82 protein-coding genes and 1 tRNA gene (2 of these 83 cut by a window edge) are annotated in these 115,343 nt (G+C 51.9%); 39 read left to right on the top strand and 44 right to left on the bottom strand.

From position 1 onward, the window contains the following. The 24 genes from HF324_RS20825 to HF324_RS20710 form a co-directional block, all read right to left on the bottom strand. Window positions 1-1,177, bottom strand: the 5' portion of a protein-coding gene (locus HF324_RS20825) for an ATP-binding protein (protein WP_168804326.1). 137 nt of this gene lie to the left of the window's left edge; 1,177 of the gene's 1,314 nt are visible here — the first part of the coding sequence; it begins with the start codon at window positions 1,175-1,177; its stop codon lies beyond the left edge, outside the window. Window positions 1,178-1,181: 4 nt separating this feature from the next. Beyond that, entirely contained in the window at window positions 1,182-1,718 is a 537-nt protein-coding gene (locus HF324_RS20820; protein WP_168804325.1) for a T6SS immunity protein Tdi1 domain-containing protein, read from the bottom strand. Window positions 1,719-1,729: 11 nt separating this feature from the next. Beyond that, entirely contained in the window at window positions 1,730-5,026 is a 3,297-nt protein-coding gene (locus HF324_RS20815; RefSeq protein ID WP_168860723.1) for an eCIS core domain-containing protein, read from the bottom strand. Window positions 5,027-5,044: 18 nt separating this feature from the next. Beyond that, the gene (locus HF324_RS20810; protein WP_168860722.1) at window positions 5,045-6,475 is read right to left on the bottom strand and encodes a contractile injection system tape measure protein; all 1,431 of its coding nucleotides are present in this window, start codon (window positions 6,473-6,475) and stop codon (window positions 5,045-5,047) included. A 156-nt stretch (window positions 6,476-6,631) separates the two neighbouring features. Beyond that, window positions 6,632-9,886, bottom strand: coding sequence for a hypothetical protein (locus HF324_RS20805; protein WP_168860721.1), 3,255 nt, complete (start codon window positions 9,884-9,886; stop codon window positions 6,632-6,634). A 55-nt stretch (window positions 9,887-9,941) separates the two neighbouring features. After that, window positions 9,942-13,199, bottom strand: a complete 3,258-nt coding sequence (locus HF324_RS20800; protein WP_168859585.1) for a baseplate wedge protein — start codon at window positions 13,197-13,199, stop codon at window positions 9,942-9,944. An 18-nt stretch (window positions 13,200-13,217) separates the two neighbouring features. After that, window positions 13,218-16,748 (bottom strand): baseplate J/gp47 family protein, encoded by a 3,531-nt coding sequence (locus HF324_RS20795; RefSeq protein ID WP_168860720.1) that lies wholly within the window; start codon window positions 16,746-16,748, stop codon window positions 13,218-13,220. A gap of 9 nt (window positions 16,749-16,757) precedes the next feature. Further along, window positions 16,758-17,204 (bottom strand): GPW/gp25 family protein, encoded by a 447-nt coding sequence (locus HF324_RS20790; protein ID WP_168860719.1) that lies wholly within the window; start codon window positions 17,202-17,204, stop codon window positions 16,758-16,760. Window positions 17,205-17,211: 7 nt separating this feature from the next. After that, a complete protein-coding gene (vgrG, locus tag HF324_RS20785; protein ID WP_168804319.1) occupies window positions 17,212-18,936 on the bottom strand; it encodes a type VI secretion system tip protein VgrG in 1,725 nt (574 codons plus the stop codon). After that, window positions 18,926-19,612, bottom strand: coding sequence for a CIS tube protein (locus HF324_RS20780; RefSeq protein ID WP_168804318.1), 687 nt, complete (start codon window positions 19,610-19,612; stop codon window positions 18,926-18,928). The genes vgrG and HF324_RS20780 overlap by 11 nt, the downstream gene beginning before the upstream one ends. A gap of 23 nt (window positions 19,613-19,635) precedes the next feature. Next, the gene (locus HF324_RS20775) at window positions 19,636-19,830 is read right to left on the bottom strand and encodes a DUF5908 family protein (RefSeq protein ID WP_168804317.1); all 195 of its coding nucleotides are present in this window, start codon (window positions 19,828-19,830) and stop codon (window positions 19,636-19,638) included. 11 nt (window positions 19,831-19,841) lie between these two features. Continuing rightward, complete coding sequence (locus HF324_RS20770; protein ID WP_168804316.1) at window positions 19,842-20,285, bottom strand: phage tail protein; 444 nt, start codon at window positions 20,283-20,285, stop codon at window positions 19,842-19,844. Between the two features lie 34 nt (window positions 20,286-20,319). Further along, complete coding sequence (locus tag HF324_RS20765; protein ID WP_078671504.1) at window positions 20,320-20,751, bottom strand: phage tail protein; 432 nt, start codon at window positions 20,749-20,751, stop codon at window positions 20,320-20,322. Window positions 20,752-20,782: 31 nt separating this feature from the next. Beyond that, the gene (locus HF324_RS20760; protein ID WP_168860718.1) at window positions 20,783-22,702 is read right to left on the bottom strand and encodes a phage tail sheath C-terminal domain-containing protein; all 1,920 of its coding nucleotides are present in this window, start codon (window positions 22,700-22,702) and stop codon (window positions 20,783-20,785) included. 35 nt (window positions 22,703-22,737) lie between these two features. Continuing rightward, window positions 22,738-23,292: a hypothetical protein gene (locus HF324_RS20755; RefSeq protein WP_168804314.1), complete on the bottom strand. Its 555-nt coding sequence runs from the start codon at window positions 23,290-23,292 to the stop codon at window positions 22,738-22,740. 9 nt (window positions 23,293-23,301) lie between these two features. Next, window positions 23,302-23,844 carry a Pvc16 family protein gene (locus tag HF324_RS20750; RefSeq protein ID WP_168860717.1) on the bottom strand — a complete coding sequence of 181 codons (543 nt, stop codon included), beginning with the start codon at window positions 23,842-23,844 and terminating at the stop codon, window positions 23,302-23,304. Between the two features lie 278 nt (window positions 23,845-24,122). Continuing rightward, window positions 24,123-24,392: a PAAR domain-containing protein gene (locus HF324_RS20745; RefSeq protein WP_078671508.1), complete on the bottom strand. Its 270-nt coding sequence runs from the start codon at window positions 24,390-24,392 to the stop codon at window positions 24,123-24,125. Between the two features lie 278 nt (window positions 24,393-24,670). Beyond that, a complete protein-coding gene (locus HF324_RS20740; protein WP_220100789.1) occupies window positions 24,671-25,666 on the bottom strand; it encodes a c-type cytochrome in 996 nt (331 codons plus the stop codon). Between the two features lie 18 nt (window positions 25,667-25,684). Beyond that, the gene (locus HF324_RS20735; protein WP_168804312.1) at window positions 25,685-26,860 is read right to left on the bottom strand and encodes an aryl-sulfate sulfotransferase; all 1,176 of its coding nucleotides are present in this window, start codon (window positions 26,858-26,860) and stop codon (window positions 25,685-25,687) included. Window positions 26,861-26,869: 9 nt separating this feature from the next. Further along, window positions 26,870-28,510: a RagB/SusD family nutrient uptake outer membrane protein gene (locus HF324_RS20730; RefSeq protein ID WP_168804311.1), complete on the bottom strand. Its 1,641-nt coding sequence runs from the start codon at window positions 28,508-28,510 to the stop codon at window positions 26,870-26,872. A gap of 18 nt (window positions 28,511-28,528) precedes the next feature. Continuing rightward, window positions 28,529-31,780 carry a TonB-dependent receptor gene (locus HF324_RS20725; RefSeq protein WP_168804310.1) on the bottom strand — a complete coding sequence of 1,084 codons (3,252 nt, stop codon included), beginning with the start codon at window positions 31,778-31,780 and terminating at the stop codon, window positions 28,529-28,531. A 267-nt stretch (window positions 31,781-32,047) separates the two neighbouring features. Continuing rightward, window positions 32,048-33,268: a FecR family protein gene (locus tag HF324_RS20720; protein WP_168860716.1), complete on the bottom strand. Its 1,221-nt coding sequence runs from the start codon at window positions 33,266-33,268 to the stop codon at window positions 32,048-32,050. Window positions 33,269-33,364: 96 nt separating this feature from the next. After that, window positions 33,365-34,096, bottom strand: a complete 732-nt coding sequence (locus tag HF324_RS20715; RefSeq protein WP_168804308.1) for an RNA polymerase sigma factor — start codon at window positions 34,094-34,096, stop codon at window positions 33,365-33,367. A gap of 160 nt (window positions 34,097-34,256) precedes the next feature. Continuing rightward, a complete protein-coding gene (locus tag HF324_RS20710; RefSeq protein WP_168804307.1) occupies window positions 34,257-34,769 on the bottom strand; it encodes a hypothetical protein in 513 nt (170 codons plus the stop codon). A 74-nt stretch (window positions 34,770-34,843) separates the two neighbouring features. On the opposite strand from HF324_RS20710, the gene HF324_RS20705 reads away from it, so the two are divergent. Continuing rightward, window positions 34,844-35,770, top strand: coding sequence for an alpha/beta hydrolase (locus HF324_RS20705; protein ID WP_168804306.1), 927 nt, complete (start codon window positions 34,844-34,846; stop codon window positions 35,768-35,770). A gap of 174 nt (window positions 35,771-35,944) precedes the next feature. Here HF324_RS20705 and HF324_RS20700 read toward each other — a convergent pair whose 3' ends face one another. Then, complete coding sequence (locus tag HF324_RS20700; protein WP_168804305.1) at window positions 35,945-36,175, bottom strand: hypothetical protein; 231 nt, start codon at window positions 36,173-36,175, stop codon at window positions 35,945-35,947. 400 nt (window positions 36,176-36,575) lie between these two features. Between HF324_RS20700 and HF324_RS20695 the strand changes: the two genes are divergently transcribed. The 4 genes from HF324_RS20695 (at window position 36,576) to HF324_RS20680 (ending at window position 44,224) form a co-directional block, all read left to right on the top strand. After that, window positions 36,576-39,833, top strand: a complete 3,258-nt coding sequence (locus tag HF324_RS20695; RefSeq protein WP_168860715.1) for a SusC/RagA family TonB-linked outer membrane protein — start codon at window positions 36,576-36,578, stop codon at window positions 39,831-39,833. A gap of 12 nt (window positions 39,834-39,845) precedes the next feature. Further along, the gene (locus HF324_RS20690; protein WP_168860714.1) at window positions 39,846-41,318 is read left to right on the top strand and encodes a RagB/SusD family nutrient uptake outer membrane protein; all 1,473 of its coding nucleotides are present in this window, start codon (window positions 39,846-39,848) and stop codon (window positions 41,316-41,318) included. 20 nt (window positions 41,319-41,338) lie between these two features. After that, window positions 41,339-43,237: a CocE/NonD family hydrolase gene (locus tag HF324_RS20685; RefSeq protein ID WP_168860713.1), complete on the top strand. Its 1,899-nt coding sequence runs from the start codon at window positions 41,339-41,341 to the stop codon at window positions 43,235-43,237. 180 nt (window positions 43,238-43,417) lie between these two features. Next, window positions 43,418-44,224: a hypothetical protein gene (locus HF324_RS20680; RefSeq protein WP_168860712.1), complete on the top strand. Its 807-nt coding sequence runs from the start codon at window positions 43,418-43,420 to the stop codon at window positions 44,222-44,224. A gap of 20 nt (window positions 44,225-44,244) precedes the next feature. On the opposite strand, the gene HF324_RS20675 is transcribed toward HF324_RS20680, so the two are convergent. The 3 genes from HF324_RS20675 to HF324_RS20665 all read right to left on the bottom strand — a co-directional run bounded on the left by HF324_RS20675 (window position 44,245) and on the right by HF324_RS20665 (window position 48,461). Further along, entirely contained in the window at window positions 44,245-46,584 is a 2,340-nt protein-coding gene (locus HF324_RS20675) for an ABC transporter permease (protein WP_168860711.1), read from the bottom strand. A 126-nt stretch (window positions 46,585-46,710) separates the two neighbouring features. Next, entirely contained in the window at window positions 46,711-47,625 is a 915-nt protein-coding gene (locus HF324_RS20670) for a patatin-like phospholipase family protein (RefSeq protein ID WP_168804299.1), read from the bottom strand. After that, on the bottom strand, window positions 47,622-48,461 hold the full coding sequence (locus tag HF324_RS20665) for a hypothetical protein (RefSeq protein ID WP_168860710.1): 840 nt from the start codon (window positions 48,459-48,461) through the stop codon (window positions 47,622-47,624). The genes HF324_RS20670 and HF324_RS20665 overlap by 4 nt, the downstream gene beginning before the upstream one ends. 362 nt (window positions 48,462-48,823) lie before the next feature. On the opposite strand from HF324_RS20665, the gene HF324_RS20660 reads away from it, so the two are divergent. The 5 genes from HF324_RS20660 to HF324_RS20640 all read left to right on the top strand — a co-directional run bounded on the left by HF324_RS20660 (window position 48,824) and on the right by HF324_RS20640 (window position 56,362). Further along, window positions 48,824-49,378, top strand: a complete 555-nt coding sequence (locus HF324_RS20660; protein ID WP_168804297.1) for an RNA polymerase sigma-70 factor — start codon at window positions 48,824-48,826, stop codon at window positions 49,376-49,378. A gap of 162 nt (window positions 49,379-49,540) precedes the next feature. Then, on the top strand, window positions 49,541-50,596 hold the full coding sequence (locus tag HF324_RS20655) for a FecR family protein (protein WP_168860709.1): 1,056 nt from the start codon (window positions 49,541-49,543) through the stop codon (window positions 50,594-50,596). A gap of 230 nt (window positions 50,597-50,826) precedes the next feature. Beyond that, on the top strand, window positions 50,827-54,000 hold the full coding sequence (locus HF324_RS20650) for a TonB-dependent receptor (protein WP_168804295.1): 3,174 nt from the start codon (window positions 50,827-50,829) through the stop codon (window positions 53,998-54,000). Window positions 54,001-54,008: 8 nt separating this feature from the next. Next, window positions 54,009-55,502: a RagB/SusD family nutrient uptake outer membrane protein gene (locus HF324_RS20645; protein ID WP_168804294.1), complete on the top strand. Its 1,494-nt coding sequence runs from the start codon at window positions 54,009-54,011 to the stop codon at window positions 55,500-55,502. Between the two features lie 341 nt (window positions 55,503-55,843). Beyond that, a complete protein-coding gene (locus tag HF324_RS20640) occupies window positions 55,844-56,362 on the top strand; it encodes a hypothetical protein (RefSeq protein WP_168860708.1) in 519 nt (172 codons plus the stop codon). Between the two features lie 298 nt (window positions 56,363-56,660). Here HF324_RS20640 and HF324_RS20635 read toward each other — a convergent pair whose 3' ends face one another. From HF324_RS20635 to HF324_RS20620, 4 genes are all read right to left on the bottom strand, one after another. Next, a complete protein-coding gene (locus HF324_RS20635; RefSeq protein WP_168860707.1) occupies window positions 56,661-58,031 on the bottom strand; it encodes a RagB/SusD family nutrient uptake outer membrane protein in 1,371 nt (456 codons plus the stop codon). A 9-nt stretch (window positions 58,032-58,040) separates the two neighbouring features. Beyond that, window positions 58,041-61,280, bottom strand: a complete 3,240-nt coding sequence (locus HF324_RS20630) for a SusC/RagA family TonB-linked outer membrane protein (protein WP_168804292.1) — start codon at window positions 61,278-61,280, stop codon at window positions 58,041-58,043. Window positions 61,281-61,370: 90 nt separating this feature from the next. After that, window positions 61,371-62,381, bottom strand: a complete 1,011-nt coding sequence (locus HF324_RS20625) for a FecR family protein (protein WP_168860706.1) — start codon at window positions 62,379-62,381, stop codon at window positions 61,371-61,373. 77 nt (window positions 62,382-62,458) lie between these two features. Further along, the gene (locus tag HF324_RS20620; protein WP_168804290.1) at window positions 62,459-63,028 is read right to left on the bottom strand and encodes an RNA polymerase sigma factor; all 570 of its coding nucleotides are present in this window, start codon (window positions 63,026-63,028) and stop codon (window positions 62,459-62,461) included. Window positions 63,029-63,154: 126 nt separating this feature from the next. Here HF324_RS20620 and HF324_RS20615 point away from each other — a divergent pair, with 126 nt between their 5' ends. The 7 genes from HF324_RS20615 (at window position 63,155) to HF324_RS20585 (ending at window position 74,429) form a co-directional block, all read left to right on the top strand. Then, window positions 63,155-63,808, top strand: a complete 654-nt coding sequence (locus HF324_RS20615) for a hypothetical protein (RefSeq protein WP_168860705.1) — start codon at window positions 63,155-63,157, stop codon at window positions 63,806-63,808. 248 nt (window positions 63,809-64,056) lie between these two features. Continuing rightward, window positions 64,057-65,757 (top strand): aspartate-alanine antiporter, encoded by a 1,701-nt coding sequence (gene aspT / locus HF324_RS20610; RefSeq protein WP_168804287.1) that lies wholly within the window; start codon window positions 64,057-64,059, stop codon window positions 65,755-65,757. A 46-nt stretch (window positions 65,758-65,803) separates the two neighbouring features. Continuing rightward, window positions 65,804-67,450 carry an aspartate 4-decarboxylase gene (gene aspD, locus HF324_RS20605; protein WP_168860704.1) on the top strand — a complete coding sequence of 549 codons (1,647 nt, stop codon included), beginning with the start codon at window positions 65,804-65,806 and terminating at the stop codon, window positions 67,448-67,450. A 29-nt stretch (window positions 67,451-67,479) separates the two neighbouring features. Beyond that, the gene (locus tag HF324_RS20600; RefSeq protein ID WP_168804285.1) at window positions 67,480-68,529 is read left to right on the top strand and encodes a type II asparaginase; all 1,050 of its coding nucleotides are present in this window, start codon (window positions 67,480-67,482) and stop codon (window positions 68,527-68,529) included. Window positions 68,530-68,798: 269 nt separating this feature from the next. Beyond that, on the top strand, window positions 68,799-71,177 hold the full coding sequence (locus HF324_RS20595) for an ABC transporter permease (protein WP_168860703.1): 2,379 nt from the start codon (window positions 68,799-68,801) through the stop codon (window positions 71,175-71,177). Window positions 71,178-71,221: 44 nt separating this feature from the next. Continuing rightward, entirely contained in the window at window positions 71,222-72,370 is a 1,149-nt protein-coding gene (locus HF324_RS20590) for a putative sensor domain DACNV-containing protein (protein WP_192023265.1), read from the top strand. Between the two features lie 16 nt (window positions 72,371-72,386). Next, window positions 72,387-74,429 (top strand): TonB-dependent receptor, encoded by a 2,043-nt coding sequence (locus HF324_RS20585; protein ID WP_168804283.1) that lies wholly within the window; start codon window positions 72,387-72,389, stop codon window positions 74,427-74,429. An 18-nt stretch (window positions 74,430-74,447) separates the two neighbouring features. Here the strand turns inward: HF324_RS20585 and HF324_RS20580 are convergent, their stop codons facing one another. Next, window positions 74,448-75,455 carry an RNA ligase (ATP) gene (locus HF324_RS20580; protein ID WP_168804282.1) on the bottom strand — a complete coding sequence of 336 codons (1,008 nt, stop codon included), beginning with the start codon at window positions 75,453-75,455 and terminating at the stop codon, window positions 74,448-74,450. Between the two features lie 87 nt (window positions 75,456-75,542). Here HF324_RS20580 and HF324_RS20575 point away from each other — a divergent pair, with 87 nt between their 5' ends. Beyond that, window positions 75,543-76,403, top strand: a complete 861-nt coding sequence (locus HF324_RS20575) for a DUF6630 family protein (protein WP_168860702.1) — start codon at window positions 75,543-75,545, stop codon at window positions 76,401-76,403. A gap of 67 nt (window positions 76,404-76,470) precedes the next feature. After that, a complete protein-coding gene (locus tag HF324_RS20570; RefSeq protein ID WP_168804280.1) occupies window positions 76,471-76,962 on the top strand; it encodes a DinB family protein in 492 nt (163 codons plus the stop codon). Window positions 76,963-77,008: 46 nt separating this feature from the next. Here the strand turns inward: HF324_RS20570 and HF324_RS20565 are convergent, their stop codons facing one another. The 4 genes from HF324_RS20565 to HF324_RS20550 are packed head-to-tail and all read right to left on the bottom strand — an operon-like array spanning window position 77,009 to window position 79,798. Further along, window positions 77,009-77,476: an SRPBCC family protein gene (locus HF324_RS20565; protein WP_168860701.1), complete on the bottom strand. Its 468-nt coding sequence runs from the start codon at window positions 77,474-77,476 to the stop codon at window positions 77,009-77,011. A gap of 42 nt (window positions 77,477-77,518) precedes the next feature. Beyond that, window positions 77,519-78,355: a helix-turn-helix domain-containing protein gene (locus HF324_RS20560; protein ID WP_168860700.1), complete on the bottom strand. Its 837-nt coding sequence runs from the start codon at window positions 78,353-78,355 to the stop codon at window positions 77,519-77,521. Further along, complete coding sequence (locus HF324_RS20555; protein WP_168804277.1) at window positions 78,327-79,268, bottom strand: hypothetical protein; 942 nt, start codon at window positions 79,266-79,268, stop codon at window positions 78,327-78,329. The genes HF324_RS20560 and HF324_RS20555 overlap by 29 nt, the downstream gene beginning before the upstream one ends. Next, entirely contained in the window at window positions 79,268-79,798 is a 531-nt protein-coding gene (locus tag HF324_RS20550) for a GNAT family N-acetyltransferase (RefSeq protein ID WP_168860699.1), read from the bottom strand. The genes HF324_RS20555 and HF324_RS20550 overlap by 1 nt, the downstream gene beginning before the upstream one ends. A 130-nt stretch (window positions 79,799-79,928) precedes the next feature. Here HF324_RS20550 and HF324_RS20545 point away from each other — a divergent pair. The 11 genes from HF324_RS20545 to HF324_RS20495 all read left to right on the top strand — a co-directional run bounded on the left by HF324_RS20545 (window position 79,929) and on the right by HF324_RS20495 (window position 88,735). After that, a tRNA-Lys gene (locus HF324_RS20545) sits at window positions 79,929-80,001 on the top strand. A gap of 334 nt (window positions 80,002-80,335) precedes the next feature. Then, complete coding sequence (locus HF324_RS20540; protein ID WP_159455957.1) at window positions 80,336-80,512, top strand: hypothetical protein; 177 nt, start codon at window positions 80,336-80,338, stop codon at window positions 80,510-80,512. A gap of 42 nt (window positions 80,513-80,554) precedes the next feature. Then, entirely contained in the window at window positions 80,555-80,728 is a 174-nt protein-coding gene (locus HF324_RS20535; RefSeq protein ID WP_168860698.1) for a hypothetical protein, read from the top strand. 43 nt (window positions 80,729-80,771) lie between these two features. Further along, a complete protein-coding gene (locus tag HF324_RS20530; protein ID WP_159455959.1) occupies window positions 80,772-80,939 on the top strand; it encodes a hypothetical protein in 168 nt (55 codons plus the stop codon). Between the two features lie 38 nt (window positions 80,940-80,977). After that, window positions 80,978-81,139: a hypothetical protein gene (locus HF324_RS20525; protein ID WP_159455960.1), complete on the top strand. Its 162-nt coding sequence runs from the start codon at window positions 80,978-80,980 to the stop codon at window positions 81,137-81,139. Window positions 81,140-81,184: 45 nt separating this feature from the next. Then, a complete protein-coding gene (locus HF324_RS20520; protein ID WP_159455961.1) occupies window positions 81,185-81,352 on the top strand; it encodes a hypothetical protein in 168 nt (55 codons plus the stop codon). A 91-nt stretch (window positions 81,353-81,443) separates the two neighbouring features. Further along, the gene (gwsG, locus tag HF324_RS20515) at window positions 81,444-82,472 is read left to right on the top strand and encodes a grasp-with-spasm system ATP-grasp peptide maturase (protein WP_168804274.1); all 1,029 of its coding nucleotides are present in this window, start codon (window positions 81,444-81,446) and stop codon (window positions 82,470-82,472) included. A 112-nt stretch (window positions 82,473-82,584) separates the two neighbouring features. Then, entirely contained in the window at window positions 82,585-83,655 is a 1,071-nt protein-coding gene (gwsS, locus tag HF324_RS20510; RefSeq protein WP_168804273.1) for a grasp-with-spasm system SPASM domain peptide maturase, read from the top strand. A 1-nt stretch (window position 83,656) separates the two neighbouring features. Next, window positions 83,657-85,864, top strand: a complete 2,208-nt coding sequence (locus HF324_RS20505) for a peptidase domain-containing ABC transporter (RefSeq protein ID WP_220100788.1) — start codon at window positions 83,657-83,659, stop codon at window positions 85,862-85,864. Continuing rightward, complete coding sequence (locus HF324_RS20500; RefSeq protein WP_168804272.1) at window positions 85,854-87,155, top strand: HlyD family secretion protein; 1,302 nt, start codon at window positions 85,854-85,856, stop codon at window positions 87,153-87,155. Before HF324_RS20505 ends, HF324_RS20500 begins: the two co-directional genes overlap by 11 nt. Before the next feature lie 254 nt (window positions 87,156-87,409). Then, window positions 87,410-88,735, top strand: coding sequence for a hypothetical protein (locus HF324_RS20495; RefSeq protein ID WP_220101213.1), 1,326 nt, complete (start codon window positions 87,410-87,412; stop codon window positions 88,733-88,735). A gap of 4 nt (window positions 88,736-88,739) precedes the next feature. Here the strand turns inward: HF324_RS20495 and HF324_RS20490 are convergent, their stop codons facing one another. From HF324_RS20490 to HF324_RS20475, 4 genes are all read right to left on the bottom strand, one after another. Further along, on the bottom strand, window positions 88,740-90,539 hold the full coding sequence (locus tag HF324_RS20490) for a glycoside hydrolase family 88/105 protein (protein WP_168860697.1): 1,800 nt from the start codon (window positions 90,537-90,539) through the stop codon (window positions 88,740-88,742). Between the two features lie 106 nt (window positions 90,540-90,645). Next, the gene (locus HF324_RS20485; RefSeq protein ID WP_168860696.1) at window positions 90,646-92,532 is read right to left on the bottom strand and encodes a RagB/SusD family nutrient uptake outer membrane protein; all 1,887 of its coding nucleotides are present in this window, start codon (window positions 92,530-92,532) and stop codon (window positions 90,646-90,648) included. A gap of 30 nt (window positions 92,533-92,562) precedes the next feature. After that, complete coding sequence (locus HF324_RS20480) at window positions 92,563-95,739, bottom strand: SusC/RagA family TonB-linked outer membrane protein (protein WP_168860695.1); 3,177 nt, start codon at window positions 95,737-95,739, stop codon at window positions 92,563-92,565. A 58-nt stretch (window positions 95,740-95,797) separates the two neighbouring features. Further along, window positions 95,798-97,396 (bottom strand): right-handed parallel beta-helix repeat-containing protein, encoded by a 1,599-nt coding sequence (locus HF324_RS20475; RefSeq protein WP_168860694.1) that lies wholly within the window; start codon window positions 97,394-97,396, stop codon window positions 95,798-95,800. A 185-nt stretch (window positions 97,397-97,581) separates the two neighbouring features. Between HF324_RS20475 and HF324_RS33660 the strand changes: the two genes are divergently transcribed. Then, on the top strand, window positions 97,582-97,707 hold the full coding sequence (locus tag HF324_RS33660; protein WP_258539168.1) for a hypothetical protein: 126 nt from the start codon (window positions 97,582-97,584) through the stop codon (window positions 97,705-97,707). 122 nt (window positions 97,708-97,829) lie between these two features. Here HF324_RS33660 and HF324_RS20470 read toward each other — a convergent pair whose 3' ends face one another. Both HF324_RS20470 and HF324_RS20465 read right to left on the bottom strand, forming a co-directional pair. Continuing rightward, window positions 97,830-98,339: a hypothetical protein gene (locus HF324_RS20470; protein WP_168804267.1), complete on the bottom strand. Its 510-nt coding sequence runs from the start codon at window positions 98,337-98,339 to the stop codon at window positions 97,830-97,832. 58 nt (window positions 98,340-98,397) lie between these two features. After that, window positions 98,398-99,156, bottom strand: coding sequence for a glycoside hydrolase family 11 protein (locus HF324_RS20465; RefSeq protein WP_168804266.1), 759 nt, complete (start codon window positions 99,154-99,156; stop codon window positions 98,398-98,400). Window positions 99,157-99,494: 338 nt separating this feature from the next. Between HF324_RS20465 and HF324_RS20460 the strand changes: the two genes are divergently transcribed. From HF324_RS20460 to HF324_RS20430, 8 genes are all read left to right on the top strand, one after another. Beyond that, on the top strand, window positions 99,495-101,486 hold the full coding sequence (locus HF324_RS20460; RefSeq protein WP_258539167.1) for a family 43 glycosylhydrolase: 1,992 nt from the start codon (window positions 99,495-99,497) through the stop codon (window positions 101,484-101,486). A 95-nt stretch (window positions 101,487-101,581) separates the two neighbouring features. Then, entirely contained in the window at window positions 101,582-103,501 is a 1,920-nt protein-coding gene (locus tag HF324_RS20455; protein ID WP_168860693.1) for an alpha/beta hydrolase-fold protein, read from the top strand. 417 nt (window positions 103,502-103,918) lie between these two features. Further along, window positions 103,919-107,056, top strand: coding sequence for a SusC/RagA family TonB-linked outer membrane protein (locus HF324_RS20450; protein ID WP_220101212.1), 3,138 nt, complete (start codon window positions 103,919-103,921; stop codon window positions 107,054-107,056). An 11-nt stretch (window positions 107,057-107,067) separates the two neighbouring features. After that, the gene (locus HF324_RS20445; RefSeq protein WP_220101211.1) at window positions 107,068-108,945 is read left to right on the top strand and encodes a RagB/SusD family nutrient uptake outer membrane protein; all 1,878 of its coding nucleotides are present in this window, start codon (window positions 107,068-107,070) and stop codon (window positions 108,943-108,945) included. Between the two features lie 55 nt (window positions 108,946-109,000). Further along, the gene (locus HF324_RS33420; RefSeq protein ID WP_220101210.1) at window positions 109,001-109,516 is read left to right on the top strand and encodes a TonB-dependent receptor plug domain-containing protein; all 516 of its coding nucleotides are present in this window, start codon (window positions 109,001-109,003) and stop codon (window positions 109,514-109,516) included. Continuing rightward, the gene (locus HF324_RS20440; protein ID WP_220101209.1) at window positions 109,513-111,810 is read left to right on the top strand and encodes a SusC/RagA family TonB-linked outer membrane protein; all 2,298 of its coding nucleotides are present in this window, start codon (window positions 109,513-109,515) and stop codon (window positions 111,808-111,810) included. Before HF324_RS33420 ends, HF324_RS20440 begins: the two co-directional genes overlap by 4 nt. Before the next feature lie 33 nt (window positions 111,811-111,843). Next, entirely contained in the window at window positions 111,844-113,613 is a 1,770-nt protein-coding gene (locus HF324_RS20435) for a RagB/SusD family nutrient uptake outer membrane protein (protein ID WP_168860691.1), read from the top strand. A gap of 51 nt (window positions 113,614-113,664) precedes the next feature. Further along, window positions 113,665-114,615, top strand: a complete 951-nt coding sequence (locus HF324_RS20430; RefSeq protein WP_168860690.1) for a DUF5627 domain-containing protein — start codon at window positions 113,665-113,667, stop codon at window positions 114,613-114,615. An 81-nt stretch (window positions 114,616-114,696) separates the two neighbouring features. On the opposite strand, the gene HF324_RS20425 is transcribed toward HF324_RS20430, so the two are convergent. Continuing rightward, window positions 114,697-115,343 carry the 3' portion of a hybrid sensor histidine kinase/response regulator transcription factor gene (locus HF324_RS20425; protein WP_168860689.1) on the bottom strand. The gene runs 3,463 nt beyond the window's last position, so the window shows 647 of its 4,110 coding nt (coding positions 3,464-4,110); its start codon lies off the right edge, out of view — the gene reads right to left on this strand; its stop codon occupies window positions 114,697-114,699.

Below are 115,343 nucleotides of genomic sequence, written 5' to 3'. Positions count from 1 at the left end.
CGTGGTGTTGCGATATTTGTTCCAGGGAGATGGAGGGAGACAATGTGACCTTGTCGGGGAACGCGCGGTTCCACAGGATATGCCTTTCCGGCGCTGCAGGTACCGGGAAATAGATCACGCTCTGCATCCTGCGGAGGAAGGCTTCGTCCATATTGCCCTTGAAATTGGATGCCAGGATAATGAGCCCGTCGTAGGCTTCGATGCGTTGCAACAGGTAACCGACTTCCTGGTTGGCGTATTTATCGTGCGCGTCGCGGATCTCCGTTCTTTTACCAAAGAGCGCATCGGCTTCATCAAAGAACAGTATCCAGTTTTTTCTTTCTGCCCGGTCGAAAATGCGGGACAGGTTTTTTTCGGTCTCACCGATATATTTAGACACTACTTTAGACAGGTCTATCCTGAACACATCGCGGTGGGTGTATTTGCCCAGCAGCGTGGCGGCCATGGTTTTACCGGTGCCCGGAGGGCCGTGGAACAAAGCACAGTAGCCTCTTTTTACTTTCCGGATCATCTGCCAGTCGTCCAGCAGTGTACGGTGATGCATTACCCACTGTTCGATCTCCTTTATCTGCTGCAGCGTGTTTTCCTGTAACACCAGGTCGCTCCACAACAGGTCGGTCGTGATATATTCCGCCGCAAATTCAGGGGAGAAGCGCGGGTGGATCACGCGGCCGGTAAGCCAGTAATCCAGCGTTTCCGGCGCCAGTACCAGTTGACCGGACATAACCGGTTCGCCGGCGCTCACGGTTTCAATGCTCAGCGTACCCTGGCGGAAAAACCGGCTTTGCTGCAACAGGCTGTTTTGCAGGTCTACCCGTTTGTCCGGATCATTACCGGCCAGCACAAACAGCAGGGTCTCGCCGGTGGGCAGCATGCCACGGTGGTGCAGTGATTTGATGCCGCCAAAGGGAATAAAATCGCCGCCTTCGGGAAGATACTCCCGCAGCACATCTTCGAAGAATCCCGGCTGCAGGTGAGGCGCCAGCGCCAGCAGCAGGGCGACGAACTCGCTGGCATCCGGCTGGGCTTCTTCCATCCACCGGGCGAAAGGGGAGCCGTCGTGCACATAGGCGTCGGCGCTGATGGTCACGCTGCTGGCTTTGCCGAAATGCAGCGATAGCCGGCCGAGAATGTATTCACGGAGATATTGCAGGGGGATGTGAAAGGAGGTGTTCATGGGCTTACAATTTAGACAGTATGTTTAGCTCTACATCAAGGGGGCGCCTCTCAATGTTGTCTTTGCTTTTGCTGCCACCCAGTCCCAGCGCAGGTACGAAAGCGTAACATTCATGCTGTTCCGGCGCGCCAAGCGTGTCTGTAACGGCCATATACAAATCTTTAAGAAAAATATCATTAAGCATGTCTTCCTGACAAAGGAAATCATCCATGAGGTACTTATAGTCATCTGCTTCACCGATGGGCTCTATTGTATTTGAAACAGGGTCCAGCACCTTAAAATAATCGTCATGAAAGAAGATAAACTGACCAAAAGCGAATTTCAAAAAGGGGTAACAACTTTCAGGCGGCAGGTCCCAATAGGCCAATACGTGCTGAAAGTCTTCCGGTTGAACGGTCATCAGCAGTCCTTTGCTAAAAGATTGTTGAACACTGCCGTTGTGAGCGGTCAGAAGGTCTGCCGGTAAAGGGGAACCAGCCGGGAAGCGGATTTTGTTATCATACGTTTTCCATACCGGATGGACAGTCTCGAAGATAGTCATAACATAGCTGATTAAGTAATTACTGCAATAAGCTGGAAGTTCATATACGTCGTCGATTTTTCGTCAGCGCTCATGGAGTTGAGCGTGGCAGAATAGGCGATTTGATCTGCTTTTAGTTGTCCCCATAAAGAGCCGATATAACTGTTCACTTTTCCCGCTTCCATGTCATCAAACACATTTACGTCACCGCCGGACACATAATCAGCGCTATGAGATGCGTGGGTGCCTTTGAATGTTTTGATGGCTTCCGCCCGGGCGTCATCCATATTGGTATACTTCTTCATATGGAACAGCTTCAGGGCTTCTTTTTCTATCATATGCTCACGAAAAGTATCCCTTAATTTCCGTTTGGTTTGCTCTGAAGTAGAGCTATAAGCGTTGATATTGGCTTGCCAGTCCCTCACTGTCAGGCTGTTCAGATAACTTTGATGGTGTTTCAGCCCCGCTTTTAGTTCTTTAGGCGTATAAGTGTTTTTCGCGGTAACGGTTTTCATGTTAAAGGTAAAGGATTTAACAGGAAGCGTAGTGACGCCGTCGGGCCGTTTGCCGGATATTTTATATACTCCGGTAGGTAATACGAGGTAAGGATTGACAATACCTTTGACAGACCATTTATCACCTTCGCTTACCGCTTCGAGGGACTGGAATCCGTATCTTATTTTGATGGCTGTAAAAAGAGCGTCCAGTACCGGTTTGCCTACTTTTTTACCTGCAAAACGGTTGGTAGCGGCGACTGCTTTCTGCATGCCGGCTTTCAGTCTTTCCTGTGGATCTTTGGGCACGCCGGTCTGTGCAATTTTTCCCAGCAGTTTTTTGCCGTTGGTCACGATCCAGTCCACCAGTTTGTCCATGGCTTTGTCTACCGGCGCGCGCAATTTTTTGATGATCTCCACTATTTTGTCGGCTATCTTGCCCAGGCCGAGGAAATTGGCGAGGAAACTGATCGCCAGCTTAAGCAGACCGCCCAGTACGTTTTCCACTGCGTTGGCAGCTTTGCCGATATTGCCGCTGGCAATTTCCACGATGCTGTTCACCACCGCCAGACCCACCTGTGCGATCTGCCGGATCTTCTGGATCACGAACATGATGGTGTCATAGATTGCGATGATGGCTTGTATGAAAGCGCCGACAGGATTGAGGCTGGAGAGCAGTTTGGTAATGGCTTTCTGTACGACTGTCACCGTTACATACATGGTGACTTCCTGGAAGAACTGTGCTTTCAGCTCTTCTATTTTGTCCTGTATTTTGTCCCATGCGGCAGCAGGGCCTTCGGTGACCAGTGTTTTCAGGATGTCGAAGCCGGTTTCCAGGGCAGCCACGGCTGTTTCCCCGAGGGCTTTCACCAGTTTCACGCGCAGGTTCTGCCAGGTGAGGCCGAATACGGAGAGGCCCAGTTTCAGCAGCTCTTTGGGTGCAAAGGACTGCGGGATATAGATATTGGCGCCTGCCAGGGAGCCGAGCAGCCAGCCAATGATCGCTTTTTTGAACCAGGAGCCGATGCGGTCCTTGAATTGATTGAATCCTTTCTTGACCGCATTCATCAGATGCCTTACGAACACCATCGGTTTTTCCAGGATGCTGCGGAAAGCGCTGCGGGCTTTGGCCAGGTAAGGCATTGCGCCCGGGGCTACTACGGAGAAGATAATTTCCAGCAGGTCGAAGATGGTATTGAGGGCCCAGTTGAAGAAGGCGGTGGCGAAGTTGCCGAATACGCCGAATACTTTTTTGAACAGGTTGGGCAGCACGATGAAGTCCATCACTTCGAGCGACTTCAGCATGGCGATGAACTGTGCCGGGAAGCTGGTGACCAGTGTTACCAGTCCTTTCATCGCATTCTGGAACCAGGCGAAAGCTTTCTGTATGGCGTTGCCTTTTTTTATGTTCTCCCAGATGTCCTGCCGTCCGATCATTTTCATGAAGCCGCCGATGAGGGTGTCGGCATTGCGGGGCACTGTTTCGCCGGTAATGGGATTGAAGCCCAGCACAGCGCAGAGCAGGTCAAATCCGGGCGCTTTGGCGGCCAGTTCACCGAGCGGTCTCAGTACTGCATCGCGGATGAACTGCATAATAGCCTGGAAGATGCTTTTGATAAAGTCGATGATATCGTTCACCGGTTTGGTGAAGATGGCCACGGCTCTTTCCCAGGTACGTACCGGATGGAGGATGATATCGAGGAAGTCCAGGTCGTCCATGAACTGGCTGACGGCGGACTTGACTTCGCCCATCAGGCCGGAGAAACGTTTCAGCTGCTGTTCTACCCAGCTGCCGGCTTTTTCGAAGACGTTGTACTTATCCAGCGCTTCGGTGATCAGGTGTCCGCCCGGCAGGAATTCCACGATGGCGCGCAGGATATTGGCAGCGCTGCGGTCGGCCGATTCACCGTTGATAGGGTTGACGCCGATCACGATGGTGAACATGCGGTAGCCGGGGATGTGATAGGCTTTTTCCGCGAGCCAGTCGAGCACATCCTGCCAGGAGGGGATGTCTATGCCGAGGAAACGTTGTATCTGCGGCGCCATGGCTGTGGCCATAGGCCCTGCCGGCTGTGCGGCTGCACTGCGTTGCACGCTCTGTCCCTGTTGTATGGTATGCGTCAGCTCATGGGCGAGCAGCTGTTTGCCTGCCGGCGCTTCGGGCTGATACTGGTTGTTGTTGAAGAAGATATGGTTCTGATAGGTGAAGGCTTTGGCGCCAAGCTGGTTATTGAGTTGCGCTGATTCCGGCCCGGTATGTATGCGTACATTGCTGAAGTCGGCGTTGAACCGGCTCTCCATGAAACTGCGCGTATCGTCGGAGAGGGTGAAGCCGCCGGCGCTCTGTTGCCGGATGCCCTCGCCGATTTCGTTGGTGGTGGTAACAGGCGTACCTTCTCCTTTGCGCTGAACAATCGTGTCTTCTTTTTTTTGTACTTGCTGTTCCGCTTTCTTTTGTATTTGCTGCTCTTCCTTTTTTTGTACTTTTTCTTCCTGTTTGGCCTGGATTTTTGACCCTTCCTGTGCTTGGGCCTGTACTTTTTGAGGGTCTTTATGTTTGGCCTGGAGCTTACCTTCTTCTTTTTTTGTCTGGACCTTTTTCCCTGCTGATACTTTGGCAGCCGTCGTTGCCGCGGGCATACGCATCACTTTATCCGCCATGCTGTCTGCTTCTTTTTCGGCGGGGTCATTGGGCGAGCCGACTTTCAGCTTGGTTTGTACCGGCGGCATAGCAGGCGCAAAAAAGGGCTTCTCTTCATTTTTTAATGAAGGCGCGCTTTTGGGAGCCTTTTGTGCGGCAGACGTTTTGGGGGCCGCATCTGCACCTGCTTTCATTCTTTTTGGTTTAATCGGTTATATCCATTCCACCCAGATCATTTTATGCGGGGTATAAGGCAGCAGAATCATGTTATAGCCCCAGGGAATGTCGGGCAGGAGCCATTCATCGTAGCTTTCCCGCTCTACCTGCAGCAGCCAGTTGTCATCGTTCTCACGGACCGACAGTTTACCAGGCCTGCGCAGGAAACTGGCCTGCAGTCCTTCAGGGCTGGTATTTTTCAGCGAAGGCCAGTTGCTGATCACCGTGGTGAGCAGGCTGATAGCTTCTTCCTGGTGGGCCGGGTCTATGGTAGTCACTCTTTCGATGGTTTGTGCCAGTGGGATGCCACAGAGTATTTTGTTCAGCACCATTTCTTCTTCTCCGATGTCTGTCCGGCCCGTCGCCAGCCATTCCAGCAGGGCGGCGGCATAACCGGGACGCAACAGTTTTTTTTCATCAGCAGCGCCGCAATATTGCAGAAAGCGGCTGATAAAAGGTGACAGCAGTATCAGCCCGGCATTGTGTATATAATATCCGTCGGAGAGGGAAGCAATATGCTCTTCCTCCTGAAGGGTGCCTGTATTTGTTTTTTCTTTGGGGGAAACGCCTGCCTGTTGCTCCAGTGACTCCTGTAGCCGGGCCTGCAGCGGGTCGGGGAGGTGTGCCTTCACCAGCGCATGAAGCTGCGGCAGTGTGACCGGCAGCAACCGGGTTAACGCACTGGCCAGCAATTTTTCGGCCGGCGGTGGCGCAGATTCCTGCAGCACCGTTTCCAGTTGCCACTGGCGTATAGCTGTTTCCGTTATAGACCGTATGTCAGGAACATATTGTTGTAAGGTGGCCATCGCCGACACCGTAGCTGCGTATACGTCCGGCGCTATCTGTTGCAGCAGTTGTTGCTGCCAGGCAGGGAAGAACTGTATTGTCAGCCGTTCACGGGCCACGGACGAGGTACGTAGTATATGCAATAGCCGGATAGACTGTGGGGAGGAGGCAGAAAAAATGTTGAGCATAATACCCTTCCATTCTGTGACCCTGTCCGGCGATACCCACCAGGGATACACGCCATGCAGGAGAAAATGGAAGAGTATTTGCTCAACATTCCGATGATTGGCACTTTGTGCTTCTCTTCTTTCTCTATTTTCTATCCTTATTACGTCGAAGGGAGTAGCAGATACTTCCCGGGAAGCGGGTGGTATCTTTTGCGCAAGCGTTGCTTTCAGCTGTTGCGCTACAGCGTCTGTAAAACGCTGCCGGAGATTGTTGGACCGCAGGTCTTCAACGCTGATACTAAGATAATCAAAAATCAGATCATCTTCTAAAAAATCATAGGGCGCCAGCACTTTTTCGAGCGCCGGCAGCAGCTCATTTTCACACAGGGCAGCCACCTCGCGCTGCAGCAGCAGCGCCTGTGATTCCGGACCGTTGAAGGTCACCTCCACCAGCTGTTTTTGAATGAGATGCATATCGATTTGGTTATTTAGTCATTTGGTTATTTAGTTATTTGATGGTTTTCGCCGTTCGATCATGAAGTTACCGGAGTATTGGTTTAGCTCCCGTTGGTCCCTGTTTATTGCCGCTTGCCGGATTCGCGTCGGGTCACGCCGGATCGCTACGTCTGGTCATGCCCTCTTTACCAGGAATTCCGCATATGCCCAGCAGCCGTTTTTGTCAATGGCGATGGCCCTGATTTTTTCAGGCAGCAGGTCTACGCTGTCCAGGTGGAATTCAGACCCTGTGCCGAAGCCGGGTATTCCACCTTCAGCGATCCAGTAGATGGCTTTATAATCGCCTGTCACAAAATAGAAGGTGTCGGTTTCCCGCTTGATTTCCAATGAATCATTGGTGCAGGGCTTCTGGATATTAACTCCTTTGCACTGGTCGTCAATACTACACCCGTATTTAGGCATCCTTGTCTGGTAGCTGTTTTGATTACGGATGGCCAGTTGCGCATCGACTCCTGTTTTCGTATATCGGTAATCGTAATAGTACCCATCGATGTCCATACGTATCCGCAAGTCAAACGACTGACAAGGGAAGGAAGTGATCATGAACTGTCCGCTGAGTTTGGCGTCTTTCACCACATATTCGATTTTCAGGCTTCCTTTGGCCACTTTGTCTATCCGCTTGTTAATGATCTCTGTTACCGCTTTCATGAAATCATGATAGTTCGCGTTTTTAATGCCACCGGTTTGCTGGAGGTAGTCGGTGATATCTTTAACGAACTGTTCATCCATCAGTATCATGCCGTTTTCATCGGTGATGGTGAGGTAGGCGACTTCCAGGCGTATCAGTTTGGCAGGGAAAACCTTTTGTTCCGGCAGCACCATCCACACCGGATACAGGCAGCGGGTGACGAGCCCCTTGCACGGAAGGTCGCAGGGCGGTTCGCAGGTTTTAGCGGGCACCTGTACTGTTACGCTGCCCCCTTTGCTGTCGGTGACCACAACGGTCCCTGGCTGGTTACTGCCGAACTGCAGGTCAAACCGGCTGTTGACACTGTTATTATTGGCTTTATAGGGAGGTGTGCCGCCGGTGACGAGGAAGTGTACCACCTGCTGTCCATCCTTACATTCCGAGCCGGTGATGTCCACACCCAGTGGTTGCGTGCTTTCGTTGATCGTATACTGGACGGTAGTGCCATCGCCACAGCATTGATAGGGCAGATAGAAGTCCGCAAACACGATACCTTCGCTGATGCTTACTGGCACGCCGGTAGCGAAGCCTGCAACGGCACCTCTTCCAAACGGAGGCCTCCGCGCGCCCGCTTTGTATTTGCCCAGCATCGGCTGAAACGTTTTTTCTATGAACTCCCCGGCCTGCGGGTCGTTGGCGTCTACCTGCCCCAGCAGCGTGCTGATCACGGACGCCGTGCCTGCATCCGGCTGATAGAACTTAAACGCCTGTTCATCCAGCTTGTATTTATTAGTGACGGCATCGAGATAAATAAGGTCGCCAAAGTACTTTCCGGGTTGCGAGGTGGTAACCACTTCGCCGTGGTACACGATCACAAACGTGCCGCCGGTGGGTACGCCGGCTTTATGTTGCAGCCCTGCATGTTTTTCTGCGTAATTGCTGAGCAAGAACTGCTGCTGCAGCTTCGTCATCCGGTTGCTGTAGATATCCAGCAGCTTCACCAGCTCTGACACGTCGCAGGGGATACCGCCGATGGTCAGCGCTTTCAGCATCACCAGCATCGTCTGATTGTTGGGGGGCACCGGATCGTTGAGCTGCGACAGTTTGGTCAGTTTTTTGAACGCTTCGATGGTGGGATGCGTACCGCCTTTACAAATGATGTCGGCCTGTATCAGCAGGAACGCGCTTTCAAGATCGGCAAACTGTGCCTCGAAAGTATTGCCGGTCAGGGCATCCGGCTTGTTGCCGGTTTTAACGGCCACAATATCAAAGGGCAACCGGTTATTATTGACGATGCCCTGCAGGTAGTTGACCACGGATTTGTAATGCTTGCCCACATGACCTTCTATCCGGAAAAAGTTATACGGCTCTATGTCATACCGCAACGGATTTTTTACAAAGTCTTCCGTGGCGGGGTATTCGATGGCGCGGTAGGATAAATTTTGGTTGGCTTTGCCGGCTTTGGTGAGACGGTAGTTCCAGTATTCAAACAGTTGCCGGTTGTTGCTCTGTTTGTCCTCACTGTAATAGTGGGGGATGGCCTTGCCTGACAAGGCGCTGCCGAGATAGCTGGGTGTCACCCGCAGGTCGCTGTTGCTGACGCCGCCACCAGCGATGATGGTAGGCGCCGCGATTTTAGGGAACGTCAGCAGCATCATATAAAGCCGGTTCAGCAGCAGCACAATTTCTTCCGTACGTTGTCCTTCCCGCGCCACTGCCGGGGAAGGCAGAAAATAATGGCGGTAAGCGCTGGGTGATGGCGGGTTCACAGCTTCCTTTAAAAACAGATGCCGCGGAAACCAGGCAGGGTCGGGGCAGCAGGTAGCCAGTACCGCGCCGGATCTGTTCTTTATCTCGTTGTAGGTATCTACCAGGTCGCTGACAAAATCAAAATAATATTGATAGTAATATTCTACCGGCAGTTTAATGGTGCTGTCGTTGTCATAACTGAAAATCGTGTTGTTCTGAATCAGGTTGCCCAGCGCTGTGGCATTGCTGTTGAGGAAAGCGAACGTGTCTGACAGTTTCTTCAGATTGGCCAGCACCTTGTCGATAAAGGCTTTGGTCAGTATGATCTTGTAGGCCTTGATCACGTCCGGCGTTGTATTGAGTGCTGTTTTAGCAACGTCAAAGCGGGGCATCCGGATGTCCGGCAACGCGGCCAGGTTGGGGTATCCGGGGATGACCGCCTTGATTTTATCCGCATCGCTTTTGCGTATCAGCAGTGGTTGTATGGTGACGCCCACGGTGGAACCTTTATCATCGCAGGAATTAGGCAGGCAGTTTTTGTTGCCGGTTTTATTCAGCTCCACGAACAGCATTACTACTTTATCCTGCAGGAAAGGAATGTCAAGATTCCTGGCGGAGGGGTCGGGGTTGCTGATGGGGATCTGCGGCAGCAGCTGCCACAGCGGGTACAGATTGGCGCCTGCATTATTTTGCAGCACAGGATAAGCTACCTCTTTGGGGAGGACATAGTTCTGGGAGGCGGCATATACCAGGTCCGTCTCCTGTACAACAAGATACCCGGCCGAGGTAACGCCCACCCCTTTGGTAATGGTCACGGATTTACCATCTGCCGCGGTAATGACGTCCAGTCCGCAAATGATACCGATGCCGATCAGATGGCTTCTGGTCAGCCGGGTTTGTTCATCATTGTACCCGAACAACAGGTTCAGCTGTTCGTTGGTGAGTATCTGGTTCGCCTCAAACTGAGGGTACTTTTGGATGGAAGGTATCATAATGATGATAATGACTTCTTTGATTTAATAATAGCTTTATCCTGTTCTGCCGGTTTTATCCGATGGCGGTAGCGCCAAGCCGGACGGGGTTCACATCATTGCCGTCTTCGCAGTCATGCAGCGTAGCCGGCGGGTAGATGCTTTTCAGTGCCGACATCACCTGTAGCAGCGTGGCATGTGTTTGCAGCAGCTGTATTTTGTCCGTATCATAAAAGGTGGTGAAAACAGTGTTGACAGGCGTGGTGATGATCCCATTGCAGACCGGCGCCATGGTGTTGATCATCGTATCGAAGGCGGCCTTTTGCAGCCCTCCGGCCAATTGCGACACTACCCACAGGCGGATGGCTTCTCCATATTGCTCCATCAGGGTGTGCACGCATGAACAGACATCCTGTTGTTGTTTGCCGGGATTGGCCTTCAATATTGCGTCTGTCAGTATATTTTCGAGATAATTGTCTTTCGCGGTGAGTTTGGCGTTGGCGGCCAGCCAGGCGCACCAGGCCAGTTCCAGCCGGGTGAAGATGAAACAGTCGGTATGTGCCAGCCAGTAGTCCACGATCCATATTTTTACTGTCGCTATCCCTGCCGGTGTGATGCCGGTCACCCCGCTGGCGATGCCGTCTTTCACCTTCTCTTCGAAAAACTGTTCGACTTCCGCTTTTACCGGGAATACATTGTTGCCGGTGGTCAGCGCCTGCCGGTAGGCGTTGTTCATGGCGGCGATGGCCGCCTGGGCCACGAGACACAGCGGACGCAGTTTCTCTTCGTCCCTGGTAGCGGGCAACGGTACCTGCAGGCCCCAGAGCAGGTCTGTCAGGTCACACAGCAGCGTATCATCGCAGGCTTTGTTGTCTACCCAGCATATCTTAGGCAGCAGGTGGGCGGGCGTCTCCTGGCGGATGGTTTTCTCCGCATACCGCCGGTAATCGATCTTCATGTTTTGTTCCAGCCATCCCGGCATCACGAAAGTGAGCCGGAAAGAGTAGGGATCATTATCGTAGCAGGTGTGACAGCTGCCATCCAGGCAAATGGGAAGCAATGCCTGTCCGGGTATGCGTGGCCGCAGTAACAGATGTTCTATGATAACGAAGCTGGTAGCGGCGTCTATGTTAAGCAGGCTATTGAGCCGCCGTTGCAGTCCCGCGATGTTTCCTGGAGCACAGGGAGCGGCAATAGTATAATCGATGGCACGGGCGCGGTTGTAACTGGCTTCCGGATAGTTGCTGAGGAAGTCTGTTTTTAGTTGCAGCAGCGCTGTCTGCATAGCGGTCTGTTCGGCCGGGATGCTGCTGTACCGTGCCAGCGCATATTCGCCGAAACTTTCTGCAAACCGGGCCAGCAGGTGGTCAAGAAAACGGTTGCGCCTTGCCAGTCCGCCATTGGCCGGCTCGGTGAGGGTTTGCAGCGCCGGCGCAGTGAGGCCGTTATAGAGCGCCGTAACACCTTTGATATCGCTGTCAGACAGCCAGTGCGTAAAGTAGCTCTGTAGCTGGCTGCTGTCTACCAGGAAAAGATCGCCGGCATGTTGCAGTTGTGCGAGATAGTTGACCAGCAACTGTTCGAAAAACAGCAGATAAGTTTTGAGTTGCCGCGCCTGAGCCTTGCGCAGGGCGGGCTCGGTGTCTGAAAGTCCAAATTCGCCGATGCCATAGGTAAGCGGATAGGAGTACTGTACCGGGTAGTAGTCTTCCATGTTCCTGATGGTAGCGGCAGGTATTTCCAGTTCGTTGTTGATACCGGTGGCTTTAAGGTATTCGCCGCTGCTGCGCAGCTCCTGCAGGATGCTGTTCAGTTCCGTTTCACTGGCGGCGAGGAAGGGAAGCCCATTTTTATAAAAGAGAAATTTGCTGCGTTGTACGTATAGCCGTGGCTGATGGCCCGGGGTTACCGGCAGTGTCCATGGCTGGCTATGATAGATCACTTCTCCCCGGTCGTCGTAGCTGGTCATCAGGAAATTGGTAATGCTTACCACCTCCGGTATGTCCATGATGAGATTGATCATGTCAGATGCATGTATCTCCTGTTTGATGTCCGCCTTGTCCAGGTCTTCATTTTTGATAAACCCGTTATGCAGTCTTGGCCCGTTGAATATTTCCGTGATGTCGGTATCTTCCTTCAGCAGCTGTGCCAGTGAATATATCGGGATATTGGGGTTCAGGTATTGTTCTATTTTCACCATGATCTCCGCCTGTACTTTTTCAATATCCGCGTCCGGCGTCAGTTCCGCGTCCATGCAGATGCTGACGTCTTCCATGGGCACCAGGGAGATATGGCAGAAAGCCTCGTCCAGGTTACGGTGTGCGTTGAGGTTGGCCCGGGTGGCGTTGATCAGGGCATGGGTTTTTTCCAGCCCGTTTTTATAGGTGCTGATGATGCCCGGTACCTGTTGCAGGGCGCTGGTAATATCTGCTGTTAAGAGGGCGTCGGAAAAGGAAAGGTATATGTTCAGTACGGCGTTACTGAAGGTGATGGCCACGGCGTTGCTGAGCGTCAGTTGCAGATCGATGAAAATAGCGCTCTGCATGGTTTTTGACAGATTACTGTCCGTAACGGGCGTTCCGTTGTTGTCCACCATTTTGTTCAGCGTTACACCGGTGACCGTGATGGTGTTGTCTATCAGGTCTTTCCAGTCATTCCATTTTTTGAGGATCTCCTCGTAGGCGGGCAAGCGGAGCTCTATGGTAGCGCGGCTGCTGCCATAGGTGAGGGTTTGGTACACCCTGCCATCGTTGATGTCGCCGAATACCGGGTCGTCTTCGAGCGCAATCTGCACATCATACAGCCCTTTGATATTTACTTTTTCAAAAGCCTGTTTTCCGTCGGGGGTATGACTTTTATATGTCAGCTGCCCGTTTTTTTCATCGGCATAGATCTCCGTTTCGCAGTTGCAGTCTTCCGCGCACCCGTCAGTGGCTCCTGTGGCGGTGACGTCGTCGCAGCTACAGTGCCGGGGCGCCAGCCAGGCATTGTGGATACCTTCCTGATCGATCATCAGCTTACGGTAGTCGTTGACCGTCAGCGGGTTCATGGTAAGGATCTCATGTGCCGGGAAGAAAGCCTGTTTATGCAGCTGGCTTTTATCCATGTAGGCTGCGAAGATGTCTGCCGTCGGGAAGCCGGTACGGTAGGCCAGGTCGGTGATGGCAAAACACAGCAGTTCCAGTGTGGTGATACCGGGATCATGCAGATTATAGTCTGTCCAGAACCGGCTGCCCAGCTGCCGGATGTAGTTCATGCCCTGTTGCCGCAGGAAGTTGAAGTCTTCCGGTGGTTTCAGTTTGCTGTTGCGGAGTATGACGCGCTGTTTTTCCATGATACAATGACTTGTGCTTTATGCGCACCCGCAGTCTTCCCCGTTGTCAACCGTAGCGGCTGCCATGGCGGGGATGGGGGTGATCACGTGATCGGTCGCCTTTACCGGTACAATGATGGCCGATTGCCGGTCGGGCGTGATAATATCTTTGAGTATGCCGGCATGATAGAGCCTGACGTCTGTCACATAGTCGACATAGTATCTTTTTTCCATGAAGTTGACGATCATCGCGTTGGTGATCCTGTTTTCAAACCGCAGGTCTGCTCCTTCGGTATAAGCCCATGGTGCAAGGAAGCGTGTGATTTCTTCCTGCAGCTGGTGGGTAAACAGTGTTTCGTCGTATTGCGGGAAGAAACACACTTTGGCTTCCACCCGTACCTGTTCGTAGTCCGGATTGCAGACGTGCAGGCGTACAAAGGGAGACACCAGTTTCAGCAGGTATTCTTTCACCTGTTGCAGATCGCTCATGTAGGTGAAAGGGCGGAGCGGGTCGATCCCGTTGCGCTGCAGCAGCGAAGGGATCGTTATCACGGTCACATGCCCCGGCGCCATTTCGTTGTAGATGCCGTTTTCGAAGCGGGTATGCGGGATACATCTGGCGCGGTAGAGGTTAGGAAACTGCTGTAACACCAGGTGTTCGTAATCCCATTTGTTGACGCTGCGTCCTTTGTGCCGCAGCTGTTCGCTGCAACGGATATAAAACTGTGTGTCCGATTCCTGCGGCGTGCCGCCGAAAGAGGAGAACGGCTGTATGACCGTTTTGATCTCCGGTTGCGGTGTGGCCAGTTTGGCAATGGTGCCGGCGGGCAAAGGGGAGGCGAGCGTTTGCGAGGGTACGGCGCCCGGTACAAAGGTGGCGGATACCGCCTGCGTAACGATAGACACGGTTTTGCAGACAGCCTCATCAGCCTCCGCGATGGTGGCTTTCAGCCAGTATTGCTGATCGGGCATGAGGTGGTGGTCCAGGCTGGCGTCGCGGGGTATGTTAAAGGCGATGATGCCGCTGCGGATGAGGTTATCGGTGCCATCCGCCACCGCTGCACTGTTGAACGGGACCCACTCATCGCCTTTGAGATAATGCCACTTCACCTGGTGGTCCGGTTTGCTCACCAGCGGGTTGGCGGTGCTTTCATCGATCTGGAACAGCAGCGTCACCTGCCTGGGCGGTGTGAAGTGCTGCAAGCCAAGATAGCATTCCGCCAGGCTGGGGGTATTACTGGTAGTGTCGTGGAGGAATTGCGGCAGCAGGTGCTGACCGACAGCGGTCTTTTTCTCTCCGAACGGATATACGTGGAAGAGCGTAGCTTCTGTTTGTGTATCGGCTACATACTGCAGGTATATCTCCTGCAGGGTAGGCGGTGTAAACAACCCTGTAGCCACGCCGGAGAGACTGAGTCCCTTGGCGGCCCTGGTGAGGTAGTTCATGCGTTGGGCCAGGCTGGTCTGGTAACCGAGGTCGTTGGTAAGATTGTACCGTACGAACCCGGTGACGCTGGCAGGAGAGTAAGGTGTATTCAGGTTACTGTAAACCGGTGCTATTTGGGTTTTATCGTCGATGTAAAAATGTTCTCTTGGTTTATTGTGCAGCATCCCGTCGATGTCTGCGTCGAAGATATCGAGCGGGTAGCGGATGATTTTCCATCCGTCGTTATGCCGCAGGATGTACAGTTGCGGAGAATCGCCGAAATCGTGTTCTGTGTCTTGTTTCCACATGAACATGGGCGTCACGCGCGCGTTGTTTTTCTGGAAGATCTCATCACAGCCTACCAGGAGCATGGCACCGGGTACGGGTACTGCGCTGAAGGGCAGGAATGGTTTGGACGGGTCCATGACGCCGGTGTCTGTCTGCACGTGGATATTTTTCACTTTGTCTACGCTGACAGTGAGCGTATACCCGGTGATGACGGTGTTTTTCAGCTTTGCCCATGCGGACGCCCTGCTGGTGTCGTCACTGAGCAGGATGCGCAGTACGGGGGCGTTGGTGTCGTAAGCCGCTTTGTGAACCGTTTTACTGAAAGGCACGGTGCCGGGGAGGGTGGATGCCATGGTGCAGGTGAGTACGAACCCGCCTGTGGGCACAGCCGCCAGTCCGGTGATGGTAACGGGTGTCCAGCCGGCGGCGGTGGTCACGGCGGCGGTAAAATCGGCTGCGTTAAGGCTGGTGACAGGGCTGCTGGTAGCGACGTTGACGGTGATGGTACGGTTGCCTTCCCGCAGAAAGAGATAGTGGGAGGCAAAAGCAAACCCTATAGCGGCGGCCGGCATGTTTACCCGTTGTACTTTGGTATAGTCTGCCAGTGTTTTTCCCGCGAAAGGATGCCAGGGCGTCAGCGGTTCGTCGAAAGGCTGGCCTGCGCCGTCTTTGCTGGCAGGCTGCGGTGACGCATATACGCGGTCTTTCGAAATGGCCGGGTCTGCATCTTCTGTGGGACAAACATATACGCTGCGGATGTCGCTGATGGTGGCGGTGTTGATTGCCAGGTCCACGTCGGTGGCATAAAAGGCATCGCTGCCATCGGGGAATTTCCCCGCTTTCAGTTGGGTGCCTGTGGGCAGCAGGTGTTCTTCCGTGAACCGGGCCAGGGTAAAAGTCATAAACGCTTTGTCGGGCACGGGTTGTTTCTTCCGGAGGCGCAGGATCTCCTGGTAGTAGAGTTCGAGATGCCTTTGTGTGAGCTCGTTGAGCTGCGTGCGGGAAAACTGCAGCAGTTTCAGGAAGGCCAGGAACAGCGCATTATGCGGTTCGTGGCTGTCCCACCGGCCGAGGGTGTCCTGCAGCTCCTGTGCTGCCGCGGCGGTTATTTTAACGATGGCTTTGATAAAGACATCGATCGCGCTTTTGAAGAAATTGTGGTTGGCGGCGAAGTACAGCTTTTTGATTTTGGTGACGGCCGGGCTGTAGATGTCCGGATCTACTGTGATGGCGCTGTTCCAGGTGGCCGGATAGCTGTGTCCGGCCGCGATGTCCGCATCTTCCGTTGCGGCGCCGAAGATGGTCGTATAGATATTGGCGTTAGGGTTGATCAGCCCGTCGGTGACCGCTTTATTGTAGTAGGCCAGCAACTTTTTAAGCTGGTCTTTGAGGCGGGTGGTGATCAGTGACTGTACCACTGCTTTCAGCAGCAGGGTATCCGGCAGCTGGTCCCGCATTTTTTCTATCTGCCAGGCGAGGGAAAAGAGAGCGCTGAATATTTTACCATAGTAATTTTTGGCTTGTGCAAGGGTGGCGGTGCCTTCCTGCAGGGGCAGCAGGAATTTTTTGAGGGTATCGGCGAAGTCGCTGGTCTGCTGGGTAACGATCAGCGAAAGCTGGGTGGAGATGTCTTTGTTAAAGAAGCTCTCCCAGGTGGTGCCGTCGCTGTTGTTGTCGTTGTTGATGAACAGCAGGAAAGCGGACAGTTTTTGGGTGAACACGAGATGGTCTGCGATGCTGTGTTCATCCACCGGGGCATAGGCAGGGTCGAGGGCAGGCAGCTGCCTGTCCTGCTGAGAGGTGCCGCTTCCCGGCACAAATAAGGGGTCCAATACCAACGGGCAATCCTGTGACATAATAGTGGTTTACAAAGTATCAGTGATATTGGGGGCGGTGTATAAAAAGTTCGGTATTTCCGTTCCTTCTTTGATATAGAAGGGGAAGACATAGTTAAACCGTGAATTGGATGTTTTCACGATAAAATCTATTTTGATATACACGACGCCCTGCCATTCGTTGCTGCCGTCAATTTCGAGGTTCTCCAGTTTGATGCGGGGCTCGTAGAAGAGGATGGCTGTTTCCACTTTTTCGAGCATCAGTGTTTTTTGCCCGGTGTCCATCGGTTCAAATACGAATTCCTGCATGTCGCATCCGTAGCGGGGCTGCATGATCCGTTCGCCGGTGGCGGTGGTGAGCAGTATATGCAGGCTGCTGTAGATGTCTTCCACATCTTTCAGCATGGCCACGGTGCCGTATTTATTGAAGGCGGGCGGGAAGCTCCAGCCTCTGCCCAGAAAGCTGTTGTTATCCATGGGGTTATCAGTTTATTTTTACCAGTCCTCCTTTGACGCTTGTCATACCGTTGCCGGCCGCCAGTTCGCAACCACCGCCGCCATCGGCTTTAAAACCCATCGTGGCTTTTACGTCGGCTGTTTTTCCCTCGACGGTCATGGCGCCGGTAGCTTTGATGGTGATGTCTTTGGGGCTTTCTATACTGATGCCGCTGCTGTTCATCGTGATTTTATTACCATGTTCATCTTCGAGTTGCAGCACATCTGCATCTTCCGATACCAGGAATTTCTTTCCTGCGGGGGTATCGAGCTGGAAGCTTTTTTTCTGGTCGTTGAAAATCATTTTCATTTTGCTGCGGGTGACAAATCCTTTTTCGTCGTTGGCGTCGGCGGCTTTCAGCGGCGCGGGTAATGCGCTGCTGTTCAGCCCTCCGAGTACCACAGGGTAGTTGGGGTCGCCGTCGATGAAGCTGACGAGCACTTCATCGTTTTTCTCCGGCCGGAAAAAAGCGCCCCTTTCTTTGCCGGCATCGAGCGTACTGACGCGGGCCCATACTCCTTCTTCTTTACTGTTGATGAAAGGGAGGGTGACTTTAATACGGTCTTCTCCTTCCGGATCATTTTCCAGTTGTGTAACGATGCCCACCTGTAATGCTGTGATGCGGGATGCTGCGGCTTGTACGCCGGGGGGGACCGGTTGCTGAAAGCCGATTTGTATATCGGTGGTCCAGTTGCCTTTCACGATCTGGTGGCGGACGCCGGAGACGAAGGCGTTGCCTTCAAAGCGTTTACCCACGCCTTTGAGCGCCACGATGTTACCGGGTTTTATTTTCGGCGTGCCCTGGAAGTTGGCGCGGCCGGTGATCCGTGACAGCCGGGCATGTTGCAGCAGTCCGTCGGCGGCAGGCTGCAGTTCCGCGCTGTTGATCCTGTTATTGAATTTCAGTTCCGTGTCTTTGGTTTTGATGCTGGCAGCAAGGTCTTTCCCGTTGATGTTGCCACCCAGGTTGCCGGAGGGTTCTTTTGCTTCCACGGAGGTGAGCTGTTGACCGGAATAGTCCCACAGATAACTTTTAAGTCCCGGCGGCTGGGTGCGTGCATCCATTTCCAGGTCCAGTTCCAGCAGGGAAGAGCCGTACTGGACTGTTTCCACCGGTTGCTGTTGCAAGTCCGGCGCCTTGATGGTGGCTTTCCCATCGTCTATTACCACCAGCAGGCCGTTGGCGGTGGCTCTTTCCACCAGGAAGTCCCAGTCGCTCAGATGGTACTGTACCAGTCCGGGATGTTTATAGCTGGTGGCATCCACGGTTTTCTGCATATCCCAGGCAGAGAGGATATCTTCCATGATCTCTTTGTCTTTCTGGTCTTTGTAGTATTTCTCCTGCGGGGTGACAGAGGCGGCAAATACTTTGTCCCTGCATTCGATGGTGAGGAGGGAGATGTTTTTGCGCACTTTGATGCTGTTGCGTATTACCACGCCTTTGAAGATGGTTTCGTCTTTACCGCCGTAGCCGGTTTTGATTTCTATTTCTTTACCCGGAATAAAGAGGTCGGTGTCGGAAAGGGCGAATGTTTGTTTCGAGGCTTCTCCGTCCTGGTAAATCAGCGTGGCGGCGGGGATGCGGTTCACTTCCTTGTTGACCATCACCGAGGCGATCGGGTAGGAGCGTGGCACTTCCTGGCCGCCGGAGAGGACGGTGACGGTGGTCACAGAGGGTGTTCCGTTGGTTTGTATGTCGCGGTTATCGGGCATCTTCCAGTGGTAAAAAGTTAATAACGGTACCAGGTGTCAGTTTCCTGAAATTGGTGAGGTTGTTGGCGCGGGCCAGTTGAAAGTAATATGCCGGGTCTTCGTACTGGCGGAAGCTCATGAGTGACAGATGATCGCCGTTGGCCACGGTGCGCTGGTGCGTCAGGTCCGGTGACAGCGGATCTTCTTTGGCCACGCGTTTTTTGTCGTCGATGCTGCTTTTGAACGTTACCTTGGCCAGCGCGCGGATGGGGCGGCCATCGGGTTTGAACAGTTTGAAGTTGATGTTAAGGGAGGTGAGCCTGCCTGCAAAGGCCATGGGCCCCCATATTACGCGGAAGTGCCGTGGCTCGTGCGCATCCCCTTCATAGTCTGTCAGCAGTTTTTTGAACTTTTTGATATCGTCCCATATATCGGCGCGGGGCTGTTCATCGGCGATGCCGGTGGAGTCGAACAGCAGTTCGAGCGCCAGTTCGTCGGGTGCGATGGCTTTGAACTTCTGTTGTTTGCCGCTGGTGCCTTGTCCCTGTCCTTCGGCGTATTCGATTTTGTAGTTTAACTGGTAGCTTTCGGGGTTGATGAACGCATCGAAGTCTCCTGTTTTGGACGCGTCGTCCATTTCAGGTTTTTTGTATGCGATGATCTTTACTTTCTCCAGTTTTCCTTTATCAACGCTCATGGGGTTATTGTTTTTAGACGGGGTTATTTTTCCAGTTTGTCACGCAGCACCGCCATTACCTGCTCTACGCATTCGGCGATGATCAGGTCTTTGTCGGCATCTGCCTTGTCTGCCGGTGGTGGCTGATTGCCGCCACCGGTGTTAGGGGTGCTGCCTGGCGGGCTTTCGGCGGCGTTGACCACCACCCGGATATGTAGTTCCCTTATCTGGATGGGCATAGCAGTATTTTTTAACTGACAGTAAAAAACCGGTACCGGAGGTCCAGGCTTTCGACTACGATGGAACTGGTTTCTGCGTTCAGTTCCGTAATGGACCATTTTTTAGGCCAGGCCTGCGAAATGTTCCAGGTACGGATCGGCTCATGCTCGTTGTTGAGCAGGGTGATGACGATGTCTGAAGGGGTGAATTCCCTGTCCTGAAAAGCTTTCATGCACCATTCGAATATTTTCGAGTCTGTCAGCAGCATGCCCCTTTTGAGGGTGAGGTCGGGGTATTTTGTCCTGACCGGCAGGGTATGTTCAAACCTGTTTTCGCCGCCTTCCTTGACCGTTTCGGTTTCATATTCCACCGTGAGACCGGTGACGGCCTGGAAGCGGGTGTCGTTATCACTTTTGCCGAGGCCGGTAAATTCCACTTTGAAGTGGAACCCTACCGGCGGGTAGTAACCAGGCATAAAAATTTTGATATTTATGGATTTTTAAATTTGGTTATTTGACCAGGCTGATGCCTTCGTGTGCGATTTCTATTGTTTCTACCGCCACTTCGTTGGCATCTGCTTTCAGGTCGCTGGCCTGTACTTTCACCGGGAAGGCGTTGAGCACGGACCAGGTGAATACCGGCTGATGCACTTCATTCAGCAGTTTGATGGTGATGGTGCGCCGTTCTATTTTGCCGAGGTTGTTGACTTCCTTGAACCAGTCGAAGTATTCGGTTTTATTGGGGAAGGTGCCGCGTTTCATGGTGATGTTGCTGCTTTTCTGCAGGCCCGGCATTTTCACCTTGTTATAGTCTTTGCTTTGTCCTTCGCGGTATTCGATGACATCCACCTGTCTGTCGAGGCCTGTTACTTCTGTGAAGCCGATGGTGGTATCTCCCCATTTGACTTCAAAATGAAATTTAGGAATTGGATATTCAGCCATTTTGATTAGGTTTTATTGGTGAAAAGATGGATTAAGCCTGTGGCAGGATATGGGAGAAGCGCAGGATGATAAATTCCGCGGGCCTTACAGCGGCCATACCTATTTCGACGATCATGAAGCCGTTGAGGATGTCCTGGGCGGTCATGGTTTTGCCGAGACCTACAGCCACATAAAATGCCTTGTCGGGTGTAGCGCCTTGCAGGGCTCCCTGGCGCCAGAGGGTGAGCAGGAAATTCTCGATCATGGCCTGCACCCTTACCCAGGTATTGGCATCGTTAGGTTCGAACACAAACTGCAGGGTGGCCTTTTTGGTGCTTTCTTCCACCATGTTGAAGAAGCGTCTGACGCTGACATAGCGCCATTCGTTGTCGTTGCCGGCGAGGGTACGGGCGCCGTATACGAGGGTGCCTTTGCCGGTGAACGCGCGGATGGCGTTGATGGACTTGCCGGAAACTACGTCCACGTTGAGCTGATTGAGTTCACTGTTGGAGTAGATGAAGTCCGGTGTGCCGAGGATGCTGACGTTGGCCGGTGCTTTCCATACGCCCCGGGCGTTGTCCACCTGTGCGTATATGCCGGCGATGGATCCGCTGGGAGGCAGTGCCATGCTGGTGTTGTTGATACCGGCGATGATGCTTTTGAACAGTGGGAACCCGGCGGCGAGGGCATCGTTTTTCGCTTTCTCCAGGATGGAGGCGGCGTCGAGGATGCCGGCCTGTATGGTGCTTTGGATGGCGTAGAATTCATTTTGCACCAGCGGGATGACACTGAGCATTTTTGCTTTTTCTGTGGGACCGGTGAGCACGTTGTTGGCGGTGCCTGCGGCGCCCAGTACGCCGCCCCAGTTGGCGGTAGCGGTGCCGGAAAAAGTTTGCGTGGTGTATCCGGCGGTGGGAAGCGCTTTCAGATCAGCCTGGTAGTTGATCAGGTTGGTGTAGCGGTCTTTGAGCGCGATCACTGTATTTTTCAGATTCGTCACCATGTCCGCATTTTTAAGCGTGGCGGCAGTGTCGAGGGTGTTGACGGTGTTGGCGATGTCGAGCAGGTATTTAAAAACATCCTGCAGGTCGGCGGCGGCGCCGCTGAGGACGAACTTGTTGACCTTTTTATTGAAGAGGCTGTCCAGGCTGTCTGTGCCGAGGAGCGTGGTGAATTCCTGCCTGATTTTTTTGCTGTCGGCCGCGAGGTTGTCCAGGTCATCGATGACTTTTTGCACATTGGTATCGGGCGTAAAGTTTTTGAGGGAGGCGATGAGCACGCCGGCTTTTTTGATTTTGCCGACCATATCGGCGTACAGGATGTTTTTGTCGAGCGCCACCTGTACCCACGGCGTGTAGGCCATCCCGTATTTGAGGTTGTTGATACCTATTTTATCGCGGAATTCGGTGCCCTGGACATCGTTTCTTTTGAGGTCGAAAAGGCCTACGCGGTCTTTCAGTTCGTCGCACTGTTTCAGTGCAGACACCTGGAGGTCGTAGAGGGCGGTGCCGGCGAGGGTGGCGGCGTCGGGGAAGAGGAGGATGGTAGGTTCATCGTATTTAACGAGGGCGTCGATGCCTTTCTGGATATCGTTTTGTACCGGTGCGCCGGCCGTGTAAAGGCCTACGGACACGATGTAGCAGTCGCCTCCGCCGTTGGCGTAGAACAGCCGCAGGGAATCATAGAGGAACCACTGGTAGTCAACTTTGGCGCTGGAGAACTGGTTGTTGAGGTCGAGTTGTACTTCGGTGACAACAGGTTTGGCGGCGCCGCCGAAATACAGCTGGTAATCGGCGATGGAGCCGATGCGGGTCGGTGTATTGAGCAGGTCGCCGGGGCTCAGCATGTCTGCTTTTTCCGTATACCCGATAAATGCCGGGATGGCTGTTTCCACCGCTGCAATGGAAGGCGGAAACTTGGGCACTTCGTCTATATAAACGCCGGGTGTTTTGATGGCAGTTAAATTGAGCATGTGATGGGGTTTAAGATGTGATGGTTATAAAAAGTTTATTGTTCGAATAGCAGGGTGAATTTGCTGTTAGGCGTCCCTTTCTGATATTTGAGTTTACCACCGGGGTCCAGCAGGTCGTAGTTGCCGGGGCCGCGGATGATATTGATCTCGATGTAGCCGAAGAGCCTTTCGTTGTCGGTGGGGGCGGCCACGGTGACGGTTTGTTTGGAAATGTCAGGATAGGTGCTGCCGTTGGCTTTGGCCACGGCGTTACCGAATACATATCTTCCTTCTTTCGTGCCCACGAGGAAGTGAGCGTCCAGTTTGGTATGCGCTGCAACGACCGGAATAAATGTAAACCCTATCCTGATGTTTGTATAGCTGAGATCACAAACCGGGTCTTTGTCGGCCTTGACGGCTGTGGCCAGCCGCAGGCCGCCGTTAAAGGGGCGGACGACCAGTTTTTTATCGTCGAGTTGCCGGAGGGTGTCATCGTCGGGGTACCACTGCATCCATTCGGCTACCGGCATAGAGGGCTGTGCGGCTGTTACATACTGGTGTGACAGGGCTATTTCGCAAACATGCTGATAAGCTACAGAAATGTTTTCCATCAGAGACAGTCACTTTTTAGGGTCAATAACACTGAATTTCCCGGTGATGGTTTCGATCACGCCGTCACCTGTCACCACATTGCTGTTATGTAATTCAATCACGCGCATCACGTACATAATACTGGGATATACTTTGCCGCCGAGGATGGCCCACAGGTGGTTCATTTCTTCGAACGACGGCGAGTACATGTTCAGCACCACCCGGAAGTCGGTACCGTTGTAACTGGTAGAAAACTGGTTTTGTCCGTGAATGAAACGGATGATTTTCCCGATGTCTGAAACGGCATCCTTGTAGGTGCTTTTCCGCGAGCTGAAAAGGATGTAGGCATTCAGGAATACATAGGGGTTGAAATACTCTGTTTTCAGGGTGGCGTTGTTCACGCGGGAGTAAGCCGTGTTTTTTAAGGAGGGTTCTTCTTTCAGGTTCACCAGTGTGAGTAGAACGGACGGCGCAGCATTGCCCGGACTGGCGATGTTGCCCAGGTCGAAGTCTCCGCCCGCAAATTGCGGCGTCAGGCTATCTCTGATAATAGTCAGTATTTCGGTCAGCATACGTATATTTTAAACTGTATCCTTTATGGGGAAAAGCAATAGCAATCCGCTCCCGGTCGGTCATCTGCCGAAGGCAAACCACCAACAAAAAGAAAAAACAATCCGCTCCCGGTCGGTCATCTGCCGAAGGCAAACCACCAACAAAAAGAAAAAACAATCCACTCCCGGTTGGTCATCTGCCGAAGGCAAACCACCAGCGTAGGGAAAAGGCAGACCCGTTCCGTTTCATTATCTGCTATACAGATAATGATCAAAAGGGAATGTGGTCGTCTGTGAAATCAGCCAATCAGGACATTCATGGCACCTGTTGTTACGGCACCTCCGTGAGCTGTACTATCGCTTAATCGCGCTGCCGGCTTACCACCTATCAACACTGTGGCAGATCCGGTAATGATGGCATCAGGTGCTATAGGACAAACACAACTGTCTCCTATAACCGCCGCAGGTTTGCCGCCAATTAATACGGTCGGGCATCCCGGGCCAAGGACAGGTCCTCCTCCATGTGAACATACATGAAGATCCCCAATAGTCGCCGCTGGAAATGACATAAAGCAACAATGAAATTACTTCTCTTCTGAACTGCTCGTCTTAATCAAATTGAAATACTGGTCTCGGGTCTTCCTCCTGGCACATTTGGGGTATTCACTAATCTTTGAGGTTCAATAACAATGCTGCCAGGAAAAAAGAGTATAGTAGAAATCCGACAATTAAGGTAGAAATTAATTCTTTTACAACCAAATTATTTTTCAACAGGAATAAAAAAAGCTTCCCGCGAACGGGAAGCTTTACGGGGTGATATAGCGTTTTTATTAATTAGGAATCCTTATCAATAAGATGCTTTCATGCCCTTCTGTTCCCAATAACTGATCACCGGACGGAAAGGGCCATACTTGTGCTGCCGCGCGGAAAACGTATCTGCGAACGGGCCTTTGTCATAGTCGATCGCCTTTTCCGCAACATGGGGATAATCATAGTTTTTGACATCGGGACGGGCATGCAGACTGTCGTTATTGACGAAAGCGGCGATATCCAGCGCTTCTTCGTCGGTAAGGAAGGGTTTGTCCCACGTCGCTTTATCGTATGGCATATTGGCTTTAAGCCATTGCGCCTGCTTGATCACCCGGTGCATGCTGGAGCCGGGCTGGTAGCTCTGAGGTCCCCACAACGGCGGATAAGTGTAGGTAACACCGGCCAGCTGGCCTTCCCCGTTTTTGCCATGACAACGGGCACAGTATTCCTGGTATAACGTTCTTCCTTTCTCCGGATCTGCAGCGGCATCCGGCAGCTCCACGGCCAGATTGTGGCTGCCCTGGTGCGGCTTGTCCTTCGGCACAAAACTATTGATCCAACGGAGATACGACAGAAAAGCGACCATCTCTTTACTATCCAGCGGCAACGGTTTACCATTATGCGGGCGCGTTACACAGTTGTTGATACGCTCGGCCAGTGTCAGCACCCTGCCCTCCCGCGCACGGTACTGCGGGTATTGCTGATGGGATGTCATCAGGTTAAACGAAAAGGCTTTTGTGCCTGCATCCTGGTGACAGTTGGTGCAGTTCATTTTGTTGCCCAGGTAGCGGCCATTGACGCCGTCCGGACCGATATAATACGCGGTGTTCAGCATCAGCGCACGGCCATAGCGGACCAGCTCACCGTATGGGTCGTTGGGAATAGCACTGGTATCTGCCTTCAACAGCGCGGGCGCGTCAGCGACAGTGTCCGCCGGCGCTTTGGCGCTGCTGCCGGTATTGCAGGACCAGACCATCACAGCAGCAGCTGCCGCCAGAAAACAACCGGTACGGATGTATTGCATTGTCGTCATAATCAAAAGCTTTGTATGTCATTCTGCAATGACATAGGGTAATAACTGTGAGGGAGCGATAAATTCCGCCCGGTACGGAATGAAAGTGGTACGAAGCGTCCACAGCGGATGACCGTTGCGGGTGGTCAGTATCACCGTGTTGCGTTTGGAGCAGCATTGGACTACATGATCATGTCCTGCAAGATAGGCGCTGCCCATCCGCTCATTGAACAGATAAGGCGGCAGTACGGTCTTCATGGTGAGAATAGCCTGACGGGTACTGTCGTTCAACCGGAAGGCCAGCGTCTGCGACTGCTGCCGGGAAACGCCGTTGTCGAATAACATCAGCTCGTTGCCGGTGTTGATATGCACGGCGTGGCCCATATCAAACGCGGCGGAATCGGGAATAGCGAAATCGCCGCCGCTGCCGAATTTCCACATCACCTTGCCGCTTTGTGCGTTGACCTTCCATATCTGCCCGTTGTTGTAAAAGGAAACGAGGTAGTTGCTGTCTTTGTCGAAGCTCAGGCTGTTGGCATGCATCCAGTCGTGCCGCGTGCGCAGGATAGCTGTATCCGCGGTAGGCTCCAGCGCGTCAAATACGCTCCACTGCCAGCGTCGGCGGCCTTCCCGGTCATAGACCACAATGCCGTCGCTTTTGACAGTATCCTGTTCACCGCCGCCCTGCAGCGACAGGTCCACTATTTTTTGCACGCTGGTCAGCGCCACTATTTCGTCCGCGCCTTTGCGCAGCACTTCATGATGCACGTCATCCAGAAAGTCGCGCTGCCCTTTTTTCAAATGCAGTACCGTGTCGCCCTGCAGGCCGATCTCCAGTATTTCGTCGCCGTAACTGGTGGGGAACGTTTTATCGCCCAGGATACAGAGGAAAGTCTGCTGCGCCGTCAGGTGGGCCGTTTTAAAGCCGGTGCCCTGTACCTGGTGGTACCAGACAATACGTCCTCCGGCATTGACGAGGTAAATCATCCCGGGATCATCGCGCCGGTTGAGGAGGAGAAACCCGTTGCGGAAATCCGCCGGCAGTGTTTCTCCGGCCATAGTGGTGGCTTTCAGCTGGTCCTGTAGAGCTGGCGGCACGTCCATGTTGATGTGGATGGTGCGGGCGGTACAGCTGCAGAAGAGCAGCAGGCATAGCAGGCGTATGTGCATGGCAGTTAGCTGGTTAGGAAGCGTGGAGAGCATCAGGCTCTCCACGCATGAATATTATTTCCACAGATCGTTCTGTGTGGCTTTTGGATTGGCATTCAGCTCCCTTGCCGGGATAGGCAGTACATAATGTTTCGCCTTGAAGGTGTTGGCGCCTTGTTTCTGGCGGGCGGTCAGGATGGAGGCCAGTTGTGCGGCGGATTTGTTCCAGCGGCGCAGGTCGTAGATCCTGTTTTGTTCGTAGAAGAATTCCAGCAACTTCTGGTGGTCTATTTCCGCCATCAGCTGATCGGGGCCGGGCAGTTGCGTTGCGGTTTTAGGAGCGAGGCCTGCGCGGGTACGTATCTGGTTGATGTCTGCCAGTGCCAAGCCGGTGTGACCATTACGGGTGGCTGCTTCTGCGCGCAGGAGCAGTACTTCGGCGAAACGCATCACGCGGTAGTTGGCGGTGGAAGGCGTAGCGCCCCAGTAGTTATCGGCATTGGCCACATTGCGCCAGGCGCCGGTGTGTTTTTTGATGAGGAAACGTCCGTTGGTAGTGGTGTCCAGCTTCGTGTCCGGATAGAGGCGCACGATCTTGGAACGTGCGGAGCTCCACAGTTCATCGAACGTTTTGCTGTCGTAGAAGGTGGTGTCTTGCTCGCCGAGGGTGGAGCGTTTCCACATCAGTGTGGCATACATGCGTTTGTCGAATTTGGTATCCGCACCGGTAGGCCGCTGTTCTTTTACGAACTGGGACACGAGGTAGTTGGACGGTACATATTTAAGCCAGCCGCCACCGGCGGGTGGACCGATGAACTGCGGGATATAGTTAAACATCGGTGAATTGGCTGTTTCAGCGCCCCAGGGGCCGTACGGATCGCCGAGGGGAGCGCATACCCATTCGAAGACGGATTCTTTGTTGAACTCTTTCTGATCGGTGAAGTTGTCTTCGAAATTATCCACGAGGCCGTAGTTGTAAGGCGCTTGTGTGAGCAGTGTCAGCGTGGCTTCCGCCTGCGGATAGTTTTCCATATAGAGGTAGGCTTTGCCAAGGAAAGCCGTGGCGGCACCTTTGGTGGCCCTGCCTTGCTCTTTGGGATCGCGTGTTACCGGCAGTTTATCTTTGGCGGCGGTGAGATCGCTGATCACCTGCTGCCATACCTCTTCTTTGCTGGCGCAGGGGGCGGCATAGGCGTTGGTCGTTTCCACTGGTTCGGTGCGCAGTGGCACGCCGCCCCAGTTGGCCGCAAGGATAAAGTAGGAGATGCCACGGAGGAATTTGGCTTCTGCGATATAGCTGTCTTTTTTGGCGGCGTCGACCGGCACTTTATCGATACGCGCCAGTATTAGGTTGGCGCGGTGGATGCATTGATAGGTTTTCTCGAAGATATCGGCAGCGTCGCCGTTGTTTTCGTCGTTGGTATATGAGGCGATGGCCCAGGTACCAGGTTCTTCGCCGGGGATGGTAAACACATCGTCGCCCATGGCGTTGATGTCCTGAAGGCCGGTGAAGGCGCCCCAGTAGCCGTAGAGCGGAAGGCGCAACGGGCTGTAAGTGGCGGCCAGCGCCATACTGAGGCTGCTTTCATCTTTCCAGAAATTGGTTTCGGTGATCCTGTTGGGATCTGTTTGCGTCAGGAAATCGCGTTCATTGCAACTGCCGGCCAGCGTTATCGTCAGTGCCAGTGCGCCGATATATTTGAATGATTTTTTCATGAGTTGTTTTTTTGACGGTTAGAAGGAAAGGTTCAGGCCCAGCAGCAGTGTGCGTGACAGGGGATAGGCGTCCCAGGAATTGTCCATGCCGCGGGACAGTGCGCCGCCGCCCAGGTCGGGATTGTAGCCTTTGTACCTGGTGGCGGTGAAGAGGTTTTCAGCGGAACCAAAGAATCTCACCCTGTCGATGCCCCATTTGCCGGTGAAGGAGGAGGGCACGGTATAACCTAATTCAAAACGTTTGAAGCGGAGGTAGGAACCGTTTTCCAGCCATCTGTCGCTGTTCTCTCTTTTATTGTTGTTGGGATCGGAGAGGGTGAAGCGCGGGAAGTTGGAGTGGTTTTCCGGTGTCCAGGCGTCGAGAACGGCGGTAGAGAAGTTGGTCACTTCCGTCATTTTTTCCATCCATTGTCTTCTGCCGTTATAGATTTTATTACCGGAAACGCCTTCAAAGAAGATGTTGAGATCGAAGCCTTTGTAGGACAGGTTGGCGGCCAGGCCCATGGTGAATTTGGGGAAAGGGCTGCCGAGGTTCTGTACGTCCTGGTTGTCGATCTTTCCGTCGCCGTTGAAGTCTACGAAACGGATGTCGCCGGGTTTGGCGTCGGGTTGGATGAGGCTACCGTCTTTACCGCTATGGGCTTTCACTTCCTCTTCTGAATTAAAGATACCGTCAGTTTTGATCAGGAAGAAGGAACCGATAGGCGCGCCTACTTTGGCTCTTGAGATATCGCCGAATTCCTGTCTGCCGGAGCCGACGGTGATGGCGGTCATTTCGTTGGCGGTATGGGAAAAGTTGAACATTACGCGGTATTTAAGGCCGCTGCGGGTCTGGTCGGCATATTCCACGGAGGCTTCGTAGCCTTTGTTTTCGATGATGCCTGCATTCAGTGTAGGCGTGCCCGTTTTACCGACAGACAGCGGGAACGGTACGCCGAGGAGTACGCCGCTGGTTTTTTTATGGAAGACTTCAAAGATCACGAACAGTTTATTGTCCAGGAAGCCTGCATCGATGCCGCCATTGACGATCTTGGTTTCTTCCCAGGAGAGGTCTACCGGGGAAGCGTAGGAGCTGGCGGTGGCGCCTGGCCAGAGCACATCGCCCTGTACGTAGTTGATGCCGCTGGTGATGGCCGTCTGCGTGAGATAGTTGCCTATTTCCTGGTTGCCCAGTACGCCCCAGCTGCCGCGCAGTTTGAGGTTGCTGACAACATTACGCAGGCCGGAGAAGAAGTTTTCGTTGTGGATGTTCCAGCCGGCGGAGAAAGAGGGGAAGGAGCCGAACTGGTAGTCGTTGGCAAACCGGGAGGAGCCGTCCCGGCGGATAGAGGCGGTGAACAGGTATTTGGAATCGTAGGAGTACATAAGCCGTCCGAAGGTGGACAGGATAGCGCTCACATTGGCGTCGCCGTTGTTTTTCTGGGAGCCGGCGGTGCCTGCGCCCAGTACGGAAGTACCATCCGGCAGGTCGTTGCGGGAGGCGCTGAAGCCGGAGTAGGTGTTTTTCTGGGCGGTATAACCGGCTACCGCGTCGATATTGTGTTTACCCAGCTTTTTCGTATAGGCGAGGGTGTTTTCCACCAGCCAGGAGTTGGTGGTGCTGCTGCCTTCTTCGAGGTCGGGCAGGGTATTGGCGGCATTGCCGTCGTTATACATACCGGTATAGGTACGGGTACGGCCTTGTGTTTCGGTAAGACCTACATTGAAGCGGTAGCGGAGGCCTTCGATCAATTTCACTTCCACGAAGGCGTTGGCCAGCAGGTTGAGGTCTTTAGCGCTTCTGTTGACTTTTTCCAGCAGGGCGACGGGGTTAGACAGATTTTTCATGTATATCGGTCTCCTGCCGTATCCGCCGAGGTCCTGGGTAGGATCATAAACCGGAACGGTGGCGGGCATCACGAGGGCGCTGCCCACAAGGCTGTGGGTCTGGTCGCCGCCGCCGGGAGCGAGACGGCTGACGCCTCTTTTGATGATAACGGTCTCGCCTATTTTAATCCTGCCTTTTTCGTATTGTGTTTTTACGCGGAAGTTGGCAGCGGAGTAGTCGGTATTGATCATGGTACCGTTTTCTTTCAGGTATCCGCCGGAGACGTTGTAAGTAAAGTTTTTGGAGCCGCCGCTGAAGTTAACGTTGGTACGGGCGATGGTGGCCTGGCGGAAGATGGCGTCCTGCCAGTCGCTGTTGATGCCGTTGTAGTTGGGAATGCCGGTCATGTTGGCCTGCATTAGTTTCGTCCATTGTTCGCCGTTGAGGAGGCTCATTCTTTTGGGAACGGACTGTACACCGACCCAGCTGTCGATTTCCAGTTTGGGAACGGCTTCTTTCAGGCCGCCTTTGGTGGTGACGATCACCACGCCGTTGGCGGCGCGGGAACCATAGATGCTGGCGGTGGCCGCATCTTTCAGCACTTCGATGGATTCCACGTCGTTGGGGCTGACCCCGTCGATGCTGTTAACGAAGACGCCGTCCACGATAAACAGCGGGGCGTTGTTGCCGAGGGTGCTGAGGCCGCGGATGGTGATATTGAGGCCGGAGCCGGGGGCGCCGCTGGCGGATTCCACGGATACGCCGGGAACGCGGCCCTGGATGGCGCCGCTGATATTTTTGGAGACGTTGGCGCTGATGGTATTGACGCGAACGGAGGAAACGGAGCCGGTCACATCTTTTCTTTTCTGGGTACCGTAACCTACCACCACCAGTTCTTCCGTCTGCACAGCTTTCTGGCGAAGCGCGATGTCCAGCTGGCCGGCTTTGGTCACCTGTTTTTCAATGGTCTCGTAGCCGATAAAAGAGATGACGAGGGTGCCGCCGCCATCGGGCAGTTCGAGGGTGAAGTTACCTTTGGCGTCGGAGCTGGCGCCTTTGGAGGTGCCTTTCAGTTTCACGGAGGCGCCGGTCAGCGGTTCGCCGGTGAGAGCGTCGGTGATACGGCCGTAAACGGAGATATTGGCGACCGGTTTTACTTCCGTGCCGTCGGTTTTAACGGACAGGATAATGGTATTGTCCACCACGCTGTAGTTGAGCCGGTTACCTGCCAGGGCCTGGGCCATGACGTCTTCCAGGCTGGCGTGGCTGGCGGATACGGAGACCTTATCGGCTGTTTTCAGCATTTCCGTGTTGTAGAAGAAGGTATAGCCGGTTTGTTTCCTGATTTCCCGGAGCACCTTGGTGAGCGGCACACGGTGCATGTCGAGGGTCAGCTTTTGCGAGTAACCGGTAGCGCTGACCTGCAGGGCAAGTACCAGCAGCAGAAAAGCAGTTAGCTTCATAACTTTCAGCATTTGCGCGCACACCGGGGACCACCGGTGTTTGACGGCATTTCTAAATGGCATAACTTTGTTAGGTTTTTGGTGAGCAATAAGGCTTTTACGACAATATTTGTTTTTTGTTTACCAGAACAGCTGACCGGGCATGTGGCGACATGTCCGGTTTTTTATTTAGAGATTTTTTGATTTTGGGATTTTTTGATTTTGAGGTTTGTAAGCGCTTTAGCCCGCAAATCCCCAAAATCCGTAAATCAAAAAATCCGTAAATCCCTAAATGTTCTTTATTATGATGGTTTTGTTGGTGATGGAATATTGAATGCCGGCTGTCTGCAGAATGCGCAGGGCCTGGGACAGGGCGGCTGTTTTACGGATGGAGCCGGAATAGTGCTGGTCGGGGATAGCGCCCTCATAAACGACCGTTACATCATACCACCGGGCGAGCTGCCGCATAATGGAGGGCAGATCGTCGTCTTCAAACTCGAACATGCCTGTTTTCCAGGCGATGGTTTTATCGATGTCTGCTTCGGATACCGCGATGCGGTCTTGTCCCCTGGTGATGACCGCCTGTTGCGAGGGGGCCAGCACGGCTTGTTGTCCGCCAGGCCGGGATACCATGACTTTCCCGGTGACGAGCGTGGTGGTGCTGTTGTTTTCATCGGCATAATTCATAACGTTGAAACTGGTGCCTAATACAGTGATTTGCTGGTTGTCGCTGAGCTGTACGTGGAAAGGTTGTCGTGCGTTGGGGGTTATTTCGAAGTAGGCTTCCCCGTTAAGGTACACGGTGCGCTCGTTGCCGGCGAAGCGGGTAGGGAAACGGAGGGATGATGCGGCATTGAGCCATACCCGGCTGCCATCGGGCAGGGTGATCTGGTATTCACCGCCTCGGGGAGTGGCGAGGGTATTGAAAAGGATTTTTTCTTCCGTATTACCGGAGTGGCCGTACACGAGGGAGCCCTGACTTTTATTGATGCGGGTGCCGTCTTTTTCTTCGAACTGGCTGGCGCCCGCGGAGTCGAGGGGAACGGTGGTGCCGTCTGCCAGGGTGAGCACCGCTTTGGAGGTACCAGGTTGCGCGTCATGGGCCGGTGGTGCTGCAGCGATCTGTTGCTGTCCACGGTAACGGCTATTGTGGTACCACCCGGTAATGGATACCAGCAGCACTGCGGCCGCGGCGGCGGACCACCAGTAAAGCCGGCGTTGTTGGCCCCGGGCAGGAGGGGTTAAGGCAGCAGGCGCCTGTGCTGTTGTGTTGGCAACATGCTCCCGGAGCAACAACCTGAAATTGCCGACGGCAGCGTGCAGCTGTCCCTGTTGCCCGTTGATGACATCAAATATTTTCCTGGCTTGCTCAAATGAAGCCTGCCGGTCCGGGTTTTCCCGGAGCCAGTCTTCCCACCGGCGGGTATCTTCCTCGCTTATGCCCATGCAATAGCGGAGGAAGGAATCGTCCTGTAAGAAATCTTCAGCGGAGTTGAAAGCGTTTTCCATGACGTGTTGCTATGATATAGTGTGCGGAATCCCGGGTTATTCCCAAAGAATCCCAAAATATTTTTTTCAGTACCGGATAAAGGGAGATAAAGACCGCTATTTGAGGGTGTTCACCATATTTAAATAGAGGTTGACCGCAAAAGGGCCTGTCAGGGAACCTCTTTTGTGAACGGACACCGTCGTCTCCTGTGCAGGCAGGGTACGGAGCGATTTGATGTGCAGTAGTATCAGCAGGGAGAAGGCGGCGGACAGTATTTTAAGGGCGGAGCCCAGCGTGTTGTAGGCGGTTTTGGTAGTGATGCCGGTGCGGCGGGCCACTTCTTCCATGGGCAGGCCATCGAAGTAGCGGAGCTCCACCAGTTGCTGCTGGCGGGGAGTGAGCTGCGCAATGGCCCGGCGTACTTTCCGGCGGAGCTCTTCCGTGGTTTGTACCGCTACGATACGAGCCTCGTAGGAGAGTTCATAGGGCGCGGCGGTGGCGAATGCGTCCACGGCGGCGCCGGTCTGCTGTGACTGGCGGATGCCGGCAAATATTTTCCGGCGCAGGTAGGTAAAGAGGTATGATTTCACATTCCGCACGGTGGTCAGCTGGTGGCGTTTGTCCCATATTTCCAGGAAAACATCGTTAATGGCGTCTTTGGCCAGCTCGGCGTCGCCGCAGCTGCGGATGCCATAGTTGACCAGGGACAGGTACATTTTTTCGTACAGGGCTACCAGCGCCTCCTGGTTGTTCTGGCGCACTTCTTCCCATAACAGGGTGTTGGCGGTATCAGCCTGCGGTTGACCGGCAGCGTGCTGGTTGCGGAAAGTTACTGGTTCATTGTTCATCCGAATTATTCAGCTGTTTGTCAGGATGGTCGGTTAGTATCCTGTCTCTCATTCACGTGGTAACAGTTACTGACTTTGGTTGTTTTTGTTCAGACAGGGAAGGTAGGAATAATTCGCGTAGAATCAGCAAAAGGGGAGGGAGGGGAAAAAAGGAAGCCTCTTATTTGAGGCTTCCTGCGATATAGGTGCAATAATCTTTGTATTTATCCTGTTCCGCTGCCGGGTAGGTGATCATGATGGTCTGGAACACATCAGACGCGCTGCCCATGTAGTCGATTTTGCGTTTTGCGGTCTTGCAGTAAACAATTTCGCCTTTGTTGTTGGTGCCGGAATAGATATAGTAGTTGGGTTTGATGACCTGGTATGCCAGTTTGAGGCCTTTGGTGACGGACTTGAAGTTGTACTTCAAAGGGTCGGTGCCCGGCTGAACATTTTCGTCGATATCCGCAGGGTCCATAACCAGTTGACCGAAGGCAGCTATCTTAGCCGTGCCCTTAGGGGCGGAAAACGTTTGGCCGTCACCGTTGCCGGACTCGCCTTCGGCTTTAAAATCATCCGGGTACTCCATACAAAACTGGAAACGGTTGTTGCAATACTGCTTTCCGGGCCCTGCCGTAAAGGAGAGACACAGGATAGCCAGCAAAAGAGAGGTTACACAAATTGTCGCTTTCATAATATATGTTGAACCGCAAATGTAAGATGCTTTTTTACTACTTTCGCCCGGTAAAAAAATCCCCTTCCCGTTTCATGAAACACATCCTTACCGCCCTGTTTTGCCTGGTGTTGTGCCGGGCCCACTCCCAGACCTTATATGTAAAGACCTACGGCAACGCCAAAGATAAACCGGTCATCTTCCTGCATGGTGGTCCGGGGTATAACGCCGCTTTTTTCGAGCGGAGCACGGCGGCCCGGCTGGCCGACAAAGGCTTTTTTGTGATCGTGTACGACCGCAGGGGCGAGGGGCGTTCGCCCGACAGCGCCGCCCGGTTCACGTTCAACGAGGCGTTGTCCGACATCGACAGCCTCTATAAAACATACAGGCTGCAGAAGGCCGTTTTGCTGGGCCATAGTTTCGGTGGCGTGCTGGCGGTTAAATATGCGGAGAAAAAACCGGCCGCCGTTGATGCCATCGTACTGGCGGACGCGTTGCTCGACGCACAGGAAACCTACCGTACGGTGCTGGCAAAAGTGAAGGGCATTTACGAGGCAAAAAAGGACAGTATGAGCCTTCGGTACATCGGGATGATAACACAAATGGATACTGCCGGATTGGCATATAACTCCTATACGCTGGGCCATGCGATGCTGAACGGTCTGTATGGGCCGGCGCATCCTTCAGAGGAGGCGAAGGTCATCTACCAGGAAATGAAGAAAGATACCGTCGTGAAAAAATACGGTAGCCAGATGACCCGGCAAGCGCCGGCGGGCTATTGGGAGCATGAACATTATACTACTTTGAACATGTTGCCGGCGCTCAAAAAACTGGTCGCGAAGCGGACAAAAGTTTACGCTGTTTATGGGAGGGAGGATGGACTGTTTTCGGAAAAACAGGTAGGTGAAGTGACGGAGATTATCGGTAGTGACCGGGTCGGTTACTTGGCGGGAGCGGGGCATAATGTGTTCGCCGATCAGCAGGTTTTGTTCCTCGAAGATCTCAAAAAGTGGCTGAAATAGGTCGTTTTTTATGTATTACTTAATAAAAATGCAGGTTTTTTAGACCTGCATTTTTTATGCCTGGTTAATAAAATAGTTTTGTTATAAACTTCAGATTATCAATATGTTTATGAAAATTGTTTAAAGTAAAGTAAAACTTTAAATAACGCCCTGCTACCTTGATTGCACCCTTTGTCAGGCACCTGGTCTGACCCCGGTTTCGGCGAATACCAGGTCTCCCAGCTCTTCCAGCGAGCTGACCGTCACAAGTGAAACATGTTCCATCGGTAAAGGAGAAAATAACCATCGGGGACCGCTTGCTACCACCCCAAATGCCACTCCTCCGATTTCGATTTTATACGACCTTTTGGCCGGTTGAAAAATGAAACCCAACTCCAGTAATTTATCATGACTGATTGCGGTCATCGTGTATATATATTTTCACGAATATAATAATTTAATCTAAATTGATAAAACCGCCGGAAGAATTTAAAAATACATCAGCGGCAGGGCACAAGGAAAGTTAAAAGTCTATAAATTTGGTAGACTAAGAACTTGTGATTACTTTTATCGCACTTACAGATTATTGTTTTTTATGCTGACAAAAGGGCAGCAGTACAGCAACCGGAATCGAGCAATTGAATTATTTTTTTATTGGGTTATTTTATTATCGGAAGGTCGAAGTATTCTCATGAGCAGTAAAAAATAACCAAATGAATCAAATAACTGTATAAGCAATAACCAGGATTGTCACGCTGTTTATTACACGGAATCATTGCCGGGCCATCCGGTAAAACCACTCATTTGTTTAAACCAAAAGTTACCTATGGACTTATTTTACATTAATGCACGTAAGCGGACATGGGCTATCCTCCTGCTGATAATGACCCTTGTTTCCCCGCTGTTTTTGCTGGCGCAACAGCGTGCAGGCGTAAGCGGTACCGTTCGTAATGACCGCAACGAAACCTTGCCGGGCGCCTCGGTGACCGCCACCAACACGGCCACAGGCGCCACCAGTTCCACGCAGACCAACGTGGCCGGCGTATTTCAGTTTCCCGGTCTGCCCGCAGGGCCTTATACTTTCCGCATCACCTTCGTAGGGCTGGAGCCGCAGGTACTGTCGGGTTACACCGTCAAAGCAGGAACACCCCTGCAACTCACCGCCACCCTCAAAGAATCGGCTTCGTCCCTCAACCAGGTGGTGGTAGTCGGCTACGGCGTGCAACGCCGCCGCGAAGTGACCGGCGCCGTATCCTCCATCCGCGCGGCGGAACTGAAAGACCAGCCGGTATCCAGCTTTGCACAGGCGATCGCGGGTAAAGTAGCCGGTGTACAGGTGATCCAGAACACCGGTGCGCCCGGCGGCAGCCTCAGCGTCCGCATCAGGGGCCTTAACTCGATCTCCGCCGGCACCGACCCGCTCTACGTCGTAGATGGCTTCCCGTTATCCAACGACCTGAAGAACCTGCAAGGCACCACAGACGTAGTGGGCATCACCGGACAGGCGTCTTTCCAGAAATCGCCTGACCCGCTCAGTACCCTCAACAGCGACGATATCGAGTCCATCGAAATCCTTAAAGACGCTTCCGCCGCGGCCATCTATGGCTCCCGCGCGTCTAACGGCGTAGTGCTTATCTCCACCAAAAAAGGAAAAAGAGAAGGTCCTCCTTCTTTCAGCTATAATGCCTACGGCGGCTTCCAGCAGGTCAGCAAAAAGATTAAGATGCTGGACGCCTACCAATGGGCCAAACTGTCTTTCGACGCTAAAAACAACGCCTACCTCGACGCCAAACCCAACGGCAGCATCAACGACGACAACGCTACCCGCGGCAACTCCAACTTCCAGATACCCCCGGAAATACTGCCCTATCTGAGAGGGGAACAGGGACTGGTAAACACCGACTGGCAGGATGCGGTATTCCGCACCGCACCGGTACAGAACCACACCCTCTCCGCTTCCGGCGGTAATGATAAGTTCCAGTATTACATCTCCGGAAATTATCTTGATCAAAAGGGCATCGTGATCGCTTCGGGGTATAAAAGATACGGGGTGCGGGCCAATCTCACGGCCAACCTCACCCCCCGGCTGAAAGTAGGGCTCTCCCTGAACCCTTCGTATGATCACTATGACCTGATCAACAGTGAAGGCCCCTGGACTTTTGACGGCATCCTCAGCAACGCCCTGAAAGCGGCGCCCATCTTCCCGGTGTATAGCCCCGACGGCTCGCTGGCCACCAACAAACAAAATGCCTGGGCCTTCGGCTACTCCGGCGGTGAAAACCCTGTCGCCCTGGCCACACAGATAGAAGATAAACTGGACCATATCCGCAACCTCGGACATATCTACGGCGAATACACGATTATCAAAGGACTGACCTTTAAGACTTTCTTCGGCGCGGATATCAATTATTTCAACCGTAACTACTACCGGCCGTCCACGCTGGGCAGCTATAAACCGATCCAGCAGTCCGCACCCACCGTGCCCAAAGGCTCCGCCCAAACGGCGCAGTCGGTGAACTGGCTCTGGGAAAACACGCTCAACTACCATTTCGAAGTGTCCAAACACCGCTTTGACGTGCTGGCAGGGTACACCTCCCAGAAAAATACCACCAAAGCCAATGAAACCGTAGGCACCGGCTTCCCTAACGATGCCGTACATACGATCAACGCCGCCACCATCACCAGCGGCACCTCCAATACCTCCCAATGGTCACTACTCTCTTACCTGGGCCGTATCAACTACAACTTCGACGATAAATACTTTGTGAGCGCCAGCCTGCGCAGCGATGGTTCTTCCCGTTTCGGGGCCAACAACAAATGGGGCTATTTCCCCTCCGTCTCCGGCGGGTGGCTCATCAGCAACGAGGCTTTCTTTAAAGTGCCTGTGATCTCCGAACTGAAGGCCCGTGTGAGCTATGGCACCTCCGGTAACTTCCAGATCGCCAACTATGCCTCCTACGACCTGCTGGCCTCCAACAATTATATCCTCGGCAGCGGCAATGGTAATGTGGTCAACGGTGCGGGGCTTTCCCAGCCGGCCAACCCGGACCTGACCTGGGAAAAGACGGTACAGTTCAACGCCGGCCTGGACCTCGGCCTGTTTACCAATCGCATCTACCTCAGTGCGGACTACTACAAAACCACCACCTCCGACCTGCTGCTGAACGTGCCGGTGCCCTTCAGTTCCGGCTTCGCCACCGCGCTTAAAAATGTAGGCAAAGTGCAAAACAGTGGCGTGGAATTCGGACTGACCACCCGTAACCTCACCGGCGCTTTCAGCTGGAATACCAACATCAACCTGTCGGCCAATAAAAACAAAGTCCTGCAGCTCGGCCCCGGTAACGCGCCTATCCTGTCAGACGGCGGCAACGGCACTATCTCGCAACTGTTTATCACCGCGGTAGGACAGCCTATCGGCAGCTACTACGGATATGTGAACGGCGGCGTCTTTAAAAACCAGGAAGAAATCAACGGTTATCCGCATTACGCCACCGCCAAACCCGGCGACCGCCGTTTTGTGGACGTGAACGGCGACAAAAAAATCGATGCCAACGACCGTACCGCCATCGGCAGCTATTTCCCGGATTTTATCTGGGGGATGACCAACGAATTCCGGTATAAGGGCTTCGATCTGGCAATATCCCTGCAGGGCGTGCATGGCAACGAGATACTAAACCTGCAGCGCCGCTTTATTTTTAATATGGAAGGTAACGCCAACCAGATGGCCGACGCCCTGTCTTACTGGAAATCCCCGCAAGACCCCGGAGACGGCAACGTGATGCGGGCCAACCGTGTCACCAACGCCAACAGCGCCCAGATCAGTTCTTTCCATGTGGAGGACGGTTCGTTTGTGCGTTTGCGTAATGTGACCCTCGGATATACGTTCAACAAAAAACTGCTGGGCAACCGTGTCAATGCGCTGCGGGTATACGCATCCGGACAGAATATCCACACCTGGACACACTACACCGGCTACAACCCTGAAGTCAACGCCCGGCCCGACAGCCCGCTGTCGCAGGGAGAGGACTATGGCACCTATCCGCTGCCCAAAACATTTATTGCCGGCTTAAATCTTTCATTCTAAAACCTGGGCTATATGAAACGTCAATATATATTACCGCTTCTGGGAATGCTCGTTTTCAGCGCCTGCAGCAAGGATTTTATCAACCTCACGCCGCAGTCGAACCAAACCACTTCTACGTTCTTTAAGACTGCATCCGATTTTGAGCAGGGGGTGAACGCCATTTATGACGGCCTGCAGAGCAGCCAGACTTATGGCAAAGCCTACTACTACCTGATGGAAGTGCGCAGCGACAATACCGATATCTGGGACCGGGGCGCCCTGGCAGGCGTGGCTTCCCAGGTGGACTTCTTTACCGAAGTGACCACCAATCCGTTCATCAGCGACGGCTATGCCGGCGCCTATGTGATCATCACGCGGGCAAATGCGGTACTGGACCAGATAGATGCTTCCACTATCCCCGACGCCTCCAAAAAACAGTACAAAGGGGAGGCGCTGTTTCTCCGGGCGCTGTCGTACTTCAACCTGGTACGGCTATACGGACCGGTGCCACTGGTCACCAAAATGGAAACGACCTCACAGGCGCTGGGCCATAAGAGAAACGCCACCGCAGAAGTGTATGCACAGATCGAAAGCGATCTGCAAACGGCTGCAACATTGCTTCCCGCCACCTATAACAACGCCAACGACTATGGCAGGGCTACCGCCGGCAGCGCTTCGGGGCTGCTGGGCAAAGTGCTGGTGACGCAGAAGAAATGGGCCGCTGCTTTGACCGCCCTGAAGAACACGGGCAATGGTTACAGCCTGGTCAGCGAATACGCCGATCTGTACAAACCGGCCAATGTGATAAACCCGGAGATACTGTTTGCCGTGCGTTTCAAAAAAGGACTCAACCCTTCCGAGGGCAACAACTACTTCGCGGATATGGTGCCGGTGTCGTTCTATTATAATGGCGTGTTGTACGGCGGTTCCAATAATAACCGGCCGACCCACGACCTGGTGGCCGCTTATGAAACAGGCGATAAACGTCTGGGCGTGTCGCTGGACACCGTCTATAATAACAGCGCTACCAATGTTGTCAAAGGCAATTATGTAAAAAAATACCTCGATGTGCCCGGCGCCACCAACGACGGGGGCAGCAATTTCCCGGTATTGCGTTATGCCGACATCCTGCTGCTGCAGGCAGAAGCGCTTAACGAACAGGCATACAGCGGCGCTACCGGCGCCGGAACGGCGTTCGGTTTTCTGAATGCCGTACGTAAAAGAGCCGGTCTGCCGGAGAAAACGGCGGCGGAGCTGCCGGACCAGGCCAGTTTCCGCAATGCGGTGTTCCGGGAACGGCGAGCAGAGCTGGCCTTTGAAAATGACCGCTGGTTCGATCTGGCCCGCAGCACCAACGGGGTGGCGGTGTTGCAGGCACACCTTAAACAGGAGTACAATCTGGCGACACCGGTATTGAACGCCGACCGTCTGCTGTTTCCCATACCGCAGAGCGAAATCAATATACACAACGATCCCGCCAACTTCCCGCAGAACAAAGGGTATTAGCGACGGGCAAACCGGGGACCATGAAACATATTTATGCAGGCATATTGTGCGTGCTGCTGTCGCTGACAGCAGCCGCACGGTCCGCCAACGATTCCGTATGGGTACAAACCCACTATGTCAAAAAAGAACAGTATATCCGTATGCGTGATGGCGTGCGGTTGTTCACCACCATTTATCAACCGCTCGACAGCAGTGAACAGCACCCGGTGCTGATGACCCGCACACCGTACTCCTGCGCTCCGTATGGCAAGGAAATGTCGCCCAGGCTATGGGATTCTTACTGGAACACGTATGCCCGTGAGGGGTATATTATCGTGATACAGGATGTACGCGGCCGCTGGATGAGTGAAGGAACGTTTATCGACATCCGCCCTTTTAACCCGGATAAACGGGGAGCAGATATCGACGAAGCCAGTGATACGTATGATACCATTGAATGGCTGTTGCAACACGTGCCGCATAACAACGGGCGGGTGGGGCTTTTCGGTATTTCTTATCCCGGTTTTTATTCCACCATGGGGGCTTTGAGCGGTCATCCGGCGCTGAAGGCCGTTAGTCCCCAGGCGCCGGTAACGGATTGGTTCCACGGGGATGACTTTCATCACAACGGCGCTTTTTTCCTGATGGACTGTTTCGGTTTTTATACCAAAGGTTTCGGTTATCCTCGCCCGCATCCTGTGTCTGTGGCGCCCGTACAGCAGCTGAAGCTGCCCTGCGCTGATAATTACCAGACGTTTCTGCAGATAGGCACTATCCCTGATTTCACCAAACTGACGGGAGACAGCCTTGTTTTCTGGAAAGAGCTCATCGCTCATCCCGATTACGACGACTGGTGGAAGGCCCGCGATCCGAGACAGCATGTGAGCAGGGTACAACCCGCCATGCTGGTAGTGGGCGGCCTTTTCGACGCGGAGGATTGTTACGGCGCCTGGAATTTGTACAAAGCGATTGAACAGAAAAAGCAGCCGTCCCATTTCAATAAGCTGGTGATGGGGCCGTGGTACCATGGTCAGTGGGCTTCCAATGATGGCACCCGGCTGGGCCATGTGCAGTTTGGCGACAACACCGCCACCTGGTACCAGGAGCAGGTGGAAGTGCCTTTCTTTAATTATTATTTGAAAGACAAGGGTTCGCTGGCTGGTCTGCCCGAGGCTACTATTTTCTTCACCGGTGAGAACCGGTGGCGGCAGTTTGCCGCGTGGCCTTCGCCGGCGGTGCAAAACAAGCCGTTGTACCTGCAGTCCGGCGGTAAGCTGGGATGGCATCTTCCGTCGGCCAACACCCGTGCCTGGAGCGAATATGTGAGTGATCCGGCGCATCCGGTACCTTATACCGCCGATGTCCATTATATACGTACGCGGGATTATATGACCGATGACCAGCGGTTTGCCGCCCGCCGGGCGGACGTGCTGACATTTGAGACGGAGCCTTTGACGGCGCCGGTTACCCTGGGCGGTGTTGTCACCGCCGATCTTAGTGTAAGCGTGACCGGTACCGATGCTGATTTTGTGGTGAAGCTCATCGATGTGTTTCCCGATGATTTCCGTTACCCCGGCGCGCCGCAGGCCAATATGACCCGGGATGCCGGTGGGCCGCATCCGATGGGAGGCTACCAGATGCTGGTGCGGGGGGATATTTTTCGTGGCCGTTACCGTAACAGCTTCTCTCATCCGGAGGCGTTTACGCCCGGAAAAGTAGAGAAGGTCCGGTTTGACCTGCCGGATGTGGCGCATACTTTTCAGAAGGGCCATCGTATTATGGTGCAGGTCCAGAGCAGCTGGTTTCCGCTGGCGGACAGGAACCCGCAGCAGTTCATTAATATCTACGAGGCAAAGGAAAAAGATTTTAAGAAGGCCGGCATCCGGGTATATCACGGTCCGGCGCATCCGTCGGCTATAGTGTTGCCCGTGTTGCCATGACCATTTCAAAAATAATTACAGAAAGTTGCCGGGCGGTGTGATATTTTCCCCCGACCCGCGAATAATATATAAAGGCGTCAGGATTTCCTTTTTCGATAATTGTTTTGTTCCGGGGAGGGGTGTCTGTGGGTGCGGGGTGTTGTCATCGTTCTGACAGTTTCATTTTAGTACCTTCGCGGTATGACGAGAAAAGAAACCCAACTGACAGAAACCGATATTCAATTATTACAAAGCCTTGGCCAGGTGAAGGGACGCCGTTTAAGACTGCTGGTATTTTTCACTTGTGTGACGCTGGTGTTTGGATTGTTGTTGTTTATTCCATCTGACACGGCTGGTTTCACGATTGGGGTGGCATTGATTTTTTTGCTGATGTTCTCGCTTTGTTATTTTATGTGGCGGGGCGTGTGGCTGATGCGGCGGCGGAGCCGGCGCAGTATTGACAATGGCCGTAAGGGGATTATCGAAATGCAGTTGAAGGGGGTACAGGCCAATGGCCGCGGTGGGGTGGATTATGTGGCAGACAATGGCGAAGTGTACCGGGTAGCGGTGCCGTTGCCGGGTGTGTCTGTCCTGGGCAGACAGCTGGCTTCCTGGTATCCCGGAGTGATAGAACAGGCCGCGGGCGCTGTGGGTGAGCGCGTGCAGTTACATATCAGCGTTACCGGCGTGCTGTTGCGGGTGGAGTATCCTGATTTGCCTGCTGTCAAAGCGCCGGCGGTGTTAACGGAAACGGATAAACGGCTGGTGAGTGAATCCCGCGACCGGGAGAAAATGATTATTATCGGAAAGATCACGGAAGTGCTGGTCCCGTTGCAACGGGGCAAAGGACTTCATGAAACGTATATCCGTATAGGTGATACCCTTTACCTGCTCAAGCCGTTGCGGCAGACGGAGCACCCTGTCAGCCCCGGGCTGGAAGTACATTTGCACGTACTTCCCGGAAGAAACGGCGAGGCAGACAAAATGCTGTACCTGTTGGGAGCATAAGGGCATTTAGCAGGAAGTGATTATTCCGCTTTCAGGCTGTCCGCCGGATTGGTCATGGCAGCTTTGATGCCCTGGTAGCTGACCGTCAGCAACGCTACGATTGCCGCCAGCAGGCCGGCCGCCATAAACATCCACCAGGAAAGCGAAACGCGATAATCCATGTGGTCCAGCAGGATGCGCATGGCCCATGCTGCGAGCGGCGCTGCCAGCAGGAAAGCCAGCAGTACCGGTTTCATCAGGTCGGCCGACAGCATGAACCACAGCCTTGTGATGCTGGCGCCGAATACTTTGCGGATGCCTATCTCGCGGATGCGCTTTTCTGCCATGAAGGTGGATAATCCCAGTAGCCCGAGGCAGGAGATGATAATGGCGAGTGTGCCCACGACGCTGATCATGTGCCAGGTGGAACGGATACCTTCAAACTTGCGCTCCTGCGCGTCCTGCGTGAAATGGAACTCAAAAGGAAAGCCGGGCGCGGCTTTTTTGAAGGCAGCTTCCAGCTGCGCTACCTGTTGCTGCCACTGCCCGTCGTTGACGAGGCGTACAAAAATATGGTTGAGCGTACCGGTATTCAGGAATATCGCCAGCGGGGCAGTAGTTTCGAAAGGATCATTGAAGGAGAAGTCTTTTACCACGCCGATCACCATGTTACTGCCAATGAGCGTGCCCACGACCGGTGGTTTCAACCCCATTTTCCTGACAGCTGTTTCATTCAGGATACAGCCCAGGGTATCCCCGAATTCGCGGCTGAAGTCGCGCCCCTCTACCAGTGACAGCCCTGCTGTCTTCATCCAATCGTATTGCACCTGACTGATATGGACCATAAAGTTCTGGTCGGCCGTTTTGCCGGGCCATGTAAGGTCGTTGGTAGCGCCGCCGTAGCCCACTAGGTTGTCGTTGCCGGCTGATACGCCCTGTACGCCGGGGATTTGCAGGAAGGCTTCGCGGATAGCGTCGTACTTGCCGGCCATATTGCCGCGGGTGGGTATGTCAACCAGGTTTTCCGGATCGTAGCCGATGGGCAGCTGCTGTACATACCGCTGTTGCCGGAAAATCACAATCGTGGAGATGATAAGGAAAATAGAAATCATGAACTGAAAGGTGACCAGGCCTCTGCGGAAGAGTGTTCCACCGCGGTGAGGGAGAATTTGTCCTTTCAGTACTTTGACCGGGCGGAAGGCGCTGATAAAAAAAGCGGGATAGCTACCGGCGATCAGGCCTGTCGCCAGGGCCAGGCCGGTGATGGCCAGCCACAGCTTCCAGTCTGTAAAGTCCATCGTTAAATGAGTGTTGAGGAGCGTGTTCATCCCATGGAGGCTCAGCTTGGCCAGCAGTATCCCGGCGATCAGCGCCAGCAATGCCATGGCCATGGATTCTGAAAGGAACTGCCACACCAGCTGCCTGCGGGTGGCGCCCAGCGTCTTGCGTACGCCCACTTCTTTGGCCCGCTGCGCGGAGCGCGCAGTGGCGAGGTTCATGAAGTTGACGCAGGCCAGTAGCAGCACGAAGATGCCCACGATAATGGTGAACTGGACGACCTGTATTTTACCGCCTGCCGGTTGCCCGTTTTTAAACCTGCTGCGGAGGTGGAAGTCAGCAAACGGGTAAGCAAACGGTGTGCTGTTGCCATAGCGGGTGCTGACCAGCTTTTTCAGCTTAGCGTTAAATACGTTCGGGTCAACATGCGGTTTAAGGGTGATGAAAGTCTGCATGGCGTTATAGTCCCAGCGATCGGAGATGCCGGGTGTCTGCAGCTCTGCCAGCCGGTAGGGAAGTATTACGTCAAACCGGATGGTACTGTTTTGGGGGATGTCCTGCAGCACCGCGCCCACTTTCAGGCTGCGGGCCTGGTTATGCATAAAGACCTTACCGACAGCGTCGTCGCTGCCAAAGAATTTGCGTGCGGTACGGGAGGTGATGACAATGGAGCCGGGGTCGGAGAGTGCGGCAACGGGATCGCCGGCGATAACGGTGAACCGGAAGATGCGCAGGAAATCGGGTTCGGCATAGAGACCGTTTTCATAGGTGCTTTTCTCCCCGGTGTTCAGCAACTGATCGCCGGCGGTAACCATACGGGCTACGTGGTCCGCTTCCGGCAGACCTTCGCGGATGGCGGTTGCCAGTGCCGGCGTAGTAGTGCGACCGGTATAGATCACATTTTCCCGCGGGTCGTTGACCATGATGCCGTAGATAGAGGAAAGGTTGGTATGGAAACGGTCGTATTGCAGTTCTCCTTTTACAAAAAGCAGAAAGATAATGCCCAGCGCAAGGCCTATGGACAGCCCGCTGATATTGACGAAGGTGAAAAGCCGGTTTTTGGTCATTCCCCGGAGGGTGGCGGTGAAGTAGTTTTTCAACATAGTCGGGAATTTTAAGCTGCGGGGAACCTGCCGCCAAGAAGATGCCATGTTTGAAACCGTTCACGGTGAGGGAGTTGACGGTGACGATGCGTCCGGTTTTAGCACAGTGGTGTTCAATTTCGCACGCTACCAGTTGCCATCGGGATATTGTTGCAGGATGGCTTTGGCGCGTAGTTGGCCCTGTTTCATCCACGCCTGCATCAGCAGCCGGTCAAAACGCAGGCCGGTAGGGAAATCGGGGTCCAGCTCGGCTTCGGGGCTGATGTAATAAACCCTCACGGGCGCCGCGGCTGTCTGCTGGAAGTGACGCAGCACCTCCAGGTCGTTTTCCCGTACGTCCTGTATGAAGATGGTGACAGCGCGCAAGAGCACATCCAGCAGGCCGGTATAGTTGCTGTTGCCTGGTTGTTGAGCGTCGGGGTTGTTGCTGAGGATATAAATCCGGTGTTCCTGGCCGGGCGGAAGATTGGTGACCACGGCGCGGGTGGGGATCACTTCGCGGTTGCCACCATCTACATACTGCAGGCCGTTGATGGTGATGGGTGGCATAAAAACAGCCTGGTTGCTGCTGCTTTGCAGCGCTTTCACCAGCATGCCGGTGGAATCGATGACGTGATTGTCGTAATGGATGCCTGCCTGTATGGGATGGGAAGAGAAGATACTGAGGCGGCCTGTTTGCAGGCAGACAGCGTTGAGACACAGCACGGAAGGGGATTGTTGTATCGTGTTCCAGGCGGCGTCGTTCATCTGTTGCCGGATCTGATTCTCCAGCGGCGTAGTATCGTACAGGTAGGGTTTGTTGTTGAGGATATTATCGATGGCGTTTTGTTTGTTGAGGATGTCAGCATTGCTGTTGCTCAGGTAGATGTCGGTCACCTCCGGTATTTTACCGGCTGCCACCATCGCAGCAATGAGGGCGCCGGTGCTGGTGCCGCTGATCAGGTCAAAAGTACTGATGCCGGTGCTGGTCATCAGCTGCCGGAGGGCGCCCACGCTGAAAGCGCCTTTGGCGCCGCCTCCGCTGGTAATAAGTACGTTCATGATCTTTTTTTGAAAGGCTGATGAAACAGGACGAGGCCGACGGCAAAACCCATGCGGGCAGATTTCAGTTCATTGTTGACCGACAAATTGATCCCGAAAGGCCCCAGCTGCACTTCCGCGCCCAGCGCCACCTGGTTAAAATGAACAAAACTGGTGTTGTATTCCGTATATGCGTTGACGTTGCCAATGCCGATAGGTATCTTTTTGACGGAGATATCGGTGAGCCTGACGGCCACCCGTGTGCTCAGCGTGGTATAAAAGGTATTGCCACGGAGGAAGACAGCGGGACCGGCCATCAGGCGGAGGCGGCCGCCGCACTGTCCGGCGCGGGCGAAGGTATAGCTGAGATAACCGCGGAGGGCGCCGAGGTAGGCTACCTGGCTGCTCAGGATATTGGCGGCGCCCTGACCGAGTTCGAGGCGTCTTTCCAGTCCGCCGCAGAATTCCGATGAAGGAAAATCGGGATGGGCAATGCGCTGCCGGTTCATATACACGAGCCACTGAAATACATTGTTGGCCTCATCATCCGGCAGTGCGTCCGCAAAGCAGGTGCCGTTGAGCGTGTCGTTGATGAAAGTGGCTGTTTGCCGGCTTACCCGGATGAAATCCTGGTAGCCTTGCGGATTATTTCGTTGCAGCTGTGCCAGCAGCTGTTGGTTGGCGCTGTCCTGCGGCTGATACTTTCCGAGGGTTTTCGTGAGCGCAGATATGGTTTGTGCATAGGATACCGCTTTAGCTCTGCAGGTGGCGTTGTCACAGCATTTTTCGGTCGTTTGTGCAGCGAGCTCCCGGATACTGCCTATGCATAGTAACAATAGCAGCAGGGTATTTTTCATAGGAGAAAGTTAGGGTATTTCACGGAAAGTGACAACGCAGTCACGCAAAGGGTTCATGCAAAGGGTTCACGCAAAGAGTTCACGCAGAGGGTTCACGCAAAGACGCAAAGCAGCAAAGAGCGCAAAGAATAAAATAAGCGAGCAGAGAAAGCAAAGGAGCGGAGATCGATTCGATTTGATCTCCGCTCCTTTGCTTTCTTATTTAGACTTAAAAAAATCTTTGCGCTCTTTGCTGCTTTGCGTCTTTGCGTGAACCCTCTGCGTGAACCCTTTGCGTTCTTACTATCCGCTAAAATCTTTGCTTTCTTTGCGAGAAAATTTGAGTAGTTTACCCCGGTGCACGCATTATTAAAAATCATGGTATGGGAGAGGCTGAAGTAAACACCCTGTGGCAGGCAGTTTGCGAAGCGGATGATCAGTCGGCGTTCCGTACGTTGTTCGACGGCTTCTATCTCCGGCTGGTCCGTTTTGCGGCCGACCTGGCCGGCACCCGTGAAGCGGCGGAAGAGATCGTGTCGGATGTTTTTGTGCAGCTATGGAAAAACCGGAGGCAAACAGCGGGGGTTATACGGCTCAAGACCTATTTATATACGGCGGTCCGTCACCGCAGCTATAATTATATACGGGACCATCAGCAGCACCGATGGCTGGGGCTCGACAGTATCGAGGAACCGGCGGAAGCGGTGCAGCTTCCCTCGCTGGAGTGGAAGGAACTGCAGCAGCAACTGGATAAGGCAGTAGACCGTCTGTCGCCGCAATGCAGGACTGTTTTCCGCATGGTGCGCGAAGAAGGATTTAAATATAAAGAGGTAGCTGCCATCCTTGACATTTCACCGCGTACCGTGGAGACGCAGCTGGTGCGGGCGGTAGCCCGCCTCCGGGAGACGCTGCAGGCCATACAGCACCCGGTACGATAGGGAAACAGACGGATAACATATCTCATTTAGTAAATTATGTTGTCTTCTGATAAGGCATCCGGCCTTATCATCTTCTTTCTCAAAAAAAATTTTATCGTTTGTACGTAATCGTGTTTTTTTTAGTGTCTGGTTATCCGGAGAGCACTTCTTTCCGGAAAAATAATGACAGATGAACAACGCCTGAACGAACTGATCACTGCCCGGCTGGCCGGTACCATCGACGCAGATGGAATGGCTGAGCTGGAATCCTTGTTGCAGCTATATCCTGAACAGCGGGCTTCTTTTTCCTTGCTGCATCAGTATTGGGATGCCGTTCCCGTGACCGGGCAGCCACCCGGAGACCTTTTCCGGGACATCATGGCTGTGGCGGAGCCCGCCTGCCCATCTCCCGGAAAAATAACAAAGAGAGGGATGCTCTACCGCTTCCGGTGGTATTGGGGAGCGGCTGCCGTCACGTTGCTGGGCCTGTTTTTTTTATTCCGGCCCGACGGTAGCGCGTATGAGCAGGTGGTGCGAACAGCTGATGGTGAACGGAAGACCTTCCGGTTGGCGGATGCCAGTACGGTACACCTCAACGGTGGCAGCCAGTTGCGCTGCGTACTGAACGGCTCGCGCCGTGAGCTGTGGCTGGAAGGGGAAGCCTATTTCGAGGTGGCGCCGGACCCGGACCGCCCTTTTGTGGTGCACGCTTCCGGCGTTAACATCCGGGCGCTGGGCACCGCTTTCAATGTAAAGGCCTATCATGGGCAACCTTCCTGTGAAACAACGCTGCTCGAAGGCGCCGTGGAGGTATATGCTGATAAAACCCCTGACAGCAGGATACGCCTGCGGCCCTACGAAAAAGTATCGATGGACGGTACGGCTTCTGTCGCCGCCCCGGTGAAAAAGATAAACCTGAAAACCATAGGCGCCGGCGCCCCGGCGGCATTACCGGTCGCCACACCTTTGGCAGACAGCAGTCTGACTGAAACAGCCTGGGTCAGCAACCGGCTGCAGTTTGACGAGATGGACTTTGAAGAACTGGCCCGCCTGCTGCAACGCTGGTACGGCGTAAACATCACTTTCCGGGATGAAAAACCAAAGCACTATATCTTCAGCGGCGCTTTTGCCGGCGAAACCGTCACGCAGGCACTGGACGCCCTGCAGCTGACAGAAGATTTCCGTTATGAAGTACAGGGCAACAACATTACCATATTTGGCACGTCAACTAAAAAATAAGCAGCAAAACCGTTATGAATCCTTAAAAAAGCAGTAGAACAACACAGAAAAAAAACAGGAAATGCTACGAACATTTCCTGCTATTCCAGGTAAAGAAACAATGCATATCCCCTTTGGCCGGGCGGACAAGGCATTGTTATTTTCTCACCCATCATCACAAATTTATGCAAAATGTCAACCAATCGCGTTGTCGCCGGCGAAGAACGGCGGTACTAAAGCCTCTAGTCATTATGAAGCTGTCATTTGTTATTGTTTTATTCTCCTGTATGCAGGTGGCTGCCAGCGGTTATTCCCAGCGCCGGGTCACCCTGTCGGTCAAAGACACGGAGATCAAAAAAGTACTGGACCGGATCTCCGGACAGACAGACGTACGTTTCCTGTACAGCGACCGTAAAGTGGACCTGCACCGGAAAGTAAGCCTCCACGCGGAAGAAGAACCGCTGCCCGTGCTGCTGGACAAACTGCTGGCCGGCAGCGGATTTACCTATAAAGAACTGGAAAACAAACTGGTGGTCATCATCCCGGAAAATACCGGTTGGGAAAACATCCAGGTAAAAGGAAAGGTGACCGGTGCTGACGATGGCAGCCCCCTGCCGGGCGTAACGGTACAGGTGAAAGGCACGGCGATCGGCACGCTGACGGATGAAAACGGAAACTTCCAGCTGAATGCGCCCGCCGGCGGCACCCTGTTGTTCCGCTACGTAGGCTACGACCAGCTGGAGATGCCGGTGAAAGGCAATATGCAGGTGCAGCTGAAAAAATCTTCCAGCGCCCTTTCCGAAGTGGTGGTGGTAGGGTACGGTACCACCCAGAAAAAAGACCTCACCGGCTCCGTGGTAAGCGTTGCTCCCAAAGACTTCAACAAAGGGATCATCAGTAACCCCGTGCAGGTACTGCAGGGCAAAGTGGCCGGCCTGGTCATCAGTAAACCCGGCGGCAACCCCAACGGAAAAATCAGTATCCGGCTCAGAGGCGCCTCCTCCCTGTCGGCCAGCAGCCAGCCCCTGTTTGTGGTAGACGGTATCCCCGGGATAGACATCAACGTAGTGCCACCCGATGACATCGTGTCCATCGATGTGCTGAAAGACGCTTCCGCAGCGGCGATCTACGGCTCCCGCGGTGCCAACGGCGTTATTATCGTCACTACCCGCCGTGGTAAAGAGGGCGCCCCGCAGGTGTCTTACAGCGGTTACGTGGGCTTCGATCAGATTGCCAATACCTACGACGTATTGAACGCTGATCAATACCGGAAATACCTTAAAGACAATAATATCGACCCCAATGGTTTCGATCTCGGGGGCAACACCAACTGGCAGAAAGCCATCACCCGCACAGGCGTAAGCCATAATCACAACCTCTCCATGGGCGGCGGCAAAGGAGATACCCGCTACAGCGCCTCTGTTAATTATCTCAACAACGAAGGCGTAGTGATCAACTCCGGCCTGGAACGTATCATCGGCCGCATCACGCTGGACCAGGGCATCTTCGATAACCGCCTCCGCATCGGCTTGTCGATGAACTATGTAGGGGAAAAGAACCGCTACCAGGGCCTGAACCCCGACGATCAGGGGGATAACAGGCTATGGGAACAGTCCGTCGCCTATAACCCTACCGCACCCATCTACAAACCCGATGGCACCTACTTCGAAAAACTGGATATCAATGACAACTATAACCCGGTAGCGCTGGCCAACCAGATCAAACATCAGCGCGCCTTCAATAAATTTATAGGGTCCGCCAAGATCACCTACGACATCACGAAAAACCTGACCTACGATCTGTTATTGGGACTGGAAAGAGCTTCCAGCGACAGGGGCATGTATTACTCCAAAAAGTCGCCGGTGATCGAAGGCGCAGGCAGCAACGGCACCGCCACCCGCGAATCCAAAACATGGGACAACAAGACACTGGAGACCTATTTCACCTATGGCAAACAATGGCAGCAGCACAACCTGAAACTTACTGCCGGTTATTCCTATCAGAATTTCTACACCAACTCTATGAATGCCGGTAATACCCAGTTTGTGTCCGATATCTTCGGGTACGACAACCTGGGCGCCGGTCAGGCAGATCTGCCCACCGTTGGTTCCGGAGCAGGGGAGAACGCGCTGGTGTCTTTCATCGGCCGCGTTTTCTACAGCTATCACGATAAATACCTGCTGACCGGTACTATCCGCCGTGACGGGTCCACCCGTTTCGGCCGCGATAAAAAATGGGGCACCTTCCCGTCGGCCTCCTTCGCCTGGCGCCTGACGCAGGAGCCTTTCCTTGCCGGCAGCTCCTGGCTGGAAGACCTGAAACTGCGTGTAGGCTACGGCGTTACCGGTAACCAGGAAATCGAAAACTATAAGTCGCCGCTGACTTACAGTCCTGGTGGTAAAGTGCTGGACAACGGCCGCTGGGTGACCTCCTACAAAATCGGGCAGAATGAAAATGCCAATCTACGCTGGGAGTCTACCGCGCAGTTCAATGCCGGCATCGACTTCAGCCTGTTCAAAGGGCGGCTGACCGGTACCCTCGAGTACTATGATAAACGCACCAAAGACCTGCTGTTTAACTACAACGTGCCTTCTCCGCCCTACCTGTTCCCCACCATCCTGGCCAACGTAGGACAGATCAGCAACAAAGGGGTGGAGCTGTCGCTCAGTGCAGGCGTGGTCCAGCGGAAAGATTTCAGCTGGGATGTGTCTTTCAACATCTCCCGCAACTACAACGAGATACTGTCTATCGCCAACGACCAGTTTAAAAGCGATGCCATCTACGCCGGGACCGTGGGCGCCCGCGGTCTTACGGCCGTACAGATCGTGAAGGTGGTGCCGGGTTATTCCATCGGTACCTTCTACATCCCGCAATACGACGGCGTGGATGCCAACGGCAACCAGCAGTTCAAAGACCTCGACGGCAACGGTTCCTTCGACTTCCGCAGCGACAGCCGCGTGGCCGGTAATGGTCTGCCTAAATACCAGGCAGGTCTCGCCAATACCTTCCGTTATAAGAATTTCGATCTCAATTTCCTTTTGCGCAGCCTGTTCGGCTACCAGATCTTCAACGCTACTGAACTGGTGCTCGGCGATCGTTTCAGCCGCCTGCCGGGAAGGAATATTATCGCCAAATATGCCGACAGCAATATCCGTGGCACGTACGTGTCTGACCGCTTTATTGAAAACGGCGCATTCCTCCGGCTGGACAACTTCACCCTCGGCTATAACATCCCTGCTGCCAATAGTAAATGGTTTGCCAATCCGCGGGTGTATGTGTCCGGGCAGAACCTCTTTATCCTGACCGCTTACTCCGGCCTGGACCCTGAGATGCCCATCGACGGACTTGCGCCCGGTATCGATAACCGGAACGTATATCCGAAAACACGCTCCCTCGCTGTGGGCTTTACGGTGAACTTTAAATAAACATGATCATGAAGACTACCATCTTAAAATATACGCTACTGGCAGGCATAGCCTGTTCCGTTTTCAGCTGTACGAAGCTGGATGAAACCTTTTACGACCGTGGTACAGACGATAACTTCCTGAAAACGGAAGATGAGCTGAACGCCTTTGCCAACGGCGCTTATGCCAACCTGCGCAACTACCGGGACGCCTATTGGAAAATGAATGAAGTTACCACTGACGAAACTACTGTGCCCTCCCGCGGCGCCGACTGGAACGAGGGCGGCCTGTGGCGTGTGCTGATCAGCCACCAGTTCCCCGTGACGCATCAGTATATCAATGATATGTGGAACAGCATTTACCAGAATGGCGTTAACCCCATCAACGCCATCCTGCAAAAGATGGATCAGTCAGCCATTCAGCTGCCCACCAAGGACCAGATCAAGGCACAGATGAAGGTGCTGCGCGCGTTTCACTTTTATCTTGCCATGGACGCTTTCGGCAATATCCCCATTGTGACGTCCTTCAGCCAGTCGGAGCCGCCTAAAAACACACCCAGGGCGCAGGCCTTTACATTCATTGAAAAAGAGATCCTGGACAATATCCAGGCGCTGCCCGCAGAACTCAACACGAAGAACTATGGCAAAGTGACCAAAGGCATGGGCTTCATGCTGCTGGCCAGGCTGTATGCCAACGCCCAGGTATATACGGGCACGCCGCGCTGGAACGATTGTATCCGTATGTGCGATTCCGTTACCAAACAAGGTTATCAGCTGGAGGCGGACTATTTCGCCAATTTCGCCACGAAGAACGAGACTTCCAAAGAGAACATCTTCGTGGTGCCTTACGATGCCATCAACGCCAAAGGCATGATGCTGCACTACCTGACGCTGCATTACAACAACCGTTATACCTACGGTCTGCCCAGCGCTCCCTGGAACGGCTGGTGTACGCTCAAAGCACATTATGAGTCCTACGACAACGATGATAAACGTAAAACCATGTTCCTCGTAGGGCAGCAGTATGCGCAGGACGGCACGCCGCTGAAGACGGAGCAGGGCGCTCCGCTGATCTTCACACCGGAAATCAAGGAGCTGGCTAACGCCACGCAGACAGAAGGCGTGCGTATCGTGAAGTATCAGATCCAGAAGAATACGCCTTACTCCGATCAGGACAACGACCTGGTGATTTTCCGTTACGCCGATGCGCTCATGCTCAAAGCGGAATGCCTGCTGCGCACCGGTCAGGCAGGTCAGGCCCTCGCGCTGGTCAACGAAGTACGGGCACGTAACTTCGCTACTGCCAAGCCGCTGGTGACGCTCACACTGGATAACCTGCTGGCTGAGAGAGGCCGGGAGTTTATCTGGGAAGGCTGCCGCCGGCAGGACCTTATCCGCTTCGGCAAATGGAACGGCGAATGGCAGTTCCACCCGGCAGATGCGGAATTCAGGAAGCTGTTTCCCATCCCGCAGGCCCAGCTGGATGCCAATCCGAACCTGGAGCAGAATCCGGGGTATAAATAGTAAGTGGATGTGAATTTTTTAGAAACAAGGCTTTAGCGGTTTTATCGCTAAAGCCTTGTTTTTTACTTCCGCTTACCGGAATATGTTATATTCAGTAATAGATTTGTTTCTTATTAGAACGAATTGATGCAGCCCTTTCCGGATTGTAACCCAAGTATAGAACCTATGAGAGAAAAAAATCAACATCGTACTGCCAGGATTTTTGCTTTTTTGTTGTTTGCTGCCATCGTGTCCGTTTGGAAGGCGGCTATCGGCCAAACGATGATAATGGGAATTCTTATCTTCAGCCTATTCCTAATGATGATGATATATCGGCAATACTCCTATAAATATTAATAGTCATGCAAAATGTAAAGCTTGCTTTATGGCTGTTTATGCTAATGGCTAATAAATGTTATTCTCAATCTTTTCAAAAGATTTCTAAAAAAATAAAAATTAGCAACCAACAGGAGCCGAAACAGCTTTCTGAATTGAATCATAGAATACGTTTGGAATTGTATGAAAATGGAAATTTAGATTTCCTTAATAAAGGGAACGACACTATTTGGATATTAGAATCACAGTTTATAGACAGCGGGATAATGCTTGGTAGGATATGGTATAAAAGAGGATTTGTTAATTATTCTTTTCAGAGCGGTAAACTAGATACTAAAACATACCAGCCTTTTACTAAGTATATATGTGATTTAATTGAGAAATGGGATAAGAAGAGAATAAGGGAAGAGGAAAGAGAACAATTGTCACCGCTGGTTTCTAAATATATTTACGGTACGAGGGTGATTATAAATCCGGGTGCTATAGCAATAGATACGATTTCATTTAACGAGCTGTTTAATTGGGATAGAGATACGAAGCAGTAACGGTATGATATCCGTTGATGAGGGAGCATATTATTATCCATTTGGGCTAACGATGAGTGGGAAAAGTTCCAGGTGACGTAAATGCAGCAGTGATTTTGTGGGGTGGAGGCCTTCAGCTGGCTTAGATAAAGTTTCTAGGAAGGAGAGGGTTATCGGAATTGTAAGATGAGCTTAACAGGGAGAGTCCGACCAGAATAGTGTGGTCAAAACAGCAAAATTTATACCCCTTATGGTTTTATTTTCAAGGATTATATTAAGGCCTTAGCGATCAGTAGCCATCGCTAAGGCCTTTTCTATTTTAATACCCCGGGTTCTGCGCAAAACCCATAATATCTATCTCCTGCTGCGGTATCGGATACAACAGCCGAAACGCCGGCAGCGTCACTTTTTTATTGGCGAGTATTTCCGAAATAGCCCTGTTGGTGCGTACCAGGTCAAACCAGCGGTCGCATTCGAAAGGCAGCTCCAGCCTGCGTTGCCGGTAGATTTCCGCGCGGAAGCTGGCCTGGTCGGGAAGGTCGGCTGCTGCAAGGGCTGCAAGGCCGGCACGGGTACGGACATTATTAAGATAAGTAAAGGCGTTGCCGCCGGCGGCATATCCCAGCTCATTGAGCACTTCTGCCTGCATCAGCAGGATATCGGCGAAGCGCAGCACAGGAAAATCGTTGCCGGCGTTACCGTTGACCGGCTGATCGAGGAACTTGCGGGGCATGATGTTGGCGTTGCCGGTGGGCTTTACGGGATCCACGAGCGGCTTGCGGAGATCGTTGGCGTCGTAGGCTTTAGTCAGCGTGGTATCGACGGTGATCACCTGAGAGTTTGCATACCAGAAGCCATGGTCCTGGTTGGCCACACCTTTGGCATAACGAACGGCGAATACGATTTCAGCATTGTATTTATTGCCGGTGTTGAACACGTCCGCCACATTGGGCAATAGCGAGAACACTTTGGAATCGATCACTTCCTGTAACACCGTTTGTGCGTTGGCGTATTTTTTCTCATAGAGATATACTTTCCCCAGCAGGCCTTTGGCGGCGCCGGCGGTGATGCGGCCCAGTTCATTGGCCGGATAGGCGTTGGGCAGATTCGCGGCTGCGAAGGTCAAATCTTCTTCTATCAACTTATAAGCAGTAGCCACATCGTCCCGTTTCTGATTCACGGCATTGATGGGATCTACAACGGTTGTCAGCACCGGCACCGCTCCCCAAAGCCGCACCAGGTTGAAATAGTCCAGCGCGCGGATAAACCGGGCTTCCGCTTTGATGCGGTTTTTCAGCTGCTCGTCCATTTTGATGCCATCGATAGCGCCCAGCAGGGTATTGCAACGGAAAATGCCATTGTAAACGCCTACCCATGTGTTATAGAAATTGGTGTTGCCGGGGTTGTCGGAATACCGGTTGATCTGGTAGTTCTGGCCGGCGTTGGAGGACGGGTCCTGGTCGGTGAAGTTGTCGGCCCGTGCCTCCATCAGTATCTGAAAGGTATTGCCATACTGACTGTTCAATGCCAGCGATTCATAACAGCCGTTGACAGCCGTGATAGCGTCTTCCGGTGTTTTGAAAAAAGTGCCGGGAGAGATGGCGGATGGCGGCGTCAGGTTTAAAAAGTCTTTACCGCAGGCGCTCAGCAGCAGTATGAGTACGGGCAGATAAAATATATGCTTTTTCATGATGGTTCGTTAAAAGGTGATGTTAAGTCCCAGGGAATAGACGCGTGCCAGCGGGTAGGAGCCATAGTCTTCACCGGCGGTCAGCGCGTTATCGGTACGGTTGCTGATCTCCGGATTGAACAGCGAATAGTTGGTGAAAGTGAAAGGATTCTGTACGGCGCCGTATATCCTTGCGCCGGAGAGATGTATCCGGCTCAGGAGGGAAGCGGGAAACGTATAGCCGAGGGCGATATTCCGTACTCTGATGAAAGACCCGTCTTCGATATGCCAGGAAGAGGTGATGCCATTGCCGCCGGTAGCGAGGCGGTTGGCCCGGTTCGTATACCCGTTGCCGATATTGTCCGGCGACACGAAGTGGTCTTTTACGAAGCTCAGGTTATTGAAGTTCCCTTCTACGTTGGCGATATAGCGGCGGAACAGATTCAGTATTTTATTGCCCTGGCTGCCCTGGATAGAAAAGCTGAGGTCCAGCTGCTTGTAGCGCAGGGTGTTGCTGAAACCGAAGATGTACCTGGGCTGGAAGCTGCCGATGATGCTCCGGTCGTTAGCATCGATTTTTCCGTCGCCGTTGATGTCTTTGAATTTAAGGTCGCCTGCGTAGGTGGGGTTGCTGGTTTTGGCGGAGCCGTCGAGATCGGCCTTGTCGCGATAAACGCCGTCGGTCACGTACAGGTAGTAGGAGCCGATCGTTTCACCGATTTTAGTGATGAAATACGCATTGCCGGTACCGCCGGTAGCGATGATAGGCGCGCCGGAGGGCCCCAGCCGGGTCACTTTGTTCTTGTTGAAGGAGATATTGGCATTACCTTCCAGTGACCAGTCTTTACCCAGTTTTTTGTTGTAGGACAAAGTGATTTCCACTCCGCGGTTGTTCAGTGCGCCAATGTTCTGCAGATAGGTGCTGAAGCCGGATATGCCGGGTACGGGAAGATTTAAAAGCAGTTTGGTCGTGTTGGAATTATAGAAGTCCACTGTCAGGTTCAGCGCGTCTTTAAAGAATCCTATCTCCAGCCCGGCGTCGAAGCTGGCGGTGCTTTCCCAGGTGAGGTCCGGGTTGGCGGGCGTTACCACCGAAACACCGTTCACCAGTGTCTGGTTGCCGAGGATGTAGTTGCTGTTGCTGGCGTTGGTGCCGTTGTAGTTGGCCAGCTGCGCAAGCGAGCCGTAGTTGGGGATCTGGAAGTTGCCGGTAAGGCCGTAGCTGCTCCGGATTTTCAGGGAACTGACGGCGTTCACGTTTTTAAAGAACGGTTCGTTGGATACCTGCCATGCTGCAGAGATAGCGGGAAAGGACGCCCACTTTTTGTTGATGCCGAAACGGGAGGAGCCGTCTCTTCTCACGGAACCGGTGATGAAGTATTTGTCCGCGTAGCTGTATTGTACCCTTGCCAGCCAGGAATTCAGGCTCCACTGCTCCTGTGAAGAAGAACCGGCGTTGATCTGGCCGGCATTCAGTGTAGTGACGATGTCTGTAGGGAAATTGATGGCGGTCAGGGTGTTGTGTTCCTGGTTTTCTTTCTGCGCTGTAAACCCTGCCAGCGCGTCTATCTTATGTTTGCCGAACAGCTTTGCATACGACAGGGTATGTTCCGTCAGCCAGTTGGTATACTGGTCGGTATTGGAAAAGCCGGTCGCCACGGAGGGCAGGGTGCCGGAGGGGATCGGGAGGGTAGAAGGACGGTAATAGTCCCTGCGGAAAGTATTGATGTCTGCGCCTGCAGCGATTTTGTATTTCAGGCCGGAGAGGATTTCATACTCCATATAGGCATTGGCCATCAGGCGGAAATTCTTCATGCGGTCTTTGATGAGCGTGGCTACGGCGACAGGGTTCAGCTGATTGGTCTGGCCATAACCCCATACGTTCACTGAGTCTGCAAAAGTACCATCGGGATTATGCACCGGGAAGATAGGCGCATATCCCAGGGCCAGCGCTACCACGCCTGAGTTGGGAGCAAACCAGGGACCTTCGGCATTCACGAGGTGATTGTCTGTAAAGGAAGGGCTCATGTTCACTCCGAAACGAAATCGTTTGCTGCCGCCGTCGATGCGGAAACGGCTGGAATACCGTTTATAGTTGTTATTGATCACGATACCGTCCTGATTGAGATAGTTACCGGAGAAATAGTAAGAGAGGTTTTCGTTGCCGCCATAGATGCTGACGTTGTGGCTCTGCATAGGCGCCTGCCGGAAGATCTCTTTCTGCCAGTCGGTATTGGTAAGGCCTTTCTCTCCGGCCAGGTAGGGCAGTACCTGCGGCGGGACCCAGGTGGACGGGTTCCTGGGGCGCACGCTGTTTGGGTCGGTGGGTTTGCCGCCAGGCACTGCATCGAGGTATGCGTTGTTATGGCCATCGTATACCAGTTGGGCATAGTCGTAGGCGTTCAGCACATCTACGTGTTTATTGACCTGCTGGATGCCGTAGTTAGCGTCATAGTTGACCGTCAGTTTGCCGGCAGTGCCTTTTTTAGTACGGATGAGCACCACGCCGGTGGAACCCCGGGAGCCATAGATAGCGGCCGAAGCGGCATCTTTTAATACGTCAATGGAGGCAATGTCGTTGATATTGATCGCTGCCAGCGGGTTGGCCGGCTGCTGATAGTTGTTCGGGCCCGGCGAGGCATTGCGTGTGTCGTTGGTGACCGGCATACCATCGATGACGAACAACGGGTTGTTGCCGGCGCTGATAGAACCTACGCCACGTACCCGGATGGACACGTTGCCACCGGGGGCGCCGTTGGTCTGCATCACCTGTATGCCGGCCATTTTTCCGGCGAGGGCCTGGTCAAAAGAGGTGACCGGCTGCTGCATCAGGTCGGCGGAGCGTACGGAGGCCACGGCGCCGGTAAGTTCTTTCCGGGTGCGGCTGCCGTAGCCCACCACCACCAGTTCATTGAGGCCACGACTGGATTCTTTCATCCGCACCAGCAGCAGGTTACCTTCTCCGGCTTTAACGGTGAAACCATCTACCCGGTTGGGTTCATAGCCGATGAAGGTGAAGGCGAAATCATACTGCGCGCCTGCTTTGAGGCCCTGCAGCTGAAAAACACCCCGCTCGTTGGTGGATGCGTTGTAGGTTTCCTTACCGTTCCGTTGTTTAACGGTAATGGATACACCGATGAGCGGTTCGCCGTTCTCGCTTACCACACTTCCTTTCACGAGAACAGGCTTGCCGGCTTCCTGTGCATAGGCGTGCATGGCACATAGCAGCAATAAAAGAATGCGGGAATACCTTCTTAAAAGTCTGATCATATGATAATGTATTTGTACGATTTTTTTAAAAATGCGTGGCCCTGCACATGCTGCAGCATGCGTCAGATAGCTGAAAGCGGCCTTTCGTTTTTATTTGCTGATAATGATACTATCTGCTGTAGCCCTGAGCTCCAGCTGGTTCATGGCGCATATGGCGGCCAGGATAGACTGCAGGGAATCTCTCTTCAGCACTTTCCCTGTGAAATACAATGCACTGACATCTTCCTGCTGAAAACATACTTTCGTTTTAAAATGCGCTCCCAGGGTATGTAATGCCTGGTCGAGCGGCTCGTTGTTGAAAGAAAGTACTACATTGTTGGCCTCCGGCGCCTTGTTGACCGGCACTTTCGGGCTGCCGGCCCTTTTGATATCGAACGTCCGGGTGATGGTGTTGATGGCATATTCTTCTCCTGGTGACAGATACACGTCTTCCTGCTGATGGGCAGTATGTATCTGCACTTTTCCTTCCGATAGTTTTACTGCCACTTTGTTGACTGTCTGTGTGCTGACTGTAAAAATGGTGCCCAGCGCGGTGACCGTAACGCCAGCCGTTTCCACGGTAAAAGGTTTTTTCGGGTCTGCCTGCACGATAAACTCCGCTTTTCCCTGTAAAGTCAGCCTGCGTAGTACGGCGCTGTCCTTCCACGCGAGCGTGCTGTTGGGCGCCAGTTGTATCACAGAGCCGTCGGCCAGAGCGAGCGTTTTAACGCCGCCGCCGTTGTTACTGATATGACGGCTGGCCACCGTTATTGCTGCTGGCTTGCTCCTGTCTGCCCGGTACTTCAGATAGACGACGCCGATCAATACCAGCACAGCCGCTGCTGCCGATAAAGGAAGCAACAGCGCCCTCAAAGACCGTTTCCGGGAGTGGACCGCCGCGTCAGCCGCTATGGCGGCGTGTAGCCGGTCCAGTAAGGCTGTGGTTTTTTCGGCAGGCAGCACCTGTTCCTTTTCCAGGATGCTTCGCTGGTAAGCTGCCAGCATAGCGGCTTTTAGCGGCTCGTCTGCGCCCTGTTGCATCAGTGTTTCCAGCAGGGCGATGTCCGGTGCGCTTGCCTGCCCTTTCTTGAATTTCTCCAGTAATAAGTAAAACTGTTCCATGTATTCATCTGTAAAAACTCAGGAAAGGGCAAAGAGGGGGGAGGATGGCATGTTACCAAATCGTTAATTACGGGAAATCAGTATTGAAGGTAGGCGCTGAGGAGCAACAAACCCGCTGCAGGAACGGTGGCTTGTTGCGTGGCGATGTAGGTTTTAATAAAGGCGGAGGATGCTTTCAGGTATTCTTTAGCGGTATGATGGGAGATGCCAAGGATGGAGGCGGCTTCCTGCAGTGACTTCCCTTCCAGCCGGCAAAGGCGGAAAATCATCTTCTTCCGGGGCGACAGTTGCTCGATGGCGTCGCTGATCAGGTGCAGCTGCAGGTCTTTCAACAGCGCAAAATTATCGTCTTCGGTGGATACGGGCTGTTGGGGATGTGCCGCCAGCACGGTCTTTTCTTTGGCGGTATTTTTAAGGTGCTGGATAGATTTGTTATAGCTCACTACAAACAGCCAGCGGGCCACATCATGGGTAAGTTCCAGTTTGTGACGGTTGTTCCACAGCGCCATAAAGACCTCCTGCAGGATGTCTTCCGCTACTTCCGGTTGGAAGACCAGCTTACAGATGTTTTTATACACAGCCTGATGATACTGGCTGTAGATACCGTCGAATGCGGAAAGTTCAGCTTTGTTGAGTAGCGTAGTCATTTCAGTTGCACTGTTTCTCGCTGCCAAAAATAGGACCGGGCAAGATAAATTAAAAGAAGGGTAGGTTATATTATGATTATCATTGTGGGATTGGGCAGATCGGAAAAGTATGCTATCTTGTGCACCATGTTTTATAAAAAAGTTTGTTTACCACTGGCGGTGTGCGCAATCGCCGCCTGTAGCAAATCCGGCAAGGATACGGACAAGAATGGTGATCCCGGAGATCTGAACAGTATTTCCATTACCATAGAAGGTAATGTGAACCGAAAAATAGAAAGCAGGGGCCAGGATGTGAATGTGGGCCTGTTGAAGTTTACCAGGACGACCCTCGAAGGATTCGGCGTAGGCAGTATCGTCTTTGACAACAATACCGATGCCAAGACGGCTGTTAATACCGGGCTGATGAAAGTTGAGCTGCAGGAGAAAGGAGAACAACAGGGAACGGCCACCGGCTCTTTGATAGCAGAGAACGGAAACAGCCAGATGGATTACTCGGGCATGGCTTACTTTCTGTATTACGATACTGATCCTGATCAAAAAAACAGTAAAACCTATCTCACATTAACAGAAGTGAAAGATACTGCCGGTCTGCTGAAGCTAAGCGGACGATTCCGGTATAATGCGGCGTATAGCCCCAGCCCTCTGTCTGAGCCTTGTGTAAAAGAAGGTCTTGCCAACGCCGGTCGTATCCCGATGTACAATCCGGACCTCTGCGGCGCCCAAAAGGTGAAAGTGTCCGGTACCTTTACTATTTACCTGGATAAAGTGATGCAGCAGTAGTCATTTGTCTTTAAGCTGCCTGGCTAGCCGTAAGGTACTGAGGGTGCCAACACCCTTTGTAGCAGCCATGCAGGGCGCTATTGATATCAGCTGCATAGAAAATTATGAATGGGCGGACATTGATCTGCTATTACCCGATTATAAGCGGTAACCTTTACCAGCGTCATTTTCACGGTCATTGAACAAAAACAAAGCAGCTCTTGTTTAAGTGCTGTAACAGCGTTATTCCCGAACGAAAATGACCATTTATGCAGTGGATGACTCATGTATTGCAGCAATACCCTGAACTGGCTATCTTCCTTACTATAGCATTGGGCTTCGCTATTGGGCCGTTAAAAATTAAAACCTTCAGTCTTGGCACTGTTACGGCCGTACTGCTGGTAGGTGTGCTGGTGGGGCAACTGAAGATCGATATTTCTCCCACGGTGAAGTCTGTATTTTTCCTGATGTTTTTATTTGCGGTCGGCTATAGCGTAGGCCCCCAGTTTTTCCGCGGACTGAAGAAAACAGGGCTTCCGCAGATGGGTTTCGCCGTGCTGATGTTGCTGACCTGCCTTATCTTCCCCTGGCTCTGCGCGCGTTTTATGGGCTATAATATGGGACAGGCGGCAGGACTGCTGGCCGGGTCGCAGACCATATCCGCCGTGATCGGCGTGGCGGGAGATACCATCAATGGGTTGCCGCTGACCGCTGCACAGAAGACGGACTATAACAATGCCATACCAGTTTGTTACGCGGTGACTTATATATTCGGGACTGCCGGTTCGGCCTGGGTGCTGGCCAGCCTGGCGCCGGCCATGCTGGGGGGACTGGAGAAAGTGAAAAAAGCCTGCAAAGAGTTGGAAGCCTCCATGGGCGCGGGCGACGAAAGCTCGCAGCCGGGCATGATCCCTGCTGATACGGTGGTGGTTTTCCGTGCGTATACTGTTACTGCCGACTGGTTTGGCGATGGTAAAACAGTGCAACAGCTGGAAAAGCACCTGGCGGACGAGCATGTGCGTTTGTTTGTGGAACGGCTCAGGCAGCAGAACAAACTGGTAGATGCCGCGCCGGATGTGGTTATCCGTAAAGGCGATAAAATTGTTTTAAGTGGCCGTCGCGAAGACCTGATGGGCGAAAGAGGACTGATAGGCCCGGAGATACAGGACGCCGAACTGTTGCATTTCCCGGCGGAAGCACTACAGATACTGGTCGCAAAGAAAAATATTGCCGGCATGAAAGTCAGTGCGTTGAGAGCGCAACCCTTTATGCATGGCATCTTTATCCGCAGCATCAAAGCGGCAGACATAGAAGTGCCGGTGATGCCGGACACTGTGCTGGAAAGGGGAGATGTGCTGGAGCTGGTAGGACTTAAAAAAGAAGTGGACAGGGCTGCCAAAGAGATAGGCTACGCTGACAGGCCTACGGAGAAAACAGATATGACCTTCGTGGGGCTGGGTATCGTGATTGGCGGTTTAATAGGAGTGCTGACCGTGCGTATCGGCGGCGTGCCTATCAGTCTCAGTACCAGTGGCGGCGCGCTAATCATCGGTTTGGTGTTCGGCTGGCTCCGCTCGCAGCATCCTACATTTGGACGCATACCTGCACCCGCCTTGTGGGTGATGAACAATGTAGGACTGAATATGTTTATAGCTGTAGTAGGCATCACTGCCGGCCCTGGTTTCGTGGATGGCTTCAAACAGGTAGGCATCAGCCTTTTCCTGGTAGGCGCTGTTGCCACTACCTTGCCCCTGTTGGCAGGGGTGCTGATGGGCAAATATATTTTCAAATTCCACCCCGCATTGATACTGGGCTGCACCGCCGGCGCGCGCACTACCACCGCCGCCCTGGGCGCTATTCAGGATGCGGTGGACAGTAAAACGCCCGCCCTCGGATATACGGTTACCTACGCCGTGGGTAATACGCTGCTGATCATCTGGGGCGTGGTGATTGTCATGCTGATGCGATGAAAACCATATTAGACAGTAGTCTGTGAATCTCCCAAAAAAATAGTGTATGGCCCTCACAAAAATTAAAACCAGCAGAAAAAGAGAACACCTGCTCGAAAGCCTGAGTCCTTTTCAATTGAAAGACGACCTGATCAACCTCGCGGAGGAAGAAAGCCGTAAAGCGGCTACGGTGATGCTGAACGCAGGAAGAGGTAATCCCAACTGGGTGGCGACTACGCCCCGGGAAGCCTTCTTTACCCTCGGACTGTTCGGTATCGAAGAATGCCGCAGGGTGATGGACAATGCAGAGGGCCTGGCGGGGATCCCGGAGAAAAAAGGCATTGCTAAAAGATTCGAAAAATTTCTGTCTGCCAATAAAACAGCGCCTGGGATAGACCTGCTGCAGAAAACCTATAAATATGGCCTTAAACAACACGGTTACGACGCCGACAGCTGGGTGCATGAACTGGCGGAAAGCGTGATCGGCGATCAGTACCCGGTGCCGGACAGGATGCTGGCGCACATGGAGCCTATCGTGCACGACTATATTATCCAGGAGATGTGCAACAACGAACCGCCTGCCGGTAAATACGATCTCTTTGCCGTGGAAGGCGGTACGGCCGCCATGTGCTATATCTTTGACTCGCTGATGCAGAACTTCCTCATCAAAAAAGGAGACAAGATCGCTTTGATGGTACCGGTGTTTACGCCTTATATCGAAATACCGGAGCTGGACCGCTATAGTTTTAAAGTCGTGGAGATCAAGTCCAATTCCATGAACAAAGAGGGACGTCATACCTGGCAGTATCCCGACAGTGAGCTGGAAAAGCTGAAGGACCCGTCTATTCGTATATTGTTTGCCGTGAACCCCAGCAATCCGCCTTCTGCCGCCATTCATCCGGAGTCGCTGAAGAAGATCGTTAAAATTGTAAAGAAAGACAATCCCGGGCTGATGGTGGTAACGGACGATGTGTACGGTACTTTCGTACCCGGCTTTAAATCCCTGATGGCCGCTATTCCCTACAATACCATCGGCGTCTATTCCTTCTCCAAATACTTCGGTTGCACCGGATGGCGTTTAGGCGTGATCGCTATTCATCAGAAAAATATGTTCGACGATAACATCCGCCGGCTGTCTCCCGCTGTCACTAAGACGCTGAACAAACGTTACGGCAGTATTACGCTGGAACCGGCGAAGCTGACATTCATCGACCGCATGGTGGCCGACAGCCGACAGGTGGCCCTGAATCATACGGCAGGCCTGTCGGTGCCGCAGCAGACACAGATGATGCTGTTTTCCGCTTTTGCCCTGCTGGACACGAAAAATAAATACAAGCAGCTCACGCAGGTGCTGGTGCAGAAACGGCTGAAACTATTGTGGGACCAGCTGGAAATACCACTGGTAAAGGATCCGCTCAATGCCGGTTACTATTCAGAGATAGATATACAGGTATGGGCGGAAAAAGTATATGGCGACAAATTCTTTAAGTGGTTACAACAAAATTTTGAACCGGTAGATATCCTGTTCCGGCTGGCGGAGAAGACCGGCGTGGTGTTGCTGAACGGTGGCGGCTTCGACGGCCCGGAATGGTCGGTGCGCGTATCGCTGGCCAACCTGCCTACGGAAGCCTATTCCGTTATCGGCAAGCGCATCACGGAAATTATGCGTGAATACGCCGGTGTATGGAAAAGTAACGGAACTTTGAAAAAATAATCTTTCCCCCAACATTAAAAAGCGGTTGTATGAAAAAACTGTTATGTGTTATCTGTTCGCTGATGATTTGTTTTGCGGTATACGCGCAGCAGCTTCCCCGTGTGAAGATATTGGCCACCGGCGGTACCATCGCCGGTAAAGGCGCGTCCGCAGACCGCGCTGCCTATAAGGCCGGTTCACTGCCTATCCGGGACCTGATTAGTGCAGTACCGGGTATTGAAAAGGTTGCGGAAATTTCAGGGGAACAGATTTCCAACGTGGGCAGCCAGGACATGACGGTAGATATCTGGATCAAGCTCAACAAACGGATCAACGAGATCTTCAAAAATAATGAGGCCGATGGTATCGTGATCACGCATGGTACCGATACACAGGAGGAGACGGCGTATTTCCTTAGTCTTACCTGCCGTTACGACCTGCCGGTAGTGCTCACCGGCTCTATGCGCCCGGCGACGGCCATCAGCGCAGACGGTCCCAAGAACCTCTACGACGCCGTCACCGTAGCTGCCAGCCCTAATTCCAAAGGACGCGGCGTGATGGTAGTGTTCAGCGAAAATATCTTCGACGGCCGTGGCGTGGAAAAGATCAGCACCACCCATGTGGACGCGTTTAAATCACCTAACAGCGGTCCGTTAGGACAAGTGTACGACGGCAAGGTGGTGTATTATATGCACGATCTCCGTAAGGCTAATAAGAACACGCCCTTTGATATCACTGGCCTGGACAAGCTGCCCAACGTGGCGGTGGCCGAACTGTATGCCGATGCGCCTTCCACCGCTATCGATGCCTATGTGGCTTCCGGCGTGGATGGTATCGTTGTTTCCGGCCTGGGCAACGGTAACCTGAATAAAGCCAATGTGGAAGCGGTGACGCGTGCTATCGCCAAAGGCGTGACCGTTTGCCGCGGTTCAAGGGTGGTGTCCGGTCGCGTAACGTTGTTTGATGAAACCGACGACGCTAAGCTGGGCACTTTTGTGGCCGACGACCTGAGTTCGCAGAAAGCCCGCATCCTGCTGATGCTGGGGCTTACGCAGACCAAAGACAAGAAAACGCTTCAGGATTATTTCTTTACGTATTGATACATCCCCCAAAGAAGAGAGACCCCGATAATAGGAGGCTGGCCTGAAAGGCCGGCCTCTTTGCTTTTTTACAGCTCATGGAAAACGAGTATGATGTTTTACCTGTTTCCCGGGAAAGCAAGCCCGGGGCGCCGATTGGCGAACCGGAGGGCTGCCACGGAAGCGAACAGCCAGTGTATCAAAACCGGACACATTTTATTTATTTAAATGTAAAAAAGGTTGGTTTAAAATCCTCTTCAGTTTGGCATTTTTCTTAGATTGTCACCGGCATGATCAAGAACTACTTCCTGGTTGCCTGGCGCAACCTCCTCAATAACAAGGGCTATAGCGCCATTAATATTTTCGGGCTGGCGGCCGGTATTGCCGTGGCGATGGTGATAGCGTTGTGGGTAGTACATGAATATTCGTATGACCGGTTTATGCCGGATCATGACCGTTTGTACAGGGTACAGCGCAACTTTGACAGTAACGGTGATACGCTCACTTTTACAACGGTGTCTCTGAAACTCGCTGATGTATTGCGTAATGAGATTCCCGAGATGGAGTATGTATGTGAAACCGACTGGTTAGGCAGTCATGCATTGAAAGTGGGGGAGCGTAAAGTGGTGATGAACGGCGGCGGTGTGCAGGATGATTTTCTGAAAGCTTTCCAGTTCCGTTTATTACAGGGAGATGCCGCCTCTGTATTTAAAGATCCTTTCTCCATCGTACTCACGGAGACGGCTGCAAAGGCACTGTTCGGCAATGAGAACCCGCTGGGTAAAATGGTGCGGCTAGACAATCAGCACGACCTGGCTGTAACGGGGATTCTGGAAGATTTACCAACGACGTCCACTTTTCGGTTTAAATACCTGTATCCTTTCAGTTTTCTGGATAAGACCAATGATTTTGTGATCAATAATCGTAAGTCCGGCGGGTTTGATGGAAATGCGTTCCAGATTTTTGCGAAACTGAGACCTGACGCTAACGTTGCTCAGGTAGCGGCTAAAATTGCTTTTGTTGAAAAACGGGAGAAAGGCAATGTCAACGCAGAGAAATCGATTGTGATTTTGCAAGCCATGGACCGCTGGCATTTGTTTGGTGAATACAGGAATGGAAAAGAGGCCGGTGGTTTTATCAACTACATCCGTATCTTCAGCAGTGTCGGCATTTTGGTATTGCTGATCGCCTGTATCAACTTTGTAAACCTTACTACGGCGCGTTCAGAGAAGCGGGCGAGAGAGGTGGGTATCCGCAAGGCGGTTGGCTCCCGTCGCCGTAACCTCGTGTTTCAGTTTTTGGCGGAGTCCCTGACGCTGACTTTCATTGCGTTGTTGTGCAGCTTCCTGATTGTGGCGCTGGCATTACCATATTTTAACCGGATGACCGGTGCTGCGGTGCATATCCCTTTGGGAGATATCCGCTTCTGGGGAATCACCATCGTTGGCGTGGCGTTGACGGGTATTACGGCCGGGCTGAAACCGGCATTTTACCTGTCGTCCTTTAATCCGGTTAAAACGTTGAAGGGCACCGTGAAAATTGGTACATCTGCCACCTGGTCCCGCAAAACATTGGTAGTTGTACAATTTACCTGTTCGGTGGTATTAGTGATCAGTACGCTGGTCATCTACCGCCAGATGCAATACGCTAAAAACCGGCCTGCCGGTTTTGAAACATCCCGTTTGATGTCTTCCCTGCTTACGGAAGACATGCTGAAAACCAAAGACGCCTTAAAGCAGGACCTGTTGCAAAGCGGATTGGTGAATCATGTAAGTATGGCCTCCTGTCCGCCGGCGGATATCAACTGGCACACCGATCTTCAGGATTTTCCGGGTAAATTACCGGGGGAAACGGTGGAAATGGGAATGGTACTGACCGGCGATGATTATGTTAATACTATGGGAATGAAACTGCAGGGAGGCCGTGATTTCAGGGCAGGGCTGTCAGATACGCTGAATGTCATGCTAAACGAAGCGGCCGTAAAGCGGCTACGTCTGAAAGATCCATTGAACAGCCAGATTAAATGGAACGATAAATGGTACCGGATAGTAGGGGTAGTGAAGGATGCCCTGATGGTGAATCCTTTCCGTCAGGCTGACCCGACTTTGTTTTTAAAGTCTTATGGCAATGAAATGTATTTATTATACCAACTGGCGCCGGGCGTAGCATCTCACAGGGCTGTAGAGCAGCTTGGAGCTATCTTCAACAGGCATAACCCGGCCTTTCCGTATGTATATGAATTTGTGGACGAGGCCTACAATAATAAATTTCACCAGGAGATGCTTACCGGAAGGTTATCAGGTATTTTCGCCATACTGGCAATCCTGATATCCTGCCTTGGTTTGTTGGGACTGGCCGCTTACATGGCGGAACAACGTACCAAGGAAATTGGGGTCCGTAAAGTGTTGGGGGCATCAATTGCGCAGATTTGGTTCCTGCTGTCCAAAGATTTCATTATGCTCGTACTGTTAAGCTGCCTCATAGCTTCTCCCATCGCTTTATATTCACTCCAGCGCTGGTTGGGGCAGTACGATTACCGTATTACATTAGGCCCTGCCGTATTCCTTTATGCCACCTTACTGGCGCTGATAGTAACGCTGCTGACCATCAGTTTCCAGGCCATCAAAGCGGCCATGGCCAACCCGGTCAGGAGCCTCCGCTCTGAATAGAGCGGCTTTGCGTATATTTATGCCTGAAAACAAGAGAAACGGGCATGGCACTGACAACAGAATCAACATATCAGGCAGCATCAGCAGTAGCCGACATTATAGAAGCGCATTTTATTAAACACCTGGAAACCGCGCAGGCGGAAGGGGTAGACAATCTGGCGTCGGCCCCGTCGGCGCGGGTGGTGGAGAAGATCATCGATGTGGCTTTCTGGGCCAGCCTGCGCCGGGAAGAGGGCAACGCCACCCGCATGTCGCTGGCGTTCGTCAGCCCCGAACAGGCGGGCAAGCCGCTGCTGTTTGAACAGCCGCTGCCACTCACGCCGCAGGTGCTCACCAAGCTGGCGCCGGGCGTGGAAAGGGCCGGCATTCATGTTGGCGTATGGTTTAATGGCGATGAACTGTGTATCTGGGGCACTACCATTAAACTGCCCAATTTCTGTTTTGTGCTGGATGTGTCCGAACCGGGACTGCTGGTCGTGAAGCACCGCCGTATCATGGGGCTGGGCAAGTTCACCAACGTGGCCATGCTTAAAGGCGACCAGATAAAAGTGGTGGACGAAAATTCCGGCAGCACCACCTGCAGCCCTGCATTGCTGAAGTCTCTCCTCGGTGTGGAGTCTTCCTCTCTCTGGAATAATCCTGAAAACGTACTCATACAGATCGCGGTGTCCATGCGGGCGCACAAACGCGGCGGCATTCTGCTGGTAGTGCCGGACAAGAACGCTTCGTGGAAGGAGTCGATCGTGCAGCCCCTGCAATACCCGATATCGCCGGCTTTTGCAGGCGTGGCAGACCTGATCCGCCAGGAAAGTTCTACTGTCAGTGAGATCTTCTGGCAGAACGCCCTGCGCCGCGAAGTGGAAAATATCAGCGGCCTCACCGCTGTAGACGGCGCTACCATTATCAATCAGCATCACGAGCTGCTGGCTTTCGGGGCCAAGATCACCCGGGCCGCTTATTCCTCCCCGGTGGAGAAAGTGCTGATGATGGAACCGGTAATGGGCGGCAGCCCTTCTTATGTGCATCCGTCTTCCATTGGCGGCACCCGGCACCTGTCGGCCGCCCAGTTTGTGCATGACCAGCCGGACGCTATTGCGCTGGTGGCCTCGCAGGACGGCTATTTCACTATTTTTTCCTGGTCGGTGACCAAGCAAATGGTACAGGCCCACAGAATAGATATCCTGTTGCTCTAACAGATAAATCAACCAGATGAAATTTCCTTTGCTGACCACACTGTCCCTGCTGTCTGCGCTGCCGCTGGCGGCTCAGCAGGACACCCTGCATCGCCTGCCGGAGGTAGTGGTAAAATCCTATTTGTCGAAAGAACCGTTATTGCGTATACCCACCGCCGTTAGCGTGCTGTCTCCGCAGCAGCTGGCGCTGCAACAGGGAGCTTCTATGCTGCCTGCCTTCAACGGCATCGCCGGCGTGCGGATGGAAGAGCGGTCGCCCGGCAGCTACCGGCTGTCTATCCGCGGCAGCCTGCTGCGTTCGCCCTTCGGTATCCGCAATGTAAAAATATACATGGACGAAATACCCCTCACCGACGCGGGAGGTAACACCTACCTCAATCTGCCGGACCCTCTGGTGCTGAGCGGCGCCGAAGTGCTGAAAGGCCCCGACGGTAGCCTGTTTGGCGCTAACTCCGGCGGCGTGGTGCGCCTCGATGTATTGCCGCCTGCAGGCGACAGTACCCGCCTGGAAGCCGCTGTGCAGGGAGGCAGCTATGGTCTCTTTCATGCGACGGCCGGTTACCGGCAACAGCTGGGCAACTACGGCTTCCAGCTGTTTCAGGGCTATCAGCAGGCCGACGGCTACCGGCAGAATACGGCCATGCGGCGCTCGTACACACAGCTCGGGCAGCGCTGGGAATACAAACCGGGGTATGTGCTGAAGATGCTTGGCTTCTATTCCGACCTGGGATACCGTACGCCCGGCGGACTGACGCTCGCGCAGCTGGACAAAGACCCGCGCGCCGCACGCCCGGCCACGCCCGCCCTGCCCGGAGCCATCGCGCAAAAAGCAGGCATTTATAACCGTACCGTGCAAGGCGGACTGGTGCATGAAGCACAGTTCAGTCCCCGCTGGCAGCACGTAATCGCCGTGTTTGGCGCCAACACGCATTTCGAGAACCCTTTTATCACCAACTACGAAGCGCGCGATGAAAATACGGCCGGCTTCCGGACCTACCTCTCATGGGTCAATAAGCCTGCGGCCCCGCTGTTTCAGTGGCGGTGGCAGGCAGGTATTGAATGGCAACGGACGGTGTCCGATATCATCAATTACGGCAACAACCTCGGCGTCCGCGGCGCCATACAGGCTGCGGATAAACTGACGGCCGGACAATATTTTTATTTCAGCCGTTTTCATGCACAGCTGCAACGCTGGACATTGGAGGCTGCCGCCAGTATGAACCACTACCATTACACCTATAACCGTGACGGCCACACGAAAGTGGCCTTTACGCCGCAGCTGATGCCGCGCCTGTCGTTATCTTATCTGATCAGCGGGCAGCTGACCGGCAGGGTGACCGTCAGCCGTGGTTATTCTCCTCCGGCTACAGCGGAAGTAAGGGCATCCGATAATGTTATCAATACCGCGCTGCGTCCGGAAACGGGCTGGAACTATGAAGCGGGACTGCGGCTGCTGCCGTTGTCGCGCCGTTATTCCCTCGACCTGACGGGTTTTCATTACCGCATGAAAGACGCCATTGTACGCAAGCTGCGCGACAACGGCGCAGAATTTTTCGTCAATGCCGGCGGCGTGAACCAGACGGGCATAGAGGCGGAAGGAATGCTGCAGCTGCTGGCGCCGCGTTCGCGCGGGTTTATCCGCGGACTGGAGCTGCGCGGCAGTTATACGTGGAGCGATTTTTATTTCAGGGAGTATGTCAGCAGCGGTAAGGATTTCTCCGGCAACCGGGTGACCGGCGTGCCGCGCACCGTGGTGGTGTCCGGGGTGACTGTATATTTACCGAAGTCGGTATACGTGTATGTAGCGCATAACTACACCAGTAGTATTCCGTTGAACGACGCCAACAGCGCCTATGCGCGTGGTTATCATCTGATGCAGTGCAAGGCAGCGTGGCAGTTGCCCGTCCCCGGAAAGTGTAAAATCAGTATACAGGCGGGGGCAGATAATTTGCTGAACCAGTCCTATAGCCTGGGTAATGACCTGAACGCCGCAGGAGAGCGGTATTACAACCCGGCGCCCGGCCGTACTTACTTTGGCGGTATTAATGTGGCGCTGTAATCCGTACAGCGCCACAGGCTATTTTTCATTGAGCAGAAATTTATTGGATATCACTTTAAAGGATATACGTTTATCCGCGGAGCGGACCACCAGTCCTTCCCTTTCAACATGCTTGCCGGCCGGACTGAGCGCAGAGGCGCCTTCGGCGGCCAGCAGAAGTTGGTCTACCGTGTCCGGCAGGGTGAAGGCCGTGTCGAGTACGGGCACGAGCTCCAGTCCCAGTTGCCCGGTCATCTCCCGTAAAGCGGGCAGGGTAAGGTAAGCGTAAGCATCGATATCAAAAGCATTGAAAAAACGGACCGTTTGACCTTTGATGCCGTACGGATTGCCTTGTATTCCTTCTCCGATCAGCTCTCCCTGCAGTGCCATGTTTTTACCAAGGCTGGCCATTTTGGCCGGCAGTTCCAGCTGGCGGGCAATTTTCCAGAAGGTGTTGTTCCCTGTTTCCAGCAGGTCGAGGTTACGGGAGCATACGCCAAAATCACCATCGCGGTAGTAGAAGGTGGCAGAGGAGCCGTCCAGCTTTTCCGTGACGTAGAAGGATTCTTTTTTGTACGCGTCGTATTCCGCGCTGAGGTTCTGGATCCGTTCTTCATCTGTTTTCGGGATGAAGGAGGGGAAGCTGCCTTTCGCCATACCCGCCAGGGAGGCGGGAACGGGCGGTTCGTATTTTACGATGCCCAGCCTGGCGGACACATCTTCTCCCAGCGTGTAGGCGTATCCGTTTAATACAGTTACCGGCAGGAGCAGCCCTTGTGAGATCTGTCCCCGCAGCTTCATAGTTTTGAGGCGAAAGCCGTTTTGTTCGCCCATTTTCCGGAAGGAGCTTTTACGCAGGAATTCAAATTCCGGTTTTTCCGGCAGGAAAGCATCGATTTCGCAGTAGACCGCGAGGTCGCCGATGCGGAATTCCTCTTTTTTAACGACCAGTTTCCATCCTTTTACAGTAGCTACTGCTATCAGGTCGGCGCCGGGTATGGGCTGAAGGTCGTCTATCACCACGACAGACGCCAGTTTACGTTCCATGGGGTAAATAAAGTTTTAAGGTTAACAAAATATATAAGCGCGCAAAGATATATGTTTTTTTTATGGAGATGCCTTTAAATTTGCCGGATGAACGAGCATATTCTGCAAACAAGATACGTGGAGAAGCTGGTAAGGGCGCTGGAGAGCGAGCCGGGGAGGCATATTCATCTGTCGGTAAGAGGGTTGAAGGGAGATATCGTGGTTTCCCTGGTGGACGGTAGCCCGTTGTTGGCAACGTTGCCCGAAGGTGTTCAGCTGAAGTTTGACACGGCCCTGAAGGTGCGTTATCCTGCCGATCCGGTGGAGGTGTTTCATGTGTTTACCGGGCGGGAGCCGGTAGTGTTTTACCAGGAGCAGCTGCTGACGGGTGTTAACGAACACCTGGAGATAGCGCTCATTGCGCTGCTGCGCGAGCTGCATATCGCCATAGCCAGGGCCATTGAGATTCCGGCGCTGCTGCGGCAGCGGTCTGCCGAAGAAGAGCTGGCGGACCTCCGGGAGCTGATTGCGTTGCTGACGCCCGGCGTATATGCCGACGAAGCTGACCTGGACACCATCGCTCATGCGCTGTACCTGGCGTGGAGCGCGCCATCGTCTTTCGCGGCTTTCCATCCGGAGTTTATGGAAGACGAAGAAGGGGAGGACCTGTTTCTTTCCGTATTGATAAAAGCGGCGCCCGTAGTGCGTTGCCCTTTGTTTCCGGCTGCGGCCGGGCTGGAAGAATGTGTGAGTGAGCTGACGGGGGAGGATTTTAACCTGCCCGCCTCGCTGCAGGGGCCGGCGCTGTTTACGCAGGCACAGGCGCAGTTACTGCCGCTGGACTGGCAGCTGCTGCATATGGACATCTCGCCGGAGGATTATTACCTGCTGGTGGTGAAGCCTGCTGCAGTGGAGCGTGTCATCGCCCTTGGAGAGCGGTTTAATACCGCGTTTAAAAATATTTTCTGACGCTGCTGACATAGGGTTGTCACACCCTGGTTTTTACTTTGTTTTCAGAAAACAAAACGTAACTACCATGTCTGTGATTCAAGCATTACTGAAAGAGATGAACGAGGAAGCAGTGACTTCCCGTAAGATGCTGTCCCGCATCCCGGAGGACAAATACAACTGGCAGCCGCATCCCAAAAGCATGACCATGCTGCGGTTGGCGACCCATGTGGCGGAGCTGCCCGGCTGGGTTACCATGACGCTGAACACGCCTGAACTGGATTTTTCAACAATGGATTATAAGCCGGCGCCTGTGAAGAACACGCAGGAGCTGCTGGATTATTTCGACGCTACCCTGGAAGACGGTAAAAAACACCTGGAAGCCGCCGATCCGGAGCAGCTGAATGATCTATGGACGTTACGGGACGGAGACCATGTTATCAGTACCCGCACCAAAGCGGAGGTGATCCGGATGGCTTACTGCCAGATTGTGCACCACAGGGCACAGCTGGGCGTATACCTGCGCCTTCTGGACATACCGATTCCCGGCAGCTACGGGCCAAGTGCTGACGAGAACTGATGCTAAAACGCCTTTCTGCCGGTACGGGCCCCGGTGGAAAGGCGTTTTATGCTGAACAATACTGTACGAATTTATCCAGGATGAAATCCCAGCCTTCCGGGTTGTTCATGGCTTCCCTATACAAACCTCCTTTCTGTCCGTGCCGCGCAAAATGCCGGTGTCCGAAATCGATCCTCGTCTTCTGATCGCTCTCCTTAAAAAAGTGCAAAAACACCTCACTGGCTTTGTCCGGGTCCGGCTCGGGCGTTCTGTCAGGCCCAATCTGCCATAAAAAGGCGATGCTTTCCCCTTCGGTAATGTAAATGACCCGGCCCCAGTCGCACCGGAACTCATACGGGCCTGTTTCGGTGCAAAGGCCGTTGACCGCCGGATGGATGCGGATATTCAGCAATTTTTCGCCCGACCAGGTATAGGCTTTGGGCCACCATTCATTGATTTCGTAGACGAATTTCGTATAGGCCTGGTCCGGAGGTACCGGTACCTGAAGATGCCTGGTGATATTTGGTATTTCCATGGTTGTTTTTTGCACAATTTTCAGGCCGGAGTATTACATCCTTTACAACTCCAGGGGACTACTCCCGGTAAGCGCCCTGGCATCTTTGGCAAAGTGTGAAAAATCGGTGTAACCAAAATCTTCATAATAGAAGTTATATCCGCAGGACCTGTATTCCTGCAGGGCTTTTTTAAAGCGGATGGTCTTCTGTGCAAATTTGGGCGTTACGCCCAGTGTTGACAGGAAGTATCTTCTCAAAGACGCGTAGGTGACGTGCAGGCTGCCACAGAGATGTTGCAGCCCTTTCTCGTCCTTTAGCTGCAACGATTCAAATTTACGGAGGCAGTGCGCCACCATGTCGAACCGGTGATCGGTATCGGGAAGCTCCACCAGCGTCAGCTGCAGGGCGTGTTCACAGTGCCGGACGCGGTCCGCAAAATGAGTGGCCGCAGTCAGTTGTTCTTCCAGGCAGGTGTTTTTAAAGAGGCCCGTATCTCTCGATAAGAAGGGCAGGGGCAGCTGACTGTTTTCCAGTTCAGCCGGAGGGCAGCGGAAAAGCCTGGCAGCGGCCCCGGGTTTTAATTTTATAAAGAATATCAGGGTGCCGGGGGCGTACAGGCTGCTGTAAGAATGGGTGAGATGCCCGAGGAACTGCGAATGTTGCAACCGGAGCACCCTGCCATTGGCATCGTCGACGGAAGTCCATGCCGTGGGGCGCAGGGGAAAAGCCAGCAGCGTCGTCACCGCCGGCAGCCCTTTCATGGATTGCATAGCCGTGGCATGAGACAGGTCTATCTCAAAGTAATATTCAACAAGGGAACACAGCGCAGGAGAAGGATAGGCGATCCTGAGCGGATGCCCTGTTTCATTTTCAAATATGACCCTTGCTGTGTTGCGCATGTTTGATAAGCAGACTTAAACCGATACCGGATATCAGGCAGCGTTCCTTTTTATTGCCCGTCAGTTGCTGGGTCCAGTCGGTGAAACCGCCGTCCGCAATCTCCATTTCAGGGCCCTGCCCCGGTTGTATCATCACTTTGAACTGCAGTCCTTTGTAGTAGTTGTTCTCTTCCGCCTGCGGTTCAACCGTTACTTTCATGGGCATGCCGGCAGACAGTTCCCCGATCGCGGCGATCAGCGTATCGCCTTTATAGCCGCTGCGCGGGATGATTTTCACGGATACCTGCTGTACAGCAAAAATAACGGTTAACAGCCAATAAATATGCAACAGTTGTTCCTTTACTGACGTGCATTCAAACGTGTAGTTACCCGTGTCTTTCCCCGCCGCCACCATGCAGGCTACCTTAAAGTGCGGCGTATAGCTTTTCCCGGGGAGCCGCATCGCCCGGATATGCCGGTGAACGGTACTGTAGCGGAGTATGTCGCTGTTGAACCCGCCCTCGCTCCGGATACCAGCCATATGCAGCGCCAGGGCGTTGGTAGCGTCGGCCATTACCTCCGTATGCCGGATAGCGGAGATGATCTTCTTCTGGCTCACGGTGCCCACTACGGCACAGCTGCCGAACTGTCCCACCGGGGACAGCTCCAGCGGCTGGTAGCCCTGCTGCCGCAGGTAACGCAGTATCTCCAGTTCTTTCTCCAGCATCAGGACCATGTCCGTGTCTGCCGGTTGAGCGAAGGCATTGCGCTGGTATTGCTGCAACAGCGTTCCGGCAGATAGCTGTTCCGCCCGCAGCCGGTACACTTCCATCAACAGCGACGAGAGATCGGAGCCGCTGAGGGAGCCGAGCGCCTCCACGATGCCCGGCACGCCGGTTTTGTTACTTATTTTCTGCGTTATGTGGTTCGTCATCAGCAGTTCAGTTTAACGATGAGATGTTCGTCCATCAGGCGGCCCTGTTTAATAATCGCTTTCTCTTTGACCGCCTCCAGGTGATACCCGTTTTTTAATAAGACTTTCTTTGACGCTTCATTACCGGCAAATATACCTGCATAGATGCGATAGGTGTTCATTTCCCGGAAAGCGTAGTCCGTCAGCAGCGCCACCGCTTCCGTCATGATACCCTTGCCGTGATAAGGCGCGCCCAGCCAGTAGCCAATCTCCGCCGAATGGCGATAGATGTCCGCCTGTCGTGACAGCGTGATCACACCGGCAATTTTATCCTTTTCATAGATGCCCCAGGTGGGCTCCGATTGACCGTTCTGCAGCAGCGCGAAGAACGTCTCCGCATCTTTCAGTGAGTACGGCGACGGGAAGCTGTCCCGCAGATTAGCCGCAACAGCCGGGTCGTTGGCCAGTACGGCGAGGTCCTGTAAGTCGCCGCGGGTAATGGCTTTCAGCGTAACATCGTGTTTTCCCGTGAGGGTGATAATTGTTTGCATGGTACAAAAGTACGACGGCCTTTCCCGGCGATTGGTGTAAAAAACTTACATTCTATGCACTGGAAATCAGATATTTATTTTGTGAGATGAATTATTTTTCTATCTTTGCAGTCCTTTCGAAAAAAGGAATGATTCCGTAGCTCAGTTGGTAGAGCAATACACTTTTAATGTATGGGCCCTGGGTTCGAGTCCCAGCGGGATCACAAACAACTTACAAACCTCGCGCATGGCGCGGGGTTTTGTTTTTTAGTGGAGCGTTTGGTCGCGTTTCTTTTATATAACCCCGATTTCTTTCCCCGCACTTTATACAGGTTAATCAGCTTCTACTAAGATATGAAGAATGGCAATGAAATTTATGAGTTCTAAAGGGAAATACTGTTATTGAAGAAATAAAAAATGTGCGCCCAGTATTCCGCCGACGCCGCAAATATTCTCCCGAACACCGCAATTATCGATCGCTCTCACTCAAATATTCATCTCGCCTCAACAGTGTAACTCCTTCGGCTACTTTTACATCATCATTAAAAACTACATCACATGAAAAAGTTACAAAAACTGGTTGCCAAAGCGGTAACATCCCCTGAAACCCTGAAAGGCGGCAGATTAATGCAGATGGAAGCTTTCACCGACGGTGGTGATAAAACTACCTACAACACCGCGAGCTGGAATGGCAGACACTATGTTACTGACGTAAATCAGGACCCCGGAAATTAATCGTACCCCGGAAAAATGTTAACCTGTTAAATTGGAAAAACGATGAAAAAGAAATTGTCAAAACTGAATGCAAAGAAGGTAGAAGCGCCTGCAGTCATTAAAGGTGGCCTGTTACAAATGGTCTCCGATACTTCAGGTGGCGACTGCTACTTCACCACCGCCTTTTGCACCCAAAGAGGGGATCAGTTCTCCTGCGATCACAAAACAGATTGTTAATTAATTACCCGGAAAAAAACGTTTAACCTTTAAATCAAAAACCATGGACAAGAAACTGTCAAAACTGAATGCAAAAAAAGTAGAGAACTCCGAAGCAGTTAAAGGCGGCCTGATGGCGCTGGCTAGCATGGAAATGGATGGTGGTGTTACTACCCACTCTGCTACCCAAAGAGGTGATCAGTATTTCTGCGATCACAAACAAGACAACTAATCAACCTTCATTTATTCATTCATTCAATATTACAACACATGAAAAAGTTAGAAAAACTGGTCCCTAAAGCGGTAACATCTCCTGAAACACTGAAAGGCGGCTTAATGCAGCTGCAATGCCTGGAAGACGGCGACAAAACCACCAGCAACAGCGCTTCCTGGAATGGCAGGCATTATGTTACGGATACCAAAGCGGACTAAGTACATCCCCAAAAAAAGTAGTTAACCTGATAAATTAAAAACAATATGAAAAAGAAATTGTCAAAGCTGAGTGCAAAAAAAGTTGAAACCCCTGAAGTAATTAAAGGTGGCCTGATGGCACTGGCCAGCATGGAAATGGACGGCGGTGTTACTACTCACTCTGCAACGCAGAGAGGTGATCAGTACTTCTGCGATCACAAACAAGATAACTAATCATTTCTCCTTCCGCATCATGATGAGGGAAATCAAAGAACTGCCAGCTATTGCTGGCAGTTCTTTCCCCACAAAAAATCAATATCCGGTCATGTCTAAAAAGATACTCATATTAAGTCAGTCCTACCTGGAAAGTACTACAGACCAGGTTTGCCAATGGATGGACTATTTGAAAATACCTTACCGGCGGTTGAATGGTGAAGATTTCTTCCGGTTTCAACAGCTTAGTGATCTGCCGGATAATACAGAAACTGCCGTGGTTTGGTACCGCAGGAAGATCGCTCACTTTCCGGCGGAGTTTAGCCTGAAGCAACCGGACTTTAACAGCCAGTACACCCTGAAACGTTTTCTGGTAGACGAATTCAACGGCCTGCATTCTTTTCTGTTTCATTCCATTGATGCCCAAAAATGGCTGAACGATCCCCTGTCCGAGAAAAACCTGAATAAACTGCAGGTGTTGCATTTGGCCCGCCGATTAAACATCTCCACGCCTTTTACAGAAGTGGTGACTACCAAAACAAAAATTATGGCTTTGCTCGAACAATACCCTGCATTGATTGTAAAGCCCCTCAGCGAATGTATTTTACTGGAGGATACCGAGCGCCGGGCTTTCAAAATGCTGACCAGCACCATCGATCAAAAGAGCCTGGGCGCAGTGCCGGAAACATTTTTCCCCTCCCTGGTACAGGAAAGGATTGTCAAAAAGTTTGAGATCAGAACTTTTTACCTGGATGGTGTATGTTATTCCATGGCCATCTTCTCCCAAAACAACCGGAAAACAACGGATGATTTCCGGAATTATGATAACCATCGGCCCAACAGGACCGTCCCCTATAAATTACCCGCTGACCTGGAACATAAACTGGACCAGCTCATGAAAATACTGCGCTTCCGCACGGGGTCCATCGACCTGATGGTGGACATGCAGGGGAACTATCATTTCCTCGAAATAAACCCGGAAGGTCAGTTCGGCATGGTGTCCCATCCCTGCAACTATTACCTGGAAAAAAAATTCGCACGGTTACTTCATCAATCTGTTCTCCATGAAAAAGAAATACATCAGCAACCTGAAAATAAAGAAAATACTGCCCCTGCCACTGTATTTTCTGAAGCAGAGTGAATCCGTTGCCTCCCTGCCCATCACGAAGTTTGAGAAAGCCTCGGGGGTTAACGCGGAAGGATTCGAACTGTATAATTTCTATAAACCGATCTCCAAATTCTGATTTTCTGTGATGGAATATCTAAATATATACGCAAACTGTCAACTGGTAAAGGGCGCCAATATGTCGCTGCTCTGTGATCTGCAAATGCGCCGGTTTTATCACCTGCCGAATGATACCGCTGAAGTGTTGTTGTTCCTGCAACAATATTCCATCGACGAATGTATCGCGCATTATGGGGAAGATAACCGGGAAGCTATCACCGGTTATGTGGACTTCTTCGTCAGCCGTGAGCTGGGATTCATCGATGACCGCATCCTGCCGGAGCTTACCGCAATGGAGCTCACCTGGGACCGCTTTGCGGATATTACCAATGTTGTTATTGAATACCAGGAAACCATCGACTATACCGGACCATTTTTCCGTGAGCTGCTGGACCAGCACCTGGAAGGGCTGGAGATCCGGTTTTATCAGCCGGTGGCGCTGCCTGAACTGAAAGAGTTACTGGCATTGTTCAGCGATTCCACGTTGCGGCATATCAAACTGGTACTGCCCTACGATAAAAGCCTGAATATAGCCACACTGGACGAACTGGTGAAAAAACACCAACGGGTAAAATCCCTGTTGCTGCATAGTTCACCGGAGGAAAAGCTGGAGAAAATATTCTCGGATTCTGTACCGGTATACTATTTCACCGGAGAAATCAACTCCTGCATGGCCTGCGGCGAAATACGCGCCCACCACTTTACGGTGAACACGGAACTATTCACCGAAAGCCTGCGTTTTAATAGCTGCCTGAATCGTAAACTGAGTATAGATCAGCAGGGATTTATCAAAAACTGTCCTTCTATGCGGGAGAATTATGGCCATGTGGCAGACACCTCCCTGCAGGCAGTGCTGGACAATAAAACGTTTAACCGTTACAATCATATCCGTAAAGACGATATCGCTGTTTGTAAAGACTGTGAATTCCGGTATGTATGTACGGACTGCCGGGCTTATATTGAAAATCCACAGGACATCTATTCAAAACCCCTGAAATGCGGGTACAACCCATACACCAACAACTGGGAAGAATGGGCGCAACATCCGATGAAACAAGCCGCTATCGAATGGTATGGAATGGCAGAGATAATCAAATGATATGAAGCTGAAAAAATTTCCTTTTTACAAGCAGCCGGACGGGAAGGATTGTGGTCCTGCCTGTATCAAAATCATCAGCAAGCACTATGGCAGGCTGACAGATATACAGGCTATCCGTACCCTCGCGGAAACAACACGGGAGGGCAGCTCTTTAGCGGGATTGTCTGCGGCTGCAGAAGGATTGGGGTTTAAGTCACTGGCGGTGAAAATAGATTTTCCCACGCTGGTGGAAGAGGCGCCGCTGCCTTGTATTTGCCACTGGGGACAACAACATTTTGTTGTCGTTTATAACATCAAAAAATCAGGTGGACGTACCCTCGTTCACGTGTCCGATCCGGCCTATGGGCTGATCACCTATACCCGGCAGGAATTCATTGATGGTTGGATGGGCAAAGGAAAAAAGGAAAATGATGAAGAAGGAATTGCCCTGCTGCTGGAAACTACGCCCGAATTTTATGAATCAGAAACCGATACACCTGCCAGGAGGAAAGATATTTCTTTCCTCTTTAGCTATTTTTTCCGGTACAAAAAACTCATCACCCAGCTTACCCTCGGCCTGCTGGCCGGTAGCGTGCTGTCACTGATCTTTCCCTTTCTCACCCAGAGTATTGTAGACATCGGCATACAGAACCATGACCTGAATTTTATCTACCTGGTACTACTGGCACAGGTGATGTTGTTTGTAGGAAGGACCGGGATAGAAGTGATACGCAGCTGGATCTTGTTGCATCTGTCCAGCAGGATCAATATCTCCATTGTATCGAACTTTTTTATTAAGCTGATGAAATTGCCCATCAGTTATTTTGATACCCGCATGACGGGGGACATCATGCAGCGTATCAATGACCACCAGCGCATAGAACAGCTGATGACCAATTCGTCGCTGAATACGCTTTTCTCCATGGTGAACCTGGTGATCTTCAGTATTGTATTGCTGTTGTATGATTACCGGCTTTTCCTGATCTATCTGCTGGGCGGGGTATTGTCGGTTGCATGGATCGCTTTTTTCCTCAAGAAAAGAAGAGACCTGGACTACAAACGTTTCTCCCAGGTATCGGAGGAACAAAGCAAGGTGATGGAACTGGTGAATGGGATGCAGGAAATCAAGATATACAATGCTGAAAGACAGATGCGCTGGGGCTGGGAGTTTATGCAGGTAAAACTGTTTAAGATCCATATCAGTGCCTTGTCCCTGGAGCAATGGCAAACCGTTGGTTCCAATTTCATCAACCAGATGAAGGACATCTTTGTCAGTTTCCTGGCAGCCAAACTGGTACTCGACGGTAACCTGACGCTCGGCATGATGCTGGCAGTACAGTATATCATCGGTCAGCTGAATGGCCCGCTGGTACAGCTGATGGATTTTGTAAAGCAGGTACAGGATGCTAAGATATCCCTGGAAAGGCTGAGCGAGATCCACGAAAAAGAAGACGAAGAACGCAGTGATATACAAACGGTGATGGATATACCGGAACAGGATATTGTATTGGATAATGTTTCTTTCCGTTATGTGGGCGCTGGTTCCCCTGTATTTGAAAACCTGAGCCTGCGTATCCCGCATCGTAAAACCACTGCCATTGTCGGCGCCAGTGGTAGTGGTAAAACCACATTGCTGAAGTTGCTTATGAAGTTTTATGATCCGGTGGAGGGAGAAATAAAGATTGGCCATGCGCCCCTGAAACATGTTTCGCCGCGCTACTGGCGTGATCAATGCGGTGTGGTGATGCAGGAAGGGTATGTGTTCAATGATACTATCGCTAAAAATATAGCTGTGGGCATTGATGATATTGACCGGACACAGTTGCGCAAAGCGGTAGAGGTGGCGTGCATCAAGGATTTTATTGAAAGCCTGCCCCTGAATTACAATTCAAAGATCGGCAACGAAGGTATCGGTATCAGCGGTGGCCAGAAACAACGCCTCTTTATTGCCCGTGCTGTCTATAAAGCACCGGAGTACATCTTCTTCGATGAAGCTACCAGCGCGCTGGATGCCAATACGGAAAAGGCTATCATGGGTAACCTGGAACAGTTTCTCAAAGGGAAAACAGCGGTGATCATCGCTCACCGCCTGTCAACTGTGAAAAACGCAGATAAAATCATCGTACTGGATAAAGGAAGGGTGGTAGAAGAAGGTAGTCACGACGAATTGGTGTCGCTCAAAAAAGAATATTACAGGCTGGTAAAAAATCAATTGGAACTTGGAAACTAAAAAAGATATACTGGACACGGTGCAACTGCATTCTGAAGGGGTGCAGGACATTCTGACGCTGCCTCCGCACTGGATGATACGTTGGGGTAACACCGTTATTATGGTAATTCTGCTGCTCATTTTACTGATGAGCTATGTGGTCAAATACCCCGAGTTTGTACCTTCCAAGGTGATCATCTCTTCCAGCAATCCGCCGGAGAAACTGGAAGCACGCACCAATAGCAAGGTGGAGGAAATCTTTGTGGAAGACCACCAAAAGGTGACGAAGGACCAGCTCTTGCTGGTGTTGCAGTCCACCGCAGACTACCGGGACGTGATCCGCCTGCGCAATATCATGGATTCGCTGGATAGTAAGGCATTGCCCCATTTCCCCCTGGCGGAAGTAGCCCGGTTTAAGCTCGGGGAGGTACAGGCTGACTATAATGCTTTTGCCAAAGCGCTCACGGATGAACAGCTGTATGCCCGCTTGCAACCCTATTCTCCGGACTTTGCTGCGGCAGAAAGGAGCCTGACGGAGTCGCGTAACCGCATCCGTACCCTGCAGCAGCAAAAAGCGCTGGAGCAAAAAAAGTATGAAGTCTCCAAACGGGAGTTCGACAGGTACCAGGAACTGTTTAAGGAAAAAGTGGTGTCTGCGGCGGAGATGGGCCAGGAGAAAATCAAATTCCTGCAGGCAGAACAGAATATTGAAAATCTTAATGTTACGATTTCTCAGTTGCAGGAGAGTATACTGGGTATAGAAAAAACGAGAAGCGGTGTGGCTATCAGCGCGCAAAAAGACCAGATCAACCTGAGCTCACAGACCGCCCAGCTGTTTGAGCAATTGCGGCGGTCTGTTAAATCCTGGGAACAAAATTACCTGTTCACCTCTTCCATAGATGGAGTAGTAGGCTTTCAGCAGTTCCTGGGTAAAAACCAGTTTGTAAAGTCTGGCGATATACTCGTTGCCGTTATGCCGGAAGATAAAAATATGCTGATTGGCCGCCTGCAGCTGCCAGCCACCAACTCCGGTAAAGTGAAGGAAGGACAGAAGGTGCTGCTGAAACTGGACAACTATCCTTACCAGGAATTTGGCTCCGTACAGGGCAAGGTAAAAAGCATCGCCAACACCCCCGATAAAGATGGTAACTACTACGTGAATGTGATTCTCCCGGATGGCCTGAAAACCTCTTTTCACAAAACACTTGCCTTCGATAAAGAACTGAAAGGCAATGCAGAGATTGTTACGCAGGACCTACGGTTGATAGAACGTTTCTTTTATCAACTACGAAAATTACTTCGGTTCGAGTAGGGTATTGGTTTACTATTGGATAATTTCCATTTGGTGAAAACGACTTTTTTCGTAGAAAAACAATAGATGTAAAAACGCTTTATCCTCGCTTGGCTGGTGTTGGGCGGGGTAATAAGCACCAATTTTGAGATACTTCCCCGGAGGCAGGGGAAATAAATGCAATTTTTTCCGCCGAAAAATAGATATTTGACGCACCAAACTGTCATGCTGGCACCGGACCTGCGATAATCAACCAAACGTCTACGGGGAAAATCATGGATGAAATAAAGGATAGAAGATATATTAAAGAAATTATAAAGGAGTACAACACACGCTTCGCCTCCTGGGGGCCATCAGATTCCTGGGACCTGGATCAGTTCAAGACACTTGAAAACATGATATTCGAACTGACCAACACCATGGTCAGCGCCAATACCCTCAAAAGGTTCTTTCAGCAACGTACCGGCAATCCGCAGCTGGCCACCCGGGATGTGCTATGCCGCTTGTTGGGCTATACGGGTTATATCGATTTCGTGATGAAAAAGACCCGGAAAGAGGAGCCGACAGACACTGCGGATAAACCCATCCCGCTTCCGGAAACGGTACAAGCCCCGCCGGTAGCGCCGGTGAAACCCAAAAGCCGGCGGCTCATTTATTTCTTAATAGCCCTGCTGCTGCTCATAGGCGCCGCTTTGCTGTATACCCTAAAGATCAGCGACAGCTATACAAAATACCAGCTCTCCAAAATTGAATTTGCCGCCTCCGATACCAAGGGCATGAATCCGCTCACAGTCACCTTCTCCTATGATATTCCTTCGGCGCTATTGGACGATATCCGGTTGATTTTTGAAGAACCTAACGGCGACACGCTGAGCAAGAAACTTTCCAGGCCTGTTGGCCAGGTAAACGCTACTTACATTTTTGAAGGTGATGGATTCTGCCACCTGCAGTATAAAGGAAAAACATTCAGGACGATCGGGATCGAGATCCGCAAGCCAGGTTGGTCGGTGTTTACGAGGAATGAACGAAAAGGCATTTTCAGAACGGCGCCCATACGCCAGGCTTACCATAAAGACGGATATGTAAGTATGCCACTCGACAGCGTCGTGCCGGAAGCGCGTCCGAATCATCTTTTTGTGAGTTATGTATTTTATAAAGAACAACTGGTAAACGGCGATAATTTTATGCTGGAAGCCAGGGTACGTAACTCAGCCCTGGAAAACGCCATCCCCCGTTCGGATGTAATGCTCTACATCCTGTCGGATAGCGGACGGCATGGTTTTGCCCTCAACGAAGCCGGCTATGCCTATATCAAATTCATCAGTGGCGAAAAAACCATTATGGGAGATGAATACAACCTGAGCGGGCTCAATTTCAACGCTTCCGAATGGCACGTTATGGGCATCCGGGTAGAAAATAAAAAATCCGCTTTCTACCTGGACGGAAAGCGGATCTGGAATATAGATTATAACAAACCGATAGGCGAAGCCAATGAAATTATTTTGCGCTTCAAAGGATGCGGTGCGGTAGACTACGTAAAACTGAGCAAACTCGATGGCCAGCCTGTTTACCAGCAGGATTTCAATGAACCGCTGCCATAGCCGGTTACCGGGCGTCCATCATTTTCTGTACTTCCATGCCGGCGAATATAACAGCAAAGGAGCCATGGGTATCGTTGTCGAAGAAAGGACGGTGCATGTAATACTCCACATCGGCAGAACACATCGTGCCGATGCATATTTTATGCACGGTGCCATCTTCTTCAATTTCTGATGCCACAGCTTTCCATCCTTTTTCAACTACGGGTGTAAACTTTTTCCTGTCCAGCCACCCCAGGCGGACGCCTCTCGCCATGGCCATGGTAAATATAGCTGTGCCCGAAACTTCCAGGGGAGAGTCGCTGCGGTTAATGACGTTATGCCAGAATCCTTCCGGGGCCTGGTAACGGACCAGCGAGTTGGAAAAGGTTCGATAAAGGGCCAGGATATCTTTGTATTTGGGATGATCTTTGGGTAAGGCCATCAACACTTCTGTCATAGCCCAGATGGCCCAGCCATTGGCCCGCGACCAGTAAGGCAACTTCACCTGCGGGCGCTGCGAATAGTTGGCATGCATATAAAGCTGTGCCTCCTTGTCCCATACATGTTTACTGAAGTCGAGTACCTGGCTGGCCGCATCGTTGAGAAACGCTTTCTTTTGTGCCGGGTCAGCGGCATACAATCCCGCCTGCACCAGGAACGGAATACCCATAAACATATCATCCACCCATACGGTATATTCTTCCGGCGTAGTGCGGGTATAGTTGGTATAGCCTTCACTCCTGATCTGGCCGGTTTGCGCATAGTTCATCATTTTACCGATGTATGTTTTATAGAGATTTTCATTTTTAAATCCATTCTCTTTGCGAAGCCTGTAGATAAGGGGGAGGGAAGGAGCCAGGGTAAAGTCAAGCAAACGGGAACCAATGACCATGGCATTCGCCGAATTATAGGCCCTGAGCCTATTTACCTGGTGGTTGACAAAGGGCATTCCTTCCATCTGGAAATCGCAGAAGTTGGCCGCCCACTGGTTGTATTTTTTTTCGCCGGTCAGTTCGCCCAGTTGTTGCATGGCCCAGGCTACGCCGCCGTTATGGTAGTTCCATTGGTAGGTGGTGCCCCATTCCTTCGCGCCGATCACATCTCCCAGCACTTCAATTTTGGGGATGGTCCAGGTAACGGCAGTTGTCAGGCCCGGGTACATAGCGCCAAAACGGATTTCTTTTTCCGGCGGTCTTGCTGTGTCAATACCCGGCGCGAAGGGGCCAATCACCAGCCAGTCTGCCAGTTGCGATACACTTTTATCAACATGCTTTACCTCCTTTAACCCGATTTCCGGATAAGCCCTGGGCCCGGCCACCACTGCGTCTTTTTCACTGGGTGGTTGCAGGAATACGCACCATTCTTTACCGGAGGTGGCTGATTTAATTAAAAGGTCATTGCTGCCTTTTTTCAAGTGCAGGGTGAACGATCCCGGCATCGTCATGCTGCGTTCATCTCTTTTTATTTCGATATCCTGGTTGCCTTTTTTCTCATATACCGGGCTGCCGTTGCACCAGATCCTGCAGGCATCGTTGTGGGCTGTTTCCAACGTGATAACAGTGTCCCGGGGAAACGTGAGTTGCGTGTAGGCATAAGCCACCGCTGCTTTCCCTTTTCCGAATGTGCGGCCGAAATCAACAAAGTGCAGGTTGTTGAGCCGGGGATTACGCCCCGGCAATATCAGCCGGTAAGCGAAGGGCGTTTCCCTGATCAGTTTATCGCCAATCTTTTTTATTTTATCTACCGGTTGCTGCGCCCCGGCGGTCCATGCCAGTAGCAGGGCGAATACGCCTATAGCGGTGCCTCTCCTGATGATCATCTTCATATCTCCATAATTTTTTGCTGTTTGCCAGATCTTCCATACCGGCTGTTCAATGCCATGGGGACACGTTTCGCGTCCCCATGGTAATCTTTTATGGCAACGTGCCCCGTTAATATCCCTGGTTTTGTACACAATTGATGTTCCTGTCCAACTCTGTTTGAATGATCGGCAGGGCGTACTGGTTACCGGAGCTCCAGGTGATGGCGCCTGCCCGGCTGTTTTCGTATACCTTCGCCTCGTTGGGGCCAAGCTCCCATCTTCTTACGTTAAACCACCACTTTGCTTCTCCGAAGGTTTCTGCCCAGGTTTCATAGTAGAGCGCATTTAACGCCAGTTGGTCCCGGAAGCCGGCATCCGACCGGTTGGGGTGGAGATTGGCTTTGGTAATTTGGGCGCCTGATGTTATGGCGGTATAGTCAATTGCCTGGCTGCTGTTGTCCGGCAGGTTCCATGCCCTGCGGTGTACCCTGTTGATGTAGTTCAGCGCATTGGCATCGGTATTGTTGCCACTGATTTTCCAGTAACATTCTGCCAGGTTCAGGTATATTTCCGGCAGGCGGGTAAAGTAAAAATCAGCGCTGTGCATACGTGGGTTCTGGCTGGCCTGCACATCGTATAAATTGAACTTGCGAAGGCTCCAGCCGTGTTTAATAATATTAGTGTTCTGTGCCTGGTTCAACTGGTACTCTGTTTCCGGGCCGCCGCCATAAGGCAGTATAGCCACTTTCGCGGTATTGTTCATCACGGAATCTACCCAGGGCTGGTAGGCGCATACCCATAATCGCGGATCGGGATCTGTGCCGTAACGCTTGAGCGTTTTCATGTTGCGGCACGAGTCAATGTAAGCCGTTTGTACGCTACGGCCGGGCGTGCCCAGGTCTTTCATCGCTGGGTAATATTGTTGCGGGAATCCAAACCTGCCCAGGTTCCGGTCGTGCATAAACATGTTGCCATAACCGGGCGTAGCGCCGCCAGGTATGCCGTTGTCATAGAAGGGCGTAATGAGCAGGCTTACCGCCGATGCAGTAGAACCGCCTGCCATGGCGTTATCACCGGACCTTGCGATGCTGATCTGGTGCAGGGCTTCGGTATTATTATTTTCTGTGGCGGAATACTTAGGGTTACCATTCCACATATTGTAATAATCATCGAACGGCATTAATGATTTCCCTGCGTTTTGAACGATATCCAGGAAAGCGTCCCGGGCTTCTGTCCACCGTTCTTCATACATCAGCGCGCGGCCCAGTAAAGCTTCTGCTGCGTAGTAATCGATACGTCCCTTATCTGCGCCCTCCCAGGTTTTTTTGACGCCGTTATTCGGATCTGTTAAATGTGCCATGGCCGCCCTCAGATCGGCGATCACATAGTCCCAGCATTGCTTCACCGTACTGCGGGGGCGCATTTCATCCTGGCGGTCGCCGATTTTGACATCGGATGTAAAGAGAATTACGCCGGGCGTGGCGTTGTCGCCATTGCCTTTTACCACTACTTCCTGGGCATATAAGTTCATCAGGAAGAAATAATGCCAGGCCCGCAGGTAATAGGCTTCGCCGAGTTTATATCGCAAGGCCAGGGTGTCGGCGGGCGACAAGCTATTGCCTTTCCTGGTTTTGTAGTTGGGAACGATTTGATCGATAAAGGTGCGCGCCTGTTGCACGCCACGGTACAAGCCTCTCCAGGGAGCGCCCGAATAGCTATTGGCGGCGCTGATGCGGAGTACCTGCAATTCATTCCATTCGCTGGTGCCCAGCCACGCCAGGTCGCCGGTATGATCGAGGTTATAGAAGAACCTTCCTAAGCCGGAGAAACCGAATAGTTCAACACTATGCGTATTGGCGTAGGGAGAGTTCAGGAAATAGTCCACCTGGGCCATGCTTTCCGGGAATATATCCGGGTTCAGCACGTTGTATGGCCTGGAGTCGTCTACAAAATCCCGCGTACATCCGGCCAGCCAAAGGCTGAGTATAAATAACAATGTGATACTGTTGCGTTTCATGAATGATAATTTTTTTGTTTAAAGGGACCGTCAGAACTTGAGTTCAATGCCAAATGCATGCAGCCTTGTTTTAGGATACACCTCGGCGGAAATGATCCCCTGTGCCAGGGCGGTGGCATTGGCGCCGGCATAACCTACTTCCGGGTCTACGTTTTTCACTTTGGTGATCACAAATAAATTCTGCCCGCTGTAATAAATCCTAAGGTTCGATAGATGGATGCGGTCCAGCAGCCTTTTAGGCAGGTTATAACCTACCTGTAAATTCTGCAGGCGCAGGAAGGAGCCCTTCTCTATATGAAAATCGGAGATCCTTTTATAGTTGCCATTAGGATCATACTGGAAGGCGGTACCATTTAAATATCCCCACCTGGGCTGGCCGGTTAAGCCATTGCCATACATGAAGGAACTGTTGAATACCTGGGAAGTGGTGTTGAAGTCGTTGTAAATACTCTGGTAGTAGCCATTCACGCCGTTGTATACATCATTGCCCATTGCTCCGTTAAAGAATGCGGCAAGATCAAAATTGCGATAGGTTAATCCAATGTTGAAGCCGTAGGTCATTTTAGGAAGCGGGTTCCCGATGATGGTGCGGTCCTTGTCGTCGATGGTATTATCGCCGTTCAGGTCTTCATACCAGATATCGCCGGGACCTGTTCCAGCTGCATAGTAGAACGCTTTACCGGCGGCCTGTGCTTTTGCGTTCAGGTCATCGATGGTTTTCTGATCGGGTATCAATCCTTTGGTTTTAAAACCATAGAACTGGGAGATAGGACTGTTCAATTCAGTGCGGGTGACGGAACCAGACCAGTATTCCCCGGCGGTGCCCGCGCTGATCGGCAGTTTTTCACCTCCGAACGACAGGATCCTGTTGCGGTTGAAGGCGGCGTTAAATCCAATATCAACGCCCAGTTTACCGAATGTTTCGTGGTAGTTGAGGGTTACCTCTAGTCCTTTGTTGCGCATCTTGCCCAGGTTCATATCCAGGGCATAGGTATCTGCAGATGAGTGTCCGCCAGCCATACCGGAGCTGAGTGGCAGATTGCGCTGATACAGCATGTTTTTGGTATCGCGGATATAATAATCTACTGTGAGGTTCAGGCGGTTCTGGAAAAAGCCGATGTCCAGTCCTATGTTGGAGGTGACCACCGTTTCCCAGCGGATGTTATTATTGGCTACGCGGCCAATTCCCCAGCCGTTTACCGGGCCGGTGCCGGGCAGTTCGTTGAACTGTGTTTTGTCGTAGTTGGCCAGCGAAGGGATGTATGCATAGCTGCCTACGCCGTCGTTGCCGAGGCTGCCGTAGGTAAGCCGCAGTTTCAGATCGGATAACGCAGGGATCTTGTCTTTGATAAAATTTTCCTCCATTAATCTCCAGCCCAGGGCGGCAGAAGGGAAGGTGCCTGCCCGGTAGGCGGGGGCAAACCGGTCGCTGATATCCTGGCGCAGGTTGGCTTCAAACAGGTACTTGTCTTTATAGGAGTAATTCACCCTTCCGAAATAACTCAGCATACGGGTAATGCCGTAGTTGATATCGGTAGAGCGGCCGCTGGTATTGGCGGGCACGTTGCTCAGATCGGACGACTCCGCAAAACCTACCGGGAATGCGTCGGCAATCACCGGAACGGAGTACGCCGAATTTACTGCATAGATAGACCCGGCCAGGTTATCGGCAGAAGTTTGCCGGCCTTCGGTCCCCACCAGTATTTTGAATTCATGGGAACCGATTTTTTTATCATAGGAAGCCACCAGGTTGCCCAGGTAGGCGATGGTCAAAGCGCTTTGTTTTCTCAGGTTATCCTGTGGCTGGTTGGATTGACCGGATACATACCATTTGGCTTCAAATTGCCGGGCCATGCTGGTGCTCCAGCCGGCCGCGCCGGTAGCGCGGATATGCAGGTCCCTGATGGGTTCGTAGTCGATATACATATTGCCTTCCGCTTCGAGGGAATTGTATCTTCTGTCGGTGGTATTCACATAGGCAGCCCAGTTGCCGCCGTTGTAATTGCCGGAGGAGGGGAGCCCGGCCCAGGAACCGTCGTCGTTCCTGGGCCGCATCATAGGCGTAGAGCGGAATGGCAGCGCATAGGCATTAGCCTGGGTGCCGGTGATCACCGGCGGGTTCTCGCGGTAAGAGTAAAGATTTAATCTTTCGCCGATCTTTACTTTCTTTCCTATGTTCAGGTCACTGTTGATACGCACGCTGTAGCGTTCGGACCAGGAGTTATTCACGATACCATCTGCGCGCCGGTAGCCTGCTGACAGGTAATAGTTCTGCTTTTGGTTACCCCCGCTGACGGCGGCGTTATAGTTCTGTTCTTTCCCGGTACCATATAAATAATCTACCCAGTTGGTGTTTACCGATTCATCCCAGCCGGCGGCGGCTGGATTGATGGCGCTCCAGGCTCTTTTGTAATCCGGTGTGCCTAATAGCTTAGGCAGAAAAGTACCATTGCTGTAGCCCTGGCTCAGCGAGATGTCGACCGTTGTCTTTTCATTGCGGGACCCTTTTTTGGTAGTGATCAGGATAACACCGCCAGCAGCCCGGGAGCCATAAATGGCGGAAGAAGAGGCGTCCCGAAGGATCTGTATGTCTTCAATGTCTCTCGGGTTGATGTTAAATCCGGTGTTACCGATGGCGGGTACGCCATCGATCACATAGAGGGGCGACATGCCCCGGATGTTGCCTACGCCGCGGATAACCACGGTGCCGTTGGCTCTTGGATCTCCACTGGAGTTGGTGACCTGTACGCCGGCGGCGCGGCCCTGGATCAGGGTGGCAATGCCGGTAACGGCCATCCTGGAGACATCTTTTGTTTTTATGGAGGAGACGGCGCCGGTCAGGTTGGCTTTTTTCTGCGTACCATATCCGATTACTACGATGTCGTTGAGCTGTTTGGCATCGTCGGCGAGCACAATCTCCAGGGTGCGCTGCTGGCCCGTAACTGCTACTGTTTTGGAGACAAACCCGATGCTGCTGAATGCCAGTGCGGTCGGTGTCTTTTTCAGGGTGAGCGTAAATCGCCCGGTGGTATCGGTGCTGGTCATGTTCGATGTTCCCTGTTCGGCTATGGTAACACCCGGCAGTGGCGTATTTTGCGTGGACATTACCACGCCTTTTATTGTTATGCTCTGCGCCTGCACTTCTTTAGTACCGGCAATAAAAGCCAATAGCAGGCATATCATGCTCAGTAACTGCTGCATTCTCATATAAATTGCATCGTTTTAGTTTTTAAAAATTGGCATAAATGGTAAACAGGTGCAGGGACTAATAATCTTTTTCAGCTGCGCCAATGGTGGGCGGTTTAGCGCTGGAAACAGGGAGGCCAAAGAAATCTCTGCCGCCGTTGCCATTGATGAGAATGCCGGTGTTAACAGCCGGGGAGCCGGGCAACAGTTTATACCCGTTGACGGTGTTCATACCGCTGCCACCTGTGCCAGGTGCTGTGAGGCGGGGATTGGCCGCCAGGGCGTTGCTGTCGCTCGCTGCTTTGGCCCCGGGATAATAAAGATTGTGGTCGTACACGATATTGGCCTGGTCGTCGAATTGAAGCGCCGGTGCATAGAAGATATTGTTCCGGAATTCCAGCCCCGGATGGACGCCTGTTCCGCCGGCCCTGTCCATTACGCCCACCAGCGAGTCGTTGTAAAAAGTATTATTATATATATAGATAGGCACTACTTTACCATTGGGATGCCCGTGTAATTCGAAGGTCCTGCCTCCAAAGCCGTTGCCATCATTCTGACTGATATTGTAACGGACAATACCCCGGGTGAAACTGGGCCCGGGATCGCCCATGTGCAGGAAGAAGCCGCCTGCATTGTCATGTGAATAGTTATATTGGATAATGGTGTAGCCGGGACTACTCAGATCGATATCGAATGCTTCTGAGTCCATCGAGGAATAGGGAACGGGGTTAGTGAGCCGCGTATAGGCTACTTCGTTATATTGAATGGTCATGTCTTTACCGCGGCCCCATAAACCTGCGAGCACAATATTCATATTTACCCCGAGGGTATAGGCGCCGGCATTCAATACGCGGTTACGTTCTATCAGCACATTTTTCGCGGTATACACGATGATGCCTTCCAGGGCGGTGTTGTCGATCACATTTTTGCGGATGATGACATGATTGTTGTAGAACGTGGTGTCTTTGTTGCTGCCATCGCCGAGCAGGATGCCCCGGGAAGAACAACGTTCGAGGTGATTGTCTTCTATCCGCAGGCTATCGAAGTAGGCCTGTGCTGCATTGGAGCGGATAAAGATGCCTCCCTGCATATGCCGGTTGGTGATAGGCATGCCTTCTACATCATGGATGTGATTGTTCCGGATCGTGACGCCCGGGTAGCTGCCGTTGGTGGCGAGCGCTACATAAATGCCGCACAGCGCCATATCCGGTGGACGCACTGCCCGTGGATGGCTGATGTCAAAATTTTCAAATGTAAGGTACCGGGCATCCTGGATCAATACGGCCGACAAGGTGGCATTATTACCGGTTATCCGGGGTTTATCCCCCGAACCATAGGCGCTGAAGGTAATTTTTGCATCAGCCGTGCCGGAACTTTTAATGACCAGCGTACCTGTCCAGGCGCCCCCTCTTTTAAACAGGATGGAGTCGCCGGGCTTAAAGGTGACCGAGTTTACCTTGCTGAGCGTTTTCCAGGCTGTGGCGGGGGACAGACCGTTGCTGGTGTCAGACCCGTTGGTATCTACATAATACCGGGTAGTGGTAACTACCGGGCCGGTATGGTCAGGAGGCCATCCGGCGCCGATAGGAGGCCATTCTTTGTAACAGGAACTTAGCAATAAAGGTTGCAGGATAAGAAATCCCAGCAGGTAGGGTACGTGCTTTTTTGTTTTTTTCATATGTGGAATGCTTGAGTGGAATTGTTAGTTTTTCAGCTGGCTCACCAGGCAGATTCAAATCTATTGGCAGCGGGTGGGTTGGAGCAAACAGAAACGCCGAAAAACTGCGAACAAACAGCAGACAAAGTACGATCAAAGTTTTAATTTATTGACATTTAACTATTTACAAATAGTTTATATAGTTGTTGCGAAAGGGCATAAACGACGCCGGCAAGTTCATGCCCCGCGGCGACATGGCCATTGCCGACAGGAAACTGACCGCCGGACGTCTCCTGGCAGCATTACAACGAACAGGCTTTTGCGGGGCTTGATTTTGTGAAAGCGGGCAATTATGTCAAACGCATGAGGGACGGATGGAGAAGTTTGGGCCATGGAGGTGGCGCAGACGGCATGAATGGCGAATTAGCTTCCTGATAAGAATTGCAAATCCTGTTTATTGGATTTTTATGCCGGCTTTTTCAAATTCCCGGACTAATCTTTTATCGAAGCCTGCGATGTAGGCGGCAAATGACAAAGAATCTTTTACTTCAGGAATGGCCTTGAAAGGAAGGTCCGGTTCTTTAAACCTGTATAAAGTAGCGGTGGTATTATCGTTGCCTTCAAGAAGTACGGAGTCGCCATAGTCCGTGATCTTAGCTGCGTAGTAATTTGTAAGGTATTTCAGGGAATCATTTTCTATTTTGTAGGGAAGCCCGAACCGGCCGACTTTCTGGTTATAGAAAACGACGTATTGCGAATCAATATCAAACTCGCTATACCCATTTTCCAATGAAAATCTATACCATTTCCCGGTTAAATATTTTTTGTTTCCTTCCATGTTTTGAAGATTGGAGGAATCGCAGGCAGCAAGCACAAAAATGAAGGATGCAAGAAAATAGGGTGCTGATCTCATCATAGCTGGTGGTTGAATAATATTAAGGAATCCGGGCAGGGAATACTGCATTAGATACTGCCTGACAGAAAGCCAGGCAGTATTTGTGTGTCATTCATCAAGCTGGTGTTTATTGCATCCAGATGGTACAGTTGATATTGCCATTGGTATTAGAGCCCCAGGTCTCTGAAACCATAATAGCCGGAATATTTAACTGGCCAAGTGTGTATCCTAAACTACTCCACTTGTTATAGTGGTTGGCAAAAGTAATGACGTGATTTTGTCCGGTAGAAACTTTTGTAACTCTGGAGCTATAAATCTGCCGGAAGCCGTCGCCGCCATCGATATTTTTACCTGTCATCCAGCGGGTCCATACGTTATAGCCTGCCCCATCGCTTTCAAATGTGCCTAAGTAAGTACCGGTATGAGGTGACACTGCCCCCCATGTTTCATTCACATAATACTCATAATAAGGGTTCCGGCTCCATCCGTACCAGCCGAAGGTACCGCCACCGGAATTGGCATAAGTACCGAGATTATATCCTATTTTGTAGGTTGGAGAGCCTGCCGAATAGCCTTTGCCGCACGTAAAATTGCCGTTAAATCCGTTCCAGTTAACGCTGTAATTGCCACCGGCGCCATTTGCGTAATTAACGGTACCGGTAGCGCCATCACTTTTCCAAAGCGACCAAAAGAAGCCGTTATGTGTACCCGATTGGTAGGATTCGGTCGCGGCTTTGAAAGGACGCTCCGTACCAACTCCCCCGGGCTGGGTCTCTGCCTCTTTTTTACAGCTTGTTAAAATTGTAGCGCCGGCAAGTGCCACAATGGCTGCAGCGCTAAAAGTAACCTTCCTGGTTACGCTTGTTAGTGGGTTTTGTTTTTTCATATCGTGGTTATTTTGTTAGAGAAACAAAAGAAACATATTTAAAAATGGAACAATGCTAATAATCGCCGAATTTGTTACACAAATGTTCATACACCGCTTATCGTTGGCCTGCTCCCAAACGTCATATTGTCCATAGAAAGCATTGAAATTCCCCCGGTACGGGAAAACACTTCCCGGGAGGCCCTCCGCTCATCCTTGCGTCGGTTGGTCCTCCTGGTATTCAATCAGGGGGGCCGTTATATTCCCGGACGAAACATTTTTACCCTTCATTTCAACATTTGTGGCAGTCTGCTGAAGGGCACAGGGGTATCTTGTCGTCACAAAAAATCGTTTGCCAGATGTTTTTAAGACCTGTCGCTTTTGTCTTTGTATGTTTAAGTTTGATGATAAACGGCCTTGCCCAACAAAGTTCCCCGGCATGGCAAGCCGATCCCCAACCGGTGGCGGATGCCGGCGATGCACGTTTTTATTCGGGGGTAAATACCTATGTCAATCCGGTCTTGCCTGGTGATCACCCTGATCCAACGTTGCTAAAGGTGGGTAATGACTTCTATCACTGCGGTTCCTCTTTCCATTTTAACCCTTATCTCCCTATCTATCATTCCAAAGACCTGGTACACTGGAGAGTGATTGCCCGCGTTTTGCCGCCCTCCAATACTGATATTGTAACGGACCGTCCGGGGAGCGGTGTATGGCAGGGCGCCCTCACGTACTTTTACGGTTCCTACTGGATCTACTTTTCTTCCCATGGACAATGGTTTGCTAAGGCGCCATCACCGGCAGGGCCATGGTCCGCTCCGGTGCGGGTACGGGAAAATGTTCGTACCGGTCCGCTTGGTTATGATAACTCCATTTTTGTTGATGATGACGGCAAGCCCTATATGTTGATTAAAAATGGCCAGAAAGTGAACAGGATACAGGCGCTTGGGCAGGACGGGCAACTCACCGGTTCCGTGATCAATCTGGACTGGATGAATGCCGGACTGCAGTACAGTTGGGCGGAAGGTCCTGTGATGTGCAAGCGTAACGGATATTATTATTATTTCCCTGCGGGTGACGTGTCCGGTGGTCAGTATGTTTTGCGGACAACAACACTAACGGCGGATTCCTCTAAGTGGGAACGACTGGGCGATTTTTTCAGGCCCATTACCGACCCGAATAATGCTTTCCCTCGCCCCAATCATATTTCAGCGCCTGTACAACTCGCAGATGGCACCTGGTGGACGATAGGCCAGAGCTATGAAAAGCATGGCGACGACGACTGGTCCGGTATGGGACGGCAAACCTCACTTTATCGTGTAGCCTGGGAAGGCGACCGCCCCTGGGGGGAGGCGCCGGTTAGCGGGCCTGTGGCAAAACCCGCACTGGATAATAATAACACACCCTGGCGTAGTGTGCATACAGATCGTTTTGACAGCGACAGCCTGGGCTCCTGGTGGCACTTCTTAACACAACGCGCCGCTGCGGCCTATTCGCTGACGCAGCGCAAAGGGTGGGTCCGCCTGTCTCCTGATAGTGCCCGCGCACACCTGTTGCAAAAGGAAACAGACCATTATTATACGGCCGTTACCCGCATAAGGGTGGATGCCCCTGTTCCGGAGGCACATGGCGGTATTTATCTGACCAACGGAAAACAAAGCGTGTTTGCCCGCCTTTATTATGACCATGGCAACAGCCCGCGTATTGTATTGCAATTGGATACTGCGCTGCGGGAAATGCCATATCACAAGGGAAAGGATGTTTGGCTGAAACTGGAACGGTTTGGGCACCGGCTGACCGGCTTCTTTAGCACGAACGGCAAAGACTGGCAACAGGTGGGCCTGCCGGTGAGCGCAACGCCCATCGATAAAGCGCAGCCCGATTTTAACAGCTGGGTAGGGACCAGCATCGGTTTATTTGCAGAAAAAGGCCCGGTCGACTTCCGTTTTTTTATTTGTAAAGATGGATTCTCCCGACTTCCGGCGGTGGGATGCAGCAATTATTACGGCATCAGCAAAATAAAACAGGGGGACGAATCCGCAGTTACCAATTCTTCTGTACATGGTGGATGGCTGATGATATCGGGGGTGGATTTTGGCGCTGCCGGTGAAGCAAAGACCATTGAAATAGCGGGCAGTGCTACTAAAGGCGGCAAATTGGAGCTGTTCACCGACGACCTGGAGAAGGGCCGGCAAATCGCTGTGGTGCAGGTGAAGCCGGGAGGAAACAGGTTGCATACGGGCAGTTTGCGCCAGGTGTCCGGGCAGCATGATCTTTTTATCCGGTTCCCCGCCGGCTCCTCGGGAGATGTCATCATTCAAAACATCCGCTTGTTGAGAGCAGAAAAATAACAGGCCACCACCCGTTTTTTGCTTTAATGGAGTATATGATTATTTTATTTGTTTGAATGACATTTATTATTTTAACAACAGAAAAATTCCACGATATGAAAACTACAGTACTTGGTTTTTCCCTTTTCCTATTATTTACCATGCCGGCTTTTACGCAAAACGTTGTTGAGCATGCAATGCCCGGTTTTGACTCCCCCCGTGCAGACATACCGCACGGCAGGATTGATACTGTCAGGTATAATTCCACAACGGTAGGTAACCAGCGCAAGGCATTGATATATACGCCGCCCGGATTTTCAAGGCAGAAAAAATACCCGGTGCTGTACCTGCTGCATGGCATCGGCGGTGACGAAAAGGAATGGTTAAACGGCGGCATGCCCCAGGTAATCCTGGACAACCTGTATGCTGAAGGGAAAGTTGAGCCGATGATCGTTGTGATGCCCAACGGCAGGGCTATGAAAGACGACAGGGCCATCGGTAACATCATGACGCCCGACAAAGTGCAGGCGTTTGCTACCTTTGAAAAAGACCTGTTACACGATCTCATTCCTTATATACAAAAGAACTACCCGGTGTACACCGACAGGGACCATCGGGCCATCGCGGGACTGTCGATGGGAGGTGGGCAGTCCCTGAATTTTGGCCTCGGTAACCTGGATAAGTTCGCATGGATAGGTGGTTTTTCATCTGCCCCCAACACAAAAATGCCGGAGGAACTGGTGCCCGACCCCACCACAGCAAAACAGCAAATAAAGCTGCTGTGGATCTCCTGTGGCGCCAGTGACGGATTAGTTACCTTCAGCAGACGCACCCATGAATACCTGCAGAAAAACGATGTGCCACATATCTATTATATAGAGCCGGGCGTACACGATTTTAAGGTGTGGAAGAACGGTCTGTATATGTTTTCCCAACTGATCTTTAAACCGGTGGATACCGCCACATTCTCAAAATACCCGGTGGCGGGCATGCCTGCCGAAACCAATGTGCGTACTGCAGGATATCCGCAGATATTGCCGGACCACCGCGTGATCTTCCGCGTAAAGGCCCCGGAAGCGCAGAAAGTGCAGGTCGACCTGGGCCGCAGGTACGACATGATGAAAGACACCGGCGGTTTATGGACGGTGACAACAGATTCCATCAGCGAAGGGTTTCATTATTATTCACTGCTGATTGACGGCATGGCAATAGCAGATCCTGCCAGTAAAACTTTTTATGGCATGGGCAGAATGGCAAGCGGTATTGAAATACCCCTTACCGGCGATAACTATTATGCGTTAAGAGAGGTGCCGCACGGAGATATCCGTGTCAGCAAATATTTCTCGAAGGTCACCCGCTCCTGGCGGCAGTTGTACATCTATACGCCTCCCGGCTATGATGCCAATACAAGTGAAAAATATCCTGTGCTCTATATTCTACACGGCGGCGGTGAAGATGAAACCGGCTGGGCCACGCAGGGCAAGGCGGACCTGATCATGGACAACCTGATTGCTGCCAAAAAAGCCGGACCGATGTTGGTCGTGATGCCGGATGCCAACGTAGGCGGCGCAGCTTTCGATGAGTCCGGGCTGAAAACATTCGAGTCGGAACTGAAGGATGTTATCATTCCCCTGGTAGAAAAAAAATTCCGTGTTGAAACCGCTGCCGCCAAAAGGGCATTGGCCGGTTTGTCCATGGGAGGCATCCATACGCTTTATACCGGTATCCGGAACACCGAACTGTTTTCCAGCCTGGGAGTATTCAGCTCGGGGTGGATACAACCCCGGCAGGGTGGTATTGCAGCAGCCCAGTACGATTTTATGGGCGCTAACGCAGCCATGATTAATAACAACCTGAAAGTACTGTGGATTGCCATGGGAGGAAAAGAAGACATTGCCTATAAGAACTGCCAGCTGATGCTGGCAAAACTGGATGCGCTGAATATCAAACATACCTATAGCGAATACCCCGGTGGCCATACCTGGCCGGTATGGAGAAATAACCTGTTCAATTTTGCGCAACAGCTTTTTAAATAATTGGAGCACAGGATGTTAATACCTGTTACTAAACACAGGAAGACAGGCTGTTTGCAGGTTATTTAAACATTATTGCTATCCTTTTGGAGATTCGTAGCATCGATATATATGTCTCTATTGTAGATTCGATTGTTGTTTTTTTAGTTTCAGTGTCTGCTGACTGATCTTCGACTGTTACGTTATGAAAAAAAATTCCACTTAAACGTTAAATGATTACTTATGAAATTTCAATGCACCCGGGTTACCACGTCCCGCATCAACCAATATCAGTTTCATTACTAACCGGGTAGTATCCACATCTCTGTAACGATACTGCCTTTTATCGCATTGTGATTGTTCCGGCCGGTATCCCGGCGTGACGGCCTTTTACCGGCTGTCAGGACCCGTATTGCCCTAACATTAAATATTCTGAATTCCATGTTTAAAATGATTCTTTCGCAGATGTCATGGAAATGGCTGGCATTGACGGCGCTAATGCTGTCGGCAGCGCCCGGCTATTCACCATTACAGGCCCAGGATGGAAGTGTGGTCCGGGGAGTAGTGCTGGATGAAAAAAACACGCCCATCCCGGGTACAACGATACTGGTAAAAGAAACGAAGGTCAGTGCCAGTACTGACGGTGATGGTAAGTTTCTTATTCATGTCCCGTCCGGCAAACAAGTGCTCGTTTTTAGCTACATAGGAAAAGTATCCCAGGAAGTAAACATCCTGAACCGGGCGGAGATAACGGTTACCATGAAAGACAAAGTAGTTGGGTTGGAAGATGTGGTAGTGGTGGGGTATGGCCGTCAAAAGCAGGCCAGTGTGGTAGCTGCCGTTTCGCAAACCTCCGGCAAGGTGCTCGAACGGGCGGGCGGCGTATCAAATATCGGGGCTGCCCTCACCGGAAATGTGCCCGGGTTGATTACCGCCCAAAGTACCGGTCTGCCCGGTGAGGAAGATCCCCAGCTGATTATCCGCGGCCTCAGTACCTGGAATAACAGCAACCCGCTGATACTGGTGGATGGGGTGGAACGTCCTATGAACAGCGTGGATATTGGTTCTGTAGAAACAGTAACGGTATTGAAAGATGCTTCGGCAACCGCCGTATTCGGTTCACGGGGCGCCAACGGCGTTATCCTGATCACTACTAAGCGGGGAAAAACAGGTAAGGCAGCGATCCGCGCCACGATCAACACAACGCTGAAAGCTCCTTCCAAATTGCCCGGCAAGGCAGATTCCTACAATGCCCTGCGTACCGTTAACGAAGCGATCGAGTACGAGCTGGCATTAAAGCCCGAAAGCTGGAACAATTATTACCCTCAGGCTATTTTGGATAAGTACCGGCATCCGGCGAACCTGGAAGAAGCAGAACGTTATCCCAATGTAGATTGGGCGAAAACGTTATTCAGAAATTACGCGATGTCACAAAATGCCAACGTGAATATCAGCGGAGGAACACGTTTTGTCAAATACTTCACCAGTGCGGACTTCCTGCATGAAGGCGACCTTTTCAAAATTTATGATAACAGACGCGGATATAAACCCGGTTTCGGCTTTAACCGCTTGAATGTCCGGTCTAACCTGGACTTTCAATTAACGCCTTCCACGCTCTTTAAAGTAAATCTTGCCGGATCGTATGGCGTAAGGAAAAGCCCGTGGGGATTTTCAGGAAATCAATACGGATCTTGGATTGATGCCTATACGACTGCGCCGGACGTGTTCCTGCCGGTATATGCCGACGGCTCCTGGGGATATTATGCGCCTAATGAAGGAAGGGCGGAGAATTCGGCGAGAAACCTGGCAGTGGGTGGTATTCAATATCAGACGACTACCCGCATTACCACCGATTTTACGGTAGAACAAAATCTGGACATGCTCCTCCATGGACTGAAGTTTAACGGCACGCTTTCTATGGATAACACTTTTGTGGAAAGTAACAGAGGCGTAAATGATCTTTACAATGATGTACAAAGGAAATGGATTGACCCGGCAACAGGAAATGTGTTTTACAGAAGCGCCTTTGACGGCGTTACTAATTTCGATTTCCAGGAAGGAGCAAAATGGGCGCCGGCAGCAGGCGCCGTGACCGATAACCAGCGCCGGTTATTCTACCAGTTGCAGCTGAATTATGCCAGGACAATTGCGAAAAAACATAACGTAACTGCCATGGGGCTGCTGAACCGTAATGTAACAGCTTATGGCAGCATGATCCCCTCGTACCGGGAAGACTGGGTGTTTCGTACCACTTATACCTACAACGACAAATATACATTTGAGTACAACGGCGCCTATAATGGCTCCGAAAAATTTGCGCCTAAGTACCGTTTTGCCTTTTTTTCTTCCGGTGGTGTGAACTGGATCGTATCCAATGAGCCATTTATGAAGAACATCAGGTTCCTGGACCTGTTGAAGGTCCGTGCTTCGTATGGGCAAACAGGTTTTGATAACGTGGCCGGCCGCTTCCTTTACCTCACTGACTGGGCATATGGTGGTCAGGCACGACTGGGTACTTCCGGTGAAGGGGCTGAGCAAAGCCCGTACAACTGGTACCGGGAGGCTACTGTCGGTAATCCCAATGTACAATGGGAACAGGCGGAAAAAATCAATGTGGGCACCGACTTTGAATTATTTAACGGATTTATAAAAGGTAAGGCCGATTTCTTCCAGGATAAGCGCTCCAAAATATTACTGGCTAACCGCACTTCTGTACCTTCTTATTACGGCGCCACGCCGCCGGTGGCCAATCTGGGCAGGGTAAATTCCCAGGGGTATGAACTGGAGCTGCATTTCAACTACCAGGCATCCAAACAAACCCGTGTTTGGGCCGATCTGAATATGACCCATACAAAAAATAAAGTCATCGAGGCAGATAATCCCGCATTACTGCCGGCTTATCAAAAATCAGAAGGCATGCAGATTGGCCAGGCTTATTCATACGTGAGCCAGGGATTTTATAACACCTGGGATGAGCTGTACGGGAGTACCATGCATAATACCAACGATAATCAGAAGTTACCTGGCAACTACTACCTCGTGGATTACAATGGCGATGGGGTGATTGATGCACGGGATAATATCCCTTACGGGCATAGCGGTTGGCCCGCCAATACCTATAACGCCACAATGGGCATAGACTGGAAGGGGCTGAGTGTCTTTGTACAGTTCTATGCTGCCAATAATGTCACCCGCCAGGTGGTTTTCAATAGCCTGTCATCACAGGGGCACACCGTTTATAATGAAGGTGCCTACTGGTCAAAGAACAACACCGGTGCAGACGTGCCAATGCCCCGCTGGTTGTCGACGCCGGCAGATTATTACCGGGGTACGCAATATATGTTTGATGGTTCCTACCTGCGATTAAAGAACGCTGAAATTGCCTATACGTTTAATACAGGGTTTATCAAACGGGCGGGGCTTGAATCGCTGAGAGTATATCTCAACGGTAATAACCTGGCCGCCTGGAGTAAAATGCCGGATGACCGCGAGTCAAACTTTGCCGGTACCGGTTGGGCATCGCAGGGAGCTTACCCCACTGTAAAACGTTATAATCTCGGCGCCAATTTAACCTTCTAAACATGACTGTTGTGAATAAATATATAAAGCTGTTACGGGCCACCTTTGGTTTAACCGTCCTTCTTGGCCTGGCATCCTGTACAAAGTTTCTCGACAGGGAACCTCAATCTGTGGTATCGGCAGATAATGCCTTTAAAACCTTCATCAGTTTCCAGGGGTATACGGAAGAACTCTATCATTGTATACCGGATTTTACCAACGCTTACTGGACAAATTCCTGGAACTGGGGCGAAGACGAAATTCAATCGACCTCGCGCGATTTTCACTTCATCATAAAAATAGATAACGGTGATTTCTGGGGCTGGCAGTCGCAGTTTGACGGCTGGCAGGCAGGTTGGATGGACCGGAATAATACCAGCACGAATGACGACCGCTTTGCAAAATCATTGTGGAAGCTGGGCTGGTATGGCATTCGTAAAGCCAATATGGGCCTGGAAAATCTCAATAATCTCACCGATGCCACCCAGGAAGAAAAAGACCTGATCAAAGGCCAGTTGTTGTTTTTCAGGGGATGGTTTCATTTTATGTTCATGCAGTATTTCGGTGGCCTGCCTTATATAGATAAAGTGCTTCCCGGCGATCAGAAGTTAACACTGCCGCGGCTCAAATACAGCGAGTGTGCAGATAAAGCAGCCGCCGATTTCGCCGAGGCGGCAAAACTATTGCCGGTGAACTGGGATAATACTACCGCCGGTAAAAGGACGCTGGGAAAAAATCAGTTGCGCATTAATAAGATCATGGCGCTGGGTTATCTGGGCAAAAATTATCTGTGGGCAGGAAGTCCCCTGATGAACTATGTATCTACCGGCAGTAAAACATATAACACAACCTATTGCCAGAAGGCGGCCGAGGCCTTCGGCGAACTGTTGCAACGCTGCGAGTCGGGCGACGCGCCTTATAGCCTCGTGGATTTTTCAAAGTATTATACCAATTTCTACAGCGCGGGCCAGAACTGGTTAATGCCGGGAGGCACGGAAGCAATCTTTCGCGGCCCTTACTACGGCGCCCACGGGTCTACCTATGGCACCGCGAAACAGTATGGCTCCGCTTTGCTGACAGGAGAAACCATCACTTTTGTGCCAACTGCCAACTATGTAGACTACTATGGCATGGCTAACGGGCAGCCCATTAAAGACATCACACAGGCCGACCCGGAATCGGGTTACGATCCGGCATATCCCTGGAAGGGAAGGGACCCCCGTTTTTATAACGATATCGTGTTCGACGGGGTAAAATGTGTGCAAGGCGCCACCACGGATGAAAACAACCGCTATGCGAACCTTTACACCGGCGGCAGTTACCGCGATGTCAGCAGCGCCAGCCGGTCCGGTTATTTGCTCCACAAGTTTGTACCTATGACGGCCAACAGGTTCGATAACGGCTGGAGCTATGATAAGGCGCTCAATATCCATCTGCCTTACATGCGCCTGGCAGACGTGTACCTGATGTATGCAGAAGCGGCTGCTGAAGGGTATGGTGCTGCAACAGGGAAGTCCGGTAACTATAATAAAACGGCATTAGACGCCATCAATACCATCCGGGACAGGGCAGGAGCAGGACATGTGGCTGCCCGCTTTACCGGCGCGCTGGACGAATTTATGAGCGAAGTCCGGCGCGAGCGGGCAGTAGAACTCTCTTTTGAAGGCCATCGTTTTAATGATCTGAGAAGGTGGATGTTGCTGATACAACGGCCGTACACCCTGAAAAAATCAGTGGAGTTTGACCGGTCGCCAACATTCAGTACGGCCGATCCCGGGAATAATAAGGTGCTCAACTTACGTGAAACCGTAATCCTGGAGCGGAAGTATTCAGAGAAGCACTATTGGCTGCCGCTGAAAAACGCCGATGTTAATATGTACGTGGAGTTTAAACAAAACCCCGGATGGTAAAACGTGCAGTTCCTGCTTGTATCGTTTCCGCTAATTTCAAAAATTCATGAACCAGATGAAAGCATTCATAGCCGCTATTGTATTGACAGGCCTTGTGCAGATGACACAGGCACAGGATACTACAGGCACCATTATATCCAATGCTCCGGACAGCAATACTGCGCAGGCAGCATTCCGCAGAGTGCATAGAAATGAGCTGCCAGGTGGTATTGCAGTGGTGGACGTAGCCTCACAAATGACGCAAAACTATATGAACTACAGCCTCGAGAATATGGAGAGCTGGGCCAATGGTTTTAATGGCAATAGTATGTGGGGAATGGGCACTTACCTGCTCGTGATCGACGGAGTACCCCGCGATGCCACTAATGTATTACCCACGGAAATAGACCAGGTTTCTTTTCTCAAAGGGGTAAATGCAGTAGCGTTATATGGCAGCCGGGCTGCGAAAGGCGTGATATATATTACCACCAAAAGAGGAAAACCCGGCAACCAGCGGATAGATGTAAGAGCAAACGGGGGATCAGGGTCCCTAAAGCATATCCCGCCTACCTGGGATCTGCTGAGTATATGACGCTCTATAATGAGGCGCGCCGCAATGACGGCCTTGCAGACCTGTATACCCCTGAAACCATTGACCATTATGCCTCCGGCAAAAATAAATACAGGTACCCCGACGTAGATTATTATTCAGATGAATACCTCAAAAAATTTTTTAGCCGTTATGATGTAACGGCGGAGATATCCGGTGGAAATGAGAAGGCCCGCTATTATACCAATATCGGCTATCAGACTTCCGGATCCCTGCTCAACTTTGGGGAGGCCCGCCAAAATGGGAAATCGGACCGCCTCAATCTGCGTGGTAACGTAGACGTTAACCTGAATGATTATATTTCCTGTAATATAGACGCCAGCGCTGTCTTCTATACCGGAAGAGGGGTAAATACCGATTATTGGAGCAGTGCGTCCACCTTGCGCCCCTATCGTTTTGCGCCGCTTATTCCCATAGACATGCTGCGGCCGGATGATGAAGCGGCCAATGTGCTGGTGAAAAACAGTAACCATATTATTGACGGGAAGTATTTGCTGGGTGGCACACAGCTGGACCAGACCAACCCTTTTGCTGCTATCTATGCCGGTGGCAACAACCGGTATATAAGCCGGCAATTCCTGTTCAATACCGGCGTGAATGCAGACCTCAGAAATTTGCTGAAAGGGCTTTCCTTCCACGCTACGTTTGCTGTAGATTATAATACCTCCTATAATCTTGCCTACAATAACAGTTATGCCGTATATGCGCCGACGTGGAACACGTTTTCCGGTAAGGATGTAATCAGCAGCCTTACCCAGTACGGGCAGGATGCGACGTCCGGCGTGCAGAATGCGAGCAACAGCTGGTACCGTCAAACCGTCGCTGCCACTGGTCAGTTCAATTATCTGAATACTGTCGGCGGTGACCATCATCTCTCTGCTGTTTTGCTGGTGAATGGTTTTCAGCAGTCAGAATCTGCCGTTTATCACCGCACCAGTAATGCCAACCTGGGTTTGCAACTGGGCTATAATTTCAAAAATACCTATTATGTTGATTTGAGCAGCGCCATGGTCCATAGTGCAAAACTGCCGGAAGGAAACCGGAGTGCTTTTTCTCCGACGGTGTCGCTCGGCTGGCGAATCAGTAATGCACCCTTCCTGCGGAGAATATCAGCGATCGATGATCTTCGGTTGACTGCTTCCGCTGGAGTGCTGCACACTGACCTGGATATTTTATCCTACTATCTGTACCAGGGGGCCTATACCACCCAGGGGAGCTGGTTTGGCTGGAAAGACGGTACCGGCGTTCAGGCCACCGAGTCGCGCCGGGGAGCTAACCCGGACATGCGTTTCCCTAAGAGGGAAGAAATCAGCATCGGCCTGGATGGTTCTTTCTTCCATCAGCTGATAAAACTGAATGGTAATTTCTTTGTCAATAAAATCACCGGCAACATTATACAGCCTGACGTACTTTATCCTTCCTACTTTACCACCGGGTTCCCGTTATCCTCTTTCATTCCCTATATCAATTATAATGATGACAAGCGGGTGGGTTTTGACTTCAACCTTAGTTTCCATAGTAAGTTGAGGGAGGTGAGTTATACTATAGGGCTGGTAGGCAGCTATTACAAAACGATGGCCACGAAACGCGCAGAATTATATGCCGACGAATACCAGCGCCGCGAGGGAAAACCGCTGGATGCCATATGGGGATTAAAAAGCCTTGGCTTTTTCCGTGATGAGAATGATATTAAAAATTCTCCTGCCCAGGCTTTTGGCCAGGTAAAACCAGGTGATATCAAATATAAAGATCAAAACGGGGACGGCGTCGTTGATGCCCGTGATGAAGTGTACCTGGGCCGTGCCGGCTGGTTTGGTTCTCCGCTTACGCTGGGCATAAATCTGGGCGCGAGGTGGAGGAACTTCTCTTTTATGGCGCTGGGGGTGGGCCGCTTTGGCGCATACGATATGAAGAATAATTCCTGGTTTTGGGTTGCAGGAGAAAGCAAATATTCTGCTATCGTAAGAGACCGCTGGACACCGGAAACAGCGGAAACAGCCAGATATCCCCGTCTGACTACGCTCGCCAGCGATAATAATTTCCGCAATTCAGATTTCTGGTTGTATAAGACCAATCGCATAGACCTGGAGAAAGTGCAGATTTCCTATGATATGAGCGGTTTGCTGGGTAAAAAGAAAGTGGTGAAAGAAATGGGAGTATACGTCAGCGCTTTTAATCTGTTAACGATATCGGCAGAACGTAAAGTGCTCGAAATGAACGTAGGCAGCGCTCCGCAAACACGCCTGTATAATCTGGGCATAAAGGGATCCTTTTAATCTTTTCCATTCGCATAATTAAGTTCCCGTTTTATGAAAATAAATATTGTCATTTTACTGGCCTGTCTATTGCTGGTGGCTGGTTGCAAAGATCTGCTGGTGCCGGAAACTGAAAATATCCGGGACCTGAATCCGGGTAAATATCCTCCAAATGACGCTGCGCTGCCATTTGGCATATTGCTCAACGGCTATAACCGGATACCCACTAATTCCTGGTCATTTAATGATGTAGCCACTGATGATGCGGTGACCAATGACCAGGGCAATGGTTTCCTGAAAATAGCAAACGGGCAGTGGACGGCCAATAACAACCCGTTGAGCCAGTGGACCAATGCATATGCGGCTATCCAGTACCTCAACATTGTTTTACGGGACGTGGACACAGTCCGTTGGGTGTCAGATCCTGTAGTCAGTAAATTATTTGCCATGCGGATAAAAGGGGAGGCTGCCGGTTTGCGCGCCCTTTTCTATTATTATCTGCTGCAGGCCCATGCCGGCGTGTCTGAAAGCGGCGCTGTGCTGGGGGTGCCCATTATTACCGCCGTGCAGGGGCCTAATGCTGACTTCAATACCCCCAGGGCCACCTTTGAAGCTTGTATGAAACAAATTTACAGCGACCTGTCGATAGCGGATGATTTGCTTCCGCTGGATTACGGAAATATTGCAAGCGCCGCATTCATTCCTGCTAAGTACGGAACGATTACCAAAGAACAATATGACCGTGCTTTTGGCTCCGCTTTCCGGGGATTTCTCACGGGACGGATTGTAAAGGCTATCCGGTCAAAGGCCGCATTACTGGCTGCCAGCCCGGCGTTTAGTGCAGGTAACACTACTACCTGGGCCGATGCGGCCGACTACGCAGGGGAAGTGCTTTACCTGAAAGGAGGTGTAGGCGCTTTGGCTTCCAATGGCCTTACCTGGTATGCCAATGCCAGTGAAATTGCCGGCCTCGCCGATGGCGCCAACCCCGCTGAAATACTCTGGAGGAACAATTACGGCGATAACCGCGACCTGGAGCAGGCTAATTATCCGCCGGGATTGTTTGGTAACGGACGCATCAATCCAACACAAAACCTGGTAGACGCTTTTCCTATGGCTAACGGAATCCCGATTACCCATACAGGTAGCGGCTATGATGCAACGGACCCCTACGCCAACAGGGACCCGCGGTTGCGTGTGTTTATTTTAGTGAATGGCGGTACCGCCGGCCCCAATAATACGGTCATCAGCACAGCTGCAGATGGTGGCACAAATGATGGGCTCAACATAGTGGGAACATCCACCAGGACTGGCTATTACCTCCGCAAACTGTTACGGCAGGATGTGAACCTGAATCCTAATTCCACCAACAACCAGCGGCATTACAAACCACATATCCGGTATACGGAAATTTTTCTCAACTACGCAGAGGCGGCCAATGAAGCCTGGGGACCATTAGGAGCCGGCAGGTATGGATTCTCTGCCTATGACGTGATCCGGGCGATCCGTAAAAGGGCCGGTGTGGGCACTGCTAATGGTGATACCTGGCTCGAAGAAGCGAAAGGCAGTAAAGACCAAATGAGAGACCTGATCAGGAATGAGCGGAGAATAGAATTGTGCTTTGAAGGGTTTCGCTTCTGGGACCTGCGTCGCTGGAAAGTTAATCTGAGTGAAACAGCCAGGGGGGTGAGCATAAAAAATAATGTTCCCGCTGTGATAAATGTCGAGCCCCGGCAGTTCCAGTCATTTATGACTTATGGCCCCATACCGTATGGAGAAATACTGAAGTTTGGCGCGCTGGAACAAAACAAAGGCTGGCGCTGAGAAAAACAGGCAGGAGCTCATTTTTAATTGATTTTTTTGAAAAAAGCAAAGATGAAAAAGTTTTTAATGCCCGTGGTATTACTGCTGCTTGCAGCATGTAACAAGAACGTAACGTTTCCCGACTATCCTTATCAAACGGTATACTTCGCTTATCAATACCCTGTACGCACCATCACGTTTGGAGAAGATATCTTCAGCACAGAGCTGGATAACCAGCGAAAATGTAAAATTATGGCTGCCACCGGCGGTGTTTATTACAGTAAAAACGACGTGAACATCAGTATCGCAGTAGATAATTCCCTGCTGGGAAACGGGTTGCTGTTTGGCGCCGGTAAAGATGAAGTCCTGCCCATGCCCGCTAAGTACTATTCACTGGCAGACAACAAGATCGTTATTCCCAGGGGCAGCCTGGCCGGTGGCGTGGAAGTGCAGCTGGCCGACGCCTTTTTTAATGACCCCAGGGCAATTAAGAACACCTATGTGATTCCATTACGTATAACCGGTAAATCAGGCGCGGATTCTGTCCTGAGCGGCAAAGATTTTATCCTGTATGCCGTCAAATACGTGAATGAGTGGCATGGCAACTACCTGCGCAGAGGGAAAGATGTAATATCAGGAAGCGTAAATCAAACCATCATACGGCACAGGGAGTACGTAGAGAAAGATGAGGTAAATAAGTTAAGTACGAGGTCCATGAAAGAACTGGAGTTTCCGGTGGTGTACAAAAACAAAGATGGCAATAACATCAACTGTACATTGCTGCTCACCTTCCAGGATGGCGGAAAATGCACGGTTTCTTCGGCAACCGCCAATATTAGTGCTTCCGGGAACGGACAATTTGTAAAGAGGGGAGAAAAGAACAGCTGGGGAAACAAAGATCGCGATGCGCTTTACCTCAAATACCAGGTGGCCCTGCCCGATATGCAGGTGTCTGTGTCGGACACGCTGGTGCTCAGGGACCGGTCTGTCACCATGGAAACATTTACGCCTGTGAGTAAATAGTTTTTCACCTTACCTTGCCGCATTGATACCAATGCGGAAAAAACAGCCTCCTGTCAACCAGGGGGCTGTTTTTTCATATCATTACTCAAACGCTTTATCTCTTTGCATCTTTGCCATAAATTCGGAAGGCAGCACATTGTATTTTGCCTTGAATGATTTGGCAAAATAGTTGGGCGTGGAGAAGCCTACCTGATAGGCGATTTCAGCAATGGTCAGGTCACTTTTTTTCATGAGCATGGCGGCTTTTTCCAGCCGGTAGGACCGGATATATTCTACCGGGGTCTGACCGGTTAGTTCCAATAATTTATTGTACAGTGAACTCCGGCTCATCCCTAGTTCCTTGCTCAGGCGCTCGACCGAAAGTTGGGAATCTGTCAGGTTTTCTTCCAGGTGGGCCGCGATACGCACCATTAACTTTTCTTCGGCCGATACCTTTTCAATTTCAGGCGCAAGTAATTTTATTTGTTTGGTATACGTGTTTTTCAGGGTATGGTTAAGATGCAGGAGATTCCTGATCCTGGCATGAAGTATTTCGAAGTTAAATGGTTTGGTGATATAGTCATTGGCGCCTGTTGCCAGTCCTGCGATCTGCTGGACCTCATGGGTGAGCGCGGTGAGCAATATAACGGGTATATGATTGGTCCTTTTATCCGATTTTAACTTCTGCAATAAGCTGATACCATCCATTTGCGGCATGGTAATATCACTGACGATCAGGTGCGGATGCT

The organism is Chitinophaga oryzae (assembly GCF_012516375.2).
Lineage (GTDB): Bacteria > Bacteroidota > Bacteroidia > Chitinophagales > Chitinophagaceae > Chitinophaga > Chitinophaga oryzae.
The sequence above is the reverse complement of the archived record's forward strand: the minus strand, read 5'-3'. Positions and strand labels throughout refer to the sequence as shown.

Bases quoted from the DNA above. Each gene is read 5' to 3' on its own strand.
- HF324_RS20635 (WP_168860707.1), bottom strand. From the start codon at position 58,031: ATGAAAAAGCATATATTTTATCTGCCCGTACTCATACTGCTGCTGAGC.
- HF324_RS20505 (WP_220100788.1), top strand. From the start codon at position 83,657: ATGAAGCTGAAAAAATTTCCTTTTTACAAGCAGCCGGACGGGAAGGAT.
- HF324_RS20575 (WP_168860702.1), top strand. From the start codon at position 75,543: ATGAACGAGCATATTCTGCAAACAAGATACGTGGAGAAGCTGGTAAGG.
- HF324_RS20710 (WP_168804307.1), bottom strand. From the start codon at position 34,769: ATGAAAGCGACAATTTGTGTAACCTCTCTTTTGCTGGCTATCCTGTGT.
- gwsG (WP_168804274.1), top strand. From the start codon at position 81,444: ATGTCTAAAAAGATACTCATATTAAGTCAGTCCTACCTGGAAAGTACT.
- HF324_RS20740 (WP_220100789.1), bottom strand. From the start codon at position 25,666: ATGACGACAATGCAATACATCCGTACCGGTTGTTTTCTGGCGGCAGCT.
- HF324_RS20720 (WP_168860716.1), bottom strand. From the start codon at position 33,268: ATGGAAAACGCTTTCAACTCCGCTGAAGATTTCTTACAGGACGATTCC.
- HF324_RS20695 (WP_168860715.1), top strand. From the start codon at position 36,576: ATGGACTTATTTTACATTAATGCACGTAAGCGGACATGGGCTATCCTC.
- HF324_RS20670 (WP_168804299.1), bottom strand. From the start codon at position 47,625: ATGAACGTACTTATTACCAGCGGAGGCGGCGCCAAAGGCGCTTTCAGC.
- HF324_RS20590 (WP_192023265.1), top strand. From the start codon at position 71,222: ATGGCACTGACAACAGAATCAACATATCAGGCAGCATCAGCAGTAGCC.
- HF324_RS20565 (WP_168860701.1), bottom strand. From the start codon at position 77,476: ATGGAAATACCAAATATCACCAGGCATCTTCAGGTACCGGTACCTCCG.
- HF324_RS20650 (WP_168804295.1), top strand. From the start codon at position 50,827: ATGAAGCTGTCATTTGTTATTGTTTTATTCTCCTGTATGCAGGTGGCT.
- HF324_RS20730 (WP_168804311.1), bottom strand. From the start codon at position 28,510: ATGAAAAAATCATTCAAATATATCGGCGCACTGGCACTGACGATAACG.
- HF324_RS20700 (WP_168804305.1), bottom strand. From the start codon at position 36,175: ATGACCGCAATCAGTCATGATAAATTACTGGAGTTGGGTTTCATTTTT.
- HF324_RS20435 (WP_168860691.1), top strand. From the start codon at position 111,844: ATGAAAATAAATATTGTCATTTTACTGGCCTGTCTATTGCTGGTGGCT.
- HF324_RS20800 (WP_168859585.1), bottom strand. From the start codon at position 13,199: ATGGAAAAACAGCGCGTCATACTCCGCAACAGCAAACTGAAACCACCG.
- HF324_RS20815 (WP_168860723.1), bottom strand. From the start codon at position 5,026: ATGAAAGCAGGTGCAGATGCGGCCCCCAAAACGTCTGCCGCACAAAAG.
- HF324_RS20790 (WP_168860719.1), bottom strand. From the start codon at position 17,204: ATGGATAACAACAGCTTTCTGGGCAGAGGCTGGAGCTTCCCGCCCGCC.
- HF324_RS20780 (WP_168804318.1), bottom strand. From the start codon at position 19,612: ATGAGCGTTGATAAAGGAAAACTGGAGAAAGTAAAGATCATCGCATAC.
- HF324_RS20460 (WP_258539167.1), top strand. From the start codon at position 99,495: ATGTTTTTAAGACCTGTCGCTTTTGTCTTTGTATGTTTAAGTTTGATG.
- HF324_RS20450 (WP_220101212.1), top strand. From the start codon at position 103,919: ATGTTTAAAATGATTCTTTCGCAGATGTCATGGAAATGGCTGGCATTG.
- HF324_RS20430 (WP_168860690.1), top strand. From the start codon at position 113,665: ATGAAAAAGTTTTTAATGCCCGTGGTATTACTGCTGCTTGCAGCATGT.
- HF324_RS20535 (WP_168860698.1), top strand. From the start codon at position 80,555: ATGAAAAAGAAATTGTCAAAACTGAATGCAAAGAAGGTAGAAGCGCCT.
- aspT (WP_168804287.1), top strand. From the start codon at position 64,057: ATGCAGTGGATGACTCATGTATTGCAGCAATACCCTGAACTGGCTATC.
- HF324_RS20555 (WP_168804277.1), bottom strand. From the start codon at position 79,268: ATGACGAACCACATAACGCAGAAAATAAGTAACAAAACCGGCGTGCCG.
- HF324_RS20485 (WP_168860696.1), bottom strand. From the start codon at position 92,532: ATGAAACGCAACAGTATCACATTGTTATTTATACTCAGCCTTTGGCTG.
- HF324_RS20805 (WP_168860721.1), bottom strand. From the start codon at position 9,886: ATGATACCTTCCATCCAAAAGTACCCTCAGTTTGAGGCGAACCAGATA.
- HF324_RS20750 (WP_168860717.1), bottom strand. From the start codon at position 23,844: ATGCTGACCGAAATACTGACTATTATCAGAGATAGCCTGACGCCGCAA.
- HF324_RS20490 (WP_168860697.1), bottom strand. From the start codon at position 90,539: ATGAAGATGATCATCAGGAGAGGCACCGCTATAGGCGTATTCGCCCTG.
- HF324_RS20770 (WP_168804316.1), bottom strand. From the start codon at position 20,285: ATGCCTGGTTACTACCCGCCGGTAGGGTTCCACTTCAAAGTGGAATTT.
- HF324_RS20625 (WP_168860706.1), bottom strand. From the start codon at position 62,381: ATGGAACAGTTTTACTTATTACTGGAGAAATTCAAGAAAGGGCAGGCA.
- HF324_RS20620 (WP_168804290.1), bottom strand. From the start codon at position 63,028: ATGACTACGCTACTCAACAAAGCTGAACTTTCCGCATTCGACGGTATC.
- HF324_RS20585 (WP_168804283.1), top strand. From the start codon at position 72,387: ATGAAATTTCCTTTGCTGACCACACTGTCCCTGCTGTCTGCGCTGCCG.
- HF324_RS20665 (WP_168860710.1), bottom strand. From the start codon at position 48,461: ATGAAAAATACCCTGCTGCTATTGTTACTATGCATAGGCAGTATCCGG.
- HF324_RS20760 (WP_168860718.1), bottom strand. From the start codon at position 22,702: ATGCTCAATTTAACTGCCATCAAAACACCCGGCGTTTATATAGACGAA.
- HF324_RS20660 (WP_168804297.1), top strand. From the start codon at position 48,824: ATGGGAGAGGCTGAAGTAAACACCCTGTGGCAGGCAGTTTGCGAAGCG.
- HF324_RS20775 (WP_168804317.1), bottom strand. From the start codon at position 19,830: ATGCCCATCCAGATAAGGGAACTACATATCCGGGTGGTGGTCAACGCC.
- HF324_RS20560 (WP_168860700.1), bottom strand. From the start codon at position 78,355: ATGCGCAACACAGCAAGGGTCATATTTGAAAATGAAACAGGGCATCCG.
- HF324_RS20640 (WP_168860708.1), top strand. From the start codon at position 55,844: ATGCAAAATGTAAAGCTTGCTTTATGGCTGTTTATGCTAATGGCTAAT.
- HF324_RS20570 (WP_168804280.1), top strand. From the start codon at position 76,471: ATGTCTGTGATTCAAGCATTACTGAAAGAGATGAACGAGGAAGCAGTG.
- HF324_RS20795 (WP_168860720.1), bottom strand. From the start codon at position 16,748: ATGTCACAGGATTGCCCGTTGGTATTGGACCCCTTATTTGTGCCGGGA.
- HF324_RS20455 (WP_168860693.1), top strand. From the start codon at position 101,582: ATGAAAACTACAGTACTTGGTTTTTCCCTTTTCCTATTATTTACCATG.
- HF324_RS20550 (WP_168860699.1), bottom strand. From the start codon at position 79,798: ATGCAAACAATTATCACCCTCACGGGAAAACACGATGTTACGCTGAAA.
- HF324_RS20630 (WP_168804292.1), bottom strand. From the start codon at position 61,280: ATGATCAGACTTTTAAGAAGGTATTCCCGCATTCTTTTATTGCTGCTA.
- HF324_RS20820 (WP_168804325.1), bottom strand. From the start codon at position 1,718: ATGACTATCTTCGAGACTGTCCATCCGGTATGGAAAACGTATGATAAC.
- HF324_RS20705 (WP_168804306.1), top strand. From the start codon at position 34,844: ATGAAACACATCCTTACCGCCCTGTTTTGCCTGGTGTTGTGCCGGGCC.
- HF324_RS20765 (WP_078671504.1), bottom strand. From the start codon at position 20,751: ATGGCTGAATATCCAATTCCTAAATTTCATTTTGAAGTCAAATGGGGA.
- HF324_RS20745 (WP_078671508.1), bottom strand. From the start codon at position 24,392: ATGTCATTTCCAGCGGCGACTATTGGGGATCTTCATGTATGTTCACAT.
- HF324_RS20580 (WP_168804282.1), bottom strand. From the start codon at position 75,455: ATGGAACGTAAACTGGCGTCTGTCGTGGTGATAGACGACCTTCAGCCC.
- HF324_RS20690 (WP_168860714.1), top strand. From the start codon at position 39,846: ATGAAACGTCAATATATATTACCGCTTCTGGGAATGCTCGTTTTCAGC.
- HF324_RS33420 (WP_220101210.1), top strand. From the start codon at position 109,001: ATGAAAGCATTCATAGCCGCTATTGTATTGACAGGCCTTGTGCAGATG.
- HF324_RS20655 (WP_168860709.1), top strand. From the start codon at position 49,541: ATGACAGATGAACAACGCCTGAACGAACTGATCACTGCCCGGCTGGCC.
- HF324_RS20645 (WP_168804294.1), top strand. From the start codon at position 54,009: ATGAAGACTACCATCTTAAAATATACGCTACTGGCAGGCATAGCCTGT.
- HF324_RS20675 (WP_168860711.1), bottom strand. From the start codon at position 46,584: ATGTTGAAAAACTACTTCACCGCCACCCTCCGGGGAATGACCAAAAAC.
- HF324_RS20685 (WP_168860713.1), top strand. From the start codon at position 41,339: ATGAAACATATTTATGCAGGCATATTGTGCGTGCTGCTGTCGCTGACA.
- HF324_RS20465 (WP_168804266.1), bottom strand. From the start codon at position 99,156: ATGAAAAAACAAAACCCACTAACAAGCGTAACCAGGAAGGTTACTTTT.
- HF324_RS20495 (WP_220101213.1), top strand. From the start codon at position 87,410: ATGGATGAAATAAAGGATAGAAGATATATTAAAGAAATTATAAAGGAG.
- aspD (WP_168860704.1), top strand. From the start codon at position 65,804: ATGGCCCTCACAAAAATTAAAACCAGCAGAAAAAGAGAACACCTGCTC.
- HF324_RS20520 (WP_159455961.1), top strand. From the start codon at position 81,185: ATGAAAAAGAAATTGTCAAAGCTGAGTGCAAAAAAAGTTGAAACCCCT.
- HF324_RS20715 (WP_168804308.1), bottom strand. From the start codon at position 34,096: ATGAACAATGAACCAGTAACTTTCCGCAACCAGCACGCTGCCGGTCAA.
- HF324_RS20475 (WP_168860694.1), bottom strand. From the start codon at position 97,396: ATGAAAAAAACAAAAAAGCACGTACCCTACCTGCTGGGATTTCTTATC.
- gwsS (WP_168804273.1), top strand. From the start codon at position 82,585: ATGGAATATCTAAATATATACGCAAACTGTCAACTGGTAAAGGGCGCC.
- HF324_RS20680 (WP_168860712.1), top strand. From the start codon at position 43,418: ATGACGAGAAAAGAAACCCAACTGACAGAAACCGATATTCAATTATTA.
- HF324_RS20810 (WP_168860722.1), bottom strand. From the start codon at position 6,475: ATGCATCTCATTCAAAAACAGCTGGTGGAGGTGACCTTCAACGGTCCG.
- HF324_RS20595 (WP_168860703.1), top strand. From the start codon at position 68,799: ATGATCAAGAACTACTTCCTGGTTGCCTGGCGCAACCTCCTCAATAAC.
- HF324_RS20600 (WP_168804285.1), top strand. From the start codon at position 67,480: ATGAAAAAACTGTTATGTGTTATCTGTTCGCTGATGATTTGTTTTGCG.
- HF324_RS20755 (WP_168804314.1), bottom strand. From the start codon at position 23,292: ATGGAAAACATTTCTGTAGCTTATCAGCATGTTTGCGAAATAGCCCTG.
- HF324_RS20530 (WP_159455959.1), top strand. From the start codon at position 80,772: ATGGACAAGAAACTGTCAAAACTGAATGCAAAAAAAGTAGAGAACTCC.
- HF324_RS20540 (WP_159455957.1), top strand. From the start codon at position 80,336: ATGAAAAAGTTACAAAAACTGGTTGCCAAAGCGGTAACATCCCCTGAA.
- HF324_RS20480 (WP_168860695.1), bottom strand. From the start codon at position 95,739: ATGAGAATGCAGCAGTTACTGAGCATGATATGCCTGCTATTGGCTTTT.
- HF324_RS20615 (WP_168860705.1), top strand. From the start codon at position 63,155: ATGTTTTATAAAAAAGTTTGTTTACCACTGGCGGTGTGCGCAATCGCC.
- HF324_RS20470 (WP_168804267.1), bottom strand. From the start codon at position 98,339: ATGCAGTATTCCCTGCCCGGATTCCTTAATATTATTCAACCACCAGCT.
- HF324_RS20525 (WP_159455960.1), top strand. From the start codon at position 80,978: ATGAAAAAGTTAGAAAAACTGGTCCCTAAAGCGGTAACATCTCCTGAA.
- HF324_RS20440 (WP_220101209.1), top strand. From the start codon at position 109,513: ATGACGCTCTATAATGAGGCGCGCCGCAATGACGGCCTTGCAGACCTG.
- HF324_RS20725 (WP_168804310.1), bottom strand. From the start codon at position 31,780: ATGAAGCTAACTGCTTTTCTGCTGCTGGTACTTGCCCTGCAGGTCAGC.
- vgrG (WP_168804319.1), bottom strand. From the start codon at position 18,936: ATGCCCGATAACCGCGACATACAAACCAACGGAACACCCTCTGTGACC.